This window comes from Curtobacterium sp. AB7 (assembly GCF_044909335.1).
Classification (GTDB): Bacteria; Actinomycetota; Actinomycetes; order Actinomycetales; family Microbacteriaceae; genus Curtobacterium.
Genome location: NZ_JBIYED010000003.1, coordinates 230,687 through 343,912 on the forward strand (window position 1 = coordinate 230,687; position 113,226 = coordinate 343,912).

The window sequence follows — 113,226 nt, forward strand, 5'->3', positions numbered from 1 at the left end:
CGTCGGCGGTGACCGCGAACTTCCAGTCGCTCGACGGGTGCCGGCCGATGGGGGCGTCCACGGTGCCGGAGGTCGGGTCCGGGTGGCCCTGCGCGAGCGCGTGGTAGACCTTCTCGACCGTGCGCTCCTTGAAGGCCCGCTTGAGGTGGGTGTACGCGAGTTCGGTCTTCGCCACGACCATGAGCCCCGACGTGCCGACGTCGAGGCGGTGCACGATGCCCGCGCGCTCTGCGGCACCCGAGGTCGCGATCGTGAAGCCCGCTGCGGCGAGGCCCCCGGGCACGGTCGGGCCGTCCCAGCCGGGCGAGGGGTGTGCGGCGACGCCGACGGGCTTGTCGACGACGACGATGTCCTCGTCGTCGTGCACGATCGTCATCCCCGGGACGACCGCCGGCACGATGCGCGGCGGCTCCTTCGGGGACCACTCCACCTCGAGCCAGGAGTCGGCGTGCAGGCGGTCGGACTTGTCGACGGGGGCGCCGTCGACCCGGACCCCACCGGCGGCGACGACGTCGGCCGCGAACGACCGGCTGAACCCGAGGAGCTTCGCGATGGCGGCGTCGACACGCTCGCCGGCGAGCCCGTCGGGGACGGGAAGAGCACGCGATTCGGTCACGTTGCGTCGTGCCCCAGCGGGTCGCGCCGGTCGTGTTGTTCCGGACGGGAGGCCCGCTCCGGCTCCGGCAGGCCGCCTGCGGACGATGCAGCGTCGGCTGCGGGCGCCGAGAACGCGGCCCCACCGTCGAGCGGCTCCGTCGTGTCCGCCTGCGCAGCGCGCTTGGCGGAGACCGTGCGGGACCCGTCGAGGTTCACCCCGAGGATCACCAGCAGCACGAAGACCACCATGCTGATGCAGATGAACGAGTCGGCGACGTTGTAGATCGCCGGCATCATCCACGGCGTCGAGATGAAGTCGACCACGTGGCCGCGGCCGAAGCCGGGTTCACGGAAGAGTCGGTCGATCAGGTTGCCGAGCGCGCCGCCCAGCAGCATGCCGAGCACGACGGCCCACCACATCGACCGGATCCGACGCGAGTACACGATGATCGCGACGACGACCGCCGCCGAGATGATCGAGAACACCCACGTCATGTTCACCGCGAAGGAGAACGCCGCACCCGGGTTCCGCACGTACAGGAACTGGAGCGCCCCGCCCAGGATCGGGACGGGGGTGCCGTACGGCAGGTTCGCGACGACCAGCGCCTTCGCGACCTGGTCGAACGCCACCACCACGACAGCGGCGAAGGCCAGTGCCGCGATCGCGCGGACACTGACCTTCGCTCGTGATGCTGGTCGCGACAACGTCAGTTGCCGAAGCCCTGCGCCGATGCCGGCGCCGGGGTGAGACCGGACTGCTCGTTCGAGGAGTCGAGCTCGGAGAGCTGCCCCTGGATGTAGCTCTTGAGCTGGGCGCGGTAGTCACGCTCGAACGTCCGGAGCTCGTCGATCTTGCCCTCGAGCTGGCGCTGCTCCTGCTCGAGCACCTGGACACGCTGACGGTTCGTGTTCTCGGTGTCGGCGATGATCTGGCGCTGCTTGGCCTCGGCCTCGGAGACGAGGCGCGCTGCCTGGGCGGTGCCCTCGGCGATGAGCGCGTCACGCTTCTCGACGCCTTCGCGGACGTGCTCCTCGTGGAGACGACGCGCGAGCGTCAGGAGGTTCGTGGTGCCCTCGGTGTCCTCGTCCGCCGGGACGGTGGTCGCCGGGGCGGCCGCTGCGACCGGAGCGGGCTCGGGAGCCGCCTCGACCGGGGCCGGCACGGGCTCCGGCTCGGTCTCGACCGCCGGAGCGGGCTGCTCGGTCTGCGCCGACTGCGGGGCCGACTCGGCCGCCTGCAGGCGCTGGCGGAGCTCGTCGTTCTCCGCGGTCAGGCGTCGCAGCTCGACCACGACCTCGTCGAGGAAGTCGTCGACCTCGTCCTGGTCGTAGCCCTCGCGGAACTTCGTCGGCTGGAACCGCTTGTTGACTACGTCTTCCGGCGTCAAAGCCATTGCCGTCACCTCAATAGAACTGCTGAACGTGTGGAACCACTTGCGTCGTGACCGAACGTACCAGTCACCACGTGTGGTGCGGATGCCGCGCCGGAGGCGAGCATCGATCCCGACCACCGTACACCGACGATGGGGAGGAACGATGACCGCCGCGTCGGCGCGGCGCGTGTTGCGGACCTGGATCGACCCGGAACCGGACCTGGATCGAGCCGGGTTCGGCCCGCGATCGGGTCAGACCGCGACGGCGATGCCGTTGACGACGACCCGGGCGATGATCACGACGAGCATGACGATCGTCCAGCCGAAGTCGAGTGCCACCGGCCCCATGCGGAGCGGCGGCAGGACCCGCCGAACCGCGCGGATCGGCGGATCGGTGATCGTGTAGACGAACTCGGAGACCACGAGCAGTCCTCCGCGCGGCCGCCAGGACCGGTTGAAGTTCTGCACGAGGTCGAGCGCGAACCGCCCCCACATGACGAAGAAGTACAGCAGGAGGGCGAGGGAGATGATCCCTAGGATCACGGACACGATGGGGCTCGCTCGTCTCGGGCGAGTGCCGTCAGGTGACGACGCTCACGGGCGGGTGGCCGGGGACGGCTCAGGACTGGGCGAAGAAGTTCGCCTCGATGTCGGACTCTACCTCAGCCGGCTCACCACTCACTGCGACGTGTGCGGGCGACAGCAGGAAGACCTTGTTCGTGACGCGCTCGATCTTGCCGTACAGGCCGAGCGAGAGGCCGGATGCGAAGTCGATCATGCGACGCGCGTCGTTCTCGGTCATCTGCGAGAGGTTGATGATGACGGGGATCCCGTCGCGGAAGCTCTCGGCGATGGACTGGGCGTCCTTGTACTCGCGCGGGTGGACGGTGAGGATCTCGTTCATTTCCTGGACCGGGGTCGCCTTCTGTGCGGTCGTGTGCGAGCGGCGGAGCGGAGTCACCTGGGCGCCGCGCTGGTGGGTGTGCGTCTTCGTGGCAGCCGGTGCGGCTGCAGGAGCTGCGGCCGGAGCAGCCGTGGCGACCGGGGAAGCCGCCGGTGCGGGACTCTCCGGCGCAGCGGCTGGAGCGGCCGGGGCCTGCTGACGCGCGGGCGCAGCCTGCTGCGGCTGCTCGTCCTCGTAGTCGAGTTCCTCGTCGGCGAGGCCGAGGTAGACCATCGTCTTCTTCAGCGGGTTGGCCATGGTTCCTCCGGAGGTAAGTGCACGTGGATGCCCTGCAACGAGGCTAGGGTGCCGCCGGCCGATTTCCCGTGATTGCGGTGCCGATCCGCAGGTGTGTCGCGCCCTCGAGCACGGCGTCCGCGTAGTCGCCGCTCATGCCGGCCGAGATGTCGGTGGCGCCGGGCTCGAGCGCCACGACCCGCTCCGAGATCGCCCGGAGTCGCGCGAACGCCGCTCGGGGCTCCTCGTCCAGCGGCGCGACGGCCATGACCCCGCGCAGCCGGATGGTGCCGGTCTCGAGCACGCGTGCAGCCATCGCCTCGACGTCGTCCGGTTGCACACCGCCGCGTCCGGGGTCGTCGGTCAGGTTGACCTGCACGAACCCGTCGATGACCGGTGGCTCCGGCTCGGCCTCGGTCGGCGCGAAGGCGTCCACCACCGATGTGCGGTCGAGGGACTGCACGACGTGCGCGTAGCGACGGACCTGCCGGGCCTTCTTCGACTGCAGCTGCCCGACGAAGTGCCAGGTCAGGTCGAGGTCGGCGAGTTCCGCGGCCTTGGCCTGTGCCTCTTGGTGGCGGTTCTCCCCCACGTCGGTGACGCCGAGGGACGCCAGCGCACGGACGAGCGAGGCCGGGTGGTACTTCGTGACGACGATCAGCGTGAGGTCGTCGGCCGAGCGCCCTGCGGCGCGCGCCGCGTCGGCGATGCCACTCCTGACGTACGCGAGACGCGCCTCCAGTCCGTCGTCACGAGGCGACGATCTCTCGTCTGGTGACGAGGTGGACGGGAGGCGCGGATCACCTGCCATGGAACGCTTACTTCAGGAAGTCGGGGACGTCGAGCTCGTCGTCGTCGTCGAACGCCGGGTCGGCGGCGCGCTGCACCGGCGGCTGGTGTTCCTGCGAAGCCCAGGAGGGGCTCGACGTGCTGGAGTCCTCGATCGCACCGGTCGAGGCGGCGACGGGGGCCGTCGCGCTCACCTCGGGGTCGACGTAGCTCGAGCGACGCTCCTTCTGCTGCTGCGCCGGCTCGCCGCCGTCGAAGCCCGCGGCGATGACGGTCACGCGGACCTCGTCGCCGAGGGTGTCGTCGATGACCGCACCGAAGATGATGTTCGCCTCGGGGTGCACGGCTTCCTGCACCAGACGCGCGGCGTCGTTGATCTCGAAGATGCCGAGGTTCGAGCCACCCTGGATCGAGAGCAGCACACCGTGCGCTCCGTCGATCGAGGCCTCGAGCAGCGGGGATGCGACCGCGAGCTCGGCGGCCTTGATGGCACGGTCGGCACCGCGCGACGAGCCGATGCCCATGAGCGCGGAACCCGCACCCTGCATGACGGACTTGACGTCGGCGAAGTCGAGGTTGATGAGCCCCGGGGTGGTGATGAGGTCGGTGATGCCCTGCACGCCGGCGAGGAGCACCTGGTCGGCCGTGGCGAAGGCCTCGACCATCGAGATGCCGCGGTCGCTGATCTCGAGCAGGCGGTCGTTCGGGACGACGATGAGCGTGTCGACCTCGTCCTTGAGCCCGGCGACGCCGTTCTCGGCCTGGGACTGGCGACGCTTGCCCTCGAAGCTGAACGGCTTCGTGACGACACCGATGGTGAGCGCGCCGATCGACTTGGCGATGCGGGCGACGACGGGCGCACCACCCGTGCCGGTCCCACCGCCTTCACCGGCGGTGACGAAGACCATGTCGGCACCCGCGAGTGCCTCTTCGATCTCCTCGGCGTGGTCCTCGGCGGCACGACGGCCGACCTCGGGGTCCGCACCGGCGCCGAGGCCGCGGGTGATCTCGCGGCCGACGTCGAGCTTGACGTCGGCGTCGCTGAGCAGCAGCGCCTGCGCGTCGGTGTTGATGGCGATGAACTCGACGCCACGGAGGCCGAGTTCGATCATCCGGTTGACGGCGTTGACGCCGCCGCCGCCGACACCGACGACCTTGATGACGGCGAGGTAGTTGTGGTTCGTGGTCACGTCAGTCAGGCCTCCGGTTGAACCCTCAACCTCTACTTGAAGTTCAGGGGCAATGCTGGTAGATGTGGTGCTGGCTTCGACGCTACGGGTGGGTTCCGCGCACTGTCGCCCCGCCACGCCGCGTGTCGCCGATCAGGTCGGCAATTCAGTCCTTCGCGCGGATCACGCCGTTGTCCGGTGCCGACACGTCGTACTCGACCACGACGCCCGGGTTCCGCGCCGCGTGGTCCTTCACCAGGGCGGCGAGCAGCGCGGCCTTCGCCTCGGAGTCGTCGGGGCTCCCCCACACAACGGTCGAGCCGTCCTTGAGCGTCAGGGTCACGTCGTCGGCGGTGGACCCTGCGACCCGCGTGACCTGCGACCGCACGGTCGACGGCAGCGCCAGCACGACCTCGGTCATCGTGCGGAAGCTCGAGGACCCGAGGCGCGCACGGGCGATGTCGGCGAGCGGCATGGTGTCCGGACGCTTCGGGGACGACTGGACGACGATGCCGGCCGGGTCGACGAGGTCGAACGAGCTGCCGGACTGCACGGCGACGACGGGCGTGCGCTCGGTCACCGTCACCACGAGGGTGTGCGGCGGCGCCTCTTCGGTCACGTAGCTCTCGATGAGCGGGAAGCCCGCGATGTCCTGCTTGATCTCGTCGAAGTCGAGTCGTGCGAGCGGGGTGCCGATCTGGTCGGACAGGGCCTGCCGCAGGGCGGTCTCGTCGACGCGGTTGGTGCCCTTGACCTCGATCGTCTGCAGCGCCATGAGCGGCGAGAACACGGCCACCAGGATCGAGACGCCGAGCACGAGCACGATGCCGGCCGCGGTGATCCAGGCGGCGCGACGGTGGCGGCTGCGCCGGGTGAACCGCCGCACCTCGGCCCGCTCGAGCAGGCGACGGCGACGCTTCGCGATGCGCGCCTCACGCGCGGTCTCGGCAGCGCGCACGCCGGCACCGATGGGTGCGTCGTCATGCTGGACCGGCCGGGAGGCACTGCCTGCTTCGAGCACGTCGGTCACGGTCGCGTCGTGGTCGCGTGCACTGCCCGCCGCGCCCCCGGACGGTCGTTGCGCCCCGTCTCCTCGGGGCGCGTTGCCCGCGTCGGGGCGCGGGTCACGGTGGTCCTCGTTCGGCGTGTACTCGCGCAGGCGGTCGGCCACCGTGGACAGTCCGGCGCCGAAGCGGCGCCCGGCGGCGCCGGCGAGGGCGCCGACGCGGTCGCGGGGTGACCCGGACGCATCGGTGCTCACGGGCGGGTCGGGGGTGGGCTCGGCCGTCTCGACGACCGGAGCCTCGTCGTCGGGCGTGGGACGGGCCTCCCGGTCGTCCGCCGTGCGCCCGCGGAACGCAAGCCGCGGCATCGAGGGGCCACGACGCTGCCGGGGCACGTCGGCGCCCTCGACCGGGGCGTCCCTGCGGGCGTCCCCCTCGTCGAACCCCTCGGGTCGTCTCACCGGCCCAACGCTCCCAGCACCTGCGGGATGATCCGGTACACGTCACCGCAGCTGAGCGTCATGATGATGTCGCCGTCGCGGGCGACCGCGGCGGCTCGGGCGGCGGCCTCGTCCCAGTCCGGCAGGAACTCCACGCGGGACTGGTCGGCGAAGCGCTCCTGCACCAGGGCGCCGGTCACGCCGGGCTCCGGGTCCTCGCGCGCGCCGTAGACGTCGAGGACGACGGTGTGGTCGGCGAGCTCCTCGTAGACCCGCGCGAAGTCACCGGCCATCAGACGGGTGCGGGAGTACAGGTGCGGCTGGTGGATCGCGATGATGCGGCCGTCGCCGACGACGTTGCGGGCGGCCTTGAGCGCCGCCGCGACCTCGGTCGGGTGGTGCGCGTAGTCGTCGTAGACCGACACCCCGCGCTCGACACCGTGCAGCTCGAAGCGGCGCTGCGTGCCGCCGAAGGCCTCGAGCCCCCGGATCGCGTCGGCGGCGCTCACGCCCAGGCCGGTCAGGACCGCGAAGGCGCCGACGGCGTTGATCGCGTTGTGCCGGCCCGGCACGCGGAGGGTCAGGTGGTGGGCCTCGCCCCTGGCGCGGAAGTCCACCTCGACGCCCGCCGACTCGATGATCCGCTCGATGCGCACGTCGGCGTCGACGGCCTCGCCGAAGGTGACGACCTCGGGTGCGTCGGCACGCGCGCGGATGCCCGCCGTGACGGTCTTCGCGCCGGCGTCGTCGCTCGAGATCACGACGCGCTCGCTCGCCTTCGCGGCGAACTCCACGAACGCCTCGGTGAAGGCCGCTTCGCTGCCGTAGTGGTCGAGGTGGTCGGCGTCGACGTTCGTGATGAGGGCCACGGCGACGTCGTAGAGCAGGAACGAGCCGTCGGACTCGTCGGCCTCGACCACGAACAGGTCGCTCGAGCCCGGCGCCGAGCTCGTGCCGAGCGACTGGATGACGCCGCCGTTGACGAAGCTCGGGTCGAGACCGAGCTCGACCATCGCGGTGACGATCATGCCGGTCGAGGTGGTCTTGCCGTGCGCGCCGGCGACCGCGACGAGGCGGTGCTCGGCGATGAGGGCGGCGAGGGCCTGGGACCGGTGCAGCACCGGCAGGCCGCGGCGCTGCGCCTCGAGCAGTTCGGGGTTGTCCGGCCAGAGCGCACTCGTGACGACGATCGTGTCCGCATCGCCCATGTTCGCGGCGTCGTGGCCGATGTGCACCGCGGCGCCGAGGTCGCGCATGATGCCCGTCGTCTCGGTCTCGCGGGAGTCGCTGCCCGTGACGCGGTGACCGGCGGCGAGGAACATGCGGGCGATGCCGCTCATGCCGGCGCCGCCGATGCCGACGAAGTGCACGGTGCCGAGGTCGTCCGGGATCGGCTGCGTCAGGTCCGGCTTGATGGTCATGGTTCCTCCGTGGTGCTGGCGGCGCCGTTGCCTCGTGCGGTTCCTCGTGCGTCGCCTCGCGCGGTTCCCCGTGCGGCGTCCAGGACGAGGTCGGTCATCCGGTCCGCGCCGTCGCGGTGCCCGACGCTCCCTGCCCGGACCGTCATGTCCGCGATGCGGGCCCGGTCCTGCAGGATGGTCAGGAGCTGGAACGTCACCCAGTCGGGGTCGAATTCCCCGTCCGCCACGAGCACAGCTCCCCCGGCGTCGACGACGTCCTTGGCGTTGTGCCGCTGCTCGCCGTTGCCGACAGGGTACGGCACGAGCACGCTCGGCAGCCCGACCGCGGTGAGCTCGCAGACCATGCCGGCGCCGGAACGCGACACCACGAAGTCGCTCGCCGCGTACGCCAGGTCCATCCGGTCGCAGTAGGCGAGCACGTGGTAGCCGTCGAGGTCGCTCGGGCCGATGTCCGACGCCGCTCCGACGACGTGCAGGATCTGCCAACCGGCGCCCACGATGGTCGCCGCGGACTTGTTGATCGTGCGGTTGATGCTGCGGGCGCCCGAGGATCCCCCCGTGACGAGGAGCACGGGGCGAGCGGGGTCGAGCCCGAACTCGGCGAGGGCCTCGGCGCGGCTGGCACGGCGGTCGAGCGACTCGATCTCGCGCCGGAGCGGCATGCCGACGACCCGGCCGTGCCGCAGTCGGGTGTTCGAGAAGGTCAGGCCGACGTGCTCGGTGAGGAACGCGGCGAGGCGGTTCGCCAGCCCCGGCTTCGCGTTCTGCTCGTGCACGACGATCGGGGTGCCGGTGCGCCGGGCCGCGATGTACGCCGGTGCCGCCGCGTAACCGCCGACGCCGAGGACGACCTCGACCCCGTGCTCACGGATGATCTGCTCGGTGCGCTTGACGGCTGCGGCGAAGCGCTGCGGGAAGCGGAGGGCTGCGCCGTTCAGCTTCCGGGGGAACGGCAGGCGCGGGATCGTCAGGAGCTCGTAGCCGCGCATCGGCACCAGGCGGGACTCGAGGCCCTCGGCGGTGCCCAGGACGAGCACCTCGGCGTCCGGCTCGCGCTCGGTCAGCCGGTCGGCGACCGCGAGCAGGGGGTTGACGTGTCCGGCGGTGCCCCCGCCGGCGAAGAGGTACTTGCTCACCGGAGTCGTCCGTTCGTGGTGGTGCTGTCGAGGGGCGCGTTCGTGGTGCGCGGGTCGTTCTTGCCGGGCAGGTCGCGGGCGAACGACAGCACGACGCCGATCGCCACCAGGGTCATGATGAGCGCGGACCCGCCGGCCGAGATCAGCGGGAGTGGGACGCCGAGGACCGGCAGCAGGCCGAGCACCACGGCGATGTTCACGAGCGCCTGGCCGATGATCCACGCGAGGATGCCACCCGTGACGGTCTTCACGAACGGGTCGCGGGACTGCCGGATGATCTTGATCATGCCGACGGCGAGCACGACGAACAGTGCGAGCACGACGACGGCGCCGATCAGGCCGAGCTCCTCGCCGATGATCGCGAAGATGTAGTCGTTGTCCGCCTCGGGCAGCCACGACCACTTCGCCTTGGAGTTGCCGAGTCCGACGCCGAACACACCACCGGACGCCAGCGCCCACATGCCGTGCACGGGCTGCCAGCACAGGTCGGCGTACTGGTTCGAGTCGGTGCAGCCGGACAGCCACGCGCTGATGCGCACTTGACGGGACGACGACGCCATCGTGACGAACGGCAGCATGACCGCCATCGCCGCCAGGCCGACGAGCAGGTGCCGGGCGCGGGCCCCGCCGACGTAGAGCGCACCGAGGACCAGGATGAGCATGATCATCGCGGTGCCCTGGTCTCCTCCGAGGATCACGAGGCCGAGCGACAGGAGCGAAGCGATCCCGATCGGGATGAACACCTCTTTCCAGTCGTCGAGCTTGTCGCGCTTGACGTACATGATCGCGCCGATGCCGAGCACCAGGCCGAGCTTGACCACCTCGGACGGCTGCGCGGTGAACGAGCCGATGCCGATCCAGTTCCGGTTGCCCTGGACGTCGATGCCGAGCGGGGTGTACACGAGCAGCTGCAGGACGAGCGCAGCGCCGAGCAGTCGCATCGCCCACTTCCGCCACAGGCGCGTCGGCACACGACTCGCGATGAGCATGAGCGGGACGCCGAGGACGGCGTACAGCCCCTGGCGGGACGCTGCACCGAAGAAGTCGTGCGTCGCGGCGTACTGCTCGACACTCGACGACGACAGGACCATCACGACGCCGAAGACGACCAGGAAGAGCGTGACGCCGAGGATCGTGTAGAAGGTGCTCGACTCGGCGACGAAGACGTTCTTGACGGCGACGAGTGCACCGTTCGTGCGACGCGGGCTGCCCGTCGCCGGCGTGCTACGACTGTTCGGAAGATCCGTCGTCGCCATCGGCGTTGCCTCCCAGGTACTCGTGGACCGCCGCCGCGAAACGACGCCCCCGGTCGGCGTAGGAGCCGAACTGGTCGAACGACGCAGCCGCCGGGGCGAGGAGGACCGTGTCGCCCGGCCTCGCGACCGATGCGGCATGCCGGACCGCCTCGGGCATGACCTGATCAGTGTCCGTCGTCTCCACCTGGAGCACCGGCACCCCGGACGCGTGTCGCGCGAATGCCTCCAGGACGGGGGTCCGGTCGGAGCCGATCACGACGACGGCACGGACCTCGGGGCCGAACCGGGCGACGAGCCCGTCGACGTCGACGCCCTTGAACAGGCCGCCGACGATCCACACCACGGTGTCGAACGAGGCGAGCGAGGCGGTGGCGGCGTGCGGGTTCGTGGCCTTCGAGTCGTCGACCCACGCGACGCCAGCCGACTCGGCCACGAGCTCCGTGCGGTGGTGGTCGGCGCGGAAGGCCCGGACGGCGGAGCGGATCGCACTCGGCTGGACGGTGCCGGCACGGGCGAGGGCGGCGGCGGCCAGGACGTTCATGGTCATGTGCGGGCTGGCGAGCCCGGCGACCTCGAGGTCGGCGACGGTCGACAGTTCGAGCGCGCTGTTCCGACGGTCCTCGGTGAAGGCGCGGTCGCACAGGACGTCCTCGACGATGCCGACGTCCCCGGGCGCGGGCACTCCCGGCGTGAAGCCGACGGCACGGCAGCCCTCGACGACGTCGGCGTCCTGCACCATGTCGCGCGTGACGTCGTCGGCCGTGTTGTAGACGCACGCCATCACGGTGCGCTCGTAGACCTTGGCCTTCGCGGCGCGGTACGCCGCGGCGGAGCCGTGCCACTCGAGGTGGTCGTCGGCGATGTTCAGGCAGGCGCTCGCGAGCGGCACGACCGCGCCGTCGCCCGCGGTCGCCATGTAGTGCAGCTGGTGGCTGGAGAGCTCGACGACGAGCACGTCGTAGCCGTCCGGGTCGCGGACGACGTCGAGCACCGGTACGCCGATGTTGCCGCAGGCCACGGCACGCAGGCCGCCGGCCTCGTACATCGCGGTCGTGAGCTGCGTCGTGGTGGTCTTGCCGTTCGTGCCGGTGATCGTGATCCACGGCGCCGCGACCGGACCGCGCACGACCTTGTCGCGCACGCGCCAGGCGAGCTCGATGTCACCCCAGACGGTGCTGTTCGAGACGGACCACTGGACGGTCGCGTTGTGCGGCGGCAGGCCGGGCGACACGATGACGACGTCCGGTGCCTGCTCCTGCAGCGCGGCCGGCACGGTGTCGAGCGGCGTCTGCACGAAGCGCGCGCCGATGACGTCGAGCAGCTCGACGCTGTCCGACGGTGCGTCGGTCGAGTACACCGTCACCGCACTGCCGAGCTCGACCAGGGTGTCGGCGACCGAGAACCCGGTCGCGCCGAGCCCGAGGACGGCGACGTTCAGGCCCTTCCACCCCTCGGAGTACCAGCTGTCGAGCGAGACGAGACGGTCAGCCGACACGGGCGATCCATTCGAGGTAGAAGAGGCCGACCCCCGCGGCGACGAAGAGCCCCGCGATGATCCAGAACCGGACGACCACCGTCACCTCGGCCCACCCCTTCAGCTCGAAGTGGTGGTGCAGCGGACTCATCCGGAAGATCCGCTTGCCGTGGGTGATCTTGAAGTACGCCCGCTGCAGGATCACCGAGCCGGTGACGATGAAGAACAGGCCACCGATCAGGATGAGCAGGAGCTCGGTGCGGCTGAGGATCGCGAGACCCGCCAGCGCCCCACCGAGGCCGAGCGAACCGGTGTCGCCGAGGAAGATCTGCGCCGGCGACGTGTTGTACCAGAGGAAGCCGATGAGCCCACCGCAGACCGCGGCCGCGACGACCGCCAGGTCGAGCGGGTTGCTCACGGTGTAGCAGGCGTGTGCGGTGTTCGAGTCGAGCCGGGCGCCGCCGCAGATCTGGTTGGACTGCCAGAAGCCGATGATGACGTACGAGCCGATCGCCAGGATGCTGGAGCCGGTCGCGAGACCGTCGAGGCCGTCCGCGACGTTGACGCCGTTCGACGTCGACACCGTGAGCAGCACGATCCAGGCCAGGAACAGCACGGTGCCGATGACCGTGCCGAGCGCCATGAAGTCGAGCCACGGGATGTCACGGATCGCCGAGATCATGGTCGACGCCGGGGGCTTGCCGTTCGACGTCGGCACCACCAGGGCGACCGTGGCGAAGATGACGCCGACGATGACCTGGCCGAGGACCTTGGCCCACCCGCCGAGCCCGAGGCTCCGCTGGCGCCGGACCTTGAGGAAGTCGTCGATGAACCCGACGAAGCCCAGCCCCACCATGAGGAACAGCACGAGCAGGCCGGACAGGGTGATCGAGTCACGTCCGACCAGATGGCCGACGAAGTACCCGATCACGGCACCGATGATGAGGACGATGCCGCCCATCGTCGCGGTGCCGCGCTTGGTGTGGTGCGACTGCGGACCGTCGTCACGGATGAACTGCCCCCACCCGAGACGGTGGAACAGCTTGATGAAGAACGGGGTGAGCAGCAACGTGAACACCAGCGACACAGCGCCGGCGATGAGGAGCGCGATCATTCGGTGACACCTCCGAGGCGGTCGCCGAGGAATCGCAGTTCGGCCGACTTCGAGGACTTGACCAGGACCACGTCGCCGGGGCGGAGCATGTCCTGGAGTGACCGGACGGCGTCGTCGACGTCCTCGATGAACACCGACTCGCCGTCCCACGATCCCTCGAGGGTGGCGGCCTGGTGGATGGGCATCGCGCCGCGGCCGACGACCACGAGCTGTCCGATGCCGAGACGGACGACGAGCCGACCGATGCGGTCGTGCTCCTCGGTCGAGAACTCGCCGAGCTCGGCCATCTCGCCGAGCACGGCGACGGTCCGCTCCCCCGGGCGCACGATCTGCGCCAGGGTCCGCAGCGCCGCTGCGGTCGAGTCGGGCGACGCGTTGTAGGCGTCGTTGATGACGGTGACGCCCTCGGGGCCGCCCTGCAGCAGCTCCATGCGCCAGCGCTCGGCGCGCGTCATCGACGCGAGCGCCGCGGCGCCGTCGGCGAGCGGGACGCCCCAGCGGTGGGCGACCGTCAGGGCGGCGGCCGCGTTCATCGCGTGGTGCTCCCCCAGGATCGCGAGACGCACGTCCACGTGATCCGGGCCTCCCCGTCGGCCTCCGTCTGCAGACGGGTCGCCTGCGGGCACGGGAGGCGCGGTGAGGGTGAAGCGGGTGCCGCTGCGGTCCGTCTCGATGCCGGTGATGCGGTAGTCGGCATCCGCCGACGTGCCGAAGCCGACCACCTGGGCGGCCGTCAGGTCGCGCATCGACGCGACCCGGTCGTCGTCGAGGTTGAGCAGCGCGGTCGCGGAGGCGGGCAGGTCGGTGACCATCTCGGACTTCGCGCGCTGCGTCGCCTCGATGCCACCGAACTCGCCGGCGTGCGCCAGGCCCACCTTGAGCACGACACCGACGTCCGGCTCGGCGATGCGGACGAGCGCAGCGATGTGGCCGACGCCGCTCGCTCCCATCTCGACGACCAGGAACCGGGTGTCGTACGTGACCCGGAGCATCGAGATCGGTGCCCCGACGTGGTTGTTGAAGGACCCCCGGGGCGCGACGGTCTCGCCGTGCTGCTCGAGGATCGTCCGGAGCATGTTCTTCGTGCTCGTCTTGCCGTTCGAGCCGGTGATGCCGACGACCTTCAGCGGTGCCGGACGCCCCTCGGCGTCGACGCGGTCGGCGGACGCCATCCGGACCCGGGTGACGACCTCGTGCGCGAGCGCGGCGAGGGCGGCGTAGCCGTCCGCGACGACGATCTGCGGCGCGGTGGTCTCGACGCGCTCGGGCGTGATGACCAGCGCGGCACCGGCCTCGGTCGCGGCGGGCACGAAGCGGCGCCCGTCCGTGACCTCGCCGGGCAGGGCGAAGAAGACGCTGCCGGGGCGGACCAGGCGCGAGTCGGTCTCGACCGAGCCCTCCACCACCAGGTCGCCGGGCTCGGCGACGTCGGTCGCCTGGGCACCACCGATCAGCTCGCCGCCGACCGCGGTGGCGATCTCGGCGAGGGTGAGCGCGATCATCGGAGGTCCTCGGCCGGTCCGGAGTTCGGCTCCCAACCGGCTTCGCGCAGGGCCTGACGGGCCTCGTCGCGTGCCGAGTAGGGGGTGCGGACACCGGCGATGTCGCGGTAGTCCTGGTGGCCGGGGCCGGCCCAGAGGATCGAGTCGCCCTCGCCGAGCAGGCCGACGGCCAGGCGGATGGCGGCCTCGGGCGGGCTCACCTCGTGCAGCTCGTGGTCCGGGAACGCCTCGCGCGCGGCGTCGACCAGGGTCTTCCGGATCGACGCGGCGTCCTCGAAGCGGGGGTGGTGGTCGGTGACGACGAGGATGTCGCTGCCGGCCGCTGCGACGCGGGCCATGTCGCCGCGCTTCGTGGTGTCGCGGTCGCCGTCGGCGCCGAACAGCATGAGGACCTTGCCGGACGTGAACTGGCGGACGGCCGCGAGGGTGTTCTCGAAGGCATCGGCGCTGTGGCCGAAGTCGACGTAGACGCTCGGGCCGTGCTCGCCCGAGACGCGCTCGGTGCGGCCGGGCAGGTAGCACTCGATGGCGGACACGCGGCGCACGTCGCCGTCGCGGTCGCGGTCGCTTCGGGCATCGTGCTCGTCGCGGCCGTCTTCGTCCGGGTAGCGGCGGTGGTTGTTGTCGAGCGCGTGCGCGATGGCACCGAGCTCGAAACCGCCCTCGACGAGCATCACGATCGCCAGTGCGGCGTTCGCCGCCATGTGCCAGCCGATCAGGGGCACACGGGTGGTGAGTTCGCGGCCCTCGGGACCGGTCAGGCGGAACTCGGTGTAGGCGGCGTGCGCCTCGACGATGTCGACGTGCCACTCGGCCTCGACGTCCGGGTGCACCGTGATCGTCGTGACCGGGATGCGGGAGTCCTGCACCACACGGTGGCCCCAGTCGGTGTCCAGCGAGACGACCCCGCGACGGGCGTGCTCGGGCTGGAACAGCGGGAGCTTCGCCTGGTAGTACTCCTCCATGTCGGCGTAGTCGTCGAGGTGGTCGTGCGACAGGTTCGTGAAGGCCGCGACGTCGAAGACGATGCCGTCGACCCGGTGGCGGCTGAGGGCCTGCGCGCTCACCTCGACGGCGACCGCGCGCACCTCGCTCTCGCGCATCCGGGCGAGGAGCGCGTGCATCTCGCTGGCCTCGGGCGTGGTGAGGCGGCTCGTCACGCTGAGCGTGCCGATGTGGCGCTCGGCGGTCGAGCTCAGGCCGGTGACCAGGCCGAGCTGCTTGAGGATCCCCTCGAGGATGTACGACGTGCTCGTCTTGCCGTTCGTGCCGGTGACGGCGAACAGCTGCGGCAGGTCGGTGGCCTCGTCCGGGTGGGTGCGGTACACCCAGCCGGACACGTCGCCCAGGGCAGCACGGGGGTCGTCCACGACGAGGACCGGCAGGCCGGCCGCTCGTGCGCTCTCCACGCCCGCGTCGTCGGTCAGGACGGCGACGGCACCGCGCTCGGCGGCCTCGGTGGAGAACTCCGCGCCGTGACGGTTCGCACCGTGCACGCCGACGAAGACGTCACCCGGCTGCACCTCGGCGGCGCTCAGCGTGACACCGGTCGTCTCGACGGCGTCGACGGAGCCGACGACGCGGAGGCCGAACGCGTTCGCGAGTTCGGCGACCGCCCTCGGGGTCGGGTGTTCGGGCCGGAGGACCGGGGGGATCCGTGCGGACAAGTGTTCCTTCTTCCTCACCACGTGGACGGGTAGAGCTTCGCCTCGGACGCGGAGGGGGCTACTCGGTACTTCTCGAGCACCTGGGACATGAGTGTGCGGAACGCCGGAGCCGCTCCGCTCGACCACTTGTTGGTCTGCGGCTTCGTGAACGTCACCGTGACAACATACTGGGGGTCTTCGGCGGGTGCCATTCCGGCCACCGAGGTGATGCGCTGACCGCCGTAGCCCTTCGAGCCCTCGGCCACCTCGGCGGTACCGGTCTTCGCGGCGATGTTGTAGCCCGAGATCGGCTTCATGCCCACGAGCGTGCCGCCCGTGACCACGCTCTGGAGCATGTCGGTGACCTGGGTCGCGGCGGCGGCGGACACGACGCGCTGCTTCTGCACGTCGGGCGCGTCGATGGTCGTGCCGTCCGAGGTGGTGCACCCCTTGACGAAGTGCAGCGGGATCCGGACACCGTCGTTCGCGATGGCCTGGAACACGCTGGCGACCTGGACCGCGGTCGTCGAGATGCCCTGGCCGAACATCGAGTTGATGTTCGTCTGCTGGTCCCAGTTCGGGCTCGAGCCGTAGTCCATCGACGGCTGACCCGGGTAGTCGATCGCCGACTCCGGCTCGAACAGTCCGAACTTCTGCATGTAGTCGTACCGTTGCTGGGCCGTCAGCCGGGCCCCGAGCTCGGTGATGCCGACGTTCGACGAGTTCTGCAGGATGCCGGTCAGCGTCAGGTTCTCGGTCTCGTGGAACTCCGAGTCGTGGATCGTGCCACCCCAGGGGAACGTGCGCGAGTACGGCACGACCGCCTGGTCGGTGGGACTCGACTTGCCCTGGTCGATCAGGGCCGCGGCGATGGCGGCCTTGATCGTCGAACCGGGCTCGTAGCTCGCCGTGAGGGCCCGGGAGCCGAACGCACCCTTGTCGGTGGTGGCGTCCACGTCGTTGGGGTCCACGGTCGGGTAGTCGGCGACCGCGAGCAGCTCACCCGTCTTCACGCTGGTGACCGTGGCCGTCGCGGACTCGGCCTGCAGGGACTTCGCGGCGGACGCGATGGTCTGCAACGCCATGTACTGCAGGTCGCTGTCGATCGTGGTGACGAGCGTGCCGCCGTCCTTGGCCTGCTTCTTCGTCACGGTGCTGCCGGGCAGCTGGACGCCGTCCTCACCGCGCTCGTACGTCTCCGAGCCGTTCGTGCCGGCGAGGCACTTGTTGTAGGCGTACTCCAGGCCGGCCTGTGCACCGTCCGTGCCCATGAAGCCGGTGACGTTGCCCGTGGTCGCACCCGTCGGGTAGACCCGCGACGCCTGCTGCTCCTTGTAGATCCAGGGGATGCCGAGGTCGGTGACGGCCTCGTAGTGCTTCACGTCGAGGCCCTTGACCAAGTAGGCGAAGTCCGACTTCGGGTTCGCGGCGATGTTCTTCCGCATGGTCGCGACGTCGCCGCCCGAGGCCTTCGCCAGGGCGGTGAGCGCCGTCGACACGCTGATGTCCTTGACCCGGGTCCCGCCGAGCTTCCCCTTGAAGGCCTTGACCAGGCGCGGGGCGGTGGTGATGTTGTACCGGGTGACGCTGTCGGCGAGTTCCGTGCCGTTGCGGTCGACGATCGACCCGCGGGTGCCGTAGATCGTCACCGGGATGCTGCGCTTCTGCGTCGACTGCTCGTTGAGGGCCGAGGCCTGCACGACCTGGATGTCGACGAGGCGGACCACGAAGACACCCACCAGGGCGATCACGGCGATCATCACGATGCTGTAGCGCAGTCGGCGGTTGCGGATCGTCTTCGTCACGCGGTGCGGTCCTTCCCGGATGGTGCTGAGGGTGGTTCAGACCCGCAGGTCACCGGGTGGAGGGCGCCTGGAGCTGGTTCGCGTCGGACTCTACGGAGGACTTCGAGGAACCCCCGTCCGACGCGCTGGCGCCGCTCGTCTTCTCAGACGCGGCGGCGCCGGTGCTGTCGGTGCCGGTGCTGTCGGTGGTGGCAGTGCCGGTGGTGGCGGTGCCGGTCGTCGGGCCCGTCTCCTTGCTCGTCGACGTGTCGCCCTGCTTCGCAGCGAGCGGGACGTCGTTCAGCAGGGAGTTCGGCACCTGGTTCTCCGTGCTCGCCGTGGCCTGGTCGGCGACCGCCGGGGTCGGCGTGCCGTAGACCCGGCCCGTCTTGGGGTCGAGGTAGACCGGCGTGGAGTTCGCGATCATCCCGAGGGACTGCGCGTTGCGGGCCAGGTTCTGCGGCGAGTCGAGCACCCGGAGTTCCTCGGAGAGCGACTGCTGCGTACGGGACAGGTTCGTCTGCTCCGTGCCGAGCGCGCTCAGCGTGTAGGCCCCCTGGCTGAGCACCATGCTGATGCCGAGCTGGGCGAGCAGCAGGACGCCGAGGGCGACGACCGCGGTGACGGCGTAGCCGATGCGGGGGCGTGCGCGGCGCTGCGCCGCGGTCGGCGTGACCTCGACGAGCTCCGGTCGACTCTGGCGGTCCGGGCGCGGGGCGCGGGACGGGACGACGGCGGGGTCGACGAGTGCGAGGTTCGTGCTCATGTCACTTCCGGATCCGCTCGGCCGCGCGCAGGCGCACGGGTGTTGCTCGGGGGTTGGCGGCGCGCTCGGCCTCGTCGGCCAGCTCGGCGCCCTTGACGATCAGGGAGAAGGTGGGGGCGTGCTCGGGGAGCTCGACCGGTAGCCCGGCGGGGGCGCTCGACTTCGTGCGCTCCACCAGTGCCCGCTTGACGATGCGGTCCTCGAGCGACTGGTACGACTCGACGACGATCCGACCGCCGACCGCGATGGCGTCGAGCGCCGCCGGGATCGCGCGTTCGAGGACGCTGAGTTCGGCGTTGACCTCGATCCGCAGCGCCTGGAACACGCGCTTCGCGGGGTGACCCTGGCGCTGGATCGCGACCGGGGTCGCGTCGTGGAGCACCTGCACCAGGTCGCCCGACATCTCGAACGGCACGCTCGCGCGGCGGTCGACGATGGCCCGGGCGTAGCGGCCGGCGAGCTTCTCCTCGCCGTAGCGCTGGAAGATGCGGCGCAGTTCGCCCTCGTCGTAGGAGGCGAGGACGTCGGCGGCGGTCTGCCCCTCGGTCCGGTCCATGCGCATGTCGAGCGGGGCGTCCTGGCTGTACGCGAAGCCGCGTTCGGCCCGGTCGAGTTGCAGCGAGCTGACCCCGAGGTCGAACAGCACGCCGTCGACCTGACGGAAGCCCTCGCCCTCGATCGCATCGACGATGCCGTCGTACACGGTGTGCACCAGGCGGACGCGGTCGCCGAAGCGGGCCAGGCGCTCCCCCGCGATGCCGAGGGCGTCGGTGTCACGGTCGAGACCGATCAGGGTCAGGTCCGGGAACCGCTCGAGCAGCCCCTCGGAGTGTCCGCCCATGCCGAGCGTGGCGTCGACGACGACCTTGCCCGGTCCGTCGAGCGTCGGCGTGAACAGGTCGACGATGCGCTCGAGCATCACCGGCGTGTGCGGGAAGCGTGGTGTCCCGTTGTCGTTGTCGGCCATGTGCAGCCCCTCGTCTTCCGGGCCGCGGGTCCGGATCCCCATCCATGCGACCTGACATCGGGGAAGTGATGTCAGGGCTTCACGGCTGGGAGTCCCGATCCACGGATCAGAAGATCCCCGGGATCACCTCCTCGTCGTTGTCGGCGAACGCCTCTTCGGCTTCGGCGTAGTAGGCCTCCCACGCGGTGGTCGACCAGATCTCGGCACGGTCACCGCTGCCGATGACCGTCAGGTCCCGTTCGAGCCCCGCGTACTCACGGAGGTTCTGCGGGATCGTCACGCGGTTCTGCTTGTCGGGCTGTTCAGCGCTGGCCCCCGAGAGGAACAGGCGCATGTAGTCCCTGGTGCGCTTCGACGTCATCGGTGCGGTCCGGATGCGTTCGTGGAGGTCCTCGAACGTCCGGGCGCTGAAGACCACGACGCAGCGTTCCTGGCCGCGGGTCATCACGAGTCCCCCGGACAGTTCGTCCCGGAACTTGGCGGGGAGGATCACGCGACCCTTCTCGTCGAGCTTCGGGGCATGAGTACCGAGCAGCACGTCGGGCCTCCCCTCCGCTCCACCGGACCGTTGCAAGCCCCACTTTACTCCACTCCCCTCCCCCTGCGCAGGATTCCGCTCCCTTTTCGACCCGTGACACCCCTTCTGGGGCCGTTTCGGCAGCGCTCGGCTCCGGACGGCCGTGGTGGATGCCCGTCGCGCCGGGGATCTGGACGGGAGTGGCGGGCGTGGAGGAAAGTGGAGGAATTTCGCAGCCAGTGGGACGTCCCGTGGCGCGCCGCGGGTTCGTGGTCCGCCCCACCACTCCCGGCCCCCGGTCAGCGTGTGGTCAAGACGTGCTGCCGCCCCGCCGCCGAGTGGTCACGAACCGTCGCTCACGCGGACCCCAGCCGACAGTTCGTGACCCCCGGGCAACCACCGCGCGGCATGTCGTGACCCCCACGCGGACACGCGGCGACGGTCCACCCCCGGTCTGGAGGCCCACCCCACCTCCGCCACGTTGCTCCGGCGGGTGCACGGTTCGGCTCCACCCCTCCCGGCCCCCGGCCAGCCTGTGGTCACGACGTGCTGCCGCCCCGCCGCCGAGTGGTCACGAACCGTCGCTCGCGCGGACCCCAACCGACAGTTCGTGACCCCCGGGCAACCACCGCGCGGCATGTCGTGACCACTCGCACACACGCGCCCGCAACCACCGCGCGGCATGTCGTGACCACTCGCGCGCACGCGCCCGCAACCACCGCGCGCCATGTCGTGACCACTCGCGCACACGTGTCCGCGACCGCAGCGCCCGGGAACGCGAAACGGGGCCGACCCGAAGGCCGGCCCCGTCACGAGGGAGGAGTGTGGAGGGCTGCTACTGCCCCTGGTCGTTCCGCTTGTCCCAGCGGTCGTTCATGCGGTCCATGAAGGAGCCGCCGCCACCGTTGACGGGACGGGCTGAGCCACCGGACGCGGACGCCCCCGGCCGGGCAGGCTTCGCCTTCGGGGCACGCATGCCCGGGCGCAACGCGAAGAGGACACCGGCGAGCATCACGACGAAGCCGAGGATGCCGAGCAGCGGGGCCTTGATCACGAGACCGACGATCACGATCGCGACGCCGGCGAGTGCACCGAGCACTCCGAGCGTGATGGCTGTGTACGTCGGACGACCCTGTCGACGTGTGACACGCGCCACGAAATCGGAATCGTTCTGGTAGAGGCTGCGCTCCATCTCTTCGAGAAGGCGCTGCTCCTGTTCCGAGAGCGGCATCTTGGTTCCCTCTGTTCCTGGGATCGACGCGAGGTTGAAAACCGGGCTTGAACAACGCTCGGTTGAGAGCACCGATTCTATGTCCCAACCGCTCCACTAGGGTAGGGACTGTGGCTGAGAGTACGCGATTAGTGGACCTCGTATCGGCGCGTATCGACCGGGCCCTCGACGAGCAGCGTGAACGGCTCCTCGCGATCAGCCCCGATCTCGCCCCGTTCGACCTGTACGCCCGAGACCTGCTGTCCGGCGGCAAGCGCTTCCGGGCGCTGTTCTGCTACTGGGGATGGCAGTCGGTCGCGGGCCGCTCGGGCTCGTTCGACCCGCTGGCGGAGGGCTCCCGCCAGACCACGGCCGAGGCGATCGTCACGGTCGCCGCAGCGCTCGAGGTCTTCCACGCAGCGGCCCTGGTGCACGACGACATCATGGACCGCTCGGACACCCGCCGCGGGCGTCCCGCAGCGCACCGCCGGTTCGAGTCCCTCCACCAGGAGTCCGGCTTCGTCGGCGACCGCGGGCAGTACGGCACGAACTCGGCGCTGCTGCTCGGTGACCTGCTGCTGTCCCTCAGCGACTCGGTGTTCGACGAGGGCCTCGCGCTCCTCGACCCGGTTCGCGCTCGTATCGTGCGCCAGGAGTTCCACGCGATGCGCCTCGACGTCACCGCGGGCCAGTACCTCGACGTGCACGAGGAAACGGCCTGGCCCGTCATCGACGAGTCCGAGCACCTGCTCCGCGCCCAGCGTGTCATCGTCTTCAAGTCGGCGAAGTACTCGATCGAGGCACCGCTCGTCATCGGCGCGCTGGTGGCCGGCGCGAGCGACTCCCAGCTCGAGGGCCTCCGCGCCTTCGGGCTCCCCCTCGGCGTCGCCTACCAGCTGCGCGACGACATGCTCGGCGTCTTCGGCGACCCCGAGGTCACCGGCAAGCCCGCCGGCGACGACCTGCGGGAAGGCAAGCGGACCGTGCTCATCGCCTCGGCCCGCAAGGCGCTGGCCAGCGGCCCGCGCCAGCTGCTCGACGAACTCCTCGGCGACCCCGACCTCGACGAGGAGCAGGTGCAGATGCTCCGCGCCACGCTCACCGAGTCGGGTGCGGTCGCCGCGGTCGAGCGTTCCATCGACCGGCACGTGCAGCGTGCGAAGGCGGCGCTCGACGCGTCGCCGCTCACACCGTCGGCACGGGAGCAGCTCGCGTCGCTGGCCGACACGGTCAGCCGCCGGTCGTCCTAGACGCGACACCAGGACAAACGGGAGGCCCGTGGCGACACCGCCACGGGCCTCCCGTCCATCCGGAACGCGTCTAGAGCAGCGACTGGGCCACGCGACGCACCTCGGCCTTGCGACCGGCGCGCAGCGCCGCGATGGGCGAGACGCCCATCGAGTCGTCGACCGTGAGCATCCAGCGGACCGCCTCGTCGTCGGTGAAGCCGTTGTCGCTGAGCACCGTCAGGGTGCCGCGCAGCTCGGGCATGGGCTCGCGGTCCTCGAGGAACTCGCTCGGCACGCGCAGGACGCCACCGACGCGGGCCGCCAGCAGGGTCTTCTCCTCGAACAGGCGGTGGATCCGACCGGGGCTGGTGCTGAACAGGTCCACCAGTTCGGGGACGGTCAGCCAGCGCTCGGAGAGGGAGAGGTCGTCGACGGGTGCAGCACTCACACGCCCATGGTGCCAGAGCGGGGCGCCGAGTGAGTACGCAACGTTCGTCACATTCGTCACACACACCATATCCGGCTCTCTGGTTGACTTGGGAATCACACCATGCCAGCGTTGTGCCACCTGTGAGTGCGCGCATGCACGCGCACGGGACAGTCGAGATCAGGAGAAACCGTGGACAACGCTGCAGACGAAGCCGCCCGGCGCGCACGATCCGCCCGGTTCGCGACCATGCCCATCGTCCTCGCGGGCACGATCGCGGTGACCGCCGGCCTGACCGGCCCCATCGCGCACGCCGAACCGCGACACGACGACGCCGACGCGAACCACAAGCGTCACGTCGACCAGGATCGCACCGTCGGCAACCGTCCGGTCTTCGGCACCGCGGTCGCACGTCCGTCGCAGACCGTCGTCACGACGATCGCCGCGACGACGAAGGCCCCCACGAGCGCTGTGCCCACGAACTACACCGTCCGTCAGGGCGACACGGTCTCAGGAATCGCCGCCCGGTTCGGCCTGTCGGCGCAGGAGGTCCTGGTGCGCAACGGCCTCGGCTGGAACACGATCATCCACCCCGGACAGACGCTGCACCTGGCGTCGACGCCCGCGGTGACCACGGCGCGCACGACCACGAGCGCCGGATCGACGTCCGGTTCGGGGTCGAGCACCTCGAGCTACCACGTCAAGTCCGGCGACACCGTGTCCGGCATCGCGTCGCGCGTCGGCGTGTCGACCACGGCGCTCCTCAGCGCCAACAAGCTCTCGCAGCGCAGCGTGATCTACCCCGGCCAGACACTCCGGGTGCCGCACGGCTCGTCCGGTGGCGGTTCGGTGTCCACGGCCGCAGTGTCGTCGGGTTCGTCGAAATCCAGTGTGAAGATCTCCTCGGGCGACACGATCGGCTCGATCGCTGCGTCCCACCACGTCTCCGTCGCCTCGCTACTGTCGGCGAACGGCCTGACCTACACGAGCACGATCTACGCGGGCAAGACCCTCGTCATCCCGTCGTCGAGCACTGCTGCGACCACCGCCACGGCGCCGTCGCGTGCCGCGGTGAGCGCCGCCGTCGGCCTGAGTGCCGAGCAGCGCCAGAACGCGGCGACCATCGTCGCCGTCGGCCGCTCCCTCGGGGTGTCCGACCGCGGCATCGTGGTGGCCCTGGCCGCCGCGATGCAGGAGTCGAGCCTTCGCAACCTGCCCCACGGCGACCGCGACTCGGTCGGCCTGTTCCAGCAGCGGCCGAGCCAGGGCTGGGGCAGCGCGGCGAAGCTGCAGGACCCGGCGTACGCGACGAAGCTGTTCTTCGGCGGTCGCAGCAACCCGAACGTCGGCAAGACCCGCGGGCTGCTCGACGTGCCCGGCTGGTCGTCGATGAGCATCACCGACGCCGCCCAGGCCGTGCAGCTCTCCGCGTACCCGAAGGCCTACGCCAACTGGGCGAGCGCCGCCCAGGGCTGGCTGGCCACCCTCTGAGTCTCATCCGGAAGATCGAGATTCGGTCACGACCGGTGCGCCGGTGCGGTCCCGTGCAGTCTCGATTCGTAGAATGCCGCCGATGACCACCAACGCCGCCACGGATCCGATGATCGGTCGCATGATCGATCAGCGGTACCGCGTCCGCTCCCGCATCGCGCGCGGGGGCATGGCGACCGTGTACCTCGCGACCGACGTCCGCCTCGAGCGACGCGTCGCGATCAAGATCATGCACGGCCACCTGGCCGACGACCAGGCCTTCCGTGAGCGCTTCATCCAGGAGGCGAGGTCCGCCGCGCGGCTGTCCCACCCCAACCTGGTCGGCGTCTACGACCAGGGCGCCGAGGACGACACCGCGTACATCGTCATGGAGTACATCCCGGGCATCACGCTGCGGGACCTGCTGCAGGAGCACCACGCCCTGACGCCCGAGCAGGCGACCGACATCCTGCGCGCGGTGCTGGCCGGACTCGCCTCGGCCCACCGCGCCGGCATCGTGCACCGTGACCTGAAGCCCGAGAACGTCCTGCTCGCCGACGACGGCCGCATCAAGCTCGGCGACTTCGGCCTGGCACGGGCGACGACGGCGAACACCGCGACCGGGGCCGCCCTGCTCGGCACGATCGCGTACCTCTCCCCCGAGCTCGTCACCCGTGGCGCCGCCGACTCGCGCAGCGACATCTACGCGCTCGGCATCATGCTCTACGAGATGCTCACCGGCGAGCAGCCCTACAAGGGCGAGCAGCCGATGCAGATCGCCTACCAGCACGCGAACGACACGGTGCCCGTCCCGAGCGCCGCGGTGTCCGGTGTGCCCCCGGAGCTCGACGAGCTCGTCGCCTGGTCGACCGCCCGCGACCCCGAGGACCGCCCACGCGACGCCCGCGAGATGCTCGACCACATGGCGGGCAACCAGCAGCGCGCCACGGGCCAGTACCGGACCGCCGTGCTGCGGCCCGAGAACGCGACCGCGATCCTGCCGTCCGGCGGCGGGACCACGGCCGGTGTCGGCGCTGCTGCCGCTGGTGCCCGTGCTGCTGCCGCCGACGCGCCGGCCGCGACCGACGCCACGGCCATCATCGACTCCCCGGAACGGAGCCGTCCCGCCGCACGCAACCGCAACACCGGTCCGGGCCCGCGCCGCACGGGCGCGCAGCCCGGGGTGCTCTCGCCCGCGGGACAGCGCCTGGCCGACCTCTCCGCCAAGCGTCGCAAGCGCGGCTGGATCGCGCTGTCGGTCTTCGTGGTGCTCCTGCTCATCGGCGCGGGCTTCGGCTGGTACTTCGGGCCGGGGCCGGGTGGCAACGTGCGCATCCCCGAAGTGACGGGCAAGTCGGTCTCGCAGGCCCGGCAGCTGCTCGAAGCCCAGGGCCTGCACGCGGCGTCGAAGACCGGAACCCGGTTCGACGCCGTCGTCGCGAAGGGACAGGTGTCCATCACCAAGCCGGCCGCGAAGCGCGAGGTGCAGAAGGGCACGTCGGTGCAGCTCGTCGTGTCGAACGGGCCGAGGATGATCGCGCTTCCGGCGATCGTCGGGCAGCCGATCTCGACCGTCACCGCCGCGCTCGACGACGACTTCGAGCTGCAGGACAACCAGTACGAGTTCTCGGCCGACGCCGCGAAGGACACCGTCATCGCGGCGACCGGCCGCGCGTCCGGCGGCAAGGCGCTCGACCTGACGTCGGTCACGGCCTACGGCGAGACCGGCCAGATCACGCTCACGGTGTCCCTCGGCGCCGTGCCGGACGTCGTCGGGAAGACCGTCGACCAGGCCTCCGCCGAGCTCGACGCGGTCGGCCTGATCCTCGGCGCCCGCACCGAGGAGTTCAGCGAGGACGTCCCCTCCGGACAGATCGTCTCCGCGAAGGTGCAGGACTCCCCCGCCGTGCGCGGCACCGCGATCGACGTCGTCGTGTCGAAGGGCCCCGCACCGATCACCGTGCCCGAGGACGGCGTCGTCGGCGCCACGATCAACGAGGCCACCGCGACGCTCGAGGGACTCGGGCTCAAGGTCTCCGTTCCCGACTGCACGAACATCCTGTGCGGGTTCTACGACTGGAAGTCGAAGCTCCCCGTGACCGGTACCGACCCGGGCGCCGGAGCCACGGTGTACCGCGGCGACACGGTGACGCTCTCCTACGACCAGTAGCGGTCGCGCGCGCCTGCCCCGAGTCTCGGCCTGGGCGACAGTTCTCGCGCTGTCGGGCCCGAGGACTGTCGCCTGCCCCGAGACTCGGGTCGGGCCCGAGACGCGCCGGAACGGCGGACGGGAGGCACGGTGCCAGCTGGCACCGTGCCTCCCGTCCGATGGTGGTCGCGCTACGCGCGCACGTGCGGGTGCGCGCCGAGCTCCTCGGCCACGAGGAACGCGAGCTCGAGCGACTGCATGTGGTTCAACCGCGGGTCGCACAGCGACTCGTAGCGGGTCGCGAGGGTGGCCTCGTCGATGTGCTCCGACCCGCCGAGGCACTCCGTGACGTCGTCACCGGTGAGCTCGACGTGCATGCCGCCCGGGTAGGTGCCGACCTGCCGGTGCGCCTCGAAGAAGCCGAGGACCTCGTCCACGACGTCGTCGAACCGACGGGTCTTGTAGCCGGTGGGCGTGGTCAGGCCGTTGCCGTGCATCGGGTCGGTGACCCACAGCGGGTTGGCGTCCATGCCCTTGATCGCCTCGAGCAGCTTGGGCAGCTCGTCGCGGATCTTGCCGGCACCCATGCGCGTGATGAACGTCAGACGGCCGGGTTCGCGGTTCGGGTCGAGCTTGTCGACCAGGGCCTTCATGTCGTCGACGCTCGTGGTCGGGCCGAGCTTCACGCCGATCGGGTTCCGCACCCGCGACAGGAAGTCCACGTGGGCACCGTCGAGGTCACGCGTGCGCTCCCCGATCCAGATGAAGTGGCCGGACGTGTCGTAGGCCAGACCGGAGCGCGAGTCGATGCGGGTCATCGGGCGCTCGTAGTCCATGAGCAGACCCTCGTGCGAGGCGTAGAACTCGACGTGCTTGAGCGCCTCGAAGTCGGCACCGCAGGCGTCCATAAAGCGGATCGCGCGGTCGATCTCCTTGGCGAGGTGCTCGTAGCGGGCGTTCGCCGGGTTCGACGCGAAGCCCTTGTTCCACGAGTGCACCTGGCGCAGGTCGGCGAAACCACCCTGCGTGAAGGCGCGGACGAGGTTCAGGGTCGACGCGGCCGTGTGGTACCCCTGCACGAGGCGGCGCGGGTCGGCCGTCCGGCTCTCCGGCGTGAAGTCGTAGCCGTTCACGATGTCACCGCGGTAAGCGGGCAGCGTGACGTCGCCGCGGGTCTCGAAGTCGCTCGAGCGCGGCTTGGCGAACTGCCCGGCCATGCGCCCCATCTTGATGACGGGCATCGACGCGCCGTAGGTCAGGACGACGGCCATCTGCAGGATCGTCTTGACGCGGTCGCGGATGGAGTCGGCGGTCGCGCCGGCGAACGTCTCGGCGCAGTCGCCGCCCTGCAGCAGGAACGCCTTGCCCTGTGCGGCGGCGGCGAGCCGCTCGCGGAGCTTGTCGACCTCGCCCGCGAAGACGAGGGGCGGCAGCGTGGCGATCTCGGCCGAGGCTGCCTCGGCTGCCGCGGCGTCGGGCCACGTGGGCTGCTGCTTGATGGGGAGGGTGCGCCAATAGTCGAGACCCTCGATGACGTCCGGATCCTGCAGGGCGACGAAGTCGGTCGACTCGGACAAGGGCGTTACCTCGGTGTTCTGTGCGGGCGGCCCGCCTGGCCGCCGGAAGGCGGCAGAACGGGCGTCCCGGCGGAGTGCCGGGACCATCAGAGCCTAACGTGCGGGCGACGACTTCCGTTCCCGCATGACTGCCTCGCGTGCAGAGCTCGCGCGTTCCTTGACGCTCGTCGCGTAGACGTCGACGTACTCCTGACGACTCAGCCCCGCGAGCTCGTGCATGACCTCGTCGGTGACGCTGCGCAGGATGAACCGGTCGGTCTCGAAGCCCTGGAAGCGCGAGAAGTCGAGCGGCTTGCCGAACACCACCCCGACGCGCTTGATCTTCGGGAAGCGCTGCCCGATCTGCTGCACCTCGCGCGTGCCGACCATGGCGACGGGGACGACGAGGACCCGGCCCTCGAGGATCATCCGCGCGATGCCGGTGCGACCGCGGTACAGCTTGCCGTCGGGGCTGCGGGTGCCCTCCGGGTAGATGCCGAGCTGCTCGCCGCGGGCCAGGACCTGCAGGCCGGTGCGGAGCGACGCCTCGGACGCCTTGCCGCCGGAGCGGTCGATCGGCAGCTGGCCGATGGCGTTGAAGAACGTCTTCGTCGCCCAGCCCTTGAGTCCCCGCCCGGTGAAGTAGTCGCTCTTCGCCAGGAAGGACAGCCGCCGGTCGAGCACGGCAGGCAGGATCACCGAGTCGATGAACGAGATGTGGTTGGACGCGAAGATGACCGGGCCCTTGGCGGGGACGTTCTCACGGCCGACCACCCACGGTCGGAACAGGGTGAGGATGAGCGGGCCGAGCAGGAAGTTCTTCAGCAGCCAGTAGGTCATCGACGACTCCAGGTGGTGGGGCGGGCTCGAGTGACCCTACGCCGTGCGGACCCGCACGCGCTCACGCCGTGCGGGCGTGGATGCGGGCCAGGTCGGCGGCGCCGACGACTCCGGCGTCGTTCACCAGCTCGGCGATCACGAAGTCCGGCTCGGGGTGGTAGCCGCGCGCCGGCAGGTTGTTGAGGTACGCCTGCTTGATCGGGTCGAGCAGGCGGTCCCCCGCGCTGGCGACCCCGCCGCCGAACACGAACAGCTGCGGGTCGAGCACCGCGGACAGTGAGGCGCAGGCCTCACCGAGGTGGCGACCGAGGCGACGGAGCGCCGCGAGGGCACCCGGGTCGTCGGCCAGGATCAGGTCGCCCACGATGTGTCCGTCGAGCTCGCCGCCGTTGGCTTCGCGCGCGTCGGCCAGCGCAGACCCGATGCCGCCGGCGTCGGCGACGTCGTTGGCCATCCGCTGCAGGGCGCGGCCCGAGCCGTACTGCTCGATGCAGCCACGCGCACCGCAGCCGCACGGCAGACCGTTCGGCACGATGCGCAGGTGGCCGATCTCGCCGCCGGTGCCGAACCCGCCGCGGAACAGGCGGTCCTCGGTCACGATGGCGCCGCCGACACCGGTGCCGATGGTCAGCATCGTCATGTCGGAGACGAGCCGGCCGGCGCCGAAGCGGAACTCGGCCCACCCGGCGGCGTTGGCGTCGTTGTCGACCGTGATGTGCAGGTCGCCGAGGCGCTGCTGCAGCTTCTGGCGCAGGGGCTCGTTCCGCCACCGGATGTTCGGCGTGTAGTAGACGATCGACTGCGAGGCGTCGATGAAGCCCGGGGCCGCGACGCCGACCGCGCCGACCTCGTGCCCTGAGCTGAGTCGCTCGACCATCGAGACGACGTCGTCGAGCATGGCGTTCGGGTCCGCAGCGTTGGTGGCCACGCGGTCCTCGGCGATGATCTCGCCGAGTTCCGTCACGACCGCTCCCGCGATCTTGGTGCCCCCGATGTCGATTCCGATGGCGTGCACGGTCCAAGAGCCTACCGGTTCACCGCGAACTCACGGAACGCCCGGTGACGCGTCCTATGCTGACTGTGTCGCCTCGCAGGAAGGGGCGCACTCGAATCGAACCGGCAGACAAGGGAGTCACCGTGAACGATCAGCGACCCGAACGCGCCAGCGTCACCACCGACGGTGCTCTCGCCGACAGCGCGGTCACCGACTTCGCACGTCCCGACGGGGCGGTCACCGACAGCGTCGGCGATCCGACCGGGAGGCACGCCTCGCGTCCGACGAGCGGCCCCGTCGCTCCTGACCACGGCTCGGCAGCGCGGCTGCTCGGCGACCGCGCCCGACTGACGCCGTCGCGTCCGATCCTGGCCCAGCGCCACGGCGACACGTGGACGACGATCACCGCCGGCGAGGTGCTGGCACGGGTCCGCGGCATCGCGAAGGGCTTCGTCGCCGCCGGCCTCGAGCCCGGCGCCCACGTCGCGATCCTGTCCCGCACCCGACTGGAGTGGACCCTCGTCGACTTCGCGGTGTGGACGGCAGGCCTGGTCTCCGTGCCTGTCTACGAGACGAGCTCCCCCGACCAGGTCCGGTGGATCCTCTCCGACTCCGAGGCCGTCGCGATCGTCGTCGAGCAGGAGGAGCACGCGCGTCGGGTCGCCTCGATCGCCCCGGACCTGCCGCACCTCGGGCAGCACTGGACGATCGACGGCGGCGGGCTCGACGACCTGACCCGGCTCGGCGAGGACGTCACCGACGACGAACTCGACGCGCGGACGGCATCGGTCCACGGCCACGACGACGCGACAATCATCTACACCTCCGGGTCGACCGGACGCCCGAAGGGGTGCGTCCTGCGACACGACAACTTCACCGCGACGGTCGAGAACGCCAGCGTCGCGATGCCCGAGGTCGTCGCGGACGGCGCCTCGACCCTGCTCTTCATCCCGATGGCCCACGTGTTCGCCCGGTTCATCGCGGCGATGTCCGTGTCCGCCGGGGTCCTGGTCGGCCACGAGCCGGACACGAAGGACCTCATGCAGGCCGTGTCGTCGTTCAAGCCGTCCTTCCTGCTGGCGGTCCCCCGGGTGTTCGAGAAGATCTACAACGCCTCCGAGCAGAAGGCCGACCTCGGTGGCAAGGGGAAGGTCTTCCGGGCCGCTGCGGACACCGCGGTCGCCCACTCCGAGGCCTTGGCCGCCGGTCGGGTCCCGCTCGTGCTCGGCCTGAAGTTCAAACTGTTCGACAAGCTCGTCTACGCGAAGCTCCGGAACGCCCTCGGGGGCCGCACCGAGTACGCGGTCAGCGGTTCGGCGCCGCTCTCACCGCGACTGTCGCACTTCTTCCGGTCGATCGGGGTCCTCATCCTCGAGGGCTACGGGCTCACCGAGACGACCGCGCCCGCCACCGTGAACCGCGCGGCGGACCTGCGCATCGGGACGGTCGGACCGGCACTGCCCGGGGTCGAGATCCGGATCGCCGACGACCAGGAGATCCTGATCCGCGGCGTCGACGTGTTCGACCGCTACTGGCGGAACGACGAGGCCACCGAGCAGGCCTTCACCGACGACGGCTGGTTCCGCACCGGCGACCTCGGACGGCTCGACGACGACGGCATCCTGACGGTGACCGGACGCGCCAAGGAGCTCATCGTCACCGCGAGCGGCAAGAACGTCGCACCGGCACCGCTCGAGGACGGCGTTCGCGAGCACCCGCTCGTCGGGCAGGTCGTGGTCGTCGGCGAGGGCAAGCCCTTCATCGCCGCCCTCGTCACGCTCGACCGCGAGATGCTCCCCGGGTGGTGCGAGAGTCGCGGGATCAGCCCGGCGCTCTCCGCGCACGAGGCCGCGTACGACGAACGCGTGCTCACCGCCGTGCAAGAGGCGATCGACACCGCGAACGGCCGGGTCTCACGAGCCGAGTCCGTCCGGTCGTTCACGATCCTGGACACCGAGCTGACGGAGGGCTCCGGACACCTGACGCCGAAGCTGACGATCAAGCGGTCGGTGATCCTGCGCGACTTCGCGGCGGACATCGACCACATCTACTCGGGGTCGAAGGTGCAGACGACCGCGACGCCCGTCATCGAGGAGCGACGCGGGCGCCGCGCGTAGCGCCCCGTCGATTCGGGCGTACCGGGTCGTTTCGGGCGTACCGGGTCGTTTCTTCCGACCAGGTACGCCCGATTCCGCCAGGTGCGCGCGGGGTGCAGGTGCGCGCGGGGCTCAGGCCTCCGGGGACTGCTCCGTCGCGGGGGCGTCGAGGACGGCGGTCGAACCGGTGGCGACGGTGGTGTCGGCCGGACGACGGTTGGTGCGGGTGCGGTGCGAGCTGAGCTCGTCGTTCTGGATGGTCATGCGGGAGTCCTGGGGGGTGGGATGGGCTGCCGGTGGGAGGCCGACGCCGATACGGTACCTCTTCGTCAGGACAAAGCGACAATCCCCCGTGGGGGTGTCATGAGCAGGCACTCATGACCAGCGGATCAGTGGAACCACTCCTGCGCCCGGATGTCCCGCAGCGCCTGCCGTCGGACCTCGGGTTCGAGCGTCATCACGTAGACGGTTCCGTCCAGGTGGTCGACCTCGTGCTGCAGCGCCTCGGCCATCAGCCCGGTGCCTTCGAGCACCACCTCGGCACCGTCGACGTCGACGCCGCGGACCTTGGCGTACGGGTGCCGCCGGGTCGGGTAGCCGAGCCCCGGGACGGAAAGGCACCCTTCCTCCATGAGTTCGGGCTCCCCCGAGACCTCGACGATCTCGGGGTTCAGGACGTACCCGACCTCGCCGTCGACGTTGTACGAGAACGCGCGGAGTCCGACACCGATCTGCGGCGCGGCCACACCGGCGCGGCCGGGCTCCTTGACGGTGTCGATCAGGTCCTGCACGAGGTCGCGGACCCCGCTCGACCCGAGTGCCGCCGGAGCGATCGGGTCCGCAGGCGAACGGAGGACGGGGTCGCCGAACAGGCGGATGGGACGGACGGTCAATTTACTGCAGCACCACCAGGAGGTCGCCGGCGTCCACCTGCTGGGTCGCCGGGATCGCGAGACGGCCGACGGTGCCCGCCACGGGCGCCGTGATGGCCGCTTCCATCTTCATCGCCTCGATGCTCGCCACGGCCGCTCCGGCCTCGACGACGTCACCGACGGCGACCTTGAGCGTCACCACACCGGAGAACGGCGCAGCGACGTGCTTCGGGTCGGACTTGTCGGCCTGCTCGGCGACCTTCGTCTCGACCTCGATCGACCGGTCGCGGACCGAGACCGGGCGGAGCTGCCCGTTCATCGTGGCCATGACCGTGCGGATGCCCTTGTCGTCGACCTCGCCGATCGCTTCGAGCCCGACGAACAGGTCGACGCCCTTGCCGAGCGGCACGACGTGCTCCTGCCCGGGGCGCAGCCCGTACAGGTAGTCGACGGTCGGCACCACGGACAGGTCGCCGTACTGCTCGCGCACCCGCTCGAACTGTGCCGTGGGCTGTGGGAAGAGCAGCCGGTTCAACGCCTGCTGGCGCTCTGGCCCCTGGGCGTCGAGGTGCGCGCGCTCGGTGTCCGGCACCGGAGTGATCTCGAGGCGGACGTCGCGGCCCGCCAGGACCTTCGTCCGGAACGGCTCCGGCCAGCCACCCGGCAGGTCACCGAGCTCGCCGGCCATGAACCCGACGACGGAGTCCGGGATGTCGTACTTGTCCGGGTTCTGCTCGAAGTCGGCCGGGTCGGCGTTCACCGCGGCGAGCTGCAGCGCGAGGTCACCGACCACCTTCGACGACGGCGTGACCTTGGTCGGGCGTCCGAGGATCCTGTTCGCCTCGGCGTACCAGTCCTCGACCTGCTCGAACCGGTCGCCCAGGCCGAGCGCGATCGCCTGCTGGCGGAGGTTCGACAGCTGACCGCCGGGGATCTCGTGCTTGTAGACCCGGCCCGTCGGACCCGGCAGCCCGGACTCGAACGGAGCGTAGGCCCGACGGACCGCCTCCCAGTAGGGCTCGAGGTCGCCGACCGCGTCGAGCGACAGGCCGGTGTCGCGCTCCGTGTGGGCCAGGGCGGCGACCAGCGCGGACATGCTCGGCTGGCTCGTCGTGCCGGCCATCGGCGCCGAGGCGACGTCCACCGCGTCCGCACCGGCACGCGCTGCGGCGAGGAGCGTCGCGAGCTGCCCACCGGCGGTGTCGTGGGTGTGCACGTGCACGGGCTGGTCGAAGCGCTCGCGCAGCGCGCCGACGAGCTTCTCGGCGGCGCCGGCGCGGAGCAGCCCGGCCATGTCCTTGATGCCGATGACGTGCGCGCCGGCCTCGACCATCTGCTCCGCCAGGCGGAGGTAGTAGTCCAACGTGTACAGGTCCTCGGCAGGATCGAGGAGGTCGGCGGTGTAGCAGAGCGCTGCTTCGGCGACGGCCGTGTCGGTCGCGAGCACTGCCTCCAGGGCCGGTCGCAACTGGCTGACGTCGTTGAGCGCGTCGAACACGCGGAAGACGTCGACGCCCGTGGCGGCGGCCTCGGCGACGAACGCGTCCGTCACCTCGGTCGGGTACGGGGTGTAGCCGACCGTGTTGCGGCCGCGCAGCAGCATCTGGATCGGGATGTTCGGCATCGCCTCGCGCAGCGAGGCCAGGCGCTCCCACGGGTCCTCGCCGAGGAACCGGAGGGCGACGTCGTACGTCGCTCCGCCCCAGGCCTCGACGCTCAGCAGCTGCGGCGTGAGCCGCGCGACGTACGGTGCGACGGCGACGAGGTCCTTCGTGCGTACGCGGGTGGCGAGCAGCGACTGGTGCGCGTCGCGCATCGTCGTCTCCGTCACGGCGAGCCGGGTCTGGGCGCGGAGTGCCTTCGCCCACTCGGCCGGACCCTGCGCCAGCAGTAGGTCGCGCTGGCCCTCGGGCACCGGGGCGCTGAGGTCGAGAGCGGGGAGCTTGGTGCTCGGGTCGGTGACCAGCGGCGACCGCTCACCGTTCGGCTTGTTCACCGTGACGTCGGCGAGCCAGTTCAGGACCTTGGTGCCGCGGTCCTTCGACACGTGGCCGCTGAACAGCTGCGGACGCTCCTCGATGAACTTCGTCGAGACGTCGCCACGGGCGAAGTCCGGGTCCTCGAGCACGGCCTGCAGGAACGGGATGTTCGTGCTGACGCCGCGGATGCGGAACTCGGCGAGGGCCCGCTTCGCACGGGCGACGGCCGTCGGGAAGTCGCGTCCGCGGCACGTCATCTTGGCGAGCATCGAGTCGAAGTGCGGGCTGATCTGCGCGCCGGTGGCGACCGTGCCGCCGTCCAGGCGCACACCGGCGCCGCCGGGGCTGCGATACGTGGTGATGCGGCCGGTGTCCGGCCGGAAGCCCTGCGTCGGGTCCTCGGTCGTGATGCGGGTCTGCAGCGCGGCCCCGTGCACGGAGACGGTGTCCTGTGACAGGCCGAGGTCGGCGAGCGACTCGCCCGAGGCGATCCGCATCTGCGACTGCACCAGGTCGACGTCGGTGACCTCTTCGGTGACGGTGTGCTCGACCTGGATGCGCGGGTTCATCTCGATGAAGACGTGCTGCCCGCTCTTCTCACCTTCCGTGTCGAGGAGGAACTCGACGGTGCCGGCGTTGACGTAGCCGATCGAGCGGGCGAAGGCGACCGCGTCGCGGTGCAGCGCACGGGCGACGGCGGGGTCGAGGTTCGGCGCCGGGGCGATCTCGACGACCTTCTGGTTGCGACGCTGCACGGAGCAGTCCCGCTCGAACAGGTGGATCGTGCCCGCCTCGGTGCCCGTCGCGTCGGCGAGGATCTGCACCTCGATGTGCCGCGGCCGGATCACCGCCTGCTCGAGGAACATGGTGGGGTCGCCGAACGCACTGTCGGCCTCGCGCATCGCTGCCTCGAGTGCCGCGCGGAGCTCGGGCTTGGTCTCGACCCGGCGCATGCCACGACCGCCACCACCGGCGACGGCCTTGGCGAACACCGGGAACCCGATGGCGTCAGAGCCGGCGATGAGCTCCTCGATGTCGCGACTCGCCGGAGTGCTCGCGAGCACCGGGACACCGGCCGCGATCGCGTGCTCCTTCGCGGTGACCTTGTTGCCGGCCATCTCGAGCACGTGTTCGCCCGGACCGATGAAGGTGATGCCGGCTGCGGCGGCCGCGGCGGCGAGCTCCGGGTTCTCGGACAGGAAGCCGTACCCCGGGTAGATCGCGTCGGCGCCCGACGCGCGCGCCACGCGGATGATCTCGGAGACGTCCAGGTACGCCCGGACCGGGTGGCCCCGCTCTCCGATCAGGTAGGCCTCGTCGGCCTTCAGGCGGTGCAGGGAGTTGCGGTCTTCGTAGGGGTAGACGGCGACGGTGCGCGCCCCCAGTTCGTACGCGGCACGGAACGCGCGGATGGCGATCTCACCACGGTTCGCCACGAGGATCTTGCTGAACACGACGTCCCTTTCAGCCCGGGTTGAGGTGAGACAACCCTAGTGGCGGTAACGTTGCTGATCGTGCATGTACTCAGCGTGAGCTCCCTCAAGGGCGGTGTCGGCAAGACGACGGTGACGCTCGGCCTGACTTCGGCCGCCTTCGCCAAGGGACTGCGCACGCTGGTGGTGGATCTCGACCCGCAGTCCGACGTCTCGACCGGCCTCGACATCAACCTCGCCGGACACCTCAACGTGGCCGACGTCCTCGAGAACCCGAAGGAGAAGATCGTCCGTCAGGCGATCGCCCCGTCCGGGTGGACGAAGGGCTCGCAGGGCAAGATCGACGTCATGGTCGGGTCGCCGTCCGCGATCAACTTCGACGGGCCGCACCCCTCCATCCGCGACATCTGGAAGCTCGAAGAGGCCCTGGCCAACGTCGAGCAGGACTACGAGCTCGTGCTCATCGACTGCGCGCCGTCGCTGAACGCCCTCACGCGCACCGCGTGGGCGGCGTCCGACCGCGTCACGGTCGTCACCGAGCCCGGCCTGTTCTCCGTCGCCGCCGCCGACCGCGCGCTCCGGGCCATCGAGGAGATCCGCCGCGGTCTCTCCCCCCGCCTGCAGCCGCTCGGCATCATCGTGAATCGTGCTCGCGTCCAGTCGCTCGAGCACCAGTTCCGCATCAAGGAACTTCGCGACATGTTCGGCCCGCTCGTCCTGTCGCCGCAGCTGCCCGAGCGGACCTCGCTGCAGCAGGCACAGGGTGCCGCGAAGCCCCTGCACGTGTGGCCCGGCGAGTCCGCGCAGGAGATGGCGCGCAACTTCGACCAGCTGCTCGAGCGCATCATGCGGACCGGCAAGATCGGGCCCTACGCCGATGGCTCGGGTGCTGCTGGCGCGTAGCCTCGGGGCGCGGTCGCGCTGACAGCCGAGTTCGCACGATCCACTTGCGGCGCGAGAGGGCACGACATGCCGCTCAGTTCCGGCGAGAGGTCAGCAACCGTCGCCCAGCAGCGTCGCAGGCGACGAGTTGCGACCACTCGACGTCGCGCAGGCGACAAGTCGCGACCACTCGGCGTCGCGCAGGTGACAGGTCGCGTCCAGTCGACGACCGCCGGGAGGCGCGACCACGCCGACGCGCCCGGCCCCGGCACGCCCAGCGGCCACGACATCCCGCCCACGGCCAGCGACAGGTCATCAACCGTCGGCCGGCAACGTCGCAGGCAACAAGTTGCGACCAGTCGGCGTCGCGCAGGCGACAAGTCGCGACCAGTCCACGACCGCCGGGAGGCGCAACCACGCGGACACGCCCGGCCCCAGCACGCCCAGCGGCCACGACATCCCGCTCAGTTCCGGCGAGAGGTCAGCAACCGTCGCCCAGCAGCGTCGCAGGCAACAAGTTGCGACCAGTCGGCGTCGCGCAGGCGACAAGTCGCGACCGATCAGAGCCGCGCAGTCCGATGGGACGACCCGAGCGGAGAAGCGCGGGTCAGGAAGCGCGGGAAGCCCGACGCGCGGCGAGCTCGTCGGACGGGTCGGCCGCCGCGGTGGCGTCGAGCTCGACCAAGGAGGTCTCGACCTCTCGCAGGACCTTGCCGACCGCGATGCCGAAGACACCCTGGCCGCGGGACACCAGGTCGATGACCTCGTCGTCCGAGGTGCACAGGTACACCGAGGCGCCGTCGGACATCAGGGTGGTCTGGGCGAGGTCGGACACGCCCGACTCGCGGAGCTGGTTCACAGCGGTGCGGATCTGCTGCAGCGAGATGCCGGTGTCGAGCAGGCGCTTGACGAGCTTGAGCACGAGGATGTCGCGGAAGCCGTACAGGCGCTGCGACCCGGAGCCGGCAGCGCCGCGGATGGTGGGCTGCACGAGTTCGGTGCGTGCCCAGTAGTCGAGCTGTCGGTACGAGATGCCGGCTGCACGTGCGGCGACGGTTCCGCGGTAGCCGTTCTGCTCGTCGTGTTCTGGGAGGCCGTCGGTGAAGAGCAGCCCGAGGTCGTACCGCGTCGTGTCCGACTCGGTGCCTGGGGTGTCGTTCCCACTCATGCGCTTGCCTTCCACGACGATCGAGCTCCCACCCGAAGGTTCAACGACGGGTTGAGAGTTGTTCCGAGGTCAACGGTAGCGACTCCGACCGCTCCCGCGCGGGACATCCGACTCGGCGCGTCCGGCGTGTCGAGGATACGCCCCACCCACTGACGCACAAGCCCCCGCGGAGCACCGGAACGGATCATGCGTCGAGACGACCGATCGCCGCGCGGATGAGGCTCGAGCGGATGACCTCGAGCTGGACGGCGATCTCGCGTGCGAGTTCCGTGGCCTTCGCCCGCGACGTCGCATCGCCGCGGCGGGACACGGGCATGAGCGCGGATTCGATGAGTCCGACCTCGCGCTCGGCGGTGCTGCGGAGCGTGCGCAGGTGTCGCGGCTCGATGCCGGTCCGCTGCAGCTCGACGAGTGCCTTGAGGACGGACACGCTGTCCTCGCCGTAGGTCTCGGAAGCGGGGAGCAGTGATGCGGAGACCGCGTCGGCCAAGAGCATCGGGGACGCGCCGGCCGCTCGGGCCGTCTCGTCGCGGGTGTACCGGCGCTCGCGCCCGAGGATCGAGGGGCGCGGGGCGTCCCCACCACCAGGCAGCACGGGCTCGCGCCCTGCGTCGAGGTCGGCGAGGTAGTCCTTGATGACCTTGAGCGGCAGGTAGTGGTCGCGCTGCAGGCCGAGGATCACCCGGAGGCGGTCGACGTCGGCAGCCGAGAACTTGCGGTACCCGCTGGCCGTGCGGATCGGCGTGACGAGCTCACGCTCTTCGAGGAAGCGCAGCTTGGAACTCGAGAGGTCCGCGAACTCGGGCTTGAGGCGAGCGAGGACCTGCCCGATCGTGAGCAGGTCCGGTGCCGCTGACCCCGCCCGGGCCGCAGCGGACCGTGCGGCCACTACGCGTTCGCCAGGCGCGCCAGGTCGACCCGGGACGCGTAGAACGTCAGACGGAACTTGCCGACCTGGACCTCGGCCCCGTCGGTGAGCGGCGCTTGGTCGATGCGTGCACCGTCGAAGTACGTGCCGTTCAGGGAGCCGTTGTCCTTCACCGTGAAGGACGTGCCCTGCCGCAGGAACTGCGCGTGCTTGCGGGACACCGTGACGTCGTCGAGGAAGATGTCGGCGTCGGGGTGTCGACCGGCCGTCGTGACGTCGGAGTCGAGGAGGAACCGCGCACCCACGTTCGGACCGCGGCGCACGACGAGCAGCGCCGATCCGGACGGTAGGGCGTTGACCGCCTCGCGCTCTTCGGCTGAGACACCGGATTCGGCGGTGAGCGCCGCGCCCATGTCCATGCTGAAGGTCAGCGTGGTGTCGACCAGCCGCTGCTCCGGGGTCTTCTGACCGTCGGGCTGCGGGACCACTGGATCTGGCATCGGTGGACCTCCTCCTCTTGGCCCACCAGCGTATCGGAAAGGAGGGCTCCAGCGGCAGCCCCGAACTGGGCCTGTGGACGATCGTCCGCGGTGCGCGAACGCGCGGTCCGGGTTCAGCGACCGCGCGCGAGCAACCAGAGCAGGTACGGGGCGCCGACGACACCCGTCACCACGCCGACGGGCAGGGCGTTGCCGGGGATCGCGAACTGGGCGATGAGGTCGCTGCCGAGGGTGATCGCCGCGCCCACCGCGGCGGCCGGCCCGAGTGCGACGCGGCCTCCGCCGACGAGCCGACGGGCGATCGGTGCCGCCATCAGCGCGACGAACGACACCGGCCCGGCGGTGGCGACCGCAGCGGCGGTCAGGCACACTGCGGTGAGGAGCAGCAGCACCTTCGCACGGTCCGGCCGGAGCCCGAGGGCCGCCGAGACCTCGTCGCCGAGCGTCAGGACGGTCAGGCGCGACGACTGCAGCAGGGCCAGCAGGAACAGCACGACGAACGCGACGCCGAGCACGCCGACCAGGTTCCGGTCGACGGCGTTCAGGCTGCCGGACAACCACAGCAGCGCAGTGCCGGCCTGGGTGACGGTGCCGCTGGTGAGCATCCACCCCGTGATGCTCAGGCAGATCGCCGAGACGCCGATCCCGACGAGCACGACCCGGTTGCCGGTGATCCCGCGCCGCCAGGCCAGTCCGGCGATCACGACCGAGACGACGACCGCGCCGACGAGCACGACCGAGAACAGGGTGCCGCCGGAAGCCCCGAACAACACGATCGCGGTGAGACCCGCAGCACTGGCACCCGAGGTGATGCCGATGACGTCCGGGCTCGCGATCGGGTTGCGGACGACGCTCTGCACGATGGCGCCCGCGACCCCCAGGCTGGCGCCGACCAGGACCGCACCGAGCACCCGGGGGCCGCGCAGCTGTCCGATGACGAAGTCCGAGATGCGGTCTCCCTGGCCGAACAGCGCGCCGACCACCTGCGCCGGGGTGAGCGGGATCGAGCCGACCCCGAGTCCGACGAGCACCAGCGCGACGAGCACGACGACGACGACCGCCAGGACCACGAGCTCGCGCCGGACACCGACGAGCGCACCCCGGAGAGACGTCGACGCCGTCACAGGCCCCGCACCGCCCTCGACCGCACGAGCGCGATGAACACCGGCGCACCGATGAGGGCCGTGACGATTCCGACCTGCAGCTCCCCCGGGTACGCCACCACGCGCCCGATGACGTCGGCCACCAGCAGCAGCGCCGGCGCGACGATCGCGGACAGCAGGATGGTCCACCGGTGGTCGGGGCCGCTCAGCCGGCGGACGGCGTGCGGCACGGCGAGCCCGACGAAGGCGATCGGCCCGGCGGCGGCAACGGCCGAGCCGGCGAGCAGGACGGTCACGAGTCCGCCGACGGCCCGGACGAGCACGACGCGTTGCCCGAGCGACGCCGCGAGCTCGTCGCCGAGGGCGAGGGTGTTGAGCGACCGGCCCAGGCCGAACGCGAAGGCGAGACCGATCAGCACCGGCGCCGTGATGATGCCGGCGGTACCGAGGTCCTTGCCGGCGAGGGCGCCCACCTGCCAGAACCGCAGCTGGTCGAGCAGGCTCGCATTCGTGACGAGCACCGCCGTCGTGATCGACGACAGCGCGGCGGCGACGACGGCACCGGACAGCGCGAGGCCGACCGGTGACAGCCCACGCCGTGCGACCGCGGCGATCCCGTAGACGAGCAGTGCCGCGAGGGCAGCACCGGCGAAGGCGAACGGCAGGTAGGCGGCCGTGCCGCTCACCCCGAAGAGCGCGATGCCGACGACCACGGCGAGGGCCGCCCCGGAGTTGATGCCGAGGACGCTCGGGTCGGCGAGCGGGTTGCGGGTGACCCCCTGCATCACCGCGCCGGCGACACCGAGGGCGGCACCCGCGAGGAGCCCGACGACGGTGCGCGGGACGCGGTTGCCGAGCACGATGAGCCCGATCTCGTCGTTCCGCCCCGGGTGCAGGACGGTGTCGAGCACGGTGTGGAGCGGGATCGGCCGGGATCCGTAGGCGATCGACAGCGCGCACGCCACGGCGAGGACGACGACGGCCAGCACGGTCGCCCCGACCAGGCGGGAGACGGAGGCGAGCGCCGGTGGCGCGGACGTGGAGGAGCGCATGGGAAGTAAGGCAACCCTAATGGACACCCGGGCGACCGAACCGGCAGCCCACTCGGCGTCCCCCGAGCAAGCCCGGAGCAGTCACTGGGTCCGTTCATAGGCTCGTCATTGGATCGCCGCCTGTAATGGTCTCCATCGACGCCCGCCCGGGTCGTCGAGGGACGACCGGAGAGCACCGATGAACGAGACCCCGAACCCCGCCGCCGACGCCGACCGCGAGCACGACGAGCAGGGCACCGCCCGGACCGACGGCGCGCAGCAGCAGAACCAGCAGCAGGCGTACGGGATGCGCTCGGAGGCACCCCATGCCGACCCCGCCACCCTCCGTCCGGCCTACGCCTTCGACGGCTCCGGCCCGTACCTGTACGGACCGGACGGCTCCGGCCCCTACGCCTACTCCCCCGACGGCCGCGGCCCGTACCTGATCGGCAGCCCGGCGCTCACCGGCACCCACCACGCCTGGGCACACACCGCGGCGACGGCGAACCACCCGGGGGCGGGCACGAAGCGCCCGCGCCGCCTCGGGCTGATGATCGGCTCCGGCATCGCGGCCCTCGCCATCGTCGGTGCCGCCGGAGGCACGGCCCTCGGTCTCTCCTCGCAGAGCACGACCACGACGTCGAGCCAGTCGCAGGGCACCACGACGCTGCCCGACAGCGGGACGAGCGGCGGCACGAACGGCTTCACCGTCCCCGGAGACGGCAGCGGCACCGACGGCACCGGCAACGGGACCGACAGCGGCAGCACCGGCACGAGCACCGAGTCCGCCGCCACCGCAGCGACCGCCGCCCAGAAGAAGGGCGTCGTGACGATCAACACCGTCCTGAACTACGACGAGTCCTCGCAGGCGGCCGGCACCGGCATGATCCTCAGCTCGAACGGCACGGTCCTGACGAACAACCACGTCATCCAGGGCGCCACGAGCATCACCGTCACCGACGAGACCACCGGCAAGGAGTACAAGGCGGACGTGGTCGGCACCGACGCCACGAACGACGTCGCCGTCCTGAAGCTCGAGGACGCCTCCGGCCTGTCCACCGTCACACTCGACGACGACGGCGAGCCGAGCACGGGTGACACCGTCACCGACGTCGGCAACGCCGAGGGCACGGGCAACCTCGTCGCGGCCGAGGGCACCGTCACGGCCACCGACCAGGACATCCAGGTGCAGAGCGAGTCCGGCACCGGGACCGAGTCCCTGTCCGGTCTGATCGAGATCGCGGCGAACATCGTCTCCGGCGACTCCGGCGGCCCCGTGGTCGACAGCGAGGGCGAGGTCGTCGGCATGGCGACCGCGGCGTCCTCGGGCACCGCGGACGTCACCGGCTACGCCATCCCGATCACCACCGCGAAGGCGATCGCCGAGAAGATCCTGGCCGGCGAGTCCTCGAGCACGATCACCATCGGCCTGCCCGCGTTCCTCGGGGTCCAGGTCAGCAGCACCGCGGGCACCACGGGCGGCGTCGCAGTCGCCGGCACGGTCGAGGGTTCCGGTGCCGCGAGCGCCGGTCTGGCCGAGGGCGACACGATCACGAGCCTGGGCGGGACCACGGTCACGACCTCGGACGAGCTCACCGCCGCCGTGCAGTCGCACTCCGTCGGCGACAAGGTCGTGGTCGGCTACACCGACAGCACGGGCGCCGCCAAGACCGTCACCGTCACCCTGACCGCCGGCCCGGCCGCCTAGGCGGAAGGAAGCAGCGCCCGCACCACCGACCGGTACACGTTGGCCGGGGAGTCCGTCTGGAAGACGGTCTCCCCGGCTTCCGTCTTGCCCACGCGGGCGAAGCCGATCCCCTCGGCGCGCACGATCGTCACGGGCTTCGGCTTGCCCGGCCGACGCAGGTACGACACCGTCCACGGCGCGGCCCAGAAGCGCGCGAGCCGCGGGTCCGCCTCGACGAGGGCATCCGGCAGGTCCGGCGCGTCGGAGCCGCCGGCCAGCCGGCGGCCGAGCAGGTGCCCTGGGAGCGACCCCGTGCGGAACGGGAAGGTCCACGTCGGGCCGATGCCGAGCCTCCCGGCCGTCAGCGCGACCGCGCGGTCCGGCGTGACGGAGGCGACCACCGCGCCCGCCTCGGCGGTCCCGTCCACGACGGTCTGCGACCAGGCCTGGAGGCGCGACTCGCCACCGTCGGGGAGGTGCTGTTCCAGCGTGACCGGTTGGGCATCGCCCTGCCACGGCTCGAGCAGGGTCTGGGTCGACTCGGGCAGCGTGCCGAGTCGGCCGACGAGGCCCGCTTCGATGAGTTCGCGGCCCGCCGCGGTGCGGAGGAGCGTCGGGTTCCACCGGCGTCCGGCGAGGCTCTTGAGCGTGCCGACCGCGTCGGCGCTCAGACGGGGGCCGTCGAGCTCCGGGCCGGGCGCCGGGGTGGGCAGCGGCTCGAGGTCGCGCTCGGGGCGGACCGGGGACGGCTCGGTGGCGCGGACGCTCTCGAGGACGGCGAACACGAGCTCGTCGGTCCCGAGCAGGCGTGCCAGGGGGCGTTCGATCGTCAGGTCGACGCGGTGCCGGCCGGTGACGAACAGCAGGTGCGCACCCGCGACGTCGCCGTGTTCGTCGGGACGGACGTACTCGACCAGGCGCGCCGGAGCCCCGGCGGCGGTCCAGGTGTCGCAGCCGACGAGCAGCAGCCCCTCGACGGAACCGGGCAGTCTCGCGAGGAGGCCCGTGTTCTCGTCGCCGATCGCGCGGTCGCTGGGTCGGGATCGGACGGTGAGGACGATGTCGTCGCCGGTGACGCGCAGGTCCGCCTGGGCAGAGTCCTCGCGGCGCCACTGGTCGGGGCGGCGGAGGGTGAGGCGGGCGGTGCGGTCCTCGGTGCCGAGCGGGACGGGGACTGCCATGGCACGAGGCTACGTCGGGTGCGGGGTGCGGAGGGGTGCGGCTCGCCGTGCGCGCGCGGGTGGGCGCGGCGCGTGGCGTGCGCTTCGCGTGGTGCGAGGTTGACCACTCCGTGCCGCACAACAACCTCGCACCGGGTGAGCAACCTCGCACCGAGCCGCCACTCGCATGCGTCAGCGACGGGGCGCGCGCGGGGCCGGAGGCGGCGGGACGGGCTTCGCGGCGACGACGTCGGCGAGCCGGACCTCGACCGGGCCGCGGCGGGTGGCGATCGTCACGGTGTCGGGGGTGCGAGCGACGAGGTCCCCGAGGGCGTCCTGTGCACCGTCGCCGTGGTGTGCCCGCACCACGAGCCGGTCCCCGATCGCGGCATCGTGCAGCACGCCGAGCGCACGGTTCCGCGCGATCGCCGCCTGTTCCCCGGTGCTCACCCGCTCAGCGTAGGGGCCGCCTAGAGTGAGGGGATGGCCAAGGCTCGCGTGGACAGCTGGATCTGGGCGGTGCGGATCACGAAGACCCGCTCCGCTGCGACCGCCGCGTGCAAGGCCGGGCACGTCCGGGTGAACGGGGAGCGCGCGAAGCCCGCCCAGCCGATCGGCCCCGGCGACGAGGTCCGGGTGCGGCAGAACGGCTTCGACCGGATCGTCGTCGTCACCGGCATCATCCTGAAGCGGACGAGTGCGCCCGAGGCCGCGAAGCACTTCGAGGACAAGACCCCACCGCGGCTGTCCAAGGAAGAGGCGGGGTTCGTCCCGATGCGCGACCGCGGCGCCGGACGCCCGAGCAAGCGGGAGCGCCGCGACCTCGAGAAGCTCCGCGGCTACTGACGCCCGTCGCTAGACGAAGCGGACGGTCTGCTGCAGGCGGTCGCGGATCTCGAACACGTCGACCGATCCGGGCGGGGACCACACGCCGTTCAGCACCTGCCCGAGCGCACTGCGGCGGACGACCAGGGCGGTCGGCTTCTTCGGGGAGCCGACGAGCTGCACGTCGACCTCGACCGCGGAGTCCGGCACGACGAGCAGCCGGCCGGTGAACCGCACCCGGGTCTGCTTCTGCACGGCCCGGGCGGCGCGGACGAGTTCCTTCACCGGACGCTCGCCGGGCGCCAGGGTCTCCCCGACGACGTCGCCGTGCTCGATCCGGACCGGGGCTCCCCAGTCGATCGACTCGACGGCCCAGAGCCCGCTCGGGGTCAGGACGGCGTGGTCGAGCTTGCCCTCGGCCCCGGCGTCGAGGTCGTGCCAGACGGTGACGCCGATGCCCATGTCCGAGACGATCGAGGCGGTCGCCTCTTCGGCGAGCGCCTCGCCGAGCAGCCGTCGGATGTGTCGGGGCGCCGAGCGGATGAGGGTGGGGTCGTACGGGTCCTCGATGGGGTCGCCGAGTCCGACCCATTCGCGTTCTGCCTGCAGGAAGACCTCGCGGGAGCGTCCGCCGGGGTGTCCGTGGGACCGGGCGCGGGGGCGGGTGTCGCGACGGGATGACGGGGGTGCGTAGGCGTCGCGACCGGTGTCGGGCCTCCCGGCGGACGAACCGGACGCACCGAACGGGCCGGTGCCGTTGGACGCACCGCGGGAGCCGGTGTCGTAGGCGCGGCGTGCTGCGGGCGTGCCGATGCGTTCCCAGGCGAGTTGGACGCGGCGGAAGCGCTGGGCGTCGCCGCCGAGGTCGGGGTGGGATTCGCGGGCGGCGCGCCGGTAGGCGCGGCGGAGCGCGTCGTCGTCGGCGGTCGCGGGGACGCCGAGGACTTCGTACGGGGTGGCGTCGGCCGGGCTGTCGGTCATGGCCCTGCGACATTACCCGAGGCAGGGTACGAGTCCGCCGCGTGGTTGCTGAGGACGGCCTGGGCCCACGCCGTCGGTTCCGGACCGACGCGCCAGCGGCGGGTCGGCCGTGCCGGTGGGGAGAGGTGCGGTGGAGCTTGCGAGGGAAGCTGCGGTCAGCGGCTGGTCGCCTCCACCACCCCGAACGCGACGGGCGCGTCGAGGAACCGCGCGTACCGGGCGGCGGCCGCCTCGAGCGCGCGCACCGAGGTGTCGTCGAGTTCCGCGAAGGGTGTGACGGTGACGGCCACCCCGCTGGCGCGCTCGCTCCGCTTCCAGGTGCCGACGACCCGCCCGCGGATCACGGCCATGGGCAGGAACATGCCGTTGGCGCCCGGGACGACCCGGTCGGCGTGTGCGGGGTCGAGCTGGGCGGAGCGGTCGGCGTACCCGAGCAGGTACTCGTCGAACCCGGGCAGCAGGTGGCCGGTGGGGGTGCCGCCGGGGGTGGGACGGTCGGCGAGCGCGAGGAGTCCGTCGCCGAGGTCCTCGACGGCGGCGCCGGCGGCGGCTCGGGCACGGCGGAGGTCGCCGAGCGGGAGCTTCGTCCAGCTGGCGGCGTCGGCCTCGGTGGCGGGTCCCCGGCCGCGCAGGTACCCGAGCAGGACCCGGCGGAGTGCTTCGTCGCGGTCGGGGACCTCGGCGGCCGCGGGTGCCCACTCGTCGAGGAGCACGAGTCCCTGGCCGACGCGGGCGGTGGGCCCCCAGGCGACGAGTCCCTCTTGCGAGAGCTGCAGCAGCAGGTGGTAGCCGCGGCCGGCGGTGGGGTCGATGCCGGCGGCGCGGTACTCGTCGAAGAGTTCGTCGCGGACGAGCGCGCGGCCACCGGAGAGTGCGGCGACGGTGGCGTCCCGTGCTCGGTCGAGCAGGGGCTGGTCGATGCCGAGTTCGGAGGCGCGTCGGGCGATGGTGCGCAGGGTCCGTTCCGCGGTCAGGGAGAGCAGGAGCCGCAGGTCGTCGGGCCGCACGGCGTGCAGGGTCCCCCGCATCGGCCAGGAGCGGACGAGCTCGCCGTGGTCGAAGGCGGCGCGGACGTCGTCACGACTCGCCCCGGGTGTGCGGACCCCGATGGCCCAGAGGACCTGGCCGAGGTCCTGCCCCTGCACGGCGGTCATCCGTTCGACGGTCGCGGTGGGGCTGGGATCGGGGACGGCGATCCCCTGCGCGGCGAGCCGCATCGCGCGGAGCTGCGCAGGGGTCGGGGTCACGCGACGGCGGCGGCGATGGCGTCGGCGTGCTGCTCGATGTAGGCGACGTCCGCCCGGTACAGGTCGGCGTGCCCGTGCGCCAGGTCGCTGACGAACTTCGGGTTGCCGGCGGCGGCCTCGGTCTCCATGGTGGTGACCATCGCGACGAGGGACGCGGTCATCGTCTCGACCAGGACGCTGCGGGAGCGGTCGTCGAGGTCGTAGGCGCGGCAGAACTCGGCGGCTCGGGTGAGCCGGTCGTCGAGGTCCGGGGCGGTCAGGCCCTCGACGGCGCCGGTGGTGAACGGGGCGAACCGGTACACGGCGCTCGCGACGTCCCAGACCCGTGGTCCGGGGTGTGCGGTGTCGAAGTCGATGAGGCCCACGGCCTGGATGCCGTCGTAGACGCAGTTGTACGGCGCGAAGTCGCCGTGCACGATCGTCTCGACGGGGGCACGGACCGCCTGTGACCAGAGGTCGCGTGTTGCGTCGAGCGGATACGTGGCCGCGGCGTCGTGGAACTGCCGGAGCAGTCGGGCGCTCGTGACGAGGGCGGCTTCGCTCGCGACGTCCTCGGTCCACGGGTACTCCCCCGCGACCCCGGGGACGAACGTCACCGTCTCGAGGGTGTCGCCGTGCTCGATCGGTTCCGGCGCCGCGACGAACCCCTGTTCGTGCAGGTGTGCGAGCAGCCGGTGGACGGTCGGTGTCCACGGTCCGGCCGGGCGGTGGACTCGGTCGTCGGCCCTGGTGATCCGCTCCATGGGGAACCTCCTGTGTGTGCGTCTCCGTTGACGTCCGGCCAGCGTATCGACGTGTGCCGCCGTGTGTGAGCCGGTGGTGTGAACAACACGTCACATGACGGCATGCAGCGTTGCATGCAAGAGCGTACGATCGACGACCGTGGAGCAGCACACGACGACCCAAGCCGCATCCGAGCGCGCGTACGACCACGTCAAACGGGCGATCATCCGCGGCGACCTCCCCGGTGGCACCGCGATCAGCGAGAACGCCCTGTGCCAGGAGATCGGGGTGTCCCGCACCCCTGTGCACGAGGCCTTCCTCCGCCTGGCCGCCGAGGACCTGCTCACCCTGGAGTCCCGCAAGGGTGCGGTGGTGCGCCCGATGTCCCCGAACGAGGCGGCGGACGTGCTGGAGATGCGCGAGGCGATCGAGGCCACGGCGGCGACCCGCGTCGTGACCGACGGCCGCGTGGCGGACGTCACCCCGGGCCTCCAGGCCATGCTGGCGGAGCAGGAGCAGGCGGTCGTGACGGGCGACGTCGACCGGTTCATCGAGGTCGACGCGGCGTTCCACGGTGCGGTGATCGGCGCGTCGCGGAACGCGATCGCGGTGCGCTTCGCACAGACGCTCCGCGACCGGCAGAACCGCCTCCGACACCAGCTGATGCGGGTGCAGCCGTCGCAGCTGCAGGCCTCGCTCGACGACCACCGAGCCCTCGCGGCAGCCCTGGCGGCGGGCGACGCGGCCCGCTACGCCGAGGTCCTGCACGCCCACGTCGCCTCGCACCGGGGTGCCCTGTGAGCGCGACGGGGAGCATCCCCACCACCGGCTCGCTGTCCGTCCCCTCGGCGCGCGTGCTGCCCTGGGTCGCCGTGTGGGGCGCGGTGTTCGTCTGCTCGTGGGGCGGCAACCAGTTCTCGCCCCTGCTGCTCATGTACGAGGGCCGCGAGCACTACTCGTCGGTCGTCGTCAACGTCTTCCTGGGCGTCTACGTGCTCGGCCTCGCGCCGGCGCTGCTCGTCGCCGGGTCGCTGTCCGACCGGCACGGCCGCAGGCCCCTCATGCTCGCCGCCATCGTGTCCGCCGTCGTCGGCAGCGGACTGCTCGCGCTCGGACCGCTCGGCCCCGGGTTCCTGGCGGCCGGGCGGCTGTTCTCCGGCATCACCGTCGGCATCGCGATGGCCGTCGGCAACAGCTGGGTGAAGGAGCTGTCGCAGGGACGCTTCGACCCCACCGCCGACGCCGGGTCCGGTGCCCGCCGGGCCTCGCTGGCGTTCACGCTCGGCTCGGCGTCCGGCGCGCTGGTGGCCGGGCTCATCGCACAGTGGGGGCCGATCCCCGAGGTGCTGCCCTTCCTGGTCCACATCGTCGTCGCACTGCCCTTCGCCGTCGTCGTCTGGCGCACCCCCGAGACCAACCGCTCCGGCGGGGTCCCCGGTCCGTGGTGGCGCCAGCTGCGGGTGCCGAGCGCCGGGCACCGACGGTTCACCCGCGTGGTGCTCGTCACCGCTCCGTGGATCTTCGGCTCGGCGGCGATCGGGTACGGCTACCTGCCGACCCGGCTCACCGGAGCCACCGGCGCGTGGGGCCTGCTGTTCGCCACCGCCGCGACCGTCGTCGCACTCGGGGTGTCCAGTGCGGTCCAGCCGCTCGCGCGGCGCGTGCACTCGCTGACCTCGGCCCGCGGGCTCACGACGGCCCTCGCGTGCATGACCGCCGGCATCGCCGTGGTCGTCGTCGCGATCGAGCTGCAGTCCGTCGTGGTCGGACTCGTCGCGAACGTCGTCATCGGCGTCGGGATCGGGCTCGCACTGGTGTCGTCGCTGCTCGAGGTGCAGCGGATCGCCGGGTCCCGCGACCTGGCCGGACTGACCGGGGTGTTCTACGCGGCGGCGTACGCGGGGTTCCTGGCGCCCGCCGTGATCGCGGCGATCGCGAACGTCGTCGCGCTGCCCGTCGTCCTCTGGGTGATCGTCGGGCTCGGTGTCGTGTCGTGGTGCGCGGTGCTCGTGTCGTCACGGCGGTACCTGCCGACGGCGTAGGCGCGGGGGCGCGGCCACGCCGGCGTGCGGGGGCGCTGGGGCGCGTGCGGGGGCGGGGGCGTGTGCGGGCACCGCACCGTGCGCGGTGCGTCAGCCCGTGCGACACCGGCCGCTCGGTGCGAGGTTGATGCGGCGCACGGAGCGATCAAGCCAGCACCGAACGAACGACCTCGCACCGTGCGCCGGACGCCGTGCGCCGTGCGCCGTGCGCCGGACGCCGGACGCCATGCACCGTGCGCCGTGCGACCTCGCACCGTGCGCCGTGCGCCGTGCGCCGACGGCGTACCGCCGCTAGAACTGGTCGCGCAGCCAGGACGGCCCGTGCACCACGGCACCGAGCGCCTCGACGCGCGCACGGAGCTCGCGGTCGGCCGTGACGACCACAACGGGACCGTCACCGGCCTCGACGGCGACACGAGCGGCGTCCACGACGGCGTCGTCCCCCGAACCCGGCGCCGCGACGACCTCGAGTGCGCGGGGCACCTCGGCGCTGTCGGACGGCACGGCGGCGCCCCGGGCCTCGCCCTCGAGCACCACCGTCCACCGCGGCCACCACCGGGCGAACGGCAGCGCCAGCACGTCGGCGGCCACGCCGGACACGGCGAGCGCCGTCACCGACGACAGCAGGCGTGCGGCGGCTCCCGCCCGGTCCTTCCACCAGCCGTCGGGCACGCTGCCGACGACGTTCGCCGCGTCGACGACGACGTGCGGGGCGGTGGTGATCGACGCGCGGAGTGCCGGCCACGACGCCCCGAACCCGGGGTGCAGCGGCAGGTCGTCGACCTCGTCGACGGGGATCCAGGACAGGGCGAGGCTCTCGCGGTCCGCGATCACCGGTTCGAACGGCCGCGCGGCACGCCCCACCACGGTCGTGTAGGTCCAGAACCCGAGGTCGAGCAGTGCGGTGTGGCGCAGGTCGACGCCGTCGTGCGGCACGCCGGCTTCCTCGGCGGACTCGCGGAGTGCTCCGGTGACGGCGTCCTCGCCCTGGTGGCGTGCGCCGCCGGGGATGCCCCACGTGCCGCCATGGTGGCTCCACTCGACCCGGTGCTGCAGGAGCACGCGTCCGGCGCCGTCATCGACGAGCAGTCCCGCGGCGCCGAAGAGCCCCCAGGCCTTGGTGCCGTCCGGACCGACCGCCCAGGCGTCGCCGGGGTCGCGGGGGCCTGGTGGCGGTCCGGGAGGCGTGGAGTCTGGCACACACCAACCCTGTCACACGGTGCAGGGCATGTGACCGGAGACGACGGGGCCGGAGACGACGGTCCGTGGCAGGACGCAGCCGCTCGTGTACGGTGTCGATCGAGACACGGGGTGCCGCAACCAGCGGCTGAGATCACACCCGTCGAACCTGCTCGAGCTCGTACTCGCGAAGGGATCGTCCATGGAAACCGCTGCGCCCTCCCCTGCCTGGGCCCACCGAACCGCCGAACTGCTCGAGGCCGTCCGTACCCGGAGCCCGTTGGTGCAGTGCATCACGAACACCGTGGTGCAGAACGTCACCGCGAACGTGCTGCTCGCCCTCGGGGCCTCGCCCGCGATGGTCGACGTGGCGACCGAGGCGGGACCGTTCGCCCGGGTCGCCGACGCCCTGCTGGTGAACACCGGCACCCCGCACGCCGAACCCCGGGTCGCGTCGCTCGAGGCCGCACACGCCGCCCGCGACGCCGGGACCCCCTGGGTGCTCGACCCCGTCGCGGTCGGCTCCCTGCCGGTGCGCACCGCCCTGGCCCGCGACCTGCTCTCGCTGCACCCGACGGTGCTGCGCGGCAACGCCTCCGAGGTCCTCGCCCTGCTCGGCACGTCGGCCGGTGGCCGCGGTGTCGACAGCACCGTGGGTACCGAGGACGCCCGTGCGGCTGCGGTCGACGCCGTGTCCGGTCAGGCGGCCGGGAGGCTCGTGGCCGCGGTGGCCGTGTCGGGTCCCGTCGACCTGCTGGTCGCGCCGGACACCGGTGTGGTCCGGGTCGCGAACGGCACCGAGCTGTTGACGCGGATCACCGGGGGCGGGTGCGCCCTCGGCGCGGTCGTCGCCGCGTTCACGTCGGTCGCGCCCGACGACGCCGGTGCGGCCGCCGTCGCGGCGACCGCGGTGCACACGATCGCCGCGGAGCTCGCCGCCCGCGAGGCCGGCGGCCCCGGCACCTTCCAGCCGCTGTTCCTCGACCGGTTGACGTCACTCACCCCCGAGGACGTCGTCCGCGAGGCCCGGATCACGGTCGAGGCCGAGCCCGCGTCCCTGGTGGTGCCGGCATGAGCGGGCTGCCGGGGGACTCCGGCGTGTACCTGGTCACCGACGGCACCCTGGCCGACCGGCACGGTGTCGGTGTGCTCGGAGTGGTCCGCGCCGCGGTGCACGCCGGGGTCCGGATCGTGCAGGTGCGCGACAAGGACGCCTCGGCACGGGACCTCCTGGCACTGACTGCTGCCGTCGCCGATGCCGTGGGCGACCGCGCGAGCGTGGTGGTCGACGACCGGCTCGACGTCGCCCTCGCCGCTCGGCACGCGGGACACCGGGTCGCCGGGGTGCACCTCGGCCAGTCGGACGTGCCGGTGAGCGCTGCTCGTGCCCTGCTCGGGCCGGACGCACACGTCGGGTTGACCGCGAACACCCCGGAGCACCTGGCCGTCGTCAGCCGGCTGCCCCGCGGCACCGTGGACCTGCTCGGCGTCGGGGTCGTGCACCCCACCACCACGAAGGCCGACCACCCGCCGGCGCTCGGGCACGACGGGTTCGCCCGGCTCGCGGCGGCGACGGACCTGCCGTGCGTGGCGATCGGCGGGGTGACCCTCGACGACGTCGCGCCGCTCCGGGCGGCGGGTGCAGCCGGGGTCGCGATCGTGTCGGGCATCTGCGCCGCAGCCGATCCCGGGTCCGCAGCGGCCGCGTACGTGGCCGCGTGGGGCCCTGGACCCGGCCACGGGGCGGAGCCGGGGCGGCTCGCGGCGGGCGATCCGTTCCTCCCGTCGGGGGCTTCGTCACACCACGGGGCGGAGTCGTGAGCGTCCCGCGCGTCCTGGCCATCGCCGGCACCGATCCGACGGGCGGCGCCGGGCTGCAGGCCGACCTCAAGGCGATCGCGGCGCACGACGGGTACGGCATGGGTGTGATCACCGCCCTCGTCGCGCAGAACACGCACGGGGTGCGTTCGGTGCACGTGCCGGACGTCGCGTTCCTGCGGGAGCAGCTCGACGCGGTGTCGGACGACGTCACGATCGACGCCGTGAAGATCGGGATGCTCGGCACGGCACCGGTCGTCCGCGTCGTGACGGACTGGTTGCGGGAGCACCGGCCGCCCGTGGTCGTGGTGGACCCGGTGATGGTGGCGACGAGTGGTGACCGGTTGCTCGACGAGGACGCCGCCGCGGCGATGGGGGCGCTGTTCGGGCTGGCCGACCTGGTGACGCCGAACCGGGCCGAGTTGCGGGTGTTGGCGGAGCTGGCTGGGGCTGGGGCTGGTGCGGCTGCTGGTGCCGCGCCTGCTTCGTTGCCGGTCCTGGACGCTGCGCGGCTCGTGGCGTCGACGTGGGACGTGCTCGTGCTGGCGAAGGGCGGGCACGACGAGGGGCCGACCTCCGACGACGTGCTCGTGTCGCCGCCGGGGTCCGCTCGGCGGTTCACCGCTCCCCGCGTCGCGACGGCCAACACACACGGCACCGGGTGCTCCCTGTCGAGTGCGATCGCGACGCTCGCTGCCCGGCACGGGGACTGGGAGCTCGCGGTCGGGGTGGCGAAGCCCTGGCTGACGGCGGCCCTGCGGAGAGCCGATGCCCTGGAGGTCGGTTCCGGCAACGGGCCGATCGACCACGGCGCCGTGGTCCGAGCGTTGCTGCCCGTGGCCCGGTTCACCGACGTGTGGTGGTCCGACGTCAGCTCGGTGCTGCGGTCGACGATCGAGTGCGGGTTCCTGGTCGGGCTGCGCGACGGGACGCTCGACGCGGACGTGTTCGCCGGGTACCTCGCGCAGGACGTGCACTACCTGCGGGCCTACGAGCAGCACCTGGCCGCGTTGGCGGCGAGCGCTGCCGGCGCTGGTACCGGCGCTGCGGCTGCCGGCGCTGCGGCTGGCGGCGCTGCGGCTGCCGGCGCTGGTCGCGGTCCTGCGGCTGCGGCCTTCTGGACGGCGGCGTCCGAGGGGTGCGCCGCCGAGGCCCGCGACCTGCACCACCGACGCCTCGCCGGCACCCACGCCGACGACCCCGTCCACCCGACCTGTGCCGGGTACCTCGCACACCTGCAGCAGGCGGCGGACTCCGGGTCGGCAGCCGTGCTCGCCGCGGCGGTGCTCCCCTGCTTCCGGGTCTACGCCTGGGTGGGGGCGCAGCTCGGCTCGGCGCCGGACGGGCACGCGTTCGCGGACTGGATCACGGCCTACGGCGACCCGGGGTTCGCGGCGTCGAGTGCCGAGGCGACCCGGCTGGTCGAGGAGATGGCGGCATCAGCGACGCCGGCCGAGCGGGGACGGATGGCGCGGGCGTTCCGCCGCTCGACCGAGTGGGAGCTGGCGTTCTTCGAGATGCCGCTGACGGTTCCGGAGGCCCGAGTCTCGGCGTGAGCGACACTTCTCGCGGCCCCGGGCCCGAGAATTGTCGCCTGGCCCGAGTCTCGGCGCCTTGGGTCCCTCAGCGCGGGGGCGGCGGCAGGCGCACGAGCTCGACGGCCAGGTCCGCGCCGGTCACGGTGCCGCGCATCCACGTGAAGTCCGGCTGCCGACGGCGATCGGTCGGCGAGCCGGGGTTGAGCAGCCGCAGCCCGGACGGTGCGACGGTGTCCCACGGGATGTGCGAGTGCCCGAAGACGAGCACGTCGACGTCGGGGTACTCGGCGGCCATGCGGCGTTCCCGGCCCGTCGCGCCACCGGTCTCGTGCACCAGCGCGAACCGCAGGTACTCCACCGCGAAGTGCGCGACGACCGGCAGGCGGTCGTCGAACTCGGGGCCGTCGTTGTTGCCGCGCACGCCCGCGAACCGGCGGGATCGGGCCTGCACGGAGTCGAGGGTGTCGAGGTCGACCCAGTCCCCCGCGTGCACCACCAGGTCGGCGGCGTCGACGTCCGCCCAGAGCGCCGCGGGCAGGTCCTTCGCCCGCTTCGGCAGGTGCGTGTCGGAGAGCAGGACGAACGACGTGGTCACGTCGGGGTGCGTCCGGGCATCGGCAGCCCGGCCTCGTCCGAGGCGCCGAGCCGCTCGAGCAGTCCGGCGAGCAGCGCGATGTCGTCGTCGGACCAGCCGGCGAGCCGTTCCTCCAGCGCGTCGCGGTGCAGCTGCACGGAGCGCTCGAGCGCGGTGCGACCGGCGTCCGTCACCACCAGGGGCTTCGCGTTGCCGGTGCCGCCGTCGGTCGTCTCGATGAGCTTCGTCGCGAGCAGCCCGGACAGCTGCCGCGAGATCGTCGAACGGTTCAGGCGGAGGTACCGGGCGATGTCGATGGCCATGCAGCCGGGGTGCTGCACCACGAAGTCGACGAGGGACTGGTCGACCACGCTCAGCGCCTGGTCGGACCCGCGGGCACGGATGCTCGCGCGTCGGGTGATGCGGGCGAGCTCGGTGTACGCCCGGCCGATCTCGCTGTTCCGGATCCCGGAGCTCGGGTGGTCCATCGTGGCTCCAGCCTGTCGGTGCCGGCGCCGGCCGGCGGTCTTCCGTGCCGACACCATACCGGGCGGTACGCGAGGTTCGGGCTCAGTGACCTGCAGCTGCGGCCCGGAGTGCCGGGATGTCGAGCTTCTGCATCGTCATCATCGCCTGGAAGACACGGGCGTTCGCCTCGGGATCGCCCGACCCGGTCATGAGCTCGCCCATCATCGACGGGGTCACCTGCCAGGCGACACCCCAGCGGTCGAACAACCAGCCGCACATGCTCGGCTTCCCACCGTCGGCGAGCAGGGCGTCCCAGATGCGGTCGAGTTCGTCCTGGGTGTCGACGTCGACCTGGAACGAGACGGCGTCGGTGTGCGGGTGTCCGGGTCCGCCGTTCATCGCCCGGTACGGCTGCCCGAGCAACGTGAACTCGACGACCAGGGTCGCGCCGTCCGGGGTCTTCGCAACGCTGTCGACCGAACTGCCGGGGAACAGGTCGACGTAGTACCGGGCGGCCTGCTCGGCTTGGTCCTCGTACCAGAGGAAGGGGGTGATGGTGGGCATCGGGCGCGCTCCTCGCGTCGGCTCAGTCCGCGGCACTGCGGATGAGCAGGTCTGACTTCTCGGGGTGTTCGTCGAACCACTTGCCGACGAACCAGCACATCGGTACGACCCGCTTCGTCGAGTTCGTCTCGACGTCGGCGACCGCGTACTCGACGAGCTCGGCCGCGTAGCCGTGCCCGCGGTGCTTCGGCACCGTGTACGTGTGCGGGAACGCGATCGCGTCGCCGTTCTCGCGGTAGTCGAGCACGCTCACGAGCTCGCCGCCGACGTACATCGCGTAGCGGGCCTGATCGGTCTCGTCGCGGAACTCGTGGTCCATGCCGCCATCATGCTCCGCCCGGGGCGCAGGTGCCCCACCGGGAATGCTCGTGGCCGCCGAGCGTTGGATGGACACCATGACAACGATCGGCATCATCGGCGCAGGCAACATCGGCTCCCAACTCGCACGGCTCGCGGTGCAGCACGGCCACCAGGTCGTGATCGCGAACTCACGCGGCCCCGAGACCCTGACCGACCTGGTGGCCGAACTCGGCGACCAGGCCCGTGCGGCCACCCGCGACGAAGCAGCCGCCGCGGGCGAGGTCGTCGTCGTGACGGTGCCGCTCGCCGCCATCGAGACGATCCCGGCGGACCCGCTCGACGGCAAGGTCGTCATCGACACGAACAACTACTACTGGGAGCGCGACGGCCACATCCCGGCGCTCGACGACGAGTCGACGACGACGGCCGAGCTGCTGCAGGACCACCTGCCCGGCGCCCGGGTCGTCAAGGCGTTCAACCACATCGGCGCCGCAGACCTGACCGGCCACGCCACCCCGGCCGGCACTCCGGACCGCCGCGCCCTCGTGGTCGCGGGCGACGACGCCGAGGCGAAACAGATCACCGCGGACCTCATCGACGAGTTCGGCTTCGACGTCGTCGACGCCGGGCCCCTCGCCGAGGGCTGGCGCATCCAGCGGGACACCCCCGGTTACGGCCCGCGCCTGACCGCCGACCAGCTGCGCGAGGCGCTCTCCGCCGCCACCCGCTGACGCCCCCGAGTCTCGGCCCCGCCGCGGCGAGACTCGCGCTGGGCGACAGTCCTCGGGCCGACCGCCGCGAGAACTGTCGCCCACCCCGAGACTCGGGCCTGGCGCCCGGCGCCCGGCGCCCGCCGCCTACGCCCGGTCGAAGATCACCGTCATGTCGGCGAGGTCGTCCTCGGTCGGCTCCCACGTGGTGCCGGCCTCGACGTTCTGCGTGATCTGCTCCGGCTTCGTCGCGCCCGCGATGACGCTCGACAGCCCCGGCTGCGCGAGCAACCACGCGAACGTCGCCTGCAGCATCGTGACGCCGCGGTGGTCGCAGAACCGCTGGTAGTCGTCGAGGACGTCCCACGGGGCGTCCTCGAGCAGCTGCGGCTTCGACGTCGACAGGCGCCCGTCGGCCGGCCCCCCGGCCTTCGTGTACTTGCCGGTCAGCAGCCCGTTGTACAGCGGGAAGAACGGCAGGAACCCGAGGGCGTAGGCGCGGACGGCCGGCAGCACCTCGGCCTCGGCGGCACGGGCGAGCGGGCTGTACTCGTTCTGCGCGGACACGAACGCCGTCGTGCCGGCGATCGAGGCGGTCAGCTCGGCCTCGGCGATCTGCCACCCCGCGAAGTTCGAGTGGCCGACGTAGCGGATCTTGCCCTCGCGGACCAGGTCGTCGAGGACCGACAGCGTTTCCTCGATCGGCGTCACGTCGTCGGGACGGTGCATCTGGTACAGGTCGATCCAGTCCGTCCCGAGGCGACGGAGCGACGACTCGACGGCCAACCGGACGTACCGCCGCGACCCGCGCACACCCCAGTCCGGGCCGTTCGCGCCCTGCATGTCCATGCCGAACTTCGTCGCGAGCACGATCTCGTCACGCCGTCCCGCGATCGCCCGGCCGAGCATCTCCTCGGACATGCCGGGCCGGCCGCCGTAGATGTCGGCCGTGTCGAAGAGCGTGACCCCGGCGTCGAGTGCCGCCCGCACCACGGCGTCGGTGCCCTCCTGCGACTCGGAGGCGGTCCCCGGCCGCCCGAAGTTGTTGCAGCCGAGGCCGACGGTGGAGACGACGAGCCCCGAGGGACCCAGTGGACGGTGTTCGATTCCGGTCATGCCCCGAACGTACCGGCGCCCCCGGAACTGGGGCTGCGACATCCGCGACCGTTGCCGCTAGAACTGACGATGGATCAGTCGACGAAGGGAGCACCGCAGTGGCGTCGCATCGCATGCAGGATTCGGAACGGCCGCGCCGTCCCGTCCCGTCCTGGGTGACCGCACCGGTCGTCGAACCGGCCGCGTCCGTCGCAGCGAGCACCGGCCAGGAGGCCCGTCCCACCCCCGCCACGTCGCGCCCCGCCCACGGTGCGCCGGCTCCCACCACCGTGCTCGGCTCCGCCCCGCAGCCGACGGCCACGCTCGCCCCGACGGCAGCGCCGACGCCGGAGCCGGCGTCGATCGCCACCCTGGTCGACGACGACGTCACGGTCCCCGACTACCCGCCGCAGCAGGACCTCCTGCCGCCGGCCCCGACCTCTCCGACCGTGCACACCGTGCCGTTCGACACCGCCGCCGTTGCCTCCGCACCGGCCCCGGTCTCACCGATCGACGCCGCTCCGCGCACCGCACCGGCCCCCGCACCGTCGCCCGTGCCCTCCGCCGGACAGCCGCGGTTCTCCGTGCCCGGCCTGGAGCACGTCGTCGTCGAGGGCACCGAGCCCGAACCCGTCGGCCCGATCGGCTTCCGCACGCCCCGCCGCTTCGCCCACCAGCAGGCCGCCGCCACCGCGGTGACCCCGGCACCGACGCCGGCGTCCGCGCACGTGCGGTCCTTCGACGCGGTCCTGCAGGCGCCGGCGTCCGCGGCTGCACCCGCGGCCACGAACGCCACCGTGCCCTCGACCGCACCCGTGGCGGAGGCGAGCGCGTCCGTCGGGGCCGAGCCGGGCCTCCCGACCGAACTGCTCGACCAGCCCGTGGCCGCAGCCGCCCAGCCGGAGCCGCGCCGTGCGCTCGGTGCGACCCCGGGAGCGGTCCTGGGCGCCGTGGCGGGCATCGCGACGCTCGGACTCGCGGCGTGGTGGTTCACCGCGCCGGCGACCGTGCACGGTGTCGGCGTCGTGCTCGGACTCCTCGCGCTGGTGGTGTCGCTCGTGACGCTGCGCGACCGTGCGGCGACGTGGCAGCGGCCGGTCGCGCTGCTCGGCGCCGTGCTCGGTGGCGTCGGCACGCTCGTGCTGCTGTGGGCCGTCGCGGCGGCGCTGCTGCCGCTCGCAGGGGTGACGCTGCCCGACCTGACCGGGACCGGGACGACCCCGACCCTCGCGCCGTAGCGGCCTCTGGCGCGGTCAGACCGCGCGGACGACCCCACGGGACAGGATCGCGTTCGTCAGGGCGTCGATCGGCTCGCGCTGCACCGTCGGGTTGGCGATGAGGACGTAGTCGACCGCCGGCAGGTCCGGCAGTCCGAGCCGCTGCGACACCTTCACCAGGTCCGCCGGGATGAGCGAGTGCGGGAACACCGCCACACCGATCCCCGCCCGCACAGCCGCCAGCACGCCGTTGACGTCGCGGGTGTTGCAGGTGATCCGCCAGGTGCGGCCGGCTGATTCGAGGGCGTCGATCGCCATCTGCCGGCTGATGCTCGGCGCCTGGTACGCGATGAGCGGCACGGGCTCGTCGCGTTCGACCGCGATGCCGTCCTGCGCCATCCACACCATCTGATCGGTCGCGACCCGGGTCCCCTCGGCGGACTCGCCCGCGGTCTGCTTGATGAACACCAGGTCGAGCTGGCCGGCGTGCACTCGGCGCAGGAGCGGCGACGACTGGTTCACCGTCAGCTCGAGGTTCACCTGCGGGTGCAGCCGCCGGAAGTCGCGGAGGATGCGCGGCAACTGCGTGATCGCGAGGTCGTCGGCCGCACCGAACCGGAGGCGCCCGCGCGTCGCCGACCCGGAGAAGTACGCGTCCGCGGTGGCGTGCGCCGCGAGGATCGTCCGGGCGAAGCCGGCCATCGCGTCGCCGTTGTCGGTGAGGGTGACGCCGCGGGTGTCGCGGGCGACGAGCGTGCGGGACACGGCGGTCTCGAGCCGCCGGACGTGCTGGGAGACGGTGGGCTGGCTGATGCCGAGGCGGGCACCAGCCTGCGTGAAGCTCTGCGTCTCGGCGACGGCCAGGAAGGTCTGCAGCAAGACCGGATCGAGCACGGGCACCTCGTTCGTTCGCACGGTCGTCCGCGCGGTCGTTCGCGCGGTCGTTCGCGAGGTCATTCGCGCGGTCATTCGACATCGCAATGGATTGATAGCCACCATAGGGGTGTCGAATGGCGCGCGGCCACGTAGTTTCGTTGGGGTACCAGATCCGCAACGACGTCCGGAGAACCCCTCACCGTGAGTGCGTCATCGACGACCCTCCCCCCGCCCACCGAACCACTCCCGATCCAGGCGACCCGCCCGCCCTGGCGCCACACCCTCATCGCCCTGTCCGTGCCGAACTTCCGGCTGTTCACGGCCACCAACCTCGTCGCGATGACCGCCGGGTGGATGCAGCGCATCGCCCAGGACTGGCTCGTCCTGCAGCTGACCGGCTCGGTCGCGCAGGTCGGCATCACCGTCGCCTGCCAGTTCGCGCCGATGCTGCTGTTCGGGCTGCTCGGCGGCGTGCTCGTCGACCGGTTCTCGAAGCGCGCGCTGATGATGATCACGCAGGGTGCCTTCGCGGTGCTGTCCGCGCTGCTCGCCGTGCTGACGCTCGCCTGGGTGGTCGAGGCCTGGCACATCTGGGTGATCGCGTTCCTGGTCGGCATGGTCACCGTGATCGACAACCCGGCTCGCCAGGTGTTCGTCACCGAGATCGTCGGCCACCAGCACCTCCGCAACGCGATCAGCGTGAACTCGTCGGTGTTCCAGCTGGGCGGCATGATCGGCCCGGCGCTCTCCGGCGCACTGCTCGTCGCCGTCGGGGCCGGCTGGTCGTTCGGCGTGAACGCGATCGCTTGCGTCGCCGTCGTCGTGACGCTCGGGTTCCTGAAGGTCTCGGAGCTGCACCGGACGCCCCCGGCACCCCGCGGCAAGGGGCAGCTGATCGAGGGGCTCCGGTACGCCGTGAACAAGCCCACGATCATCGTGCCGGTGATCCTCGTCGCGTTCTTCTCGGTGTTCGCGCTGACGATGCCCGTGCTGCTGTCGGCCTTCGCGTCACAGGTGTACGACGTCGGCGCCGCCGGGTACGGCGTGTTCAACTCGGCCGTGGCGATCGGCGCGCTCGTCGGTGCGCTGCTCTCCACACGTCGGGCGGTCGTGCGGCTCCGGACCATCGTCGGCGGGGTGTTCTGGACCGGGGTGCTGCTCGTGGTCTCCGGGTCCATCCCCGTGATCGCGCCGTTCACCGTGGCGCTCGTCGCCGTCGGGATGTCGCAGCTGCTGTTCCAGACCGCGTCGAACTCGCTCGTGCAGCTGTCGTCGAACGTGGCGATCCGCGGCCGGGTGATGTCGCTCTACGTGCTCGTGCTGCTCGGCGGCCAGGCGATCGGCGGGCCGCTCATGGGCCAGGTCGTCGACCACTTCGGGGCGCATGTCGGGATGATGGTCGCCGGTGGGGTGCCCGCCGCGGCCGCCGCCGTGATCGCGCTCGTCCTCGCCCGCCGCGGTGGCCTGCACCTCGCCGTGCGCATGCGCCACCACGTGCCGCTGCCGGCCATCGTCGCGCACTGAGCGGGGCGGTAGACGCGCCCACCCCGCGGACGGGAGGCCCGTGGCGGCATCGCCACGGGCCTCCCGTCCGGCACGCGCCAAGGCGTTGCGCCCCGTTGCGGGCGTCGCGCCCCGACTCACAGGGGCGCAATGCCCGCGACGGGGCGCGGACGCGGTCCGGGACGGGCGGGAGGCTCGGGGCGGCCCCGCCACGCCCGTCCCGTCCCGTCCCGTCCCGCGAGCGGTTGCCTCAGTAGGCGACGCCGAAACGCGCCTGGTGGTGCGCCGGGTTCGCGATCTCGTCGACGAAGGCCAGGCCGAAGTCGTCGCCGGAGATGTCCGAGTTGCCGTCGGCGTCGGTCAGCAGGACCTCGTCGGTCGTGCGGTAGGCGCCACGACGCTCGCCCGGGTTGTAGCTGCCGTAGCCGGCGGCCGGGCTGACGTAGAACCAGTCGACGTCGGTGTCCGAGGCACGGAGCGCGTCGAGGATCTGCGCGTGGCTCTTCGCCTCGCCCTTGAACGCGTCCGGGAACTCGGCCGAGTCGAACAGGCGCGGTCCACCGTCGGCGACGAGCAGCGAACCGGCGCCGCCCACGATGCCGAGACGCGCACCGGCACTGGCCGCAGCGTCGACGAAGTGCTGGAACCGGTCCTTGAGCTCACTGCCGTCGGCCTGGACGGCGTGCAGTGCGACGACGACGACGTCGGCGTCCTTCGTGACCTCGGCCACGAAGTCGGCGTCGAAGGCGTCGCCCTGCGCCAGGGTCAGGCCCTCGGCGGCGTCGAGCTTGCTCGTGTCGCGGGCGACGGCGGTGACGGCGATGCCACGGGAGAGGGCTTCGCGGGTGATGGCGGAGCCGGCGTAGCCGGTGCCTCCGAAGACGACGATGCTGGTCATGCTGTTCCTTTCGTGGGGCTGGTGCTGCTCACCGTACAAGAGTTACTCTCTTTGAGTAAGTAGGCACCTCGCGGTGCGTTACGGAGCTCGCGTTACGGAGGCCAGGATGTCAGCACTCGAGTACAGCCCCTACGCGGCGGACTGCCCTAGCCGGCAGCTGCTCGACCGCATCGGCGACCGGTGGAGTGTGCTGACGATCGGCACCCTCGCCGACGGGCCGCAACGGTACTCGGCGATCGCGAACCGGGTGCAGGGGGTGTCGCAGAAGATGCTCACGCAGACCCTCCGGGCGCTAGAGCGAGACGGACTCGTCACCCGCACGGTGTTCCCCGAGATCCCGCCGCACGTCGAGTACGAATTGACCGATCGCGGCCGGTCGCTCCGTCGGGTGCTCGAGCCGCTCGAGGCGTGGGCGACGTCGCACATGGACGACGTCGCGGTGTCGCGCGTGGAGTACGACGCGCGCTGACCCGGCGCGGGCGGCGGTGCGGCGACGGGGCGCGGGCGGCGGGGCGGGGGGGTGCGGCGCGCGTCGGGGCGCTTCGTGAGCAGAAATGGTCGGGTCGGCAGCGCCCACTCGACCATTCCTGCTCACGAAGTGCCGCCACGCCCACACTCGGAATCCCCGACGGCGGCAAGTGGTTGCCTGGGGACATGCGATCGATCGTCTACACGAAGCCCGGTGACAGCAGCGTCCTCGAACTCGTCGAGCGGGACGTGCCCGAACCCGGCGCCGGCGAGGTCCGCGTCCGCGTCGTCGTCTCCGGCGTGAACCCCACGGACTGGAAGGCACGGGCGGGCGGCACCTACGGCGACGGCCTGCCCTTCCCCGAGATCACCCCGAACCAGGACGGCGCCGGTGTCGTCGACGCGGTCGGACCGGGTGTCGAGGAACTCGCCGTCGGCGACCGCGTGTGGCTCTTCATGGCCGCCGCCTCGCGCCCGACGGGCACCGCGCAGGAGTACACCGTCGTGCCGGAGACCCGCGCGGTCCGCCTGCCCGACGAGCGGAGCTTCGACGTCGGCGCCTCGCTCGGTGTCCCGGCGATGACCGCGCACCGCGCCCTCACGACGCACGAGGACGGCCCCGCACGACTCGGCCCCGGTGCGCTCGACGGCGTCACGGTGCTCGTCGCCGGGGGTGCCGGAGCGGTGGGGCACGCGGCGATCCAGCTCGCCCGTTGGGCCGGCGCGACGGTGATCACGACGATCAGCTCGGACGACAAGGCCTCCCTCGCCACTGCGGCGGGTGCCCACCACGTCGTGAACTACCGACAGGACGACGCCGCGACCCGCATCCGTGAGATCGCGCCGGACGGCGTCGACATCGTCGTCGAGGTGTCGATCCCCCAGAACGCCGAACTGGTCGCCGACGTCCTCGCGAACCACGGCGTCGTGTCGATCTACGCGAACAACGGCGGCGACGAGGCGACTCTGCCGATCCGCCCGAACATGAGCGTGAACGCGCGCTACCAGTTCCTGCTGCTCTACACGATCGGCGACGAGGCCCTGGCCGCCGCGGCCGAGGACGTCACCGAGGCGCTGCACGACGGCGTGCTGCCGGTCGGCGCGGACGCGGGTCTGCCGCTCACCCGCTTCGACCTCGCCCGCACCGCGGACGCACACGACGCCGTCGAGCAGGACACCGTCGGCAAGGTGCTGATCGACGTTCCCGAGGCGCAGTAGCCTCGACGCCCAGACGACGAACGGCTCCCACACCCGTGGGAGCCGTTCGTCGTGGACGATGCGGGAAGGGTCAGCGACCCAGGCGCGCGGCGATGGCTGCGGCGACCCGGATCCGGGCTGCTTCGCGCTCGCGCTCGAGGTTGGCGGCGATGACGTCGAGGTCTTCGTAGTCGGCGTCGGTGGTGGTGTCGTTCCAGTTGGGCGATGAGATCCGGGCACGCCCGAACGACGGCGGAGCAGGGTTCACGGTCGTCATGAGGGCATCGTACGTCGAGCGTCCGACAGAGCGTGTGAGCATCACGGGCCTTTCCTTGGATTGCGGTCGCGCTCGGGGAACGAGTAGGTCAACGAGAACGCCACGGCCATGAACGACGCCATCATCGCGATGTTCTTGGCGTCGAGTTCGGTGAAGGCGTCGGGGACCGGGGAGTCGACGGTGAGCATGCCGAACGAGTACTGGTCGGATCGGATCACCACCGAGACGTACGACGAGTAGCGCGGTTCGAAGCCCGGCGCGTCCTGGTCCACGTCGACGTCGGCCGAGCGGTCGCCGACGATCCGGGGCGATCCCCCGACCAGCACCCACTCGAGGTTGCGGTCGCCGTAGGGCGTGCCCGCGCGGAAGACCCCGGCGGTGTCGCCGGCGCCGCCGTGACCGATCGGCTCGAGCGCACGCAGATCGGTGGACAGCTGGTACACGTTGGCGCGGACGTCGGGCACCTTCGGCAGCAGGTAGAACGCCAGGGCCACGGCGACGCGGTCGGCGACGACGGAGAGTTCGGCGTGGCGCTCGGAACGGGGCAGTTCGGTGAACCGGACGAGCCGGGTGGCGATCTGGCCGAACGCGTAGCGGACCGCCGTCGACTGTTCGAGTTCGGCCGCGGTCGCGTTCTCCTCGGCCACCGACCGCGCAGCGTCGCTGCGTCGGGTCCGGACCACCTGCACCGCCACGGCACCGGCCAGCACGACGAGCCCGAACACGACGAGCGACAGTCGGACCGCCGGGGTGGCGAACAGGTTCGGCAGCTGGAACGCCGCAGTGGGCGCGGCCGCCACCACGATCGGCCACCCGACCGTGCCGACCCGTCCTGAACGCTGTTGCCCCATGACCACGACGCTAGGTCACGCCACCGACGCAGACGGAGTTGTCCACAGGTCGGTTCTCCACAGGATCTGTCGGCCTCCACCGGCCCGTCGCACGCAGCTGGTAAGCAAGACCCATGACCGATGCCAGCACGCCCGTTCCCGGATCCAGAGCCCTCGTCCTGGGCGGTGGTGGCGTCGCCGGGATCGCGTGGGAGGTCGGGGTGCTGTCCGCCCTGCAGGACGCCGGCGTCGACCTCGACGCTGCTGACCTCGTCGTCGGCACGAGCGCCGGCAGCGTCGTCGGCGCATTCGTCCGGAACCGCGCGGTGCAGCAGGCGTACGACCAGCAGCACACTCCCGCACCGACGACCTACGTCGAGCCGCCGGCCATCGACACCGACGCCGTCCAGCAGCGGATCGGTGCCGCGCTCGAGGGGGCGACCGGCGAGCAGGACGCCCGCGCCCGCCTCGGCCTCGCCGCCCAGCAGGTCACCGACGGACAGTCCGACGACGAGCGCGTGGCGACCTTCGCCGAGACCCTGCCGTCCACCGACTGGCCGGCCAAGCCGCTCGCGATCACCGCGGTCGACGCCACCGACGGCACGTTCCGGCTGCTGACCGCGGCCGACGGCGTCCCGCTCCCCCTCGCGGTCGCCGCGAGCTGCTCCGTGCCGTTCGTGTGGTCGCCCGTCGGCATCGAGGGGCGACCGTACGTCGACGGCGGGGTCCGCTCCGGCACGAACGCCGACGCCGCCGCCGGACACGAGCGTGTCCTCGTCATCGCCTGCGGTCCCGAGGGTCCGTCTCCGGTCGGCCCGTGGCTCGACGTCGCGGTCGAGTCGCTCCGCGCCGGCGGCAGCTCGGTCGAGGTCGTCGTGGCCGACAGCACCGCGCAGGAAGCCTTCGGCACGAACTCGCTCTCACTGGCCACCCAGGCTCCCTCGGCCGAGGCCGGCCGCGCCCAGGGCACAGCGGTCGCCGAGCAGATCGCCGCCTTCTGGGCCGATGACCTGGTGAGCGTGGTCGCATGACGACGCCGTTCTCCGAACTCGACCAGTACATCGCGCTCCCCCGGGTCGACGGCATCGCGATCAGTCCGGACGGAGAGCGCGTCGCCCTGACGGTCAGTGCGCTCGACCCGGATCACACCGGATACCGGCGCTCGATCTGGCAGGTGCCAGCCGGCAAGGGCGATGGTGGCGCACCCGCGTCCCCCGTCCGCCTCACCCGGTCCGCCAAGGGCGAGGGCGGCATCGCCTTCACCCGCACCGGCGACCTGCTCTTCGTCTCCGCCCGCCCCGACGCCGACGCCACCGACGTCGAGGCTGCCCAGCTCTGGGTCCTGCCGGCAGCCGGTGGTGAGGCCCGCCCCCTCACGCGGCTCACCGGCGGGGTCGGCGGCGTGCTCGCGACCGCAGGGGCCGCCGACACCGTCGCGCTCACCGCCGACCTGCTCCCCGGTGCCGGTACCGACCCGGCCGCGGTCATCGACGCCGACGCAGCGCTCCGCAAGGCCCGCGCGGACAAGAAGGTCCGCGCGATCCTGCACGAGACGTACCCGGTCCGGTACTGGGACCACGACCTCGGCCCGGACCAGACGCACGTCCTCACGCTCGACACGGCCGGCGGATCAGACGAACTCGCGCAGCCCGTCGACCGCACGCCGGCACCCGCCCGGTCACTGGACCACGTCACCGGGGCACTCACGCCCGACGGGTCCGTCCTGTTGGCAGCCGTGGGCGTCCGGGAGGCCCGTGGGGACCGCTCGACGCTCGTCACGATCGACTGCACGAGCGGCCACCGCACGGTGCTGTTCGACGACGTCGACGTCGACCACGAGATGCCCACCCTGAGCCATGACGGCCGCACGATCGCGTGGGTCCGGACGGTGCGCTCCACCCCCGCCGGTGCGAACCAGCAAGAGGTCTGGACCGCCGGCATCGACGGCTCGGACCCGCGCCGCATCGCCACCGACTGGGACCGCTGGCCGAGCGAGCTCGTGTTCGAGCACGGCGACCGGGCACTGCTCGCCGTTGCCGACCAGGACGGCCGGGCACCCGTGTTCCGCATCCCGCTCGACGGCGCAGCCGTCGAACAGCTGACCCACGACGACTGGGCGTACTCGAGCCTGCGCGTGGCGGAGGCGAGCGGTGTGGTCGTGGCGCTCCGGGCCTCCTGGGCGGCGCCGCTGCACCCCGTGCGGATCGCGACCGACGGCGTGGTGACCCCGCTCGCGACGCCCGCGCCCCTGCCAGAGGTCCCCGCGCACCTGGAAGAGGTCGAGACGACCGCGGCCGACGGCGTGCGCGTGCGCGGCTGGCTGGTCGTGCCGGAGGGTGACGGCCCGCACCCGCTGCTGCTCTGGATCCACGGCGGGCCGCTCAACTCGTGGAACCAGTGGTCGTGGCGGTGGAACCCGATGCTCCTGGCGGCGCGCGGGTACGCCGTGCTGCTGCCGGACCCAGCGCTGTCGACCGGCTACGGGCTCGACTTCGTGAACCGTGGGTGGAACGCGTGGGGGCAGGCGCCGTACACCGACCTGATGGCGATCACGGACGTGGTCGAGGCCCGAGCGGACATCGACGAGGCCCGTACGGCGGCGATGGGCGGCTCGTTCGGCGGCTACATGGCCAACTGGGTCGCCGGGCACACCGACCGGTTCCGCGCGATCGTCACGCACGCCAGCCTGTGGGCGCTCGACCAGTTCAACGGCACCACGGACTCGTCGCAGTACTGGTCGTCGATCTTCGACGCCGCCGGCATCGAGGCCAACGACCCGCACCGCTTCGTGGCGGACATCACGTCACCGATGCTCGTCGTCCACGGCGACAAGGACTACCGGGTGCCGATCGGCGAGGGGCTGCGACTGTGGTCCGAACTCGCCGAGCACCACGCGGCCGACGACGGCACGATGCCGCACCGGTTCCTGTACTTCCCGGACGAGAACCACTGGGTGCTCTCGCCGCAGCACGCCGTGGTCTGGTACGAGACGGTGTTCGCGTTCCTCGGGCAGCACGTGCTCGGCCAAGAGTGGGAGCGACCGGAGCTGCTCGGGTAGCGCGGGCGTGGCGGTCGACCCGGAACGACACGATCGACGTCGCACGACATCGAGAACGTCGTTCCGGGTCGGATCCGCCCGACCGACCCGGGTCCGCCCGCGCTAGACGAACGCGGCCTGGCCCGTGATCGCCCGCCCGACGATGAGCGTGTTCACCTCGCGCGTGCCCTCGTACGAGTAGATCGCCTCGGCGTCCGCGAAGAACCGGGCGACCCCCTTGTCGAGCACGATGCCGTTGCCGCCCTGCACCTCGCGGCACCAGCCGACGGTCTCGCGCATCTTCGCGGTCGCGAACGCCTTCGCCAGGGCGGAGTGCTCGTCGCCCCCGACGCCGGCGTCCTGCATGGCCGAAGCCTGCGTGCAGAGCGCGATCGAAGCGGTGATGTTCGACAGCGACTTCACGAGCAGGTCCTGCACGAGCTGGTGCGACGCGATCGGCTTGCCGAACTGGATCCGCTCGCGGGCGTAGGCGAGGGCTGCTTCGTAGGCGCCGACCGCGATGCCGACGGCCTGCCAGGCCACCTCGGTGCGGGTCAGGCGGAGCACCTCCGCCGTCGAACGGAACGAGTCGGCGCGCTGGAGTCGACGCGACTCCGGCACCCGCACCCCCTGCATGACGATGTCGGCGTTCTGCACCCCACGCAGCGCGATCTTGTCCTCGATCTTGGTGGCGGTGAAGCCGGGGGTGTCGGTGGTGACCAGGAAGCCCTTCACCTGCTCGTCGGCGACGTCCTTCGCCCAGATGACGACGACGTCGGCGAAGGTGGCGTTGCCGATCCAGCGCTTCTCACCGTCGAGCACCCACGTGTCGCCGTCGCGGCGTGCGGTGGTGCGCAGGCCACGGGCGGAGTCGCTGCCGGACAGCGGTTCGGTCAGGCCGAACGCCCCGATGAGTTCGCCGGCGGCCATGCGCGGCAGCCACTCGCGCTGCTGTTCCTCGCTTCCGGCGACGGCGATCGAGTTCATCGCCAGACCCGACTGCACACCGATGAACGTCGCGACGCTGGCGTCGACGCGTCCGAGCTCGAGCGCCGCCCACCCGCGGTACACCGCCGAGTTCTCGAACTGGCGAACGAGCGGGATACCCGGCCCGTACATGCCGAGCTCGGCGAGGGGCGCGATCACCTGCATCGGGAACTCGGCGCGTGCCCAGTACCCGTCGGCGATGGGCGCGACCTCGCGCTCGAGGTACTCGCGGAGCCGCCCGATCGACGCCCGCTCCGGCTCGGTCAGCTGTTGTTGGAAGCCGTAGAAGTCCGATTCGAGGAGGCCCGTCGTGGGCGTCAGCGTTGACATGGAACCAACGATGCATCATTCTCGAAAACGTTGCAAGAGAGGACCGCGTGTACACATCGGATTCTGCGCTGCGCGCCTTCCGGGAGGCCCGCCACACGTTCATCGACGGCTCACGGATCGACATGGGCGCGTTGGCTGCCGCACTCGGCGTGGACCGTACGTCGCTGTTCCGGTGGGTGGGCAACCGTGACCGGTTGCTGTCCGAGATCCTGTGGTCCCTCGCAGTCCCGACGCTCGACCGGGCGTCCCGTGCTGCCGACACGATCGGGTCGTCCGGAGCGGCGCGCATCGTCGACGTGCTCGACCGGTTCACCGCCGACCTCATCGAGGCCACCTACTTCCGCGCCTTCCTGACCCGCGAGCCCGCGCGGGCGATGCGCCTGCTGACCACCTCGGAGAGCGACGTGCAGAGCCGGTTCGTCGAGCGGGTCACCGCGCTCGTGGTCGAGGAGCAGTCGTCCGGCGAGTTCGATCCGGCGCCGTTGTCCTCCGAGGAGCTGGCAAGGCTGCTCGTCCGGATCTCAGAGTCGTTCACCTACGCTGAGTTCATCTCCGGCGAGGCCCCCGACCCCGTCCGGGCACGCGCCGCGTTCGAGTACGTGCTGCGCCCCGCCGCCGATCACGCCACACCCGCACCTCCGATCGGAGACCGATGACCATCGACGAGTACCCGTTCCGCCGCCTCTACCCCACTCGGTGGAACGACAACGACATGTTCGGGCACGTCAACAACACGATCTACTACTCGGCGATGGACAACGCGTCGACGTACTGGTTCCGCGAGGAAGCTGGCCTCGACCCCTTCACGTCGGAGTGGATCGCGGTCTTGGTGTCGTCGAGCTGCCGGTTCGTCGAGTCCGCCGTGTGGCCGGACGTCATCGAGGTCGGGATGCGGTCCAAGCACCTCGGCAACACCAGCCTGTCGTGGGAGTTCGGCCTGTTCCGTCAGTCCGACGGCGCCCTGCTCGCCACCGGAGAATTCGCGCACGTCATCATCGACCGCGAGGGTGCCCGCCGACCGATCCCCCTGCCGGAGTCGCTCCGCGCGCTCGTCACCGGCACGATGGTCGCCCCGGAGCCCGCCGTCGCCGACTGACGCTGCGCGCGGCGCAGAGAACGCGTCAGGGGCGGTAGTCGTCACCGCGCGGCTGGTTCAGCCGCACGGCGAGGTCGTCGCCCGCGGGCTTCGCGCCGTTCAGGGTCCCGAGCACCTTCGCAACGGTCGACAACACGAAGCCGATCCCCCGGCCGATGGCCTGCACGAAGCGCATGACGTCCCCTCTCGTCGCCCCATGCTAGCCCGCGGCCCGAGAACTGCTCAGGACTTGAGGGCAGCGAGCTCGAGGTTGATGTCGTCGGGGTCCTGCACGGACAGGATCACCATGCCGGCGTCGCCGAGGTCGGTGACCTCGCCGTGCTCGACCCCTGCGGCGTCGAGGCGTGCGGCCGCCTGGTGCAGCTCGTCGACCGACCCCACGACGAAGCTGACGTGGTCGAGACCGACGGTGTCCGGGTTGAACGTCTGCCCCGCCGGGGCGACCGGGCGGAGTCCGAACACCTGGTCGCCGAGCTGGAACACGGAGCCGCCGTAGAAGCGTTCGCGGTCCTCGCGCACGCCGGGCTCGTCGACCTGGTCGCTGAAGTCGATCGCCGGGTCGGTGCCGAGCAGCTGCTGGTAGAAGGCCTTGCTGCGGTGGATGTCGGTCACCGTGACGCGGACGTGGGCCAGGGCGGTGGGGCGTGCGAACGGTTCGGTCATGGTGGAGCTCCTCCGGGTTCGACCCGACGCAGGGCCGCCGGGTGCGCGCCGTGGTTGCGACGCGCACCCGAGGCAACGCTCTGCCCCTCCGAAGTACCCGTGGCCGTGCGGCGAGCGGACAGCGGTGAGCCGCGCGGAGACGCTAGACGAGCTCGTCGGTCAGGTGGTTCGGCGTGCCGAAGCGGTGCGCCGTGATCGAGACCGCCTGCTCACGGACGAACGGCAGTATCTCGAGCCGACCGGCCTCCGTCACCGGGCCGCCGTACACCGCGACGTCCGGACGCCCGCCGACCGCCGAGTACAGCGCCGACGTGTTGCCGCCGATGAGCCGCACACGGGTCGACGGGCCCGCCGCGATGGACGACACGAAGGACTCGTCGGAGACCGACTGCGAGACGGACCGGGCGATGGGCAGCGAGCGGATCGCCGAAGCGACGGACTCGGGCAGCGCCGCGACCGTCGACACCTCGATCGTCGTGCCGGCTCGGAGTGCGGCGGCAACGACGCGCACGAGCTCGACCACCGAGGCGTCAGCGTCGGAGCCTGCAACCGCAGCGAGCCGCACGTGCACCGACGGGAACGGCAGGTACCGCGCGATGTTCCGCTCGGCGGTGAGGGCCGAGACGTCGGTCGCGGTGCCGAACAGCGTCGACATGGCCTGCTCGTCCGATGCCAGCGACCGGTCGAGCACAGGCGACGTGACCTCGGTCGCCCGGACGAACGCATGCACCGCGGCGGATGGAACAGCCGACGCAGTCGACGCAGCGGGCGCCCACGACCCCAGCCCGAGCAGGTAGTTCAGCCCGCCGGCCTTCGTGCCCGCGCCGACGGCCGACTTCTTCCAGCCACCGAACGGCTGCCGACGGACGATGGCGCCCGTGATGCCGCGGTTGACGTAGAGGTTGCCCGCCTGGATCCGCTCGAGCCAGGTGCCGATCTCGGCCGGGTCGAGCGAGTGCAGGCCCGAGGTCAGGCCGTAGTCGACCTCGTTGACGATGTCGATTGCTTCGTCGAGGGTGTCGGCGGTCATCATGCCGAGGATCGGACCGAAGTACTCGGTGCGGTGGAACTCCGAGCCGCGTCGGACGCCCTGACGGACACCGGGGCTCCAGAGCTTGCCGGTCTCGTCGAGCCGCTTCGGCTCGACGGCCCAGGACTCGCCCGCGCCGAGCGTCGTCAGGCCGTCGAGCAGCTTGCCCGACGCCGGCTCGATGACCGGGCCCATCTGCGTCGCGGCGTCGGTCGGGTAGCCGACGGTGAGCGAGGACACGGCGTCGAGGAGCTGGTTGCGGAAGCGCTTCGACTTCGCGACCGAGCCGACCATCACCACGAGTGACGCGGCCGAGCACTTCTGGCCGGCGTGTCCGAAGGCCGAGGCGACGACGTCCTTCACCGCGAGGTCGAGGTCCGACGACGGGGTGACGATCACGGCGTTCTTGCCCGAGGTCTCGGCGAGCAGCGGCAGGTCAGAGCGGAACGAGCGGAACAGCTCGGCGGTCTCGTAGGCACCGGTGAGGATGACCTGGTCGACCATCGGCGAGGCGATGAGCTGCTGGCCGAGGTCGTTCTCGGACACCTGCAGGAACGCGAGCACGTCAGCCGGGGCTCCGTGGGCGTCGAGCGCGGTCTCGATGATCGACGCGAGGACGGCCCCGGAGCGCTCGGCGGGCGGCGCGGGCTTGAGGACGACGGCGGACCCGGCGGCGAGTGCGGCCAGGGTCGAGCCGGCGGGGATCGCGACCGGGAAGTTCCACGGCGGCGCGACGAGGGTCAGCGTGGCCGGGGTGAACGTGGCACCGTCGAGGTCGTCGAGCTGGGACGCGAGCGAGCCGTAGAAGTGCGCGAAGTCGATCGCCTCGGACACCTCGGGGTCGGCCTGGTCGATGGTCTTGCCGGTCTCGGCGGCCATGACCTCGATGAGTGCTGCGCGGTTCGCCTCGAGCGCGTCGCCGACGGCGTGCAGCACGGCGCCACGAGCGGCACCGGACCAGGTCCCCCAGACCGCACCGGCGGCCTGGACGCGAGCGAGCGCCGCGTCGAGCGACGCGGCGGAGTCGACCCGGGCCTCCTGGACGGCGCGGACGCCGAGCGTCGACGACGCGATCCGGTCCGTGATGGCCGACCCCCACTGACGCACCGACGCGACCGACGGGTCGCTGTCCGGCGTGTTCTCGAACCGGCCGGGCCCGGGGCGACCAACGGCCGCGTAGCGGTCGGCGACGCGGTGGGACGCGGGGGCAGCGAGCCCCTCCGGAGTGGCGAGCGGCACGAGCGAGGCGCGGAACCGCTCTTCTTCGCGGGCGAACAGCGGCGGCGACGACACGAGCGAGAAGACCGCGGACATGAAGTTGTCCTGCGAGGCACCTTCTTCGAGGCGGCGGATCAGGTACGCGATCGCGACGTCGAACTCGCCCGGGTGGACGACCGGCGTGTAGAGCAGCAGCGAACCGACGGTGCGGCGGACGGCCTCGGCCTGCCCCTGTGCCATGCCGAGCAGCATCTCGAACTCGATGCCGTCCCGCACACCGCGTTCGCCGGCGAGCAGCCACGCGTGCGCGACGTCGAACAGGTTGTGTCCGGCGACGCCGACGCGGACGTTCTCGACGCGGGACGGGGTGAGCGCCCAGTCGAGCACGCGCTTGTAGTTGGTGTCGGAGTCCTGCTTGGTGTGCCAGGTGGCGAGCGGCCAGCCGTGCACCGAGGCCTCGACCTGCTCCATCGGCAGGTTCGCGCCCTTGACCAGGCGGACCTTGATGCCGGCACCGCCGCGGGCACGGCGGGCGGCGGACCACTCCTGCAGCTGCTCCATCGCGGCGAGCGCGTCGGGCAGGTACGCCTGCAGGACGATGCCGGCTTCGAGATCGAGGAACGCGGGCTCGTCGAGGAGCTTCGTGAAGACCGCGATGGTGAGGTCGAGGTCCTTGTACTCCTCCATGTCGAGGTTGATGAACTTCGCCGGGGTCGAGGCCGCGGCGCGCTCGAACAGCGGGCGGAGCTGCTCGACGATGTCGTCGACGGCGTGGTCGAACGCCCACGGCGAGTGCGGGTGCACGGTCGACGAGACCTTGATCGACACGTAGTCGACGTCGTCGCGCGCCAGGAGCTTGTGCGTCCCCTCGAGCCGGCGTGCGGCCTCGCGCTCGCCCAGCACGGCCTCGCCGAGCAGGTTCACGTTGAGCCGGACGCCGTCCCGCTTGATCTTCGCGATCGCCGGGCCGAGCTTCGAGTCGGTCGCGTCGACGATGAGGTGGCCGACCATGCCCCGCAGCACCCGGCGGGCGATGGGCACGACGACGCCCGGCAGCACCGGCGCCATGCCGCCACCGAGGCGCACGAGTCCGCGCATCGCTGCGGGCAGGAAGCCGGGGGCCCCGGGCGCGATCTGCCGGAGCTTGCGGGCGGCGACGGCGAGGTCTTCCGGGCGGACGACGCCGTCCACGAAGCCGACTGCGAAGTCCAGACCGGCGGGGTCGGCGAGCACCCCGGCGAGCTGCTTGGCGGAGCCGTCCACCGGGAACGACTCGGCCTCGGCCAGCCAGTGTCGGACGAGTGCGACGGACTGGTCCGCCAGGGCGTCGTGGTCGGTGGCGGGGTGCTCGTGCAGGGTCGTCATGGGTTCAGTGTGGAGCGCCGCATGCTGAAGCGGAAGCAACGGTTTGTGATGAATACCGTTCAGCGGAGCTACAGTGTCAGCGTGCTCGATGTCCGCCGTCTCGTCCTGCTCCGTGAGCTCTCCATCCGGGGCACGATCGCCGCGGTCGCCGAGGCCGTGAACTTCACCCCGTCGGCGGTCTCGCAGCAGCTCAGCGCCCTGGAGCGCGAGGCCGGCGTGCCCCTGCTCCGGAAGGCCGGTCGGCGGCTGCAGCTCACCCCGCAGGCCGAGGTCCTGGTGCAGGCGGCCGGGCACGTGATGGACGTCCTCGAGCTGGCGCAGTCGCAGGTCGAGGAGACCATGCCGACCGTGCAGGGCCGGATTCGCGTCGCGGTGTTCCAGTCCGCGGCCCTCGCCCTCATGCCGAACGCCCTGCACGCCATGGCGACCGAGCACCCGGACGTCCGCATCGAGATGGTGCAGCGGGAGCCGGAGACAGCACTGCACGAGACCTGGGCCCGCGACTTCGACGTGGTCATCGCGGAGCAGTACCCCGCGCACGCGGCTCCGCACCTGCCGGGGCTGCACCGCGAGGACCTCACGACCGACGCCGTCCGGCTGGCCCTGCCCCCGATCGACACCGCCCTCGCTCCGGTGTCGTCGATCGAGGACGCCGAGGCACTCCCCTGGGTGATGGAGCCGCGCGGGACCGCGTCGCGGCACTTCGCCGAGCAGGTCTGCCGTCGCTGGGGCTTCGAGCCGGACGTGCGCTACGAGACCGCCGACCTGCAGACGCAGATCCGCCTCGTGGAGTCCGGGAACGCCGTCAGTCTGATGCCCGACCTGATGTGGACCGGTCGGACGACGACGTGCCGCCTGGTCGAGCTGCCCGAGCACCCCCGACGGACGATCTTCACGGTGGTCCGGTCGGCCGGGTCGTCCTCCCCCGCGGTCCGCGCACTCCGCCACGCCCTCGAACGCGCGGCCGCCGCGGTGGGCGACACCGGTACGGACGTCGTGACCGATCCGTGACCTCCGACACGTCAGGACCGGTCATCGTCGGACACTCCCTGGGTAGAGGACGCTGATCGAGCGTCCCGCCCAGGCATCCGAGGGGGATCCCATGAACCAGTCCTGCAAGTACACGCTCCGTCGCAACGCGGCGATCGGAGCGGCCATCGCGATCGTCACCGCCTCGTCGGCGTTCGGCATCGGGGCGAGCGCCGCGTCCGCGGCCACCGACGAGACCGCCGCACCGAGCAGCACGACCACGTCCGCACCGCAGGACGCAACCACCGCGGCCACCGACACCGACACCGACGCGCAGCAGGCCGCACCGGACGACGCGCCCGCCCCCACCCAGGCCGGGACCACCACCCCTGCCACGGACCCAGAAACGACGACTCCCGCCGCCGCTGCCGAACAGCCTGCTCCCGAGGCATCGACGCCCGTCACCTGGGCGGAGCCGTCGACCAAGGACGCGCCGATCGTCCTCACCGCGACCGCCGGCCAGCCGTTCTCGCACACCTTCACCGCCCAGGGCGGCGACGGCCCGCTGGAGTACCTCTTCGCCCCGGTGAACTTCGACGCGACCAACGACGTCAACGGCTGGTCCTGGAACGAGCAGACCGGTGTCCTGAGCGCCACCCCGAAGAGCACGTTCGACGGGCCCGCACTGTTCCTGGTCACTGCGACCGACCTGCACCAGACCGCCAAGCAGTACGTCCAGGTCGACATCGAGCCCGGCGCGCCGGTGGGTGTCACGTTCGGCGTCGACAGCTCGGACTCCGACTTCAGCTGGCAGGTCGACGCCGACGGGACGATCCGGGAGTCCACGCCGGGTGGCACCGGTGCGACCGTGGTGTCGGAGGTCCCCGCCACCGTCGGCGCCTCGATGACCCTCGCGGGGCTGGCCGTCGACGCACTGGGCAACCGCACCACCCCGGGCGACGAGTACCCGCGGTCGACCGTCACGAGCACCACCGCGTCCGACGGCGTGGTCTGGGACCCGAAGTGGTCGGCGAACACGGTGACGTTCTCGGAGCCGGGCACCCGCACGCTGACGGTGTCCGAGGGCGGCGTCTCGACCTCGTTCACGGTCCGCGTCTCCGAGCCCCCCGCTGCCGTCGCCGGCATCGCCGTCGGGGTGCTCCCCGCGGACGAGACGTCCGGTGACCGTTGGGGCGTCGAGGGCGACGTGATCACCTACTACCCGGCGGACGGCGACGCGGAGCGTGTCGACGCGATCCCGGCCCGACAGGGTGACCGGGTACAGATCCGTGCCCTGGCCGTGGACGCCGACGGGCAGCCGGTCGGTGACCACGCCGACCTCACCTTCACGAGCGACGTGGCCAGCGACCGCATCGAGTACGACCCCGAAGCTGCGGCCACCTGGGTGACCTTCGACCACGCGTCGCCGCACACGATCACCGTGGCCTACGGGGACGTGACGAGCACCATCCGCTTCGAGGTGCAGCCGACGGCGACGACCGTGGTCTCGACCACCCGCACGCCGACCGCGTCGGGCACCCTCGCCTACACCGGTGCCGACGAGTCCGGCCCGCTCGCGTGGGCCCTCGGCCTCCTGGCGTCGGGCGCCGGCCTGCTCGTCTGGCGCCTGCGTCGCCGACTCGGCTGAGGCACGTCACGGCGACCGCCTGACGGACGGGAGGCGCGGGGCACGACCGCCCGCGCCTCCCGTCCGTCGTCGCGCGATCCTGTGAGAAACCCCAGATCAGAGCAGGTAGTACCGAGATGAAACCGTGATCTCCGGCGGGATCGGAACGAACCCGCGAATCGTAGTGTCAGCACTGACGAGCGCACGATCACCGGGCGCTCGCGACCCGGACTCCCAGGGGGGAACCATGCACCAGTCCACCAAGCCGCCCGTCCGCCGCGCGGCGACGATCGGCATCGTCGTGGCGGCCACCGCCATCGGCTCGGTCATCGGCGTCGGTGCGTCCGCGACGGCGGCGACGCCGACGACCGAGCCGACGCCGACGAGCACCACGGCCACCGAGACACCGAGCGCCGTCCCGACGCCGACGGAGACGCCAGCGCCGACGCCCAGCGCCAGCCCGACGACGAAGACGCGGACACCCAGCGCCAGCCCCGCCACGACGGCCACCGACAGCGCCACCCCGGCGGCAGCAGCACCGGTTGACGGCAGCGACCTCGCGTTCACCGAGCCGTCGACCCAGGCCGCCCCGCTCGCCCTCACCGGCACGGTCGGCACGCCGTTCAGCCACACCTTCACCACGACGGGCGGCGACGGCACGGTCGCGTACGCCATCCAGGACGCCCCGTCGGCGGACTACACGGTGAACGTCGAGACCGGCGAGCTGAGCGGTACCCCGACGACCGCTGGCACGTTGGACTTCGAGGTCGTCGCCCTCAGCGGCTCGACACAGGTGACCGAGTACGTCCGGCTGACCGTCTCGCCGTCGCCGGTCGTCTTCACCGAGCCGTCGACGAAGGCGAAGCCGCTCGCCCTCACCGCCACCGCCGGCGCGACGTTCACGCACACCTTCCGCACCACGGGCGGCACGGGGTCGCTGGCGTACGCGATCCAGGACGCGCCCTCGCCCGACCTCACCGTCAACGTCGAGACCGGCGTGCTCACCAGCACGGTCACGACGGCGGGCACGTACGACTTCGAGGTCGTCGCTCTCCGCGGCACCGCGACCGCAACGGAGTACGTGCGCCTGACCGTCCTGCCGGCCGCACCCGTCGGGGTCCTCGCTATCGTCGACACCGGCACGCCCGGCGCGACGGTGTGGTCGGTCGCCCCCGGTGGCGTGATCAGCGCGTTCACCGGCGGCGGGGAGCCCCTCGGCACCGTGTCGTCGATCCCCGTCCAGCAGGGCGGCTCGCTGGAGGTCTCCGGCCTCGCCGTCGACCGGTTCGGCAACCCGACCGCGCCGGCATCCGTGGGCACCGGCTTCGGCGCGACGGTGACCAGCTCGGTGGCGTCCGACCAGGTCGTCACCGATCCCCGGGGCGACGCCTCGAAGGTGACGTTCCCGCACGCGTCGGACCACCGCCTCACCATCACCCAGGGTGGCGCCTCGACCACGTTCGTCGTCGCCGTCCGTCCCGTCGCCGCGGCCGCGGTCGCGACCACGACGAGCGGCACCGGCGGCTCCCTCGCCTACACCGGCGCCGACGAGACCACGCCGTTGGCGTGGGCCCTCGGCCTCCTCGCCGCCGGCGGCGGCCTGCTGGTCCACCGCCTGCGCCGCCGTCGCGCCTGAGACGCGACCGACGAACGGACGGGAGGCCCGGTGCCAGCTGGTAGCGGGCCTCCCGTCCGTCGTGCGGGAACCCCCAACCATGGTCACATTCTGATCAAGACGGTCGTGTCCGCGCGCGTCTACCAATACGATCCGAGCAAGCCGAGGATTCTCGGCGGATTCTTATGTTCCGGCACCCGACCGGACTGAACTCCTGGGGGAAGAAGTGCGCCGTAGCACCTCCACCGTCCGACGCGCGTGCGCCGTCGGCACCACCGTCGCGCTGATCGGTCTCACGACCGGTCTGGGCGTCATGACCGCCACCGCCGCCACGGCGGCCGAGCCGACCACGACGGTCACCAGCCCGGCGACGACCGGCACCGCTGACGGCACCACGCCGAGCGACTCCGCGACGGACGGCACCGGCACGCCCGCCGCCGACGCCGGTTCGACCGACGGCGCCCCTGCCGCGGGCGACACGACCGGTGACACCACCGGCGACGACGGCGCCCCGGCCGGCGACGGGACGGGTGCCACCGCTCCGAGCGGCGACGCGACCGCCCCGGCCGCCGAGCCGACGGCACCCGAGACCACGGCTCCGGCCGCCGAGACCCCGGCTCCGACCGCGACGCCCACCCCGGACGTCACCACGAAGGCCGCTGACGCGACCGTCACCATCGACGGTGCAGCCAAGGTCGGCACCCTCCTGAGCGCCGTCGTCACCGGCTTCGACGAGGACTCCACGTACAAGTACGTCTGGGCCGACCAGGACCGCAACGTCCTGTCGAAGACCGCGACCTACCGCATCGACCCCACCGACGTGCGCAAGACGATCACCGTCACGGTGACCGGCACCCTGCCCGACGCGACCGAGACGACCTCGGTGGCCTCCGCTGCGACCGCGCCCGTCACCCAGGACCCCGCGTTCCTCGGCACCGACGGCAAGCCGACCACGGCCGGTGCCGACGCCGACCACCCGCTCGAACTGACCACCGCCGCCGGCGACGCGTTCTCGCACACCTTCCGCGCTCAGGGTTCGCCCGAGCCGACCTACAAGCTCGACTGGTTCTCGCAGGACGACGCGGAGTACGCCGAGGAGTACCCCGAGGAGGAGACCACCCCCGCGGACCAGCTCCCCGAAGGACTGACCTTCGACGCGTCGACCGGTGAGCTCAGCGGCACCACGACCGACGCCTGGGACTGGGACTTCGCCGTCACCGCGACGAGCGGCACCGTCTCGGTCACGCAGTACGTCTCGCTCACCGTCGAGGCCGGCGCGCCGGTCGGCGTCCTGGTGTTCACGACCGACCGCGCAGGCCTGATCACCGACGACGAGACCGAAGACCGGACGACCTGGGTCGTCGAGCCCGACGGCACCGTGCTCACCCTCACCGAGGACGACTTCGCCGTCGGTGGTCGCCCGACCATCAAGCAGGGTGGGACGCTCGTCGTCCAGGGCGGTCTCGTCGACCGCTGGGGCAACACGATCGGCGGGCTCGACGAGGACGCTCCGGCGGTCGCACCGACCGTCACGTCGGACGTCGCCAGTGACGTCATCACGCCGGACCCCGACTTCGGCGACTTCGGTCTCGTGAACGTCACGTTCCCGCACGCCTCGGTCCACAACCTGTCCGTCGCGCTCGGGTCCTTCAGCACCTCGTTCGCCGTCGAGGTCCAGCCGACCGCCGCCACCGTCGTCACCCCGACGACCCCGGTCGCTGCGGCCCCGGTCACCCCGACGAACCGTGGCGGCCAGCTCGCCTACACGGGTTCGGAGGCCACCGGCGCCCTGCCCTGGGCCCTCGGCCTGCTCGTCGCCGGTGCCGGCCTGATCGGCGCCCGCACCCTGCGCCGTCGCCGCGCACAGCGCTGACGTACGACGAGCGCTGACGGTCCCCGTCGTCTCCCGTCCGTCGCGTGCCTGCGTGACGGACGGGAGGCCCGGCTCGGCCCCGCCTGCCCCCTCGCCGGGGCGGCGGGGCCGTTCCCGTCCCACCGTCGGTAGCGTGGGCACCATGCCCACGCTGCTGCACATCGACTCCTCGGCCGACCTCTCCCACTCCCGTTCGCGCGCGCTGACCGCCGCGTTCGCCGATGCCTGGCGCGCACGCGGACCGGAGTACACCGTGGTCCGCCGCGACCTGCACGTCGACCAGCTCCCGCACCTCGAGACCTCGGCGCTGCACTGGGCGGCAGCGGACCGCACCGCCGACGAATCCGTCGCTCCCGAGGCCGAGGCACTGCGCCAGGAGGTCATCGACGAGCTCCTCGCCGCCGACGTCGTGGTCGTCGGGTCGCCGCTGTACAACTACACGGTGCCGTCGACACTCAAGGCCTGGATCGACCGCATCCACGTCCCCGGGGTCCTGGCGGGCGACGTGCAGCCCCTGGCCGGCCGTCCGGTCGTGACCGTGGTCAGCCGCGGTGCGACCTACGACGCCGGCACCCCGACCGAGGACTGGGACCACGGCTCGCCGGTCCTGCACCTCATCCTCGGCACGGCGCTCGGCATGAAGCCCTACCCGATCACGGTCAGCGCCACCCTGGCCGACCGGCTGCCCGACCTCGCCCCGCTCGCCGAGCACGCGTCCGCCGAGTTCGCCGACGCGAAGACGACCATCGAGCGCCTGGCGTCGACCCTCGGCTGACGTCAGGACGCGAGCGGTCAGGCGGGGCGGACCTCGCCGGACCGGCCGAGCAGCTCCGCGTGGAACGCCGTCTGCGTCAGTGCACTCGCGAGCAGGAACCCGGACATCGACTCGATCCCGCCACTGAACGGCACGCGTGCGGCGACCTCGAACAGCGTGGGTCGGTCGAGCGCGTCGAGCGCCTCGGCGACGTGCCGCGACCGCTCCTCGCGGTGTCGAGCCAACGTCTGCGCGCGTGCGACGACGTCGGCGAACCGGTACTCGTGGCCCGGGCAGACCTCCATCCCCGCGTGCACGTCGAGTCGACCGAGCGACGCCAGGTAGTCGCCGAGCGGGTTCGTGTCGGTGCGCCCGCCGAGGCCGATCCCGGAGTTGATCCGTGGCAGCACGTGGTCGCCGGTGAACAGCAGCCCGTCCGCCTCGTCGACGAAGCACACGTGCCCGGCGGTGTGCCCGGGCGTCCAGAGCGTCCGGATGGTGCGCCCAGGGATCGGCAGCACGTCGCCGTCGGCCAGCAGCAGGTCGGCGTAGGGCGCCTCGCTCCGCCCGAGCCCGATCCGTCGCCCGCTCCCCCACGCAGCGACGACCCCGTCGTGCAGGTGCTGCGGCAGGCCCCACGTGGCGATGTCCGCGTCGTTCTGCACCGCGTCGGCGCGCTCACGGTCCAGCGCGGCGACCTCGAGCCCGTGCATCGCGACCCGCGCACCGGTCGCTCGACGGACCGCGGCGGCGGCACCGAGGTGGTCGGCGTGCAGGTGCGTCACGGCGACGAGGGACACGTCGTCGAGCGAGCGGCCGATCGCCGACAGTGCGGCGCGCACCTCGTCCAGACCGCCGTCGGCCGACCACCCAGGGTCGATCAGCGCGAGGGACCCGTCCGACCCCTCCACCACGTAGACCAGGGTCGCATCGGGCACCCCGAACCGGAACGGCACCGCGAAGGTCCAGATGCCCGGCCGGACCTGTTCGACGGGCGGCAGGACGCCGTCGCGGAGCGCGGCGGCCTGCATGGGGCTGATCGGTTCCGGAGTCGGCGCTGCCGACGGGGGCACGGTCGTCACCCGCACCACAGTACTGACGCGAGCCGACCTGCCCAGCGCACTCCGGGCCTCCCGGCCGCACTTCGTGAGCAGAAGACGTCGGGTCGTCTCGCCGGACCCGACCATTCCTGCTCACGAAGCGCGCAGCGCCGCCCACCGGAGCCCGAGTAGACACGACGCATGGAGATCGCACCGATGCTGGCCAAGGCCGTCGCCGACGTCCCGGAACCCGACAGCGTGACCGGCGGGCTGCGGTACGAACCGAAGTGGGACGGCTTCCGCGGCGTCGTGACGATCGACGGCGACGACGTCGAGATCGGCAGCCGCGGGGCGAAACCGCTCACGCGCTACTTCCCCGAACTCGTCGAGGCCTTCCGCGCGCAGTTCGGCGGCCGCGACCACCCGGTGGTGCTCGACGGCGAGGTGATCCTGCGCTCCGGCGAGCCCGGAGCCGAACGCCTCGACTGGGAGGCGCTGTCGCAGCGCATCCACCCGGCTGCCTCGCGGATCGCGAAGCTCAGTGCCGAAACGCCCGCGCAGTTCGTCGCGTTCGACCTGCTCGCGGCGGACGGCGACGAGCTGGTCGACCTGCCGTTCGACGAACGCCGCGACCGGCTGGAACACCTCGCGAGCGGCATGTCCGAGCCGCTGTTCGTCACGCGCACCACACTCGACGTCGACCAGGCCCGCGAGTGGCTCACCACCTTCGAGGGCGCCGGACTCGACGGTGTGGTCGCCAAGCGCCGTGCCAAGCCGTACGAACCGGGCAAGCGGACCATGCTCAAGATCAAGCACCACCGGACGGCCGACGTCGTCGCGATCGGGTACCGCGTTCACAAGAGCGGCTCGGGCGTCGGGTCGCTGCTCGTCGGGCTGTACGGCGACGACGGTGAGCTCCGCCAGGTCGGCGGCGTCTCCGCCTTCTCCGACGAGCGCCGACTCGCCCTGGTCGACGAGCTCGAGCCCGTCGTGCTCCGCGATGCGGACGGGAGGCCCGTCACCGGTGACGGGGAACGGTCGCGTTTCTCGTCGGGTCGCGACACGTCGTTCGTCCGGCTGGCGCCGGAGGTCGTGCTCGAGGTCCGGTACGACCAGATGGAGGGCGACCGGTTCCGGCACACGGTGCAGTTCGAACGGTGGCGTCCGGACCGCGACGCGGAGTCGTGCGGGTTCGACCAGCTCGAGGTGCCGTCGGCGTACGACCTGCGGGATGTCCTGTCCTGACGCGTGGTTGTCCGTTTTTCGTCGTCTTCCCGCTCATCGCAGGAAAGTAGTTAGCCGAACTAGCGAAACGCTGCCACGATGGTGATCAGCACCACGAGGCACCCATCCCGGGAGCCCCAGGACCGAAAGCGGATCGACATGAGCACCAGCACGCTTGTCCGCCACTCGCAGCGGAACCCCTTCACCGAGGTACGCGAGGCACGCCGCCAGCGCACCCTGCAGCTCAGTGCGGTCATCAGCGCCATCGCCGGCGTGACCGCCACCGCGCTCGCACTCGTCACGATCGGCCTGGGCTCGTGATCGTCGACGGCATCAGCGACGCGCACCGCGGCACCTGGTCGCGACTGACCCGCCTGCACACGGCGAGCGTCGGGCTGCCGATGCAGACGTCCCGCGTCGACGACCCCGACCGCTCGACGGACACGCTGCCCGCCGTCTGACGGTTCGCGTTGGTCCGGGTCAGGACTTCTTCGCTCGGGACGGTTGCACGCGCGGCGGCTCGCCCGGCATCTTCGGGAAGTCCGGCGGGAACGGCAGTTCACCCGCGCCGTTCTCCAGGTCGCGCTCCCACCACGCCAGCAACGGCGCGATGCTCGCCGGCTCGTCGTGCATCGCCTGCCACGGGTCGCCGATCGTCGCCAGGCGCTCGGGGACGGTCCGGATCGTGAACGTCGTCGGGTCCGCCGTCGGCAGCTCGTCCCACGTGATCGGCGTCGACACCGAGGCGTGCGCCAGTGCGCGCGGGCTGTAGGCACCGGCCATCGTGCGGTCGCGGTTCGCCTGGTTGTAGTCGACGAAGACCCGCTGGCCGCGCTCCTCCTTCCACCACGCCGTCGTGACCCGGTCGGGCATCCGCCGTTCGAGTTCTCGGGCGGCGGCGATCACTGCATGCCGGACGTCGAGGAACTCGTGCTCGGGGGCGATCGGGGCGAACACGTGCAGACCGCGGTTGCCGCTCGTCTTGATCCACGCCGTCAGACCCGCTTCGTCCAGGACCTTCCGGAGTTCCTGCGCCACGGGCACCGTGTCCGAGAAGTCCGTGCCGGGTTGCGGGTCGAGGTCGATGCGGAGCTGGTCCGGGTGATCGCTGTCCTCGGCGCGCGATGCCCACGGGTGGAAGACCACGGTGTTCATCTGCGCGGCCCACACCGCGACGGCCGGCTCGTCGATGACGAGCTGCGGGTGCTCCCGGCCGCTCGGGTACGTCACCATGACCGACCGCACGTAGTCCGGCGCACCCTTGGGCGGGTTCTTCGAGAAGAACTGCTCGCCGTCGACGCCGCCGGGGAACCGCTGCAGCGAGACGGGTCGGTCGCCGTTCGCGCGGACGAAGGCGTCGCCCACCGTCACCAGGTACTCGGCGAGGTCGGCCTTGGTGATCCCGGCGTCCGGCCAGAGCACCCGGGACGGGCTGCTGATCCGGACCTCGCGGTCTCCGTCCGGACCGGGAACCCGCACCGTCGTCGCTTCGCTCGCCATGCAGCGGAAGGTACTCGGTGCACGATGGACGGGTGAGCGCGTACCTCGGAGTGGACCTGGCGTGGGGGCTCGGCACCGCAAGCCGCGCGCCGAACGAGACCGGACTGATCGCGATGGAGCGCGACGGCACGATCACCGACGCCGGGTGGGCCCGCGGGGTCGACGACGTCACGGCCTGGATCACGGAGCACCTCGGGCCGCGATCGCTCATCGCCGTCGACGCGTCGCTAGTGGTGACGAACCCGACCGGCATCCGCGAATCCGAACGGCAGGTCGGGCAGCGCTACGGCCGGTGGAAGGTCGCGGCGAACCCGACGAACCAGGCCTCCGCGGCGAGCGCCGGCTCCCGCCTGCTCGACCGGCTCACCGCGCTCGGTGTCGGCTACGTGTCCGACACGGCCTCGATGCACGCCCGGAGCGGGCCGGCGGTGTTCGAGTGCTACCCGTACACGACCCTCGTCGGTGTCGAGGAGCTCGGGTACGACGTCGAGCGGCCCCGCTACAAGCGCCTGGACCTGAAGGTGCCGGCCGCCGAAGCCCGGGCACGCCGCGCCGAGGCGTTCGACGAGCTCGTCCGGCGCTTGCGTGAGACCCCGCTCGACCCGCCGTTGCAGCTCGACTCGCATCCGCTGACGGCGAGCCTCGCCGACCCGTCGGTGCTGCACGGGCCGACGCACAAGCACCGCGAGGACCTGCTCGACGGTGCCCTGTGTGCCTGGACGGCGGCGTTCTGGGAGCGTCACGGCGACCAGCGCGTGCAGATCCTGGGAGGCGATCCGGACCTCCCCACCGACCCGGTGGACGAGGCGGGCCGCCGGCCCGTCGTGGTGGCGCCCGCGCGCCCGTCGCAGCGGGGCGCGCGCGGCTAGGGTTGACCGGTGAGCACGACGAGCGAACCCCTGCACATCGGGCTGGTGTCGCTGCACACCTCCCCCGGAGACGAACCCGGCTCGGGCGAGGTCGGCGGCATGAACGTCGTCGTCCGGCACCAGGCCGAGGCGCTGGCCGATCGTGGCCACCACGTCGACATCATCACGCGGCGTTCGGCGCCGACGCAGCCGGACTCGGTCTCGCTCGTGCCGGGTGTGTGCCTGCGGTTCCTGTCGGCGGGTCCGGCCGAACCGGTGCCGAAGGGTGAGCACGACGCGTTCATCGAGCCGTTCCGCCACGAGCTCGAGCAGCTCGGGCCGTTCGACGTCCTGCACTCGCACCACTGGTTCTCCGGTGCCGCTGCCCTGCCGGTGGCCCGTGAGCGTGGCATCCCGCACGTGCAGTCGTTCCACTCGATCGCCGCCGACCCCGAGACGCCGTTGTCCGAGGGTGAGCGGCCCGAGTCCGCCGGCCGCATCACGGGCGAGCAGCAGCTGGCGCGTGGGTCCGATGCGGTCGTCGTGGTGTCCGAGGCCGAGGCGTCGACGGTCCGGACGCGGCTCGGCGGTGCCGACGCGCGGATCTGGATCGTGCCGCCCGGGGTCGACGGGTCGGTCTTCCGCCCGGCAGCCGCCGGCGCGCGCCGGGCCGCCACGCCCTACGTCGTCGCGGCGGCTCGCGTGCAGCCGTTGAAGGGGCTCGACCTGGCCATCGAGGCGATCGCCGGCATCAGCGAGGAGGCCCGTCCCACGTTGGTCATCGCCGGGGACGCATCGAGCGAGGCTGGTGACTACGTGGACGAACTGCGTCGGCTCGCCGCCGCGCGTGGCATCGCCGATCGCGTCACCTTCATCGGGCCGCAGTCGCGTGCCGACCTGGCGTTCCTGTTCCGTGGCGCGGCAGCCGTGCTGGTGCCGTCGCACTCCGAGACGTACGGCCTCGTGGCGCTGGAGGGCTCGGCGTCCGGGGTGCCGGTCGTGGCCGCGGCTGCCGGGGGGCTGCGTGAGGCCGTGGTCGACGGCGAGACGGGTGTCGTGCTCGAATCGCGCGAGCCGTCGGTGTGGGCTGCCGAGATCGAGCGGATCCTGACGGACTCCGGGTACGCGGCCGCACTGTCCTCGGCCGGTCGGGAGCACGCGGAGCGCCTGAGCTGGGAGCGATCGGCTTCGGGGCTCGAGGACGTGTACCGCCGGGTGCTCGGGCGCTCGTGAGCCGCTTCGACGCGTCGGGGTTCTGGGCGGCGCTCGACGCCGTGCCGGTGGAGGCGGACGCCGAGGCGCTCTACGACCTCGGTTCGGCCGAGGGGCGGCTGCGGCGGTCGAACCTGCAGCGGTACCTGGAGCAGTTCGGGTCGGCGGCGGACACCCTGCTCGTGGCCGAGGCACCCGGGTGGCGCGGCATGACGAACACCGGCATCCCGTTCACGAGCATGCGCGAGCTCGAGACGGACCGGTTCGGCGACGACTACCTGGTGCCGCCGGAGCCGACAGCCCCGTGGGAGGCCTCGTCGCGCGTCGTGCAGGCGGCACTGTCCGACTGGACCGGGCCGCTCCCCGTGGCGTGGGCGATCTTCCCGCACCACCCGTTCGTCGCGGCGGACCGGCTGACGAACCGCACGCCCCGACCTGCCGAGGTGCGCTCGGGAGCACCCGTCGCCCTCGCACTGCTCGAGGCACTCGGTGGCGTCGACCAGGTCCGGGTCGTGGCCGTCGGTCGGAAGGCCCAGGGAGCGCTCGCGCTGGCTGGCATCGAGGCGATCGCCGTCCGGCACCCTGCGCAGGGCGGCGCGACGCAGTTCACGGAGCAGTTACGAGCGTTGGACCGCTCGCTCTAATTCCCTGAGCCGGCTAGTTCCCTGAGCCGGCTCGTTCCCCGTGCCGGTTCCTCCGCTCAGGCTGAGCGGAACTCGACGCCCTTTGCGCCCAGGGCCTCGGCGACGTGGGCGGGCAGCGGCGCTGCCGCGTACACGGTGCGGAGTGCCGGCAGGTCGAGGACATCGTCCCAGTTCTGCGGGTCGAAGCGGTCGTCGGAGCCCTCCCACCCGGGGTGCACGTCCTGGAGTACCTCGAGCTCGGTGTCGACGGAGAGCTCTGTGACGAGCGACAGGTGCGACGGCAGGAGTTCCAGGTCGTCGTAGTACTCGCGGGCCCGGTCGTCCTGGCCGTCGACGTCGAGGTCTTCCTCGGTCTCGTCGGCGGTCTCCGGGTCGTAGGGGTCGAGGACGTCGAGGTCGTAGCAGAGGACGTCGAGCACCAGCAGCTTCGCGTTGAAGTCGGCGAACTCGACGGGCTCTTCGGTGGTGTTCGACTCGTGGTCCATGGCCCGGAGCGTATCCGCCAGGGCACGGGCGTGTTGCGATCTCCGGGGAGCTTCCTGTGAAACCGGACAGCGTGGTGTCCCCCGGAAGAGGTTGGTGCATGACCACCACCAACACGGACCGACCACAGCAGGAGCAGCCCGAGCTCCGCAGGGTCATCGGTCCCAAGCTCCTGCTGCTGTTCATCGTCGGCGACATCCTGGGAACGGGTGTCTACGCGCTCACCGGTCAGGTCGCGGCAGAGGTCGGAGGAGCAGCGTGGCTCCCCTTCCTCATCGCCTTCGCGGTCGCCCTGCTGACGGCGTTCTCGTACCTGGAGCTCGTGACGAAGTACCCGCAGACCGCAGGCGCTGCGCTCTACGTGCACAAGGCGTTCGGCGTCCACTTCATCACCTTCATCGTGACCTTCATCGTGATGTGTTCCGGCATCACCTCGGCGTCGACGGCGTCGCGGGCGTTCGCCGCCAACCTCGGCGTCGGGTTCGGCCTCGAGTTGCCGAACGTCGTCGTGATGCTCATCGCCATGGGCTTCATGCTCGCGGTGATGGCGATCAACTTCCGCGGGGTCAGCGAGAGCGTGAAGACGAACGTGGTCCTCACCCTGGTCGAGCTGTCCGGTCTCGTCATGGTGATCCTGATCGGCTTCTGGGCGATCGCGGGCGGCAACGCGGACTTCTCGCGGGTGGTGATGTTCGAGACCCCGGAGGACAAGACCCTGCTCATGTCGATCTCCACGGCGACGTCGCTGGCGTTCTTCGCGATGGTCGGCTTCGAGGACTCGGTGAACATGGCCGAGGAGACCAAGGACCCCTCGCGCATCTTCCCGAAGGTGATGCTCACCGGGCTCGGCATCACGGCCGTGATCTACACGCTCGTGTCGATCTGTGCCGTGGCCGTCGTGCCGATCGGTGAGCTCGCCGGCAACGAGACCCCGCTCGTCACCGTCGTGCAGACCGCCGCGCCGGACTTCCCGATCGCCGACCTGCTGCCGTTCATCTCGATGTTCGCCGTGGCCAACACCGCCCTGATCAACATGATGATGGCGTCGCGACTGCTGTACGGCATGAGCAAGCAGGGCGTGCTGCCGGGCTTCCTGGCCCGCATCTCCCCCGCCCGTCGCACCCCGTCGAACGCGATCGTCTTCACCACCGCGATCTCCCTGCTGCTCATCGGCTGGGTCTCGCTCGACCCGGACTCCCCGATCGTGGTGGTCCTCGGTGGCACGACCTCGCTCCTGCTGCTCACGGTGTTCGCCGTCGTGAACCTGACGGTGCTCGTGCTCCGACGCGACAAGGTCGACCACAAGCACTTCCGAGCCGGCGTGATCATCCCCGTCATCGGCATCATCACGTGTCTGTGGCTCGTGCTGCCGTTCTCGTCCGGACGTGACCCGCAGCAGTACCAGATCGCCGGTGCACTGCTGGCGCTGGGCGTGGTCCTCTGGCTCGTGACGTGGCTCACCCACGGCCGGAAGCAGGCCGAGAAGGCCCCGACCGGTCTGGTCACCGAACCGACGAAGGTGCAGCACCCGCCGCACGACCACCGCGACGTCTGACGGACGGACGGCGGGGCGGCAGTACGGCGCGACCCCCGATCGGGCGGGTGCGGTTCCCAGGCGGCGCCCGTACGCTCGTCGTGCTCCGCCTGCCCCGCCCCGTCCGTCGAGAGGTCCCGTCATGCGCCGTGTCGGCATCACGCTCGCGTCGGTGTTCGGCGCCGGCATCGTGGTCGTCGGCATCGGGGTGGTGGTGCTCGTCGTGATCGCGGTCAACTCGATCGCCGGCATCGCGAAGTCCAGCGGTGCCGACGCCACCCCCACGTGCCCGAAGGTCGCTTCGAAGACCGTCGGCGGCTTGGTCGTCCCCGCCGGCCCCATCGCGGGCTTCTGCCAGGACCGCCTGGTGAACGCCGCGTCGGTGATCCAAGCCGCGAGGGCAGTCGGCATCGGGCCGCACACCCAGGCCGTCGGGGTCATGACGGCGATCGGCGAGTCGAGCCTGGTGAACCTGGACCACGGCGACGCCGCGGGACCGGACAGCCGCGGCCTGTTCCAGCAGCGCGACAACGGCGCCTGGGGCACGTACGAGCAGCGGATGGACCCGTACACGGCGGCGTCGATGTTCTACGCGAAGCTCGTCAAGGTCCCCGGTTGGAAGACGATGACGCCGACGCAGATGGCGCACGCGGTGCAGATCAACTCGGACCCCGAGCACTACGCAAAGTCCTGGCCCGCGGCGAAGGCCGTCGTCGAGGGGCTGACGGGCGAGACCGTGCCGGACACCGCCCCGCAGGGCTGACCGGTCACGAGACCGCCGGGCCCGACGGTCACGAGACCGCCTGGCCCGACGGTCACGCGACGTCCTGGTCCTGGTCGTGCTCGTCGAGTTCGACCATCGCGGCGCCGCCCTCGTGGACGATGACCTGCGCGCGCAGGCGGATCGCGTGCTCGTCGAGGGCGCAGGCGCACGCGTCGACCCACTCCCAGTCGACCGGGTGCACGCGGTCGACACCGGGCCGCTCCCACGCGAGGACGACGTCGACCGCGCCGAGCTGCCCGACGATCTCGGAGATCAACGACGCGAAGTCGCTGACGTGCTCGTCCGGCTGGTAGGGCAGATCCGCGATGGGCAACAGGAACGGGATCGACATCCCGAGCTCGTCGAGGAACACCACCCAACACTGCCGGCGCACCGGGCGTTCGACCAGGGAGGCGACGAGTTGGACGACGTCGTCGTCGGTGCGGACAGGGGTTCGGATCAGGCGGTCGAGGGTGTCGGTGTCAGGCATGACTCCAGCGTCGCGAACCCGACCCGCACACTCACGGCCACCGTGCGCATCTGTGCACAACCTGGCCGCCGCAGTCTCCTGTGGAGGACGACTTGAGGCCGCGAGCCCTCCGACTTCGGCGATCCCGACGCCCCCGCGGTCGCTGGACGGGCCTCCAGTCCGAACCTGACCGGCTCGGCGAGGTTCCACGACATGCCGCACGCTGATCGCCGAGGTTCCAGACCTCGACGAACGGGGCGCCGACATGCCGAGATTTCGGAACCTCAGGACAACTCGGAACCTCGGGTCCACTCGGAACCTCGGGACGGCATCGCCGCTCAGATGCCGTGCGTCACCGAGCTCTCGATGAGCAGCAGCGCCGCGAAGAACACCGCGACGACGGCCGCGACCCCCACGAGCACGACCGGCCACGCCAGCCGACGCCGCACCAACCGCAGGATGCACACCACGATCGAAGCGACCAGCACCAGCGCGATCAGGATCGGCCCGACCGTCACGACCGAGTCACCGAGCCCCACGTTGCAGGTGTTCCCCGGGGCAGCGCACGACACGAACGCCAACGACATGAGCTTGATGCCCCACCCCGCTGCCAACGCTTCGAGCGTCAGCACCACGAGCAGGGCGATGGAGGCCACCATGTCCGCGACGCGGCGGCGCCCTGCCAAGGGGTGACGGGCCTCCCGTCCGAACCGCGCCGGAGCCGACCCGAGCGGATCGAGACGCGCACCCGGAACCGACTCCGGACCCGAGCCGGGCACCGAACCGGCGTCAGCCGGACCGGACGACCGGGCGGGCGCGTCCATCAGGACCGCCGGCCGCGCGTGGACCAGAGGGCCACGGCGATGAGCAGCGGCTGCCCGAACAGACGCGCGACCCGCTTCTCGTCGGTGTCCAGGCCGAACGCGTCGCGACGGTTGACCCACTGCGACAGGTTGCCCGGGAAGATCACCGTGAAGAACAGTGCAGCGACGGAACCGACGAAGCGCCGGGCCGGCTTCGGCGCGAGCACGAGCGCCGAACCGAGGGTGATCTCCGCGACACCCGACGCCAGCACGGTCGTGTCCTCGGAGAGCGGCACGAACTCCGGAACCTGCGCCGTGAACTCCTTGCGCGCGAAGGTGAGGTGACTCGTGCCGGCGAACACGAGCGCCAGGCCGAGCAGGACGCGGAGGAAGGAACGCATGCCTCCATCGTGCCTGCTCCCGGGCGACGGCGCTCGCACGTGTACGGAACCCGACCGGCTCGCTACATTCAGACGTATGGGAGCACCCTCTCGGGACCACGAGCCGCCAGCGGCCCCCGCGACCTTCGCCGTGCTGCTCGGCCCGGTCGCGTTCTACCTCGGCATCATCGTGCCGGCCCAGGGCACGGTCCGGCACGTCCTGCTCGGTGCTGCGTTCGGCATCGTCTGCGTGCTGAGCGGCTGGCGGGCGATCGCCATCGCCGGTCGCCGTCGCCGCGCGGTGCAGGTCTGGGCGTGGATCGGCATCGTAGTCGGCGCCGCCGGGCTGGTCATGATCGTCTGGCAGCTGCTCGTCATCGCGACCGCCGGCGCGTTCCCGCCGCCGTTCTGGTCGCCCTACGCGAACCGCTGACGCGGTCGACCGGGAGGCCCGTGCCGGCCCCGCGCTGCCCGTCGCGCCCCGGGGTGGTCGCGCCGCAGAGCGCGGGCCCCAGCTCCGCGGGCCGGGTCACCAACCGAGCGTGCCCGGTGCGCCCTTGAACGGTCCGACGACGTCCGACGTGATCCAACCGCCGTAGAAGTCGCCGTCCTGCGACTGCACGACCTCGCCGCCGACCTCGCACGAGTCCATCGCCGACGGGTAGATCGCGACGCGGTCCCGGAGCGACTCGTACCCCGGCTTGGGCGTCGGGTAGTTCCACGCGGCGCGGCTCGCGACGGTGCCGTCCCCGCCGACCACGTCGAAGTACCGCGCCCGGCCCTTGAACTCGCACATGCTCGACCCCTGGGCGGGGCGGAGGTCGAGGTCGGCCATCGGCAGGTAGTACACCGGCGGGTGCGAGGTCTCGAGGACCCGCACGGCATCGGTCGTGTCGGCCACGACGGTGCCGCCGAACCGGACGACGACGCGGGCGGTGACAGGCTCGACGGCCGGTGGGCGGGGGTAGTCCCAGACCGATTCCTGTCCGGGGCCGGGTTCGATCCGTGTGGGATGACGCATGCGGTCCTGTCTACGCCGCACAGCTGCGGTCGGGCTGTCGGGCGGGCGGCTGGCGGGTGGGCGTACCCGAGTCTCGGGTGTGCGGGCGTGAGTCTCGGGGTGAGCGACACTTCACGGGCCCGGCGGCGCGAGAACTGTCGCTCAGCCCGAGTCTCGGCGCGGCCGCCCGCCCGCCCGCCGGCGGCCCGCGGCCCGCCGCCCGCGCACGAGACCGCCGCAAGGTGCACCATGGGCGGGTGACGACGACGACACGCACGCTCTTCCGACGGAAGCCCATCGAGACGATCGATGACGACACCGGAGCCGAGGGCGGCCTGAAACGGCACCTCGGCCTCTGGCAGCTCACCGCGATCGGCATCGGCGGCATCATCGGCGCGGGGATCTTCACCCTCGCCGGCACCGTGGCGAACGGCGTGGCCGGTCCCGCGGTCCTCATCAGCTTCCTGGTCGCCGGCGTCGCGAGTGCTGCGGCGGCGCTGTCGTACGCCGAGTTCGCCGGCCTCATCCCCAAGGCCGGCAGTGCGTACACGTACGGCTACGCGGTCCTCGGCGAGATCGTCGGGTGGTTCATCGGCTGGGACCTGCTGCTCGAGTACACCGCGATCGTGGCGGTGGTCGCGATCGGCATCTCGGGCTACGTCGGGTTCCTGGTGGGCCAGTTCGGCATCGACCTGCCCGCCTGGATGCTCGGCGCCCCCGGCACCGGCGACGGCCACGTGATCGACGTCTTCGCGATCATCCTGTGCCTGGTCACCGCGTTCGTGCTCACCCGCGGCATCCGCAGCGCCGCCCGGTTCGAGTTCGTCGCGGTCGGCATCAAGGTCGCGCTCGTCGTGCTCATCGTCGTGCTCGGCGTGTTCCACATCAACAGCGCGAACTACTCCCCGTACTTCCCGTTCGGCTTCGGTGGCGTGATGACCGGTGCCGCGACGGTGTTCTTCGCGGTGTTCGGTTACGACGCCATGTCCACCGCGGCCGAGGAGTCCGTCGACGCCCGCAAGCACATGCCGAAGGCGATCCTGCTGTCCCTCGGCATCTCGATGGTCCTGTACGTGCTGGCGACGCTGGTGCTGACCGGGATGCAGAAGTACACCGACATCGACCCGGCCTCGGGCTTCTCGTCGGCGTTCGCGTCGGTCGGCCTCGGCGGTGTCGCGAACGTCATCGCGATCGGCGCCATCGTCGGCATCGTCACGGTGCTCGTCACGTTCATGCTCGGCGCCAGCCGCGTCTGGTTCTCGATGAGCCGTGACGGCCTGATGCCGAAGTGGTTCGCGAAGACCGACCCGAAGCGCCACGTCCCGACCCGCGTCACGTGGATCCTCGGCATCGCATCGGCGATCCTGGCAGGCGTCCTGCCCATCGGCGTCGTCGCCGAGCTCACGAACATCGGGATCCTGCTCGCGTTCGTGGTGGTCTGCTCCGCGGTGATCGTGCTCCGCTACCGCCAGCCGAACCTCGACCGTCAGTTCCGGTTGCCGTTCATGCCGGTCATCCCGATCATCGGCGTCATCGCGTCGCTGTGGCTCGTGACGTTCCTGCAGTGGGAGACGTGGGTGCGGTTCGCGGTGTGGTTCGCGATCGGTCTGGGCGTGTACTTCGGCTACTCGCGGAAGCACAGCAAGCTGGCGGCAGCCGAACCCGCGAACACGGAGAAGCCGTCGGCCTAGCGTCCGCTCCAGCGCACCCAGCCCTGCACCTGCGCCGCAGCGCTCTCGAGCGACGAGTGCGCCCCGTTGATCGAGTGGTCCGGCGAGTCCACCGTGAACTGGTCGGTCCGGGTGACGTCGCAGACGACCTCGGAGCCGAGCCACACGTTCCAGTGGTCTGCGGAGTCGTGCACCCACCGCAAGCGGTCCGGCATGAGCGTGTCCAATCGAGTGGAGAGCGACGAGCAGTCGTCGCCCGTCCACGCAGACGGTAGCCCTGCTCGATGTGTGCCGTTCGGGTCGGCGGCTCCGCGCGTCGGTGGCACCTGGCACGATTGACCCGTGCCAGCAGCCCCGATGATCGACGCCGTCGACGTCATCCGTTTCGTCGGGCCGCAGACCTTCGGGCGCGCACGCGACGTCGTGCGCGCCGGCCTGGTCGACGATGCCGTCTGGAACGCCGACGACGGCACCGTCACGGCGACCGTCTCCGGCACCGCCGACGACCCGTACGAGTGCCGCATCGACATGACCGTGGCCCGCGGTGACTTCATCCGTCCGGTCCGCAGCACGTGCAGCTGCCCCCTCGGCGGCGACTGCAAGCACGTCGCCGCCGCGCTGCTCACCATCAACGCGCGTGCCCTGGCCGCCAACGCCGGCCCGCGTCCGGAAGCGTCGGCTCCGCCGCCCTCGGACTGGAGGCACGACCTCGCCCGCCTCGCCGGTGACGACGACCAGGCGGCCACCCCGCAGGGCACCCGGATGGGTCTGCAGTTCGAGTTGCGTGACGCGGTCCCCGCCGCCCTCGCGGCCCGTGCCCGCGCCGCCGGCCGCGCCCTGCCGGCGCCGTCCCGCACCGTCCGGCTCGGGGTCCGACCGGTGACCCGCAGCGACGCCGGCAACTGGGTGCGCGGCCAGCTCACCTGGGGCACGCTCCCCTACTCGCAGAACCGCCTGGGCCTCGGCGCCGAGCAGCACGGGTGGTTCATGCAGCTCGCGGCCCTGCACCGTGCCGGCCAGCTCGCGGGGTTGCCCGGCGAGAGCGACTGGCTCCACCTCGACGACTTCCGCAGCCCGCTCCTGTGGCCGTTGCTCCGGCAGGCGTCGGGGCTCGACATCGCTTTCGTCACCGGCAAGCGCGAGGGCGGCGCGGTCCTCGGCGAGCAGGCCCAGGTGCTGCTCGACGTCGCCCGGCACGACGACGCCGTGGTGATCGGCGCGAGCGCGGTGCTCGACGGCCGCCCGGTGGTCCACGGTGCCGCACGGATGGTCGGCGACCACGGTGTGTACGTGTTCCGCGAGAGCCCCGAGTTCACCGTCGGACTCGCACCGACCCCGGCGCCCGTGCCCGAGGACCAGCGCCGCATGCTCCTCGAGGGCACCCGCATCACGGTACCGACGGCCGAGGTCGACGAGTTCCTGGCCGACTGGTCGCCCCGGCTGCGCGGTGCCCTCGGCCTGGTCAGCTCCGACGGGTCGGTCGAGCTGCCCGAGCGCACGCCGCCCGAGCTCGTGCTGACGGCGACGTTCGAGGCGGCCCGGGCACCCCGCACCGACGACCGGGTGCACCTGCACTGGCGTTGGCACGTCGACGGCCGCAAGGACCCGGTCTCGCTGCACGGGCCGCTGCCCGACCTGTCTGGGCTCCGCGCCGCGGACGATCCAGCCAGCACCGACGACCCAGCGAGTACCGACGGCCCAGCCAGCACCGACGTTCCGGCCGGCACCGACGTTCCGGCCGGCACCGAGGCGGCGACCGCCGACGCCGACGTGCCCGCGGCCCTGGAACCCGCCACGTCGACAGCGCGAGCCGACGGCGCGACCGCGGGCGAGCCTCCCGTCCGCCCTGCCGGACCCGGTGGTGGGCTCGACTGGTTCCAGGACGGCACCATCGACGGCGCCGACGTCGCGGTGTTCGCGAACGAGTTCCTGCCCGAGTTGCCGGCGCTCGGCGTCCGCACGGCGGTGCAGGGTGAGCGCCTCGACTACGAGCGGTTGAGCGGGCGGCCGCACATCCGCGTCACGACGATGCCGTCGGACAAGCACGACTGGTTCGACCTCGGCATCATCGTGAGCGTGAACGGCAAGCAGATCCCGTTCACGCCGCTGCTCACGGCGTTGGCCGGTCGGCAGCGGCGGCTCAAGCTCGTCGACAACTCGTACCTGTCACTCGCGGACCCCGCGTTCGACCGGCTCAAGGAACTCATCGACGAGGCCCGCGACCTCGACGAATGGGAGCCCGACCAGCCGATCCACGTGACGCCGCTGCAGGCCGGGCTGTGGACCGAGTTCGACCTGCTCGCCGACGAGACCTCGCACGACGAACGCTGGCAGGCGATCACCGCGGGGCTGATGGGGGCGACTCCCCCGGGGGACGTCCCGGTGCCGGACACCGTGCACGCCGAGCTGCGGCCGTACCAGCACGCCGGGTACGCGTGGCTGTCGTTCCTGGCGGCGCACGGCATCGGCGGGGTACTCGCCGACGACATGGGCCTCGGCAAGACCCTGCAGGTGCTCGCGATGGTCGCAGCGCGCCGTGCCGCCGACCCCGACGGGCCACCGTTCCTGGTCGTCGCGCCGACCTCGGTCGTCGGCAACTGGGTGGCCGAAGCGGCGAAGTTCACGCCGTCACTGCGGGTGGCGGCCGTCACCTCGACCTCGCTGAAGGACCCCGGTCTCGTCGCCCGCACGGCCTCGCAGGCCGACGTCGTCGTCACCTCGTACGCGCTGCTCCGGCTCGACTCGCAGGCATGGACCGACCTGCCGTGGTCGGCACTCGTGCTCGACGAGGCGCAGTTCGTGAAGAACCCGCAGTCGCAGACCCACCGGGTGGCGTCCGAGCTGCACGCACCCGTGAAGTTCGCCATCACCGGCACCCCGCTCGAGAACGGGCTGACCGACCTGTGGGCGCTGTTCCACATCGTCGCGCCCGGGCTGCTGTCCACCTGGACCCGGTTCGGCGACGACTACGTGAAGCCGCTCGCCTCCCCCGAACTCCGGGGCGAAGCGCGCCAGCAGCTCACCGCGAAGCTCCGGCGGCGGATCCGGCCGCTCATGCTCCGCCGCACGAAGCAGGCCGTCGCCGCCGACCTGCCGCCGAAGCAGGAGCAGGTCGTCCGCGTCACGCTCGACCCAGCGCACCGCGAGCTGTACGAGCGCACGCTCAACCGCGAGCGACTGAAGGTCCTCGACCTGATCGACGACCTGTCGAAGAACCGGATGATCGTGTTCCGGTCGCTGACGCTGCTGCGGATGCTCGCGCTGTCGCCGGCGCTCGTGTCGAACGGGTCGGACTCGACCCTGTCGCCGTCGACGTCGATCCCGTCCGCCAAGCTCGACCTGCTGCTCGACGAGCTCGAACAGCTCGCGGCGGAGGGCCGCCGCGCCCTGGTGTTCAGCCAGTTCACGTCGTTCCTGCGGATGGTGTCGGACGCCCTCGACGAGCGGGGCGTCGGCTACGAGTACCTCGACGGGTCGACCCGCAAGCGCCCACAGGTCATCGAGCGCTTCCGGCAGGGCACCGCGCCCGCGTTCCTCATCTCGCTGAAGGCCGGCGGCTTCGGGCTCACCCTGACCGAGGCCGACACCGTGTTCGTGCTCGACCCGTGGTGGAACCCCGCCGCCGAGTCCCAGGCCGTCGACCGGACCCACCGCATCGGGCAGACCCGGTCGGTGAGCGTGCAGCGCTTCATCGCTGAGGACACCATCGAGGAGAAGGTCCTGGCCCTCGCCGCGCGCAAGGCCGAGCTGTTCGCCACGATGATCGACGACGACGCCCTGTTCGCCGACGACCTGACCGCCGACGACATCCGCTCGCTGCTCGCCTGACGCGCGGGCGCAGTGCGCGGTTGCGCGTCAGGCGAGCGTGGGCGAGCGCGTCAGCGAGCGAGGGCGTCGATCGCCGCGACCTCGTCCGTCGAGAGTTCGATGCGGGCACCGGCGGCGTTCGACCGGATGCGCTCCGGGTTCGACGACTTCGGGATGACGACGAAGCCGTGCGCGACGTGCCACGCGACGATGACCTGGGCGCTGTCGGCGTCGTGCTCGCCCGCGATGTCGAGCAGCGTCGGGTCCTGCAGGTTGCTCGCCTTGAAGGGGCTGTAGCCCTCGAGCACGACCCCGCGCTCGGCCAGCCCGTCCGCGATCGCCTGGTCGTACTCGACCGGGCTCCACTTGATCTGGTTCACGGCCGGGGTGGTGCCGGTCGCGGTGACGAGCTCGTCGATCTGGTCGAGCGAGTAGTTGCTCACACCCACCGCTCGGGTCAGTCCGTCGGCCTGGGCCTGCACGACCTGCTCCCACACGTCAGGGCGGGCCTCGCCGTTCGGTGGCCAGTGCACGAGCCAGAGGTCCACGTGGTCGAGGCCGAGCTGGTCGAGGCTCTCCTCGATCGTCTCGCGCACGCGGTCGGCGTTGTCCGGCGGCAGCTTCGTCGTCACGAATATGTCGTCACGGGCGAGGCCGGACTCGGCGAGGGCCTTGCCGACGCCGCGCTGGTTGCTGTAGCCGGTGGCGGTGTCGATGTGGCGGTACCCGGCCGCCAGTGCTTCGCCGACGGCGGCGGGGGCCTCGCCGTCGGGGATCTGCCAGGTGCCGAAGCCCAGGAGCGGCATCGACCCACCGGTGACGGACACGGACGGATTCGCGTAATCGGTCATGCGGACCTGTCTACGCCGTGGTCGCGCATCAGTTCAGAGCGTGGCGGTCCACGGCCATGTCCGAGGTCTCCGCCATGATCGTCGAGGCCGCCCGGCGCCGCACCACAGCACCACCGCACCACCGCACCACCAGGAGTTCCACGCACCCATGACGTCCCGCCGACGCCGCCGCACCCGCATCAGCCTCACCTCCGTCCTCGTCGTCCTGGCCCTCGCGGTCGGTGGCTACGCGCTCGACGCCACCGGCGTCCTCGGACCGGACGCCGACGCGGCTGCCGGTCCGACGGCGGTCGCCACGGCCACCGTCGGCACGGACAGCGACGCACCGGAGCCGAGCCGCGCCTCCAGTCCGACGAATCCGACCGTCAGCACGTCGACCGACACCGACGCTGCGGACGCCCGCGCGCTCCTCGCCACGCTGCCCGTCAAGGGCAAGGCCCCCGGCACCGGCTACGACCGCACCGGCGATTTCGGCAGCGCGTGGATCGACGTCGACCACAACGGCTGCGACACCCGGAACGACGTGCTCGCTCGCGACCTCCGCCGCATCGCGCGGCAGGGGCCGTGCAAGGTGATGGCCGGCACGCTCGTGTCGCCGTACACCGGGGCGACGATCGACTTCGTGCGCGGGAACACGACCTCGACCCTCGTGCAGATCGACCACGTCGTCGCGCTCGAGAACGCCTGGCGCACCGGCGCCCAGCAGCTCAGCCAGTCGGAGCGGGAGGCCCTGGCGAACGACCCGTCGAACCTGTTCGCCGTCGACGGCCGGTCGAACTCCCAGAAGCGCTCGGGTGACGCCGCGACCTGGCTGCCCGCGAACACGGCCTTCCGCTGCACCTACATCGAGCACCAGGTCACGGTGAAGGCGAAGTACCGCCTGTGGGTGGCTCCGGCAGAGCGGGCCGCGATGGTTCGGGTGCTGGACGCCTGCTGACGTCGGGCGGGCCGGCGCCGCTGGGTGTCGGCCTGGAGGCCCGGCGCACCTCCGCCCCGCGTGGCAGGCTGCGGACATGGCTGAGCAACTCACGGTCCCGCAGGCGTTCGCGCTCCTCCAGATCGAGCCCGATGGCCGGAAGTCCGTCGACGGGCAGACGTTGGACACCGGTCTCGCGGGAGCGGTCCTCGCCGACCTCGCGCTCCGAGGTGCGGTCTCGCTGCAGAACGGCCTGGTCACCGTCGTCGACGGCGCCGCCACGGGCGACCCGGTGCTCGACGGCGTCGTCGGGTCGATCGCGGCGGCCGGTACACCGCGCAAGGCGAAGTGGTGGGTGAGCCGGCTCGGCAAGCAGCGGCTCCGCGACGACGTCGTCGCCGGACTCGTCGAGCGAGGGATCATCAGCGTCGAGCAGGGCAAGGTGCTCGGGCTCTTCCCCACCACGAAGCACCCGGAGCGCGACGGAGCACCGGAGGCACTGCTGCGATCCGGCATCGCGGACGTCCTGGCTCGGCGGGCGGGCCCGACGCCGTTCTCCGCCGCGGTCATCGGGCTGCTCGACGCGACGAACACGCTCCGCAAGCAGTTCGGCGCGGTCGACAAGGGCCTGGTGAAGGAGATCACCTCGGGTACCTGGGCGAGCCCGGCGGTGAAGGCCGTGCTCGAGGAGATCCAGGCCGCGGCGATGATCGTCATCATGGCGGCGACCACCGCGACGACGACCACGGTCATCACGAGCTGAAGTCGGCAGCACCGGGCAGTCTCTCGCCCCCTCGACCCTCCTGCAAAACGACAGGTGTAGCCTAAAGGGAATTCATCGTCGAAGACCCCAGGAGGCCTCCCCATGCCCGAAACCAACTCCGTCACGTCCCGCTTCGCCGACCGAGTCGTCCTCATCACCGGCGGCGGCTCCGGCCTCGGTCGCGCCACCGCCGTCCGTCTGGCCGCCGAGGGCGCTGCGCTCTCCCTCGTCGACGTCTCCGAGCAGGGACTCGAGGCGACGAAGTCCGCCGTGCTCGAGGCCACCCCCGCCGCCCAGGTCCTGACGACCGTTGCCGACGTCTCCGACGAGGCCCAGGTCGACGCCTACGTCACCGCCACCACCGAGCGCTTCGGGCGCATCGACGGCTTCTTCAACAACGCCGGCATCGAGGGCAAGCAGAACCCCACGGAGTCCTTCACCGCCGCCGAGTTCGACAAGGTCCTGTCGATCAACCTGCGTGGCGTGTTCCTCGGCCTCGAGAAGGTCCTCAAGGTCATGCGTGAGCAGGGCTCCGGCATGGTCGTCAACACCGCGAGCGTCGGCGGCATCCGCGGCATCGGCAACCAGTCCGGGTACGCCGCCGCCAAGCACGGCGTCGTCGGCCTGACCCGCAACTCGGCGGTGGAGTACGGCCGCTACGGCATCCGCATCAACGCCATCGCCCCCGGCGCCATCTGGACCCCGATGGTCGAGAACTCGATGAAGCAGCTCGACGCGGAGAACCCCCGGAAGGCCGCCGAGGAGTTCATCCAGGTCAACCCGACGAAGCGCTACGGCGAGGCCCCCGAGATCGCCGCCGTCGTCGCGTTCCTGCTGTCCGACGACGCGTCCTACGTCAACGCGACGGTCGTCCCGATCGACGGTGGGCAGTCGGCCGCGTACTGAGCCGCACCGTGACAGCATGGCTGGCGTGAGCAACGACCAGACGAACGGATCCGCCTTCGGCCGAGGCGTCGACAAGGCCCCGCCGACCGCGGCCGCCGAACTCCGCCGCCGGATGGCAGCCTCGCCGGCGGGCTTCCTGCGCAGCGCGGCGTGGGTCCCGTGGAAGCCGGCGGGTACAGCGGAGGCCGGCAGCGTCGCACACGTCATGATCCGCGACAAGCCGTTCGTGCCCGTCTTCACCGACCCCGACGAACTCGCCGCCGGTCTGCCCGACGCCGATGGGCGTCCGGTGCCGATGTCCGAGCTCGTGACCGCGCTGCCCGAGGAGTTCGGCATCGTGGTCGACCCGACGAGCGCCGAGGCGGCGAACTTCCTGCACGCCGACGTCCTCGCCCAGATGCGGGTGCAGATGCAGGGTGGCGTCCCGACGGCCGACGACTGAGTCGCGCCGCGTCAGGCATGGCACGCCGCCGCCGCATGGCGCACGCTTGAACAGGCATACCAATCAAACGCCGGGCAGGTCGGCTGCTGCTCAGCTGCTCGCGGTCAGAGCAGCACCGGCGATCGCCCACCAGTAGCCCAGCAGCGCTCCTGCCGGGACTGCCAGCACGGCGACCGCGACGGCGCGACGCATCATCCGGTTCCGCCGCGCCGCCAGGCCGATCTCCCGCTCGAGCCGTTCGAACCGCTGGACGTGGCGAAGGGTGTCGTTCACCACCACAGCCTCGACGTGCCAGGTCCCGCGTTCCTCGGCCAGCATCGACAGGAATCGGACGGCTTCGTCGGAGTGGACTCGCGGCAGATCCCTGATCCAGGCGCCGATCTGACGGGGCGCGACCGTCACGACGGCCGGTGCCGTCTTCCCGAACTGCAGCGTTCCCGCTGCGACGACCAGGAGGGGCTGCACCGGGATCGGTCCGCCGGCTGCGGCGGACAACAGGCGAGTCGCTCGTTCCCCCTCGGCGAGGGCGCGGTGCACGTGCGGTGTCCGCTGCCCGTTCACGGTCAGCATCCGGCCGCCGACCCACACCTTCTGCCCCGAATGGTTCTTGGTGTTGATCGAGAACACGCCGGTGGGTCCGACGACGACGTGGTCGATGTCCGTCATGCTCGTCCCGACCGGTACCGCGTGCAGCACCGTGAACTCGGGGCCGAGCGCATCGAGCTGGGCGGCGACCTGCCGTTCTCCGACAGCGCCCTTGAACCACGAGCGGGCCTCGTCACGAAGCGGGTCGTGCCCCCAGAAGCGCTGCCAGCCGGTTCGCGCCGGCCCCTCAGCCTGGATGGCCAGGCACTCCTGCATGACCGCGTACCCGGGCTTCCGTGCACGGAGCGTCAGCGCGGCCCCGCCCCTCGGAGTCGGGCGGTGGTCGGCGACAGCGGTGTTCTCCCCCATGGGTCCACCGTCCCAGGACGACAGGTGTCGGGACCAGCCCTCGTTCTGGCGTCACAGTGACGGCGGCGCGGCCGGCGCGGCCGTCAGCGAGCGGGCTCGACGAGCTCGATGAAGCGGGACAGCAGCGACAGCCCGGCGATCGACGGCGGCAGTCCGGTGGTCAGTGCGGGCGAGTGCACGAGGTACGCCGCCCACTTCGCCCGCGACAGCGCCACGTTCAGCCGGTTCGGCATGAGCAGGAAGTCGAGCCCGCGAGGGATGTCGGCTGCGCTCGACGCCGCCAGGGACACGATCGACACCACGGCCTCGCGGCCCTGGAACAGGTCGACCGTGCCGACCTGGGTGCCGGTGAAGCCTGCACGATCGAGCTCCTGACGGATCAGGGCACCCTGCGCGTTGTACGGGGCGACGACGATGACGTCCTCGTCGGTCAACGACCTGGTGGAGTCGCCGTCGGTCCAGGTCCGCCCGACGACATCGCCGACGAGGGCCACCACGCGGGCGGCTTCCTCCGGTGACGAGGTCGTGTTGCCCGCGTGCACGACCGGCACGGGGTGCACGCCCGCGTCGATGCCGTCGAGGTGCCGACCGGACACCATCGACGCGAGCTGCCCGTCGTAGGACAGCGCCGACACGGACTCGGTCAGCGCCGGCTCCATCCGCCGGGTGCGGGCCAGGAAGTAGCCGAACTCCGGCGGCAGGACGTGCTCGCCGTCCGCCAGCCAGCCCAGCGCCGACTCGTCGACGGGCTCCGGGTGCGAGCCCTGGGACACCTGCGGGAGCTGCTGCGGGTCCCCCAACAGCAGGAGTCGGGTCGCGGCGATCGAGGACGCGATCGTCGGTGCGAGCGAGAACTGCCCGGCTTCGTCGACGACGAGCAGGTCGAGCGACCGGCGCTCGATCGTCGACGCGTTCGCGAACGTCCATGCGGTCCCGCCGACGACACCACCGGTGCCGGAGGCCTCGCACGATGACAGGAACGCGGCGACCGCAGCACCGTTCTTCACGGGCGTCCACGCGGCCGCGTCGAGTTCGTCCTCGGTCGCACCGGACTTCGGCACCTTCACGACCCGGTCCGCGGGCACGCCGGCGTTCACGACCGAGGACAGGAAGTTCTCGGAGGTCGCGTGGGACTGCCCGACGACGCCGACCCGCCAGCCGTACTCGCGGACGAGCCGTGCGACGACGTTCGACCCGACGTAGGTCTTGCCCGTGCCGGGAGGCCCCTGGATCGCCAGGTACGAGTGGTCGAGGCCGAGCAGCGTCGCCACCACGGCGGACACCGTGTCGTCGCCCTGCACGGGCACGATCGCACCGCGTGGCGGCACCCGGCGCAGCAGGTCGAAGGCCGGGTCCGACACCATCGAGGGCAGCTCGTCGAGGACCTGCTGCCCCCACTCGGCGATCGCCTCGGGCTGCGGCTTCGCCCGGGGCGGTGCCGAGGGCGCGAGCACGACCGGGAACTCGTGGTGCGGCTCCGCCCCGACGGGCAGCCCCTCCTTCACGAGCACCTCGACGGCGTCGCCGTTGTCCCACACGTCCACGATCACGGCGCGCGACGACGCGCCCTTCGACCCGGGGCCCGGAGACACGACCGAAGGCGGAAGCGGGTCGTCGTAGACGAGGTGGGGCGTGCCTCCCGGCCGGAGCCGCGAACCGGGCGCGAGCGTCCCCGACAACCGGAGTTCTCGCGACTGCGAGCGGGCACGCGGCAGCGTGTCCCAGTCCCGCTCGACGGACGCACGCTCCACGACGAGCACGTCACGGGTGTCGGCCCAGTCGTCGACCGGGTTGCGCAGGCGGTCGAAGTGGTCCTGCCAGAAGGTCTTCGCCTCGCGCCGGTGGTAGTCGATCGCTGCTGCGGCGAGCGCCAACGCGGTCTCGTCGGGCGTGCGGTCGAGGGCGTCGACGTCCTCCAGGTGCGACGCGAGCGCGACGTACACCGGGTTCGGCTCGCGCTCGACGGGGATCGGCGGGACGTCGAGCTCGAGTGCCGGATCCGCTGCGTCCGGGTCGTCGGTGCGCAGGGAGCGGAGCCAGTCACGCAGCCGCAGGGTCGAGCGGCAGTCGTAGGCGTTGTAGTCGGCGACCTCGTCGAGCATGTGCTGGCCGGCGACGGGGTCTCCGTTCCGGAGCTCCTCGATCGCGTCGACGTAGGCGGTGATGCTGTCGGCCGCGTTCGTCACATCGCTGAGCCGCAGGTCGTCGCCCATGTACAGCGGCTCGAGCTTCTTGATCGAGTAGCTGTGGCTGCCGACGACCAGGGCCTTGCGGACGATCGGGTACAGGTCGACCAGGACGCCAGCGCGCAGCAGGTCGTCGACGGCCTCTTCACCGACCCCGTGCCGGGCGGCGAGCGACAGCAGGTGCGTCCGCTCGTAGGCCGCGTAATGGTAGATGTGCATGCCGGGGTACTGCTGCCGGCGTTCCTCGATGAAGGCGAGGAACTGCTCCAGCGCAACTCGCTCGTCGCGGATCGTGTGTGCCCAGAACGCGGTGAACTCCGCGCGGTCGTCGACCAGGCCGAACAGGTAGTCGAGGCCCCAGTGCACGCCGTCCTCGGTGTGCAGCGGGTCGCCTTCGAAGTCGAAGAACACGTCGCCGGGATCCGGCGCCGGGATCGCATCGAGCGCGCGGGCATCGAGGACCTCGAAGCGCGGCTTCGCGGGCTGGTCCGGCCCGTCGGCGCCGTTCCGTCGGGCGGTCTCCGTCTCGATCTGGAGGCCCGCCTGGCGCACCAGCCGATCCTGCGTCGCGCGGGGCAAGCCCGGCACTGCCCGGGTGCGGACCGCCAGGTCGTCGATCGTCCGCACCTCGTGCTTGATGAGCTTCGCCCGCTGGTCAAGGCGCATGCCGGCGACGAGGACGAGGTCGCGGTGCTCGGCCACCTGGGTCGAGCAGACGGCGCAGCGGCCACACGACGAGTAGCGCGGGTCACCCCACCGCAGCGGCTCGTCGGCGGCGATGCGCTCGGCGATGACCCGCTGCAGTTCGGCGCGCTGCGTGCGGTACACCGGCGCGATGTCGGCAAGGTCGTGCGTGGTCGTCGTCCGGTCACCGAGCACCAGGTGCACCTGCGCCCCGGTGGGGATGCCGTGTGCCTGCATCTGCTCGGCGTAGGCGGCGAGCTGCAACAGGGCGCTGATCTTGGCGTGCCGGGCGAGCTTGGTGTCGTAGACCTCGTACTCGCCCCGGTCATTGCGGATGATGAAGTCCGCGAAGCCGATGAAGCCCGGGCTGTCCGCCGTGGGTGCCGCGTGGAACGTCGGCTGGTACAGGACGTCGGCGCCGTCGGCGAAGGCCTGTCGCGCTTCGGCTGCGGCGCGTGCGTAGTCCGGCGGGGCGGGGCGGTCGAACTCGACGACGTTCCGGGTCTGCTTGAGGATGTCGAGGTAGTCGAGCTCGTGCTGGTCCCCCAGGCGGGCGGTGCGCTCGAGCATGTCGTCGTGCGCCTCGGACAGGGGTTCCCCGCGACCGAGCTTGACGTCGAGCCGGCGCAGGAACGCCCACTCGCAGGCCGACCACGTGCTCATGTCACTCGGGCTGAGCAGCACGTGCCCGTCGACGCCGATCTGCATGCGTTCCCCCTTGTTCTCCGGTGCGCTGAAAGCCTAGGGGCGAGCGCCGACACCCGAACGGGAACGGGTCGGCCCCGTCAGGGTCCGACCCGTTCCTCTGCGAACTCGGATTACCAGCAGATGAAGAGGCTGATGGAGGAGAGCAGGATGTGACCGCCTTCCTCGGGCGCGTCGGCCTCGATTGCCTGGAGATCATGAGCGTTCATCGTCGTCGTCCTTTCGTCGGTGAGTTGACGATCGTGAACGTACACACGTTGCGTTTGACATGTCAAACACTCCGCTGCCACCATCTCGGCATGGGTATCGGGTGGGCGCGCTTGAGCGGCGACTGGGCGGACTGGCGGATCACGAGCGACCTCGATTGGACGCGCTTCGGTCAGCCGGTCGGGGCACCGCCCGACCAGGGCTGGAAGATCCACTTGTCGGCTCGCCTGCAGGATGCCGAGCGGGTTCGATCGCTGGCTGCCGAGTTCTGCAGGACCGCAGGATGGTCATTCAAGTACCTGACGGACCGGACGGTCCTCGAACGTGCCAACGCCAAGGATGCGCCTCGCACGAGCAGTGGGAAGTTCGTGACGATCTACCCTCCTGCGTCCGCGGTCGACGAAGCGCTGCTCGACCATCTGGCTGCGGTCCTCCACGACTGCTGCGGGCCGCGGATCCTCGGCGACCTCCAGTGGCGGAACTCCGTGGTGCACGTGCGCTACGGAGCGTTCCGTTCGCTCTCCGACTGGGACGGCATGCCTGCCATCCGAGATCCGAGCGGCGCCCTCGTGCCGGACCGACGAGGGGTCGTGTTCGACCCGCCCGACTGGGTCGAGCTGCCGAACTGGGTCGTGGCCGAACGGCTTCGATCAGCTGGAGCCGACGAGCCGCTCTCACGGATGCGCGTCTCCGGCGCGTACTCGTTCTCCAACGCTGGCGGTGTGTACCGAGCGTTGCACGACGCGCACGGCGAAGTGGTCCTCAAGGAAGGACGCGAGCACGTCGGAGAACACGCCGGGCGCGACGCTGCTGGTCGCGTCGAAGACGAGTTCGAGGCCCTTCGCCACTTGGAACGTTCAGGGGTGGCACCGCGCGTCTACGGTACGTTCCGCTCCGGAGGTTCGGCGTTCATGATGAGCGAACGGCTGCCGGGCACACCGTTCAACCGCGCAGTCATGTCGCAGAACCCGCTCACCGCCGCCGAGGCCGACCGCACGGCGCTCGACGAACACGCAGCGAGCGTCCACCACGTCGTGCGGGCGATCGAGCGCGAAGCCGAGAGGCTGCACACGCTCGGAGCCGTCCACGGTGACATCTCGCCACGGAACGTGCTCGTGGAATCTCCGTCGGCCGCGCGGCTGATCGACTTCGAGTCGTGCACGGTCGGCGACCCACCCGGGACCATCGTGCCAGCGACGCCGGGTTTCAGCGCGCCGAACGCGGTCCGTGGGCCAGACCGAGATCTGTTCTCGATCGCATGCCTGCACCTCGCCGCACTCGTTCCCCTCACGTCGCTCTTCCCACTGGACCCCGGGAAGATCGATGAAGTCCTCGCCGCAGCCCGGGTCTGGTTCCCGACCGCGCCAGTGGACGCACTGCGTGTCGTCTTCGGTCGATGCGTTGCCCTGCCGGACGGGAACACTGCGCGAACGACGCCACCCGGTGTTGCCGAGCTCCGGGACGCGATCAGATCGCGGAGGGAAGCGCCCGGGTCGGCGCACCGGCCCGGCCTCGAGCGCGGAGCGGACGGCCTCGCACTTGCGCTGCGACGGTCTGAGCCCGACACGAGGACTCCCCCGGGTCCTCTCTCGAGCCAGGCGTCCTCAGGCGCGGGCCTGTTCTCCGGCCGGGCTTCCGAGGTGCTCCTGGGCAGGACAACGCCGGCGTTCCTCGCCCGACTGCGGGACGAGGTCCTCGGCATGCTGCGCGTCGATCTCGAGGACGGGCTCGCGGGGATCGGCCTCGCGCTCCTCAGCGCGCCGACACCGGGCGTCCACCGGGACACCGTGGACGTGATCGCGGGACGTCTCACGGAGTTCAGCCGCGACGACAACCGCTCCCGGCACCTGCCGGCCGGACTCCGCAACGGACCGTCCGGCATCGCGTTGTTCCTGGCGCTGTACGGACGCTTGCACGGAGACGACGCGGCCGTCGAGGCCTCCCGACGCATGCTGGAGATCGACGCGCAGCGCCTGGAGCATCGACAAGGGTGGGGCCGGCAGCTCCGTCACAGCGGCCGACTCGTGCCCTTCCTCGGGTCCGGCTCCGCCGGCGTCGGGGTCGCGCTCGTACAGGTGTTCCGCGCGACGACCGACCAGGACCTCCTGCCGGTGCTCCACGGCGTAGCCGAAGCAGCGTCGCCGGAGTTCACCGCGCATCCGGGTCTGCTCGACGGACGTGCAGGACTGGTCCACTTCCTCGTCGACGTCGGCGAGCTCGGGATCGCACCGTTCGATGCCGAGTCCGTCGGCGAGCGCTTGAACGAACACCGTCGGCGTTTCGCGCTGCACCGCCTCCAGACTCCCGACGGGGTCGCCTACCCAGACCAGCATCTCCGAGCAGTCGACGACGGTTGGGGGCATGGCGGAGCAGGCGTCCTCACCGCCTTGGCCGCGATCGAGGACTTCGAACGTGGTCGCGACGTGCAGCAGGATGTTCCGTCGTTCCTCCGCGGCGGACACCGATGATCGCGCTCTCCGTCCTCGGGATCTCGGCACGCTCGATCCGTCCGGACGGCCGCAGGATCATCAGCGACGTGAGCTTCCGCGCCGAGCCCGGCAGCCTGACCGCCATCGTCGGACCGTCCGGAGCCGGCAAGTCGACTCTGCTCGACCTGACGACGGGAATCGAAGTGCCAGCCACCGGCTCGGTCCTGCTCGGCGGCACGCGCATGCACCCTGCCACGGACTCTGCCAGAGCACGGTTGCGAGCGCGGGTGTTCGCCGCAGCACGACAAGGTGACGACCTCATCGATGCGCTGTCGGTCGACGACAACGTCCTGCTCGGTCAACGACTCGCTCGCAGGATCGACCGATCGTTCGCGGAACGGGTGTGCGCGGCGCTCAACCTCGACCGTGACGTTCGGCGAACGCCGGTACAGCACCTGTCGGGCGGGCAGCGGAGGCGAGTCGCCCTCGCGCGAGCGTGCGCAGCCGGTACGGCGATGCTTGCCTGCGACGAACCGACCACGGCGCTGGACGACTCGAATGCCGGGCTCGTCCGTGGAGTCCTCCGGAGCGCGGCGACCTCGGGCAGGACAGTGGTCGCCGTCACCCACGACTTCCAGCTGGCAGCGGACGCCGACCGGATCGTTCAGCTGGTCGACGGCCGGACGACAGCGCTGCTCGATCGTCCGACCGAGCAGCAGGTCCGCCGCCTCATGACGGTGCCCTCGTGATCGCGCTCCTCGCTCTGGCTCGCACCGTTCGCGCTGATCCCCGTCCGGCGCTCGGGTTCGTGATCACGGTGGTCGCCGCCGTGCTCGGGCTCGGGGTGGTGGTCGGCGGCGGGCTCGATCTCGCGGGCGCCCACCCGGACACCGCACGAGCACTCGAAGCGGTCATGCAACTCACGGCGCTCAGCTCGACTGTCGCTTCGTTCGTGTCGGCCCGGGGACTCGCGGTCTCGCTGCTGCCGGAAACGCGCTGCCTTCGAGCACTGGGCACGAGCTGGACGACGTTCTGGACGTTCGGAGCCGTGGTCGTCTCCTCCGCAGCGGTCGTCGCCGTGCTGTTCGCGGTCGTGGTCGCACAACGGCTTCGGACGAGCTGGGTCGTCGGCCTGGCGGACGTCCTCGGCGTGACGGCTCCTCCATCAGGCGGCGTCCCGAGCGGTGTGATCACGTGTCTGCTCGCGGTCGTCTGTGCAGCAGGTTGGTGGAGTAGGGTCCGAGCTGGCCGGTTCGCCGTCGTCCGGTCCGGTCGTGCCTGGAGGGCGGCGAGCGCGTTCGCTGTGGCGGCGTTGTTCCTGGTGCCCACGGTACTCGCAGTTGCATTCGCGCCGCACCTGCTGAGCATGGTCAGCGGCGCCGGGGACGAGACAGCTGCCAGCCGCCTGACCGTGCTCGACTCGTCCGACGGTCCGCTCATCGTGATGTCCGCCGCTGGCTTCGGGCTCGTCGGCGCGGCAGCCATCGTCGCCTCGGACGCATCCCAGTCCATGGTCGGGAGCGCCGCTCGCCTCCTGCGTTCCGGTCCACTCTCGCCGTTCATCGGACTCTGCCTGGCCCGAGCCCGAATCGGGTTGTTCGGCGCGCTCACGACGCTGGTCGCAGCCGGGGTCGGGTTGACGGTCACGAGGACCATGACAGCAACCGTTGCGGACAGCCTGGCGAGCGAGCGAGCCGGAGCCGGCCTGGTCGAACTCGGGCTCACACTCGGTCCGGCGCTCTGCATCGCTGCCGCAGCATCGGTGGGTTCGGCGCTCGCACAGAGCCGCGGGACCGGCACCGACCTCGCCGCGCTCAGGCGCATCGGTTGCACCCGGGCCGGCACCACCACCACACTCTCCGTGGCAGCCGTCGCGATCGGCGCAAGCGGTTCCCTGATCGGGCTCGGTGCGGCCCTCGGCGTGGCACTGGTCGCGATCGCGACCGGCGTGGATGCCTCGTGGCTCTCGGCCATCGACCCGACCGTGCCACTCGTCTCCGCTCTCACGGCGACGCTCGGCACTGCGGCGGTGTTCGTGAGTAGCGAGCTCGTCGGCGTCGTGCTCCACAGCCGTCGGGGCCGCCGTCGCGGGGGCGCCTAGCGCAGCTGACCGTTGGAGACCG

General features: G+C 71.5%; 107 protein-coding genes and 1 riboswitch (2 of these 108 only partly in view). Of the genes, 44 read left to right on the forward strand and 63 right to left on the reverse strand.

Going from position 1 to position 113,226, the window contains the following annotated elements; genetic code table 11:
• The 20 genes from ABH929_RS09590 to ABH929_RS09685 all read right to left on the reverse strand — a co-directional run.
• Positions 1-616, reverse strand: the 5' portion of a protein-coding gene (locus ABH929_RS09590; protein WP_404561006.1) for an RluA family pseudouridine synthase. It extends 314 nt beyond the left edge of the window; the window shows 616 of its 930 coding nt (coding positions 1-616); it begins with the start codon at positions 614-616; its stop codon lies off the left edge, out of view.
• The gene (lspA, locus tag ABH929_RS09595; protein ID WP_240347267.1) at positions 613-1,302 is read right to left on the reverse strand and encodes a signal peptidase II; all 690 of its coding nucleotides are present in this window, start codon (positions 1,300-1,302) and stop codon (positions 613-615) included. Before lspA ends, ABH929_RS09590 begins: the two co-directional genes overlap by 4 nt.
• Positions 1,303-1,304: 2 nt before the next feature.
• Positions 1,305-1,991, reverse strand: coding sequence for a DivIVA domain-containing protein (locus ABH929_RS09600; protein ID WP_205462175.1), 687 nt, complete (start codon positions 1,989-1,991; stop codon positions 1,305-1,307).
• 231 nt (positions 1,992-2,222) lie between these two features.
• A complete protein-coding gene (locus ABH929_RS09605; RefSeq protein ID WP_111085780.1) occupies positions 2,223-2,519 on the reverse strand; it encodes a YggT family protein in 297 nt (98 codons plus the stop codon).
• 70 nt (positions 2,520-2,589) lie between these two features.
• A complete protein-coding gene (locus ABH929_RS09610; RefSeq protein ID WP_404561007.1) occupies positions 2,590-3,171 on the reverse strand; it encodes a cell division protein SepF in 582 nt (193 codons plus the stop codon).
• Positions 3,172-3,214: 43 nt separating this feature from the next.
• Positions 3,215-3,961, reverse strand: a complete 747-nt coding sequence (locus tag ABH929_RS09615) for a YggS family pyridoxal phosphate-dependent enzyme (RefSeq protein ID WP_404561009.1) — start codon at positions 3,959-3,961, stop codon at positions 3,215-3,217.
• A gap of 7 nt (positions 3,962-3,968) precedes the next feature.
• On the reverse strand, positions 3,969-5,129 hold the full coding sequence (ftsZ, locus tag ABH929_RS09620) for a cell division protein FtsZ (RefSeq protein WP_404561010.1): 1,161 nt from the start codon (positions 5,127-5,129) through the stop codon (positions 3,969-3,971).
• A gap of 145 nt (positions 5,130-5,274) precedes the next feature.
• Positions 5,275-6,573, reverse strand: a complete 1,299-nt coding sequence (locus tag ABH929_RS09625; protein WP_404561011.1) for an FtsQ-type POTRA domain-containing protein — start codon at positions 6,571-6,573, stop codon at positions 5,275-5,277.
• Positions 6,570-7,973, reverse strand: a complete 1,404-nt coding sequence (gene murC / locus ABH929_RS09630) for a UDP-N-acetylmuramate--L-alanine ligase (protein ID WP_404561012.1) — start codon at positions 7,971-7,973, stop codon at positions 6,570-6,572. Before murC ends, ABH929_RS09625 begins: the two co-directional genes overlap by 4 nt.
• Entirely contained in the window at positions 7,970-9,109 is a 1,140-nt protein-coding gene (murG, locus tag ABH929_RS09635) for an undecaprenyldiphospho-muramoylpentapeptide beta-N-acetylglucosaminyltransferase (protein ID WP_404561014.1), read from the reverse strand. The genes murC and murG overlap by 4 nt, the downstream gene beginning before the upstream one ends.
• On the reverse strand, positions 9,106-10,365 hold the full coding sequence (gene ftsW, locus ABH929_RS09640; RefSeq protein ID WP_404561015.1) for a putative lipid II flippase FtsW: 1,260 nt from the start codon (positions 10,363-10,365) through the stop codon (positions 9,106-9,108). Before ftsW ends, murG begins: the two co-directional genes overlap by 4 nt.
• The gene (gene murD / locus ABH929_RS09645) at positions 10,334-11,860 is read right to left on the reverse strand and encodes a UDP-N-acetylmuramoyl-L-alanine--D-glutamate ligase (RefSeq protein ID WP_404561016.1); all 1,527 of its coding nucleotides are present in this window, start codon (positions 11,858-11,860) and stop codon (positions 10,334-10,336) included. Before murD ends, ftsW begins: the two co-directional genes overlap by 32 nt.
• Positions 11,850-12,953: a phospho-N-acetylmuramoyl-pentapeptide-transferase gene (gene mraY, locus ABH929_RS09650; RefSeq protein ID WP_205462168.1), complete on the reverse strand. Its 1,104-nt coding sequence runs from the start codon at positions 12,951-12,953 to the stop codon at positions 11,850-11,852. Before mraY ends, murD begins: the two co-directional genes overlap by 11 nt.
• Positions 12,950-14,455 carry a UDP-N-acetylmuramoyl-tripeptide--D-alanyl-D-alanine ligase gene (murF, locus tag ABH929_RS09655; RefSeq protein ID WP_404561018.1) on the reverse strand — a complete coding sequence of 502 codons (1,506 nt, stop codon included), beginning with the start codon at positions 14,453-14,455 and terminating at the stop codon, positions 12,950-12,952. The genes mraY and murF overlap by 4 nt, the downstream gene beginning before the upstream one ends.
• On the reverse strand, positions 14,452-16,122 hold the full coding sequence (locus ABH929_RS09660; RefSeq protein WP_404561019.1) for a Mur ligase family protein: 1,671 nt from the start codon (positions 16,120-16,122) through the stop codon (positions 14,452-14,454). Before ABH929_RS09660 ends, murF begins: the two co-directional genes overlap by 4 nt.
• A 14-nt stretch (positions 16,123-16,136) precedes the next feature.
• The gene (locus ABH929_RS09665; protein ID WP_404561020.1) at positions 16,137-17,906 is read right to left on the reverse strand and encodes a peptidoglycan D,D-transpeptidase FtsI family protein; all 1,770 of its coding nucleotides are present in this window, start codon (positions 17,904-17,906) and stop codon (positions 16,137-16,139) included.
• Between the two features lie 49 nt (positions 17,907-17,955).
• Positions 17,956-18,651, reverse strand: a complete 696-nt coding sequence (locus ABH929_RS09670; RefSeq protein ID WP_404561021.1) for a hypothetical protein — start codon at positions 18,649-18,651, stop codon at positions 17,956-17,958.
• Between the two features lies 1 nt (position 18,652).
• On the reverse strand, positions 18,653-19,618 hold the full coding sequence (gene rsmH / locus ABH929_RS09675; RefSeq protein ID WP_404561022.1) for a 16S rRNA (cytosine(1402)-N(4))-methyltransferase RsmH: 966 nt from the start codon (positions 19,616-19,618) through the stop codon (positions 18,653-18,655).
• A gap of 106 nt (positions 19,619-19,724) precedes the next feature.
• A complete protein-coding gene (gene mraZ, locus ABH929_RS09680; protein ID WP_404561023.1) occupies positions 19,725-20,156 on the reverse strand; it encodes a division/cell wall cluster transcriptional repressor MraZ in 432 nt (143 codons plus the stop codon).
• Between the two features lie 814 nt (positions 20,157-20,970).
• The gene (locus ABH929_RS09685; protein WP_205462166.1) at positions 20,971-21,366 is read right to left on the reverse strand and encodes a DUF3040 domain-containing protein; all 396 of its coding nucleotides are present in this window, start codon (positions 21,364-21,366) and stop codon (positions 20,971-20,973) included.
• A 110-nt stretch (positions 21,367-21,476) separates the two neighbouring features.
• Here ABH929_RS09685 and ABH929_RS09690 point away from each other — a divergent pair, with 110 nt between their 5' ends.
• On the forward strand, positions 21,477-22,595 hold the full coding sequence (locus ABH929_RS09690) for a polyprenyl synthetase family protein (RefSeq protein WP_111085795.1): 1,119 nt from the start codon (positions 21,477-21,479) through the stop codon (positions 22,593-22,595).
• Positions 22,596-22,665: 70 nt separating this feature from the next.
• Here the strand turns inward: ABH929_RS09690 and ABH929_RS09695 are convergent, their stop codons facing one another.
• Positions 22,666-23,022, reverse strand: a complete 357-nt coding sequence (locus ABH929_RS09695; protein WP_111085815.1) for an Rv2175c family DNA-binding protein — start codon at positions 23,020-23,022, stop codon at positions 22,666-22,668.
• A gap of 171 nt (positions 23,023-23,193) precedes the next feature.
• On the opposite strand from ABH929_RS09695, the gene ABH929_RS09700 reads away from it, so the two are divergent.
• Positions 23,194-24,492, forward strand: coding sequence for a LysM peptidoglycan-binding domain-containing protein (locus ABH929_RS09700; protein WP_404561024.1), 1,299 nt, complete (start codon positions 23,194-23,196; stop codon positions 24,490-24,492).
• An 82-nt stretch (positions 24,493-24,574) separates the two neighbouring features.
• Entirely contained in the window at positions 24,575-26,641 is a 2,067-nt protein-coding gene (pknB, locus tag ABH929_RS09705; protein ID WP_404561025.1) for a Stk1 family PASTA domain-containing Ser/Thr kinase, read from the forward strand.
• A gap of 170 nt (positions 26,642-26,811) precedes the next feature.
• Here pknB and ABH929_RS09710 read toward each other — a convergent pair whose 3' ends face one another.
• From ABH929_RS09710 to ABH929_RS09720, 3 genes are all read right to left on the reverse strand, one after another.
• Complete coding sequence (locus ABH929_RS09710) at positions 26,812-28,197, reverse strand: class II 3-deoxy-7-phosphoheptulonate synthase (RefSeq protein ID WP_404561026.1); 1,386 nt, start codon at positions 28,195-28,197, stop codon at positions 26,812-26,814.
• A 93-nt stretch (positions 28,198-28,290) separates the two neighbouring features.
• Positions 28,291-29,016, reverse strand: coding sequence for a 1-acyl-sn-glycerol-3-phosphate acyltransferase (locus ABH929_RS09715; protein WP_123292455.1), 726 nt, complete (start codon positions 29,014-29,016; stop codon positions 28,291-28,293).
• Between the two features lie 61 nt (positions 29,017-29,077).
• On the reverse strand, positions 29,078-30,031 hold the full coding sequence (locus ABH929_RS09720; RefSeq protein ID WP_111085799.1) for an ROK family glucokinase: 954 nt from the start codon (positions 30,029-30,031) through the stop codon (positions 29,078-29,080).
• A 122-nt stretch (positions 30,032-30,153) separates the two neighbouring features.
• Here ABH929_RS09720 and ABH929_RS09725 point away from each other — a divergent pair, with 122 nt between their 5' ends.
• Positions 30,154-32,127 carry an AMP-dependent synthetase/ligase gene (locus ABH929_RS09725; RefSeq protein ID WP_404561027.1) on the forward strand — a complete coding sequence of 658 codons (1,974 nt, stop codon included), beginning with the start codon at positions 30,154-30,156 and terminating at the stop codon, positions 32,125-32,127.
• A 111-nt stretch (positions 32,128-32,238) separates the two neighbouring features.
• Here ABH929_RS09725 and ABH929_RS09730 read toward each other — a convergent pair whose 3' ends face one another.
• From ABH929_RS09730 to ABH929_RS09740, 3 genes are all read right to left on the reverse strand, one after another.
• A complete protein-coding gene (locus ABH929_RS09730) occupies positions 32,239-32,370 on the reverse strand; it encodes a hypothetical protein (RefSeq protein ID WP_275897978.1) in 132 nt (43 codons plus the stop codon).
• A gap of 125 nt (positions 32,371-32,495) precedes the next feature.
• The gene (locus tag ABH929_RS09735; RefSeq protein WP_111085801.1) at positions 32,496-32,999 is read right to left on the reverse strand and encodes a peptide deformylase; all 504 of its coding nucleotides are present in this window, start codon (positions 32,997-32,999) and stop codon (positions 32,496-32,498) included.
• Position 33,000: 1 nt separating this feature from the next.
• Entirely contained in the window at positions 33,001-36,411 is a 3,411-nt protein-coding gene (locus ABH929_RS09740; RefSeq protein WP_404561028.1) for a pyruvate carboxylase, read from the reverse strand.
• Between the two features lie 60 nt (positions 36,412-36,471).
• Here ABH929_RS09740 and ABH929_RS09745 point away from each other — a divergent pair, with 60 nt between their 5' ends.
• The gene (locus ABH929_RS09745; protein WP_404561029.1) at positions 36,472-37,293 is read left to right on the forward strand and encodes a ParA family protein; all 822 of its coding nucleotides are present in this window, start codon (positions 36,472-36,474) and stop codon (positions 37,291-37,293) included.
• A 586-nt stretch (positions 37,294-37,879) separates the two neighbouring features.
• On the opposite strand, the gene ABH929_RS09750 is transcribed toward ABH929_RS09745, so the two are convergent.
• The 5 genes from ABH929_RS09750 to ABH929_RS09770 form a co-directional block, all read right to left on the reverse strand.
• Entirely contained in the window at positions 37,880-38,440 is a 561-nt protein-coding gene (locus tag ABH929_RS09750; RefSeq protein WP_123312967.1) for a MerR family transcriptional regulator, read from the reverse strand.
• Between the two features lie 184 nt (positions 38,441-38,624).
• On the reverse strand, positions 38,625-39,329 hold the full coding sequence (locus tag ABH929_RS09755; protein WP_205462160.1) for a MerR family transcriptional regulator: 705 nt from the start codon (positions 39,327-39,329) through the stop codon (positions 38,625-38,627).
• On the reverse strand, positions 39,329-39,808 hold the full coding sequence (locus tag ABH929_RS09760; RefSeq protein WP_404561030.1) for an FHA domain-containing protein: 480 nt from the start codon (positions 39,806-39,808) through the stop codon (positions 39,329-39,331). The genes ABH929_RS09755 and ABH929_RS09760 overlap by 1 nt, the downstream gene beginning before the upstream one ends.
• Positions 39,809-39,921: 113 nt before the next feature.
• Positions 39,922-40,932 (reverse strand): FecCD family ABC transporter permease, encoded by a 1,011-nt coding sequence (locus ABH929_RS09765; RefSeq protein ID WP_404561031.1) that lies wholly within the window; start codon positions 40,930-40,932, stop codon positions 39,922-39,924.
• Positions 40,929-41,963 (reverse strand): FecCD family ABC transporter permease, encoded by a 1,035-nt coding sequence (locus tag ABH929_RS09770; RefSeq protein WP_404561032.1) that lies wholly within the window; start codon positions 41,961-41,963, stop codon positions 40,929-40,931. Before ABH929_RS09770 ends, ABH929_RS09765 begins: the two co-directional genes overlap by 4 nt.
• A gap of 178 nt (positions 41,964-42,141) precedes the next feature.
• On the opposite strand from ABH929_RS09770, the gene ABH929_RS09775 reads away from it, so the two are divergent.
• Positions 42,142-43,650 carry a S1C family serine protease gene (locus ABH929_RS09775; protein WP_404561033.1) on the forward strand — a complete coding sequence of 503 codons (1,509 nt, stop codon included), beginning with the start codon at positions 42,142-42,144 and terminating at the stop codon, positions 43,648-43,650.
• Here ABH929_RS09775 and ABH929_RS09780 read toward each other — a convergent pair.
• Both ABH929_RS09780 and ABH929_RS09785 read right to left on the reverse strand, forming a co-directional pair.
• Positions 43,647-44,810 carry a hypothetical protein gene (locus ABH929_RS09780; protein WP_404561034.1) on the reverse strand — a complete coding sequence of 388 codons (1,164 nt, stop codon included), beginning with the start codon at positions 44,808-44,810 and terminating at the stop codon, positions 43,647-43,649. The genes ABH929_RS09775 and ABH929_RS09780 overlap by 4 nt on opposite strands.
• A gap of 171 nt (positions 44,811-44,981) precedes the next feature.
• Positions 44,982-45,239 carry a hypothetical protein gene (locus ABH929_RS09785; protein ID WP_404561035.1) on the reverse strand — a complete coding sequence of 86 codons (258 nt, stop codon included), beginning with the start codon at positions 45,237-45,239 and terminating at the stop codon, positions 44,982-44,984.
• A 33-nt stretch (positions 45,240-45,272) separates the two neighbouring features.
• Between ABH929_RS09785 and ABH929_RS09790 the strand changes: the two genes are divergently transcribed.
• Positions 45,273-45,635, forward strand: coding sequence for an RNA-binding S4 domain-containing protein (locus ABH929_RS09790; protein WP_123292446.1), 363 nt, complete (start codon positions 45,273-45,275; stop codon positions 45,633-45,635).
• 9 nt (positions 45,636-45,644) lie between these two features.
• Here the strand turns inward: ABH929_RS09790 and ABH929_RS09795 are convergent, their stop codons facing one another.
• The 3 genes from ABH929_RS09795 to ABH929_RS09805 form a co-directional block, all read right to left on the reverse strand.
• A complete protein-coding gene (locus tag ABH929_RS09795; RefSeq protein WP_404561036.1) occupies positions 45,645-46,595 on the reverse strand; it encodes a J domain-containing protein in 951 nt (316 codons plus the stop codon).
• A gap of 155 nt (positions 46,596-46,750) precedes the next feature.
• Positions 46,751-47,842 carry a winged helix DNA-binding domain-containing protein gene (locus ABH929_RS09800; RefSeq protein WP_404561037.1) on the reverse strand — a complete coding sequence of 364 codons (1,092 nt, stop codon included), beginning with the start codon at positions 47,840-47,842 and terminating at the stop codon, positions 46,751-46,753.
• Positions 47,839-48,585 (reverse strand): phosphotransferase enzyme family protein, encoded by a 747-nt coding sequence (locus ABH929_RS09805; protein WP_263092279.1) that lies wholly within the window; start codon positions 48,583-48,585, stop codon positions 47,839-47,841. The genes ABH929_RS09800 and ABH929_RS09805 overlap by 4 nt, the downstream gene beginning before the upstream one ends.
• 139 nt (positions 48,586-48,724) lie before the next feature.
• Between ABH929_RS09805 and ABH929_RS09810 the strand changes: the two genes are divergently transcribed.
• Positions 48,725-49,366 carry a GntR family transcriptional regulator gene (locus tag ABH929_RS09810; protein WP_263092280.1) on the forward strand — a complete coding sequence of 214 codons (642 nt, stop codon included), beginning with the start codon at positions 48,725-48,727 and terminating at the stop codon, positions 49,364-49,366.
• Positions 49,363-50,607, forward strand: a complete 1,245-nt coding sequence (locus ABH929_RS09815) for an MFS transporter (RefSeq protein WP_404561039.1) — start codon at positions 49,363-49,365, stop codon at positions 50,605-50,607. The genes ABH929_RS09810 and ABH929_RS09815 overlap by 4 nt, the downstream gene beginning before the upstream one ends.
• A 291-nt stretch (positions 50,608-50,898) precedes the next feature.
• Here the strand turns inward: ABH929_RS09815 and ABH929_RS09820 are convergent, their stop codons facing one another.
• Complete coding sequence (locus ABH929_RS09820) at positions 50,899-51,807, reverse strand: NUDIX domain-containing protein (protein WP_404561040.1); 909 nt, start codon at positions 51,805-51,807, stop codon at positions 50,899-50,901.
• A 97-nt stretch (positions 51,808-51,904) separates the two neighbouring features.
• A riboswitch (TPP riboswitch) is annotated at positions 51,905-52,000 on the forward strand.
• Between ABH929_RS09820 and thiM the strand changes: the two genes are divergently transcribed.
• The 3 genes from thiM (at position 51,989) to thiD (ending at position 55,160) form a co-directional block, all read left to right on the forward strand.
• Positions 51,989-52,861, forward strand: coding sequence for a hydroxyethylthiazole kinase (gene thiM, locus ABH929_RS09825; protein WP_404561042.1), 873 nt, complete (start codon positions 51,989-51,991; stop codon positions 52,859-52,861). Its footprint overlaps the riboswitch before it by 12 nt.
• A complete protein-coding gene (gene thiE / locus ABH929_RS09830) occupies positions 52,858-53,607 on the forward strand; it encodes a thiamine phosphate synthase (RefSeq protein WP_404561043.1) in 750 nt (249 codons plus the stop codon). The genes thiM and thiE overlap by 4 nt, the downstream gene beginning before the upstream one ends.
• Entirely contained in the window at positions 53,604-55,160 is a 1,557-nt protein-coding gene (gene thiD, locus ABH929_RS09835; RefSeq protein WP_404561044.1) for a bifunctional hydroxymethylpyrimidine kinase/phosphomethylpyrimidine kinase, read from the forward strand. Before thiE ends, thiD begins: the two co-directional genes overlap by 4 nt.
• Positions 55,161-55,227: 67 nt before the next feature.
• On the opposite strand, the gene ABH929_RS09840 is transcribed toward thiD, so the two are convergent.
• The 4 genes from ABH929_RS09840 to ABH929_RS09855 form a co-directional block, all read right to left on the reverse strand.
• Positions 55,228-55,737: a metallophosphoesterase family protein gene (locus ABH929_RS09840; protein ID WP_404561045.1), complete on the reverse strand. Its 510-nt coding sequence runs from the start codon at positions 55,735-55,737 to the stop codon at positions 55,228-55,230.
• Positions 55,734-56,204: a MarR family winged helix-turn-helix transcriptional regulator gene (locus ABH929_RS09845; RefSeq protein ID WP_205462147.1), complete on the reverse strand. Its 471-nt coding sequence runs from the start codon at positions 56,202-56,204 to the stop codon at positions 55,734-55,736. Before ABH929_RS09845 ends, ABH929_RS09840 begins: the two co-directional genes overlap by 4 nt.
• 82 nt (positions 56,205-56,286) lie before the next feature.
• Complete coding sequence (locus tag ABH929_RS09850; protein WP_131922583.1) at positions 56,287-56,748, reverse strand: VOC family protein; 462 nt, start codon at positions 56,746-56,748, stop codon at positions 56,287-56,289.
• Between the two features lie 22 nt (positions 56,749-56,770).
• The gene (locus ABH929_RS09855) at positions 56,771-57,067 is read right to left on the reverse strand and encodes a GNAT family N-acetyltransferase (protein WP_404561046.1); all 297 of its coding nucleotides are present in this window, start codon (positions 57,065-57,067) and stop codon (positions 56,771-56,773) included.
• A 76-nt stretch (positions 57,068-57,143) separates the two neighbouring features.
• On the opposite strand from ABH929_RS09855, the gene ABH929_RS09860 reads away from it, so the two are divergent.
• Positions 57,144-57,779: an NADPH-dependent F420 reductase gene (locus ABH929_RS09860; RefSeq protein WP_404561047.1), complete on the forward strand. Its 636-nt coding sequence runs from the start codon at positions 57,144-57,146 to the stop codon at positions 57,777-57,779.
• A gap of 126 nt (positions 57,780-57,905) precedes the next feature.
• Here the strand turns inward: ABH929_RS09860 and ABH929_RS09865 are convergent, their stop codons facing one another.
• On the reverse strand, positions 57,906-58,874 hold the full coding sequence (locus ABH929_RS09865; protein ID WP_263092289.1) for an aldo/keto reductase: 969 nt from the start codon (positions 58,872-58,874) through the stop codon (positions 57,906-57,908).
• 155 nt (positions 58,875-59,029) lie between these two features.
• Between ABH929_RS09865 and ABH929_RS09870 the strand changes: the two genes are divergently transcribed.
• The gene (locus tag ABH929_RS09870) at positions 59,030-60,091 is read left to right on the forward strand and encodes a hypothetical protein (protein ID WP_404561049.1); all 1,062 of its coding nucleotides are present in this window, start codon (positions 59,030-59,032) and stop codon (positions 60,089-60,091) included.
• 15 nt (positions 60,092-60,106) lie between these two features.
• On the opposite strand, the gene ABH929_RS09875 is transcribed toward ABH929_RS09870, so the two are convergent.
• Complete coding sequence (locus tag ABH929_RS09875) at positions 60,107-60,964, reverse strand: LysR substrate-binding domain-containing protein (protein ID WP_404561051.1); 858 nt, start codon at positions 60,962-60,964, stop codon at positions 60,107-60,109.
• 183 nt (positions 60,965-61,147) lie between these two features.
• Here ABH929_RS09875 and ABH929_RS09880 point away from each other — a divergent pair, with 183 nt between their 5' ends.
• Positions 61,148-62,470, forward strand: coding sequence for an MFS transporter (locus ABH929_RS09880; protein ID WP_404561052.1), 1,323 nt, complete (start codon positions 61,148-61,150; stop codon positions 62,468-62,470).
• Positions 62,471-62,699: 229 nt separating this feature from the next.
• Here ABH929_RS09880 and ABH929_RS09885 read toward each other — a convergent pair whose 3' ends face one another.
• Positions 62,700-63,347, reverse strand: a complete 648-nt coding sequence (locus ABH929_RS09885) for an NAD(P)-dependent oxidoreductase (protein ID WP_404561053.1) — start codon at positions 63,345-63,347, stop codon at positions 62,700-62,702.
• Between the two features lie 106 nt (positions 63,348-63,453).
• Here ABH929_RS09885 and ABH929_RS09890 point away from each other — a divergent pair, with 106 nt between their 5' ends.
• Together ABH929_RS09890 and ABH929_RS09895 are read left to right on the forward strand one after the other, a co-directional pair.
• A complete protein-coding gene (locus ABH929_RS09890; protein WP_111086871.1) occupies positions 63,454-63,816 on the forward strand; it encodes a helix-turn-helix domain-containing protein in 363 nt (120 codons plus the stop codon).
• Between the two features lie 185 nt (positions 63,817-64,001).
• Complete coding sequence (locus ABH929_RS09895) at positions 64,002-65,033, forward strand: NADPH:quinone reductase (protein ID WP_404561055.1); 1,032 nt, start codon at positions 64,002-64,004, stop codon at positions 65,031-65,033.
• A 70-nt stretch (positions 65,034-65,103) separates the two neighbouring features.
• On the opposite strand, the gene ABH929_RS09900 is transcribed toward ABH929_RS09895, so the two are convergent.
• On the reverse strand, positions 65,104-65,289 hold the full coding sequence (locus ABH929_RS09900; RefSeq protein WP_205462139.1) for a hypothetical protein: 186 nt from the start codon (positions 65,287-65,289) through the stop codon (positions 65,104-65,106).
• 41 nt (positions 65,290-65,330) lie between these two features.
• Positions 65,331-66,140, reverse strand: coding sequence for a hypothetical protein (locus ABH929_RS09905; RefSeq protein WP_404561057.1), 810 nt, complete (start codon positions 66,138-66,140; stop codon positions 65,331-65,333).
• 113 nt (positions 66,141-66,253) lie between these two features.
• On the opposite strand from ABH929_RS09905, the gene ABH929_RS09910 reads away from it, so the two are divergent.
• Entirely contained in the window at positions 66,254-67,150 is an 897-nt protein-coding gene (locus ABH929_RS09910; protein WP_404561058.1) for a patatin-like phospholipase family protein, read from the forward strand.
• On the forward strand, positions 67,147-69,177 hold the full coding sequence (locus tag ABH929_RS09915) for an alpha/beta fold hydrolase (RefSeq protein WP_404561060.1): 2,031 nt from the start codon (positions 67,147-67,149) through the stop codon (positions 69,175-69,177). Before ABH929_RS09910 ends, ABH929_RS09915 begins: the two co-directional genes overlap by 4 nt.
• A gap of 102 nt (positions 69,178-69,279) precedes the next feature.
• On the opposite strand, the gene ABH929_RS09920 is transcribed toward ABH929_RS09915, so the two are convergent.
• Positions 69,280-70,473 carry an acyl-CoA dehydrogenase family protein gene (locus ABH929_RS09920; protein ID WP_123672576.1) on the reverse strand — a complete coding sequence of 398 codons (1,194 nt, stop codon included), beginning with the start codon at positions 70,471-70,473 and terminating at the stop codon, positions 69,280-69,282.
• A gap of 47 nt (positions 70,474-70,520) precedes the next feature.
• Here ABH929_RS09920 and ABH929_RS09925 point away from each other — a divergent pair, with 47 nt between their 5' ends.
• Positions 70,521-71,129 carry a QsdR family transcriptional regulator gene (locus ABH929_RS09925; RefSeq protein WP_144750513.1) on the forward strand — a complete coding sequence of 203 codons (609 nt, stop codon included), beginning with the start codon at positions 70,521-70,523 and terminating at the stop codon, positions 71,127-71,129.
• Positions 71,126-71,569 (forward strand): thioesterase family protein, encoded by a 444-nt coding sequence (locus tag ABH929_RS09930; protein WP_205462136.1) that lies wholly within the window; start codon positions 71,126-71,128, stop codon positions 71,567-71,569. Before ABH929_RS09925 ends, ABH929_RS09930 begins: the two co-directional genes overlap by 4 nt.
• A 25-nt stretch (positions 71,570-71,594) precedes the next feature.
• Here ABH929_RS09930 and ABH929_RS09935 read toward each other — a convergent pair whose 3' ends face one another.
• From ABH929_RS09935 to ABH929_RS09945, 3 genes are all read right to left on the reverse strand, one after another.
• On the reverse strand, positions 71,595-71,744 hold the full coding sequence (locus ABH929_RS09935) for a hypothetical protein (protein WP_263092145.1): 150 nt from the start codon (positions 71,742-71,744) through the stop codon (positions 71,595-71,597).
• 47 nt (positions 71,745-71,791) lie between these two features.
• Positions 71,792-72,232 carry a VOC family protein gene (locus ABH929_RS09940; RefSeq protein WP_111086862.1) on the reverse strand — a complete coding sequence of 147 codons (441 nt, stop codon included), beginning with the start codon at positions 72,230-72,232 and terminating at the stop codon, positions 71,792-71,794.
• A gap of 142 nt (positions 72,233-72,374) precedes the next feature.
• On the reverse strand, positions 72,375-75,845 hold the full coding sequence (locus tag ABH929_RS09945; protein ID WP_404561062.1) for a proline dehydrogenase family protein: 3,471 nt from the start codon (positions 75,843-75,845) through the stop codon (positions 72,375-72,377).
• An 81-nt stretch (positions 75,846-75,926) separates the two neighbouring features.
• Here ABH929_RS09945 and ABH929_RS09950 point away from each other — a divergent pair, with 81 nt between their 5' ends.
• The 5 genes from ABH929_RS09950 (at position 75,927) to ABH929_RS09970 (ending at position 82,704) form a co-directional block, all read left to right on the forward strand.
• Positions 75,927-76,856 (forward strand): LysR family transcriptional regulator, encoded by a 930-nt coding sequence (locus tag ABH929_RS09950; RefSeq protein WP_404561063.1) that lies wholly within the window; start codon positions 75,927-75,929, stop codon positions 76,854-76,856.
• Between the two features lie 91 nt (positions 76,857-76,947).
• A complete protein-coding gene (locus ABH929_RS09955) occupies positions 76,948-78,462 on the forward strand; it encodes a hypothetical protein (protein WP_404561064.1) in 1,515 nt (504 codons plus the stop codon).
• A 226-nt stretch (positions 78,463-78,688) separates the two neighbouring features.
• Complete coding sequence (locus tag ABH929_RS09960; RefSeq protein ID WP_404561065.1) at positions 78,689-80,077, forward strand: hypothetical protein; 1,389 nt, start codon at positions 78,689-78,691, stop codon at positions 80,075-80,077.
• A gap of 205 nt (positions 80,078-80,282) precedes the next feature.
• Entirely contained in the window at positions 80,283-81,929 is a 1,647-nt protein-coding gene (locus ABH929_RS09965) for a putative Ig domain-containing protein (RefSeq protein ID WP_404561066.1), read from the forward strand.
• 142 nt (positions 81,930-82,071) lie between these two features.
• Positions 82,072-82,704: an FMN-dependent NADH-azoreductase gene (locus tag ABH929_RS09970; protein ID WP_263092139.1), complete on the forward strand. Its 633-nt coding sequence runs from the start codon at positions 82,072-82,074 to the stop codon at positions 82,702-82,704.
• A 17-nt stretch (positions 82,705-82,721) separates the two neighbouring features.
• Here ABH929_RS09970 and ABH929_RS09975 read toward each other — a convergent pair whose 3' ends face one another.
• Entirely contained in the window at positions 82,722-83,765 is a 1,044-nt protein-coding gene (locus ABH929_RS09975) for an MBL fold metallo-hydrolase (RefSeq protein WP_404561068.1), read from the reverse strand.
• Between the two features lie 159 nt (positions 83,766-83,924).
• On the opposite strand from ABH929_RS09975, the gene ABH929_RS09980 reads away from it, so the two are divergent.
• The 3 genes from ABH929_RS09980 (at position 83,925) to ABH929_RS09990 (ending at position 85,408) form a co-directional block, all read left to right on the forward strand.
• Positions 83,925-84,968: an ATP-dependent DNA ligase gene (locus ABH929_RS09980; RefSeq protein WP_263092137.1), complete on the forward strand. Its 1,044-nt coding sequence runs from the start codon at positions 83,925-83,927 to the stop codon at positions 84,966-84,968.
• A gap of 138 nt (positions 84,969-85,106) precedes the next feature.
• A complete protein-coding gene (locus ABH929_RS09985) occupies positions 85,107-85,268 on the forward strand; it encodes a hypothetical protein (RefSeq protein ID WP_159573681.1) in 162 nt (53 codons plus the stop codon).
• Entirely contained in the window at positions 85,265-85,408 is a 144-nt protein-coding gene (locus tag ABH929_RS09990) for a hypothetical protein (protein WP_159573682.1), read from the forward strand. The genes ABH929_RS09985 and ABH929_RS09990 overlap by 4 nt, the downstream gene beginning before the upstream one ends.
• A 19-nt stretch (positions 85,409-85,427) precedes the next feature.
• Here the strand turns inward: ABH929_RS09990 and ligD are convergent, their stop codons facing one another.
• Positions 85,428-86,447, reverse strand: coding sequence for a non-homologous end-joining DNA ligase (ligD, locus tag ABH929_RS09995; RefSeq protein WP_263092136.1), 1,020 nt, complete (start codon positions 86,445-86,447; stop codon positions 85,428-85,430).
• 32 nt (positions 86,448-86,479) lie between these two features.
• Here ligD and ABH929_RS10000 point away from each other — a divergent pair, with 32 nt between their 5' ends.
• Genes ABH929_RS10000 through ABH929_RS10010 form a run of 3 tightly spaced genes read left to right on the forward strand, consistent with a single transcriptional unit; the run spans position 86,480 to position 89,151 of the window.
• Positions 86,480-87,316 (forward strand): DUF429 domain-containing protein, encoded by an 837-nt coding sequence (locus ABH929_RS10000; RefSeq protein ID WP_263092135.1) that lies wholly within the window; start codon positions 86,480-86,482, stop codon positions 87,314-87,316.
• 9 nt (positions 87,317-87,325) lie between these two features.
• On the forward strand, positions 87,326-88,528 hold the full coding sequence (locus tag ABH929_RS10005) for a glycosyltransferase (protein WP_263092134.1): 1,203 nt from the start codon (positions 87,326-87,328) through the stop codon (positions 88,526-88,528).
• Entirely contained in the window at positions 88,525-89,151 is a 627-nt protein-coding gene (locus tag ABH929_RS10010; RefSeq protein ID WP_404561069.1) for a uracil-DNA glycosylase, read from the forward strand. Before ABH929_RS10005 ends, ABH929_RS10010 begins: the two co-directional genes overlap by 4 nt.
• Positions 89,152-89,207: 56 nt before the next feature.
• Here ABH929_RS10010 and ABH929_RS10015 read toward each other — a convergent pair whose 3' ends face one another.
• Complete coding sequence (locus ABH929_RS10015) at positions 89,208-89,636, reverse strand: DUF6892 domain-containing protein (RefSeq protein WP_404561072.1); 429 nt, start codon at positions 89,634-89,636, stop codon at positions 89,208-89,210.
• Between the two features lie 98 nt (positions 89,637-89,734).
• Here ABH929_RS10015 and ABH929_RS10020 point away from each other — a divergent pair, with 98 nt between their 5' ends.
• Positions 89,735-91,189 carry an APC family permease gene (locus ABH929_RS10020; RefSeq protein ID WP_404561073.1) on the forward strand — a complete coding sequence of 485 codons (1,455 nt, stop codon included), beginning with the start codon at positions 89,735-89,737 and terminating at the stop codon, positions 91,187-91,189.
• Between the two features lie 121 nt (positions 91,190-91,310).
• On the forward strand, positions 91,311-91,931 hold the full coding sequence (locus ABH929_RS10025) for a hypothetical protein (RefSeq protein ID WP_404561074.1): 621 nt from the start codon (positions 91,311-91,313) through the stop codon (positions 91,929-91,931).
• A 52-nt stretch (positions 91,932-91,983) separates the two neighbouring features.
• On the opposite strand, the gene ABH929_RS10030 is transcribed toward ABH929_RS10025, so the two are convergent.
• The 3 genes from ABH929_RS10030 to ABH929_RS10040 form a co-directional block, all read right to left on the reverse strand.
• Complete coding sequence (locus ABH929_RS10030; RefSeq protein WP_404561076.1) at positions 91,984-92,421, reverse strand: hypothetical protein; 438 nt, start codon at positions 92,419-92,421, stop codon at positions 91,984-91,986.
• Positions 92,422-92,738: 317 nt separating this feature from the next.
• Complete coding sequence (locus tag ABH929_RS10035) at positions 92,739-93,224, reverse strand: DUF6264 family protein (protein WP_374114453.1); 486 nt, start codon at positions 93,222-93,224, stop codon at positions 92,739-92,741.
• Positions 93,224-93,604, reverse strand: a complete 381-nt coding sequence (locus ABH929_RS10040; protein WP_123939213.1) for a hypothetical protein — start codon at positions 93,602-93,604, stop codon at positions 93,224-93,226. Before ABH929_RS10040 ends, ABH929_RS10035 begins: the two co-directional genes overlap by 1 nt.
• A gap of 76 nt (positions 93,605-93,680) precedes the next feature.
• Here ABH929_RS10040 and ABH929_RS10045 point away from each other — a divergent pair, with 76 nt between their 5' ends.
• The gene (locus ABH929_RS10045) at positions 93,681-94,016 is read left to right on the forward strand and encodes a hypothetical protein (protein ID WP_263092129.1); all 336 of its coding nucleotides are present in this window, start codon (positions 93,681-93,683) and stop codon (positions 94,014-94,016) included.
• Between the two features lie 96 nt (positions 94,017-94,112).
• Here ABH929_RS10045 and ABH929_RS10050 read toward each other — a convergent pair whose 3' ends face one another.
• Positions 94,113-94,604 carry a DUF427 domain-containing protein gene (locus ABH929_RS10050; protein ID WP_263092128.1) on the reverse strand — a complete coding sequence of 164 codons (492 nt, stop codon included), beginning with the start codon at positions 94,602-94,604 and terminating at the stop codon, positions 94,113-94,115.
• 236 nt (positions 94,605-94,840) lie between these two features.
• On the opposite strand from ABH929_RS10050, the gene ABH929_RS10055 reads away from it, so the two are divergent.
• The gene (locus ABH929_RS10055) at positions 94,841-96,274 is read left to right on the forward strand and encodes an amino acid permease (RefSeq protein WP_404561079.1); all 1,434 of its coding nucleotides are present in this window, start codon (positions 94,841-94,843) and stop codon (positions 96,272-96,274) included.
• Here the strand turns inward: ABH929_RS10055 and ABH929_RS10060 are convergent.
• Positions 96,271-96,468, reverse strand: a complete 198-nt coding sequence (locus ABH929_RS10060) for a hypothetical protein (protein ID WP_123292404.1) — start codon at positions 96,466-96,468, stop codon at positions 96,271-96,273. The two genes, ABH929_RS10055 and ABH929_RS10060, sit on opposite strands and share 4 nt — an antisense overlap.
• Positions 96,469-96,595: 127 nt before the next feature.
• On the opposite strand from ABH929_RS10060, the gene ABH929_RS10065 reads away from it, so the two are divergent.
• Complete coding sequence (locus ABH929_RS10065) at positions 96,596-100,081, forward strand: DEAD/DEAH box helicase (RefSeq protein ID WP_263091815.1); 3,486 nt, start codon at positions 96,596-96,598, stop codon at positions 100,079-100,081.
• A 50-nt stretch (positions 100,082-100,131) separates the two neighbouring features.
• Here the strand turns inward: ABH929_RS10065 and ABH929_RS10070 are convergent, their stop codons facing one another.
• Complete coding sequence (locus ABH929_RS10070; protein WP_404561080.1) at positions 100,132-100,911, reverse strand: aldo/keto reductase; 780 nt, start codon at positions 100,909-100,911, stop codon at positions 100,132-100,134.
• Between the two features lie 148 nt (positions 100,912-101,059).
• Here ABH929_RS10070 and ABH929_RS10075 point away from each other — a divergent pair, with 148 nt between their 5' ends.
• From ABH929_RS10075 to ABH929_RS10090, 4 genes are all read left to right on the forward strand, one after another.
• Positions 101,060-101,848, forward strand: a complete 789-nt coding sequence (locus ABH929_RS10075) for an HNH endonuclease family protein (RefSeq protein WP_404561082.1) — start codon at positions 101,060-101,062, stop codon at positions 101,846-101,848.
• A gap of 76 nt (positions 101,849-101,924) precedes the next feature.
• Positions 101,925-102,590: a GPP34 family phosphoprotein gene (locus ABH929_RS10080; RefSeq protein WP_263091819.1), complete on the forward strand. Its 666-nt coding sequence runs from the start codon at positions 101,925-101,927 to the stop codon at positions 102,588-102,590.
• A gap of 102 nt (positions 102,591-102,692) precedes the next feature.
• On the forward strand, positions 102,693-103,496 hold the full coding sequence (locus tag ABH929_RS10085; RefSeq protein WP_263091820.1) for an SDR family oxidoreductase: 804 nt from the start codon (positions 102,693-102,695) through the stop codon (positions 103,494-103,496).
• 16 nt (positions 103,497-103,512) lie between these two features.
• Entirely contained in the window at positions 103,513-103,938 is a 426-nt protein-coding gene (locus tag ABH929_RS10090; protein WP_404561084.1) for an SseB family protein, read from the forward strand.
• 90 nt (positions 103,939-104,028) lie between these two features.
• Here the strand turns inward: ABH929_RS10090 and ABH929_RS10095 are convergent, their stop codons facing one another.
• Positions 104,029-104,892 carry a nuclease-related domain-containing protein gene (locus ABH929_RS10095; RefSeq protein ID WP_404561085.1) on the reverse strand — a complete coding sequence of 288 codons (864 nt, stop codon included), beginning with the start codon at positions 104,890-104,892 and terminating at the stop codon, positions 104,029-104,031.
• Between the two features lie 83 nt (positions 104,893-104,975).
• Positions 104,976-108,470, reverse strand: coding sequence for a TM0106 family RecB-like putative nuclease (locus ABH929_RS10100; RefSeq protein ID WP_263091824.1), 3,495 nt, complete (start codon positions 108,468-108,470; stop codon positions 104,976-104,978).
• Positions 108,471-108,766: 296 nt separating this feature from the next.
• Between ABH929_RS10100 and ABH929_RS10105 the strand changes: the two genes are divergently transcribed.
• Genes ABH929_RS10105 through ABH929_RS10115 form a run of 3 tightly spaced genes read left to right on the forward strand, consistent with a single transcriptional unit; the run spans position 108,767 to position 113,204 of the window.
• The gene (locus ABH929_RS10105; RefSeq protein ID WP_404561087.1) at positions 108,767-111,142 is read left to right on the forward strand and encodes a phosphotransferase; all 2,376 of its coding nucleotides are present in this window, start codon (positions 108,767-108,769) and stop codon (positions 111,140-111,142) included.
• Positions 111,139-111,852 (forward strand): ABC transporter ATP-binding protein, encoded by a 714-nt coding sequence (locus ABH929_RS10110; protein ID WP_263091826.1) that lies wholly within the window; start codon positions 111,139-111,141, stop codon positions 111,850-111,852. Before ABH929_RS10105 ends, ABH929_RS10110 begins: the two co-directional genes overlap by 4 nt.
• Positions 111,849-113,204, forward strand: a complete 1,356-nt coding sequence (locus ABH929_RS10115) for a hypothetical protein (protein ID WP_263091827.1) — start codon at positions 111,849-111,851, stop codon at positions 113,202-113,204. The genes ABH929_RS10110 and ABH929_RS10115 overlap by 4 nt, the downstream gene beginning before the upstream one ends.
• Here the strand turns inward: ABH929_RS10115 and ABH929_RS10120 are convergent.
• On the reverse strand, positions 113,201-113,226 hold the 3' portion of the coding sequence (locus ABH929_RS10120) for a DUF1653 domain-containing protein (RefSeq protein ID WP_263091828.1). It continues 205 nt past the right edge of the window; 26 of the gene's 231 nt are visible here — the last part of the coding sequence; the start codon falls outside the window, past its right edge; it ends in the stop codon at positions 113,201-113,203. The two genes, ABH929_RS10115 and ABH929_RS10120, sit on opposite strands and share 4 nt — an antisense overlap.

Bases quoted from the DNA above. Each gene is read 5' to 3' on its own strand.
- ABH929_RS09600 (WP_205462175.1), bottom strand. From the start codon at position 1,991: ATGGCTTTGACGCCGGAAGACGTAGTCAACAAGCGGTTCCAGCCGACG.
- ABH929_RS09610 (WP_404561007.1), bottom strand. From the start codon at position 3,171: ATGGCCAACCCGCTGAAGAAGACGATGGTCTACCTCGGCCTCGCCGAC.
- ABH929_RS09615 (WP_404561009.1), bottom strand. From the start codon at position 3,961: ATGGCAGGTGATCCGCGCCTCCCGTCCACCTCGTCACCAGACGAGAGA.
- murC (WP_404561012.1), bottom strand. From the start codon at position 7,973: ATGACCATCAAGCCGGACCTGACGCAGCCGATCCCGGACGACCTCGGC.
- ftsW (WP_404561015.1), bottom strand. From the start codon at position 10,365: ATGGCGACGACGGATCTTCCGAACAGTCGTAGCACGCCGGCGACGGGC.
- mraY (WP_205462168.1), bottom strand. From the start codon at position 12,953: ATGATCGCGCTCCTCATCGCCGGCGCTGTGTCGCTGGTGTTCACGTTG.
- murF (WP_404561018.1), bottom strand. From the start codon at position 14,455: ATGATCGCGCTCACCCTCGCCGAGATCGCCACCGCGGTCGGCGGCGAG.
- ABH929_RS09670 (WP_404561021.1), bottom strand. From the start codon at position 18,651: ATGAGCACGAACCTCGCACTCGTCGACCCCGCCGTCGTCCCGTCCCGC.
- rsmH (WP_404561022.1), bottom strand. From the start codon at position 19,618: ATGGCCGACAACGACAACGGGACACCACGCTTCCCGCACACGCCGGTG.
- ABH929_RS09685 (WP_205462166.1), bottom strand. From the start codon at position 21,366: ATGCCGCTCTCGGAACAGGAGCAGCGCCTTCTCGAAGAGATGGAGCGC.
- pknB (WP_404561025.1), top strand. From the start codon at position 24,575: ATGACCACCAACGCCGCCACGGATCCGATGATCGGTCGCATGATCGAT.
- ABH929_RS09715 (WP_123292455.1), bottom strand. From the start codon at position 29,016: ATGACCTACTGGCTGCTGAAGAACTTCCTGCTCGGCCCGCTCATCCTC.
- ABH929_RS09730 (WP_275897978.1), bottom strand. From the start codon at position 32,370: ATGACCATCCAGAACGACGAGCTCAGCTCGCACCGCACCCGCACCAAC.
- ABH929_RS09750 (WP_123312967.1), bottom strand. From the start codon at position 38,440: ATGAGTGGGAACGACACCCCAGGCACCGAGTCGGACACGACGCGGTAC.
- ABH929_RS09760 (WP_404561030.1), bottom strand. From the start codon at position 39,808: ATGCCAGATCCAGTGGTCCCGCAGCCCGACGGTCAGAAGACCCCGGAG.
- ABH929_RS09770 (WP_404561032.1), bottom strand. From the start codon at position 41,963: ATGCGCTCCTCCACGTCCGCGCCACCGGCGCTCGCCTCCGTCTCCCGC.
- ABH929_RS09775 (WP_404561033.1), top strand. From the start codon at position 42,142: ATGAACGAGACCCCGAACCCCGCCGCCGACGCCGACCGCGAGCACGAC.
- ABH929_RS09780 (WP_404561034.1), bottom strand. From the start codon at position 44,810: ATGGCAGTCCCCGTCCCGCTCGGCACCGAGGACCGCACCGCCCGCCTC.
- ABH929_RS09790 (WP_123292446.1), top strand. From the start codon at position 45,273: ATGGCCAAGGCTCGCGTGGACAGCTGGATCTGGGCGGTGCGGATCACG.
- ABH929_RS09795 (WP_404561036.1), bottom strand. From the start codon at position 46,595: ATGACCGACAGCCCGGCCGACGCCACCCCGTACGAAGTCCTCGGCGTC.
- ABH929_RS09805 (WP_263092279.1), bottom strand. From the start codon at position 48,585: ATGGAGCGGATCACCAGGGCCGACGACCGAGTCCACCGCCCGGCCGGA.
- thiM (WP_404561042.1), top strand. From the start codon at position 51,989: ATGGAAACCGCTGCGCCCTCCCCTGCCTGGGCCCACCGAACCGCCGAA.
- thiE (WP_404561043.1), top strand. From the start codon at position 52,858: ATGAGCGGGCTGCCGGGGGACTCCGGCGTGTACCTGGTCACCGACGGC.
- ABH929_RS09845 (WP_205462147.1), bottom strand. From the start codon at position 56,204: ATGGACCACCCGAGCTCCGGGATCCGGAACAGCGAGATCGGCCGGGCG.
- ABH929_RS09850 (WP_131922583.1), bottom strand. From the start codon at position 56,748: ATGCCCACCATCACCCCCTTCCTCTGGTACGAGGACCAAGCCGAGCAG.
- ABH929_RS09855 (WP_404561046.1), bottom strand. From the start codon at position 57,067: ATGGACCACGAGTTCCGCGACGAGACCGATCAGGCCCGCTACGCGATG.
- ABH929_RS09860 (WP_404561047.1), top strand. From the start codon at position 57,144: ATGACAACGATCGGCATCATCGGCGCAGGCAACATCGGCTCCCAACTC.
- ABH929_RS09865 (WP_263092289.1), bottom strand. From the start codon at position 58,874: ATGACCGGAATCGAACACCGTCCACTGGGTCCCTCGGGGCTCGTCGTC.
- ABH929_RS09885 (WP_404561053.1), bottom strand. From the start codon at position 63,347: ATGACCAGCATCGTCGTCTTCGGAGGCACCGGCTACGCCGGCTCCGCC.
- ABH929_RS09890 (WP_111086871.1), top strand. From the start codon at position 63,454: ATGTCAGCACTCGAGTACAGCCCCTACGCGGCGGACTGCCCTAGCCGG.
- ABH929_RS09895 (WP_404561055.1), top strand. From the start codon at position 64,002: ATGCGATCGATCGTCTACACGAAGCCCGGTGACAGCAGCGTCCTCGAA.
- ABH929_RS09900 (WP_205462139.1), bottom strand. From the start codon at position 65,289: ATGACGACCGTGAACCCTGCTCCGCCGTCGTTCGGGCGTGCCCGGATC.
- ABH929_RS09905 (WP_404561057.1), bottom strand. From the start codon at position 66,140: ATGGGGCAACAGCGTTCAGGACGGGTCGGCACGGTCGGGTGGCCGATC.
- ABH929_RS09910 (WP_404561058.1), top strand. From the start codon at position 66,254: ATGACCGATGCCAGCACGCCCGTTCCCGGATCCAGAGCCCTCGTCCTG.
- ABH929_RS09915 (WP_404561060.1), top strand. From the start codon at position 67,147: ATGACGACGCCGTTCTCCGAACTCGACCAGTACATCGCGCTCCCCCGG.
- ABH929_RS09920 (WP_123672576.1), bottom strand. From the start codon at position 70,473: ATGTCAACGCTGACGCCCACGACGGGCCTCCTCGAATCGGACTTCTAC.
- ABH929_RS09930 (WP_205462136.1), top strand. From the start codon at position 71,126: ATGACCATCGACGAGTACCCGTTCCGCCGCCTCTACCCCACTCGGTGG.
- ABH929_RS09935 (WP_263092145.1), bottom strand. From the start codon at position 71,744: ATGCGCTTCGTGCAGGCCATCGGCCGGGGGATCGGCTTCGTGTTGTCG.
- ABH929_RS09940 (WP_111086862.1), bottom strand. From the start codon at position 72,232: ATGACCGAACCGTTCGCACGCCCCACCGCCCTGGCCCACGTCCGCGTC.
- ABH929_RS09945 (WP_404561062.1), bottom strand. From the start codon at position 75,845: ATGACGACCCTGCACGAGCACCCCGCCACCGACCACGACGCCCTGGCG.
- ABH929_RS09955 (WP_404561064.1), top strand. From the start codon at position 76,948: ATGAACCAGTCCTGCAAGTACACGCTCCGTCGCAACGCGGCGATCGGA.
- ABH929_RS09960 (WP_404561065.1), top strand. From the start codon at position 78,689: ATGCACCAGTCCACCAAGCCGCCCGTCCGCCGCGCGGCGACGATCGGC.
- ABH929_RS09970 (WP_263092139.1), top strand. From the start codon at position 82,072: ATGCCCACGCTGCTGCACATCGACTCCTCGGCCGACCTCTCCCACTCC.
- ABH929_RS09980 (WP_263092137.1), top strand. From the start codon at position 83,925: ATGGAGATCGCACCGATGCTGGCCAAGGCCGTCGCCGACGTCCCGGAA.
- ABH929_RS09985 (WP_159573681.1), top strand. From the start codon at position 85,107: ATGAGCACCAGCACGCTTGTCCGCCACTCGCAGCGGAACCCCTTCACC.
- ligD (WP_263092136.1), bottom strand. From the start codon at position 86,447: ATGGCGAGCGAAGCGACGACGGTGCGGGTTCCCGGTCCGGACGGAGAC.
- ABH929_RS10015 (WP_404561072.1), bottom strand. From the start codon at position 89,636: ATGGACCACGAGTCGAACACCACCGAAGAGCCCGTCGAGTTCGCCGAC.
- ABH929_RS10020 (WP_404561073.1), top strand. From the start codon at position 89,735: ATGACCACCACCAACACGGACCGACCACAGCAGGAGCAGCCCGAGCTC.
- ABH929_RS10025 (WP_404561074.1), top strand. From the start codon at position 91,311: ATGCGCCGTGTCGGCATCACGCTCGCGTCGGTGTTCGGCGCCGGCATC.
- ABH929_RS10030 (WP_404561076.1), bottom strand. From the start codon at position 92,421: ATGCCTGACACCGACACCCTCGACCGCCTGATCCGAACCCCTGTCCGC.
- ABH929_RS10035 (WP_374114453.1), bottom strand. From the start codon at position 93,224: ATGGACGCGCCCGCCCGGTCGTCCGGTCCGGCTGACGCCGGTTCGGTG.
- ABH929_RS10040 (WP_123939213.1), bottom strand. From the start codon at position 93,604: ATGCGTTCCTTCCTCCGCGTCCTGCTCGGCCTGGCGCTCGTGTTCGCC.
- ABH929_RS10045 (WP_263092129.1), top strand. From the start codon at position 93,681: ATGGGAGCACCCTCTCGGGACCACGAGCCGCCAGCGGCCCCCGCGACC.
- ABH929_RS10050 (WP_263092128.1), bottom strand. From the start codon at position 94,604: ATGCGTCATCCCACACGGATCGAACCCGGCCCCGGACAGGAATCGGTC.
- ABH929_RS10060 (WP_123292404.1), bottom strand. From the start codon at position 96,468: ATGCCGGACCGCTTGCGGTGGGTGCACGACTCCGCAGACCACTGGAAC.
- ABH929_RS10070 (WP_404561080.1), bottom strand. From the start codon at position 100,911: ATGACCGATTACGCGAATCCGTCCGTGTCCGTCACCGGTGGGTCGATG.
- ABH929_RS10075 (WP_404561082.1), top strand. From the start codon at position 101,060: ATGACGTCCCGCCGACGCCGCCGCACCCGCATCAGCCTCACCTCCGTC.
- ABH929_RS10080 (WP_263091819.1), top strand. From the start codon at position 101,925: ATGGCTGAGCAACTCACGGTCCCGCAGGCGTTCGCGCTCCTCCAGATC.
- ABH929_RS10085 (WP_263091820.1), top strand. From the start codon at position 102,693: ATGCCCGAAACCAACTCCGTCACGTCCCGCTTCGCCGACCGAGTCGTC.
- ABH929_RS10090 (WP_404561084.1), top strand. From the start codon at position 103,513: ATGGCTGGCGTGAGCAACGACCAGACGAACGGATCCGCCTTCGGCCGA.
- ABH929_RS10095 (WP_404561085.1), bottom strand. From the start codon at position 104,892: ATGGGGGAGAACACCGCTGTCGCCGACCACCGCCCGACTCCGAGGGGC.
- ABH929_RS10100 (WP_263091824.1), bottom strand. From the start codon at position 108,470: ATGCAGATCGGCGTCGACGGGCACGTGCTGCTCAGCCCGAGTGACATG.
- ABH929_RS10105 (WP_404561087.1), top strand. From the start codon at position 108,767: ATGGGTATCGGGTGGGCGCGCTTGAGCGGCGACTGGGCGGACTGGCGG.
- ABH929_RS10110 (WP_263091826.1), top strand. From the start codon at position 111,139: ATGATCGCGCTCTCCGTCCTCGGGATCTCGGCACGCTCGATCCGTCCG.